We start from the raw sequence: 111,532 nt of genomic DNA, 5'->3' as shown, positions 1-111,532 counted from the left end.
GCGCCTGGAGGCATCACCGGACTCGGGGTCGACGAAGGTGGTCCAGCCGAGCTGGCAGCTGCCGGCTTCGCCCAGGCGCATCGGTCGCACGGCACTGGGCAGCAGCTCGAGCTCCAGGTCGTAGGCCAGCGGCTCGCGCAGCACGAAGTCCACCAGGGTCCTGAGCGGCGCGTGTTCGCCCCCGTCGGGCAGGAAGTCGCGGAAGCGCTCGAGACTCAGGCCCCTCAGGCAGAGCGCGAACTTGCCGCCGATGTCGGCGACGCGTTCACCGGCGATCATGTCCTCGCCCAGCGTCATCGCCGACCTGCCGGAACGGCTGCGCTGGTCCTCGGGAATGTCGACCCAGCGGTGGACCCACTCCTCGAGGTGGACGTCGTCGAGGTCGAAGCAGTGGCCGACGATACTGCACACCACCTCCGGCGAGCGCGACCGCCCCGCCAGCAGGCCGGCGTAGGCGAGCATCTTGCTCCAGTTGATCGGCGTCTCGCCGCGCAGCTCGCTGTCGGCCAGCCCCACCAGGGCGAAGATGGCAGCGGAGAAGCCGTCGCTGGCGCCATCCTGGTAGCGCACATAGTGGCGATACTTGCGCCAGGCACGATGGACCAGGGTCAGCAGGCGATGATTGAAGAAATCGAGGAAGTCGCCGGCGGCGCCCTCGTGGTGCGCGGCGTCGTGGGCCAGGCTCTCGAGGTAGTAGCCGGGCAGCGGCGACTGGGCGCCCTGCAGCCCGAGGAAACTGACTTCCAGCTCGTAGCCACCGTCGGCACCGGGCGCCAGGGCCACCACGTCGCTGCCGGGGAAGCCCAGCGACGCCGACGCCTTGTAACGCACCCGTTCAGGCACGCTACCGCCACCACCACCTTCGAGATCATCGTCGTGGTGGCGATGCAGCAGCTCGACGAGCTGGTAGAAGTCGTAGCGTCGGGCCCCCTCGAGCAGGGCCGCCGGCGCTACATCAGAGGCTGCTGGCCCGACTGCAAGGTCCATGTGTAACGCTCACGGTTGTGTCGATTGATGACGTGCAGTTCGTGGAACGAGTTGATGCTGGCGTAGAGCGAGAAGAACCGTGCCAGCACGCTGCCGAACAGGTAGAGGCTGCCCTCGTCGCCGAAGGCCTCCTGATCGAGGGTCATGACCGAGCGCAGGCCGCGTATCGGCAGGCCACGCTTGAGCCGGTCGATGGATTGCGTCTCGATGGCGGTGATGCCCGCCAGGCGCATCTGGGAGACGCGCTCCGCCTGGCGGTCGACCAGCGCCCGGAAGTCGTAGGCGCGCAGCACCGAGCACAGCGCGTCCCGCTCGAGCAGCGACAGGTAGTTGAGCGACAGGTTGGAGATCAGCGTCCACAGCAGGCTGCCGTCGAGGGTCGGCCGCAGGGCCGGTGTCGGCCGGGTGATGTTGCGAAAGTCGGCATGCACGGGGCTGCTCTCGGTGGACACGCAGACATCGCCCACGGTCAGCCGCTCGGGCAGCTCGCGGTTGCTGCAGGTCAGCCGCAGCGAGATGGTCTCGCGCATGCCGAGGCACGCCCGTTCGTCGCCGCGCACGAAGGCGATGTCGTGATCGAAGCCGTCGCCGCGCAGGCTGTCGCGCACCCGCACCCGGTAGTAGAGCGCCTGGCGGTCGCGATCGCGCTCGATCTGATGCTGGAAGCTCTCGAACGGCACATAGGTGCGCGGCTCGCCGCGCACCTTGCCGGACTCGCTCTCCAGCCAGCCGTTGACCGCATCGACACTGAACACCTCGTAGTGCGACGGGGCGCGACTGCTGGGGCGAATGCGGTACTCGCTGCGCTCGCCGCTCAGGTCGATGGGATCGGCGTCGTGGGAGAACAGGTTGATGGCCGGCGTGCAGTAGAGCGCCAGGTGCTCGTCGCGCACCCGGGCATCGGCCGGCAGGGTGCGCGAGAAGACGAAGCGCAGCGTCAACCGTCGCGCCTGACGCGCGGGCAGGTGGCGTCCCAACGAGGCCAGGTCGATGAAGTGGAAGGCCTCGGGGAAACAGAGGTACTCCTGCAGGATGCGGTAGCCCTGGTAGGCGTTGCGCGGATAGGGCAGCAGGGCGTGCTCGCGCTCGAAGCCCACCGGCTGCAGCAGGCTGCCCGGCAGCGGCACGCGCTCGCCGTCGACCTCGAGTTCGAGGCGCGACAGGTAATGACTCATCCACAGGTAGAGGCTGCGGGCCGTGTAGCCGTTGCCGCCCAGGTGCAGGCGCAGGTCGTCGATGCCCAGCTCATCGAGCGGCTGGTCGCTGTGCACGTCGAGATTCAGCTCGACCACCGAGGCCTCGCGGGAGTGGCGCGCCTCGACGCCGGCGTGCTCGAGGGGGTAGAGCGCCACCTCGTGGCAGGTACGGAAGCGGCAGGCCGTGCCGTCCACCGGCCGGCACCCCAGCGAGGTGCCCTCCGCGACACGCTGGCAGGCGCTCAGGGCATGCCATTTCGGCGTGAACTGCACCACCGTCATGCTCGGTACCGGGCGCAGGTAGTTGGGCCACAGCATGCCGATCAGCGAGTGGGTCAGCTCGGGGAACTCGTCCTCGACCTTCTCGCGCATGCGACCGGTCAGGAAGGCGAAGCCCTCCAGCAGGCGCTCGACATCCGGATCGGTGCTGCGCTCGGAGAGGAAGCGGCTGAGGCCGGGATTGGCGTCGGCGAACTCCCGCCCCTGCCGCTTCAGAAAGTCGAGCTCGTCCCGGTAGTAGCGATTGAGCATGCGCGCCTCGTTCCCTGGGTGCTTAGGTGCTCAGTTCAGGCACTGGTAGCGTTTGTCGTTGAGCAACAGATCGATGGTGGTCTGAGCGTTGTCCCGGCCAAGCTCCAGGGTCGCGTGAACCTGGAAGCGCAGTTGCAGGGGGTCGCCGCCATGGGGCAACGACTCGACCTCCACCCGTTGTACGCGAGGCTCGAAACGTTCGATGCACTGGCGGATGGCGCGCTGGATGTTGAGTTCCAGATCGAGCACGCCGATGGTGGCGTCGTTGAAGTCCAGCAGCCCCAGCTCCGGCGCGCACTCGCTGTGCCCCGGGTGGCTGTTGAGCAGGTCGACGAGATGACGCTTGATGGACGCGACGGCGTCGGCAAGGCTCGCTTCGCCCCCTGGCTCGGCCGGCTGTCCGGCCAGGCGCTCGAACAACCGGTTGCCGAGCACGCCACCACGGTGAAGGGTCATGGCAGCGGCACTCCCTTACTCCTTGTCGAGGCGTCCCACCAGCGACAGCTCGAAATTGGCGCCCATGTACTTGAAGTGCGGGCGCACCGCCATGGAGACCTGATACCAGCCCGGGTCACCCTCGACGTCCGAGACCTGGATCGAGGCTGCCCGCAACGGACGACGGCTGCGCACCTCGGCCGGCGGGTTCTCCTGGTCGGCGACGTACTGGCGAATCCAGGCGTTGAGCTCGCGCTCGAGGTCCTGGCGCTCCTTCCAGGAGCCGATCTGCTCGCGCTGCAGTACCTTGATGTAGTGCGCCAGGCGATTGATGATGAACATGTAGGGTAGCTGGGTGCCGAGCTTGAAGTTGGTCTCGGCGGCCTTGCCCTCGGCGGTGTTGGCGAAGACCTTGGGCTTCTGCACCGAGTTGGCGGAGAAGAAGGCGGCGTTGTCGCTGCCCTTGCGCATGGTCAGCGAGATGAAACCCTCCTCGGCCATCTCGAACTCGCGGCGGTCGGTGACCAGCACCTCGGTGGGGATCTTGGCCTGCAGCTGACCCAGCGCCTCGTAGGTGTGCACCGGCAGGTTCTCGACGGCGCCGCCGCTCTGCGGCCCGATGATGTTGGGGCACCAGCGGTACTTGGCGAAGCTGTCGGTGAGCCGCTCGGCGAGCAGGTAGGCGGTGTTGCCCCACAGGTAGTGCTCGTGGTCCTCGCTCACCGTTTCACGATAATTGAAGCTCTTGACCGGGTTCTCGACCGGGTCGTAGGGCATGCGCAGCAGGAAGCGCGGCGCGGTGAGCCCCAGGTAGCGGGCATCCTCGGACTCGCGCAGGCTGCGCCAGCGGGCGTACTTCGGGCCCTCGAAGATGGCCTTGAAGTCCTTGATGTTGGGCAGCTCCTCGAAGCTGTCGATGCCGAAGAAGCTCGGCGCCACCGAGGAGAGGAAGGGGGCATGGGCCATGGCCCCCACCGCCGAGGTGTACTGCAGCAGCTTGATGTCCGGGGTCGACGGCGAGAAGTCGTAGTGACCGATGATGCCGGCCACCGGCTCACCGCCGAACTGGCCGTACTCCGCCGCATAGACGTGCTGGTAGAGCCCGCTCTGGCTGATCTCGGGGGCGAACTCGAAGTCCTCGAGCAGTTCACCCTTGGTGGCATGCAGCAGGTCGAGCTTGATGTTCTCGCGGAAGTCGGTGCGATCGACCAGCAGCTTGAGGCCGCGCCAGGCCGACTCGAGCTGCTGGAAGCCCTGCTCGTGGAGGATCTCGTCCACCTGGCTGCCGATCTTGCGGTCCAGCTCGACGATCATGCGGTCGACCACCGACTTGTTGACCTGGGGCGCCTCGCTGTCGCTTTGCAGCAGCTCGGCGATGAACGCCGCCACGCCCTGCCTGGCGATGTCGTAGCCCTCATCGGCCGGCGCCATGCGGGTCTGCGCCATCACCTGATCGAGAAGGGAGTCTTCGGCCCGGGCCTCGGCGGCCTGGCCCTGCGTTTGTGCCGTATCGCTCATGAAATTGCCTCGCGTCCTTATGCCTGGCTTGCGTCGCCTGCCATCACCCGCTCGATGCGGTATCAGGCATCACCCTTGTCGTTCGTATCGAGCAACTCGAGCTCCGAGAGCAGCTGCTGACGCGCCTCATCGCTCTCCAGCAGTTTCTGCAGCCGATCGCGGAAGGCCGGCACGTTGCCCAGCGGCCCCTTGAGGGCGACCAGGGCCTCGCGAAGCTCGACCAGCTTGCGCAATTCCGGCACCTGTCGCGCCACGCTGTCGGGGGCGAAGTCGTCCAGTGACTTGAAGGCGAGGTTCACCGCCAGGTCGGTGGGCTCGTCGCCCTCGGCGAGGCGATTGGGCACCGACGCCTGCAGGCCGAGCCCCGCCTCGCGCATCACCGACTGGAAGTTGTTCTTGTCCACCGAGACCTTGTCGCGCTCCTCGATCGGGGTCTCTTCGGCCCCTCCCTTGAAGTCCCCCACCACCAGCAGCTTGAGCGGCAGCTCGGTTTCCGCCTGCTGATCGCCGGTGGCCGGCACATACTTGATGTTGATGCGCTCTTTCGGCGCAACGGTCCCTTCCTTTGCCATGGTGGAGCTCCCTGACGTACCCGCTTTTCATTCGAACGATGCCTCGCTGGACGGGCTCCGATTGCCGGACAGCCACGAACGGGAGAGGCGCAACCGCCTTGTTTCTGCCCGAGACGGACGAACCGGCGGATGCGCATCACGGCACACGCCGATGACCGGCCCATGCCCAAGGCATCGTCAAGATTGCTGTTAATGAGGCGTGAGGGTAATCACACAGGGAGTGGATGCCAAACGGGGGCAACGGCAGGTCGCGGTGCTTCCTGCCACCCCTTGCGACCATCGCTCTTGTCGGGAATGGTCTACAAAATGCTGCAAAAGATCACCTACGGTCTTCAATTGTTCCGTTCTGGAACACGGGGAAAACCGCTTGATTACAGGCTTTGTAGGAAATCGTCTACAAGAATATAAGAAATTACCGCCACTCAAACTCAGCCATGACGCCGCCGGGTTCCGCCCGAGGAACCAGCGGCGGCCACTCGACACGACTTGCCGGGCAGGTCGGCGGAGACAACCACACGGGCAGCAGGACGGCCGAAGGCGGACCGGCAGACGACTGACAGGGGTGAGGAAGTGGGGCCGGGGCGGATCATCGCCCACCCCGCGCCGGAGCAGGGGCGGCGTCAGGGCAGGCGAGCACGGATCGACGCCTCGATGCCGTCGGCATCCAGCCCGCACTCGGTGAGCAGCTCGGCGGGCTTGCCGTGCTCGACGAAGGCGTCGGGCAGTCCCAGGTTGAGGACCTCCACCTGCACGCCCTCGGCGACCAGCAGCTCGTTGACCGCGCTCCCGGCGCCACCGGCCACCACGTTCTCCTCCAGGGTCACCAGCAGGTCGTGCTCGTCGGCCGCGGCGAGCACGGCGTCACGGTCCAGCGGCTTGATGGAGCGCATGTTGAGGTGAGTGGCATCCAGGGTTTCGGCGACGGCCGCCGCCGGGCCATTGAGGCTGCCGAAGGCCAGCAGGGCGACCCGGCTGCCCCGGCGGCGCAGCTCGGCCTTGCCGATCGCCAGCGGCTCCAGATGCCCGGGGATCTCCGCCCCGGGGCCGGTGCCACGGGGGTAGCGCACCGCGGCGGGGCCGGGATGGTGGTAGGCGGCGCTGAGCATGGCGCGGCACTCGGCCTCGTCGGCCGGCGCCAGCACCACCATCCCCGGCACGCAGCGCAGGTAGGAGAGGTCGAGACTGCCATGGTGGGTGGGGCCGTCCTCCCCCACCAGGCCGGCGCGATCGATGGCGAAGGTGACATCGAGTTCCTGCACCGCCACGTCGTGGATCAGCTGGTCATAGCCACGCTGCAGGAAAGTCGAGTAGATCGCCACCACCGGCTTCATGCCCTCGCAGGCCAGGCCGGCGGCCAGCGTCACCGCATGCTGCTCGGCGATCGCCACGTCGTAGTAGCGCCCCGGATGCTCCTGGGAGAAGCGGATCAGGTCGGACCCCTCGCGCATCGCCGGGGTGATGCCGATCAGCCGCTCGTCGGCGGCCGCCATGTCGCACAGCCAGTCGCCGAACACGTTGCAGTACTTGAGTTTCTTCTTGACCGGCGCGGCCGGCTTGAGCGGCGGCGGGGTGCCGCCGTGCTTCTCGAGCTCGTTCTTTTCCAGCTTGGTGATGGCGTGGTAGCCGATCGGATCGGCCTCGGCGGGCAGGAAGCCCTTGCCCTTGCGGGTCTTCACATGCAGGAACTGCGGGCCCTCCAGGTCACGCATGTTGCGCAGGGTCTGCACCAGCAGCGGCAGGTCGTGACCGTCGATGGGGCCGATGTAGTTGAAGCCCATCTCCTCGAAGAGCGTCGCCGGGCTGACCATGCCCTTCATGTGCTCTTCCGTGCGCCGCGCCAGCTCGAGCGCCCCGGGCAGGTGCGAGAGCACCTTCTTGCCGCCCTCGCGCATGGTGGTGTAGGGCTTGCTGGCCAGGATCCGCGCCAGGTAGCTGGCGATGCCGCCGACGTTCTCGGAGATCGACATCTCGTTGTCGTTGAGCACCACCAGCAGGTTGGCATCGACGTGACCGGCATGGGCCAGGGCCTCGAAGGCCATGCCGGCGGTCAGCGCGCCGTCGCCGATCACCGCGCAGACCCGGCGCTGCTCGCCGCGGGTGCGGGCGGCCAGGGCCATGCCCAGCGCCGCCGAGATCGAGGTGCTGGAGTGCCCCACGCCGAAGGTGTCGTACTCGGACTCGGCCCGCCTCGGGAAGGCCGCCAGGCCGCCATACTGGCGAATCCGCTGCATGGCCTCCCGGCGCCCGGTGAGGATCTTGTGCGGGTAGGCCTGGTGCCCCACGTCCCATACCAGGCGGTCGTGGGGCGTCTCCAGCGCCTGGTGCAGGGCCACGGTGAGCTCCACCACGCCGAGACCCGCACCGAAGTGCCCGCCACTCACCCCCACGCTGTAGAGCAGGTAGGCGCGCAGCTCGTCGGCCACCTGCAGCAGCTGTGTCATGGACATGGCGCGCAGGGAGGCCGGCGTTTCCAGGGTGTCGAGCAGCGGCGTGGCCGGACGCTCGACGGGAATGTCATCGAACAGCTTCATGGGGGTCATCTGTCGTCGTCAGTGGTCACGCTCGATCATGTAGCGCGCGAGGTCAACCAGGGGGGCACCTGCCCCGCCCAGCGGGGCCAGGGCGGCGACCGCGTCCTCGACCAGCTCATGGGCCCGCGATCTCGCCCCATCGAGCCCCAGCAAGGCGGGATAGGTAGGCTTGTCGCGGGCGGCGTCGGCACCGGAGGCCTTGCCCAGGGTCGCGGTGTCGCCGGTCACGTCGAGCACGTCGTCGTGGATCTGGAAGGCCAGGCCGATGGCGTCGGCATAGGCCTCCAGGGCCGCGAGTCGCGGATCCTCCTCGTCGACGGCGACCAGTCCGCCCAGGCGCACCGCGGCACGGATCAGCGCGCCTGTCTTGTGGCCATGCATGGTGGCCAGGGCCTCGACGTCCGGGTGGCCACCGACGGCGGCGAGATCCAGCGCCTGGCCGGCGGCCATGCCATCGCGACCGGCGGCCACGGCCAGGGTCAACATCAGCGCCGGCAACCGCGGGTGAGCGGCCCGGGCCAGCACCTCGAACGCCAGGGTCTGCAGGGCATCGCCGGCCAGGATCGCCGTGGCTTCGTCGAAGGCCTTGTGCACCGTGGGCTGGCCGCGGCGCAGGTCGTCGTCGTCCATGGCCGGCAGATCGTCGTGGACCAGCGAGTAGGCATGGATCAGCTCCAGGGCCATGGCCGGGGCGTCGAGGTCCTCGTCACGCCCCCCCAGGGCGCGCCCGGCGGCGTAGACCAGCACCGGCCGCAGGCGCTTGCCGCCCACCAGCACGCCGTGCCGCATCGCCGCCTCGAGCCGGGGTACCGGCCCCGAGCGCGCCACGAAAAGCGCCTCGAGGCGAGCGTCGACCCGGGCCCGGTCGGTGGCCAGACGGGCCACCAGGGCATCAGCGCTCACCGTCGTCCTCCGTGGGCGGGGGGGCAAAGGGTTCGAGCTCGACGTCCCCTTCGGGCCCCTCGATCAGGGTGCGCACCTTGAGTTCCGCCTCGTCCAGGCGGCGCTGGGCATCGCGGGCCAGGCCCACGCCCTGTTCGAAGGCCGCCAGCGACCCTTCCAGCGACAGCTCGCCGGACTCCAGCCGTTCCACCAGCTGCTCGAGCCGCTCGACGGTGGCGGCGAAGTCCATCGAGGCCGCCTCGCCTTCCGCCAGGTCGGGCGACCGCTCGTCACGCTCTGCCATGGGACCCCTTGCCAGTCACGAATCCAGAAAGGCGACAGTATACACGCTCTCCCCGGGGGGGCGTCTGCCCCGGGACCGGGTCGGGCAACATGCAGGCGGCTCATTGGAGCAGCGCAGCATTTTCATCTTCGCTCATGCCCGCTGTGCTACCATGGGCGCCCTGTTTCGAGCCTGCCCTAGCCCGCAGCCGTTCCTGACCGGCTGGCCACCAGGCTCTCCAACGTCACGACACCGCATGCGGCTCGCACCGAAGAAGGGGTTGATTCGACCATGGCCAAAACGTCCCTGGACAAGAGCAAGATCAAGATCCTGCTGCTCGAGGGCGTCCACCAGAGCGCGGTGGACAATTTCCTGAACGCCGGTTACACCAACATCGAGCACCTGCCGACCTCACTCGACGAGGAGACGCTGATCGAGAAGATCCGCGACGTCCACTTCCTCGGCATCCGCTCGCGCACCCAGCTCACCGAGCGCGTCTTCGCCGCCGCCGAGAAGCTGGTCGCCGTGGGCTGCTTCTGCATCGGCACCAATCAGGTCGACCTGACCGCCGCGCTGGTGCGCGGCATCCCGGTGTTCAACGCCCCCTACTCCAACACCCGCTCGGTGGCCGAGCTGGTGCTCGCCGAGGCGATCATGCTGCTGCGCGGCATTCCCGAGAAGAGCGCCCGCGCCCACCGTGGCGGCTGGCTGAAGTCGGCGAAGAATTCCCACGAGGCACGCGGCAAGACCCTGGGGATCATCGGCTACGGCAGCATCGGCTCGCAGCTCTCGGTGCTGGCCGAGTCGCTGGGCCTCGACGTCATCTACTACGACGTGGTGGCCAAGCTGGGCATGGGCAACGCCCGTCAGGTGGCGAGCCTCGAGGAGCTGCTGGCCCGGGCCGACGTGGTCAGCCTGCACGTGCCGGAGCTGCCCTCCACCAAGTGGATGATCGGCCAGGAACAGATCGCCCTGATGAAGCAGGGCGGCATCCTGATCAACGCCTCCCGCGGCAGTGTGGTGGTGATCGAGGCGCTGGCCGAGGCGCTCTCCGCCGGCAAGCTCAACGGCGCCGCCATCGACGTCTTCCCGGTGGAGCCCAAGGGCAACAACGAGGAGTTCGTCAGCCCGCTGCGTGGCCTGGACAACGTCATCCTCACCCCGCACGTCGGCGGCTCGACCCTGGAGGCCCAGGAGAACATCGGCATCGAGGTCTCCGAGAAGCTGATCACCTACTCCGACAACGGCACCACCGTCACCTCGGTCAACTTCCCGGAGGTCGCCCTGCCGGCCCACCCGGGCAACCATCGCCTGCTGCACATCCACGACAACGTGCCGGGCGTGCTCTCCGAGATCAACCGGGTGCTCTCCGAGAACGACATCAACATCTCCGGCCAGTACCTGCAGACCAATGAAAAGGTCGGCTACGTGGTCATCGACGTGGACAAGGCCTACGGGCAGCAGGCGCTCGACGCCCTGCGCCATGTGGAGCACACCCTGCGGGTGCGGGTGCTCTACTCCGAGACCAGCTACGCCGAGTAGGGTCTCCCCGTCCAGGCAGTGACAGCGAGCCGCCGCGTCGCATCGACGCGGCGGCTTTTCTTGTGCTAAAGGTTAGTGTTCAAACGATTGACTGCCCCAGGGGCACGCCACAGGGATTTCCGCCATGCCGACCGGACCGGCCTATCTGATCGTGGTGCTGGTGTGGGCCTCCACCCCGCTGGCCATCAAGTGGAGCGCCGAAGCCGGCGCCCCGGTGGGCAGCGTGATGCTGCGCATGCTGATCGCCTTGCTCATCGGCCTGGCGGTCCTGCTCGCCCTGGGTCGTCGGCTGCGCCGCGACCGCCGGGCGCTGGCCAGCTACGCCGCCGCGGTGCCCGGTGTGTTCGGCGCCATGGCGCTGAGCTATCACGCCTCCATGAGCCTGCCCTCGGGCATGATGTCGGTGATGTTCGGCATGGCGCCGCTGATCTCGGGGCTGATCCTCCAGGCGCTGCCCGGGGCCACCAAGCTGCGCCGCTGGCACTGGCTCGGCTGCGGCCTCGGCGTGCTGGGCCTGGCGGTGGTGTTCGCCGACAGCCTGGCGCTGGGACGCGACCAGCTCGCCGCCCTCGCCATGATGCTGGCCGCGGTGACCCTGTTCAGCGGCAGCGGTATCGCCGTGCAGCGGGTGGCCGCCGGGCTCGGTCCGCTGGAGCAGACCCTGGGCGCCCTGGCCTTCAGCCTGCCGTGCTTTCTCGCCCTGTGGCTGACCAGCGGTGAATCCTTGACCATCCCGCTCAGCCCCCGCGGGCTCTGGTCGGTGCTCTATCTGGCGCTGTTCGGGTCGCTGCTGGGCTTTCTCTGCTACTTCCTGATCCTCTCGCGGCTGCCCGCCGCCACCGTGGCGCTGGTGACCCTGATCACCCCGGTGCTGGCCCTGACGCTCGGCATGACCCTGAACCGGGAGCAGCCCTCGGCCACGATGCTCGCCGGTGCCGCGCTGATCCTGGTGGCCCTCGGCGCCTACCTGTTCGGCGACCGCCTGGCCAGGCTCAAGGCCGAGGCGGCCGCCCTGCGTAGCCCGGAATAGCCGGCGGGACCAACTTTGGTCGCAGGCGTGTCGACAACGGCCTGTCGAACGCTAGGCTGCAGGCTGTCCCGTCCCTCACTGGAGATCCCCCCATGCCGGATGACGCCCCGGTACTGCGCCATGACACCGACGGCGTGACCACCCTGACCCTGAACCGACCGCGCCACTTCAACGCCCTGTCCGAGGAGGTGATCGCCGCGCTCGGCGCCGAATTCGACCGGCTGGCCGGCGACGAGGACGTGCGCTGCGTGGTGCTCGCCGCCGAGGGCAAGGCCTTCTGCGCCGGCCACGACCTCAAGCAGATGCGCGCCACCCCCGACAAGGCCTATTACCAGGCGCTGTTCGCCCGCTGCGGCGAGCTGATGCAGGCCATCGTCGCCCTGCCGGTACCGGTGATCGCTCGGGTGCAGGGCCTGGCCACCGCCGCCGGTTGCCAGCTGGTGGCCAGTTGCGACCTGGCGGTCGCGGCACGCTCCGCCCGCTTCGCGGTCTCCGGCATCAATGTCGGGCTGTTCTGCTCCACCCCGGCGGTGGCACTGAGCCGCAACGTGGGCCGCAAGCGAGCCATGGAGATGCTCTTCACCGGCGAGTTCATCGGCGCCGACCAGGCCCGGGACTGGGGACTGGTCAACCGGGTCGCCGAGGACGACCACCTCGACGCGGTACTCGGCGAGCTCACCACCAGCCTCTGCGCCAAGAGCCGCGTGGCGCTGCGTACCGGCAAGGCGATGTTCCACCGACAGCTGAGCATGCCGCTGGAGGAGGCCTACGCCTATGCCGGGGAGACGATGGCCTGCAACATGATGGCCGAGGATGCCAGCGAGGGCATCGACGCCTTCATCGACAAACGCGCTCCTCGCTGGCGGCATCGATAGCACGTGGCGGTGAACAACGAGCGCTGCAGGCACCGAATGGAAGCCATTTCCGCAACCGAGACAGTCCTGCCTCGACGGGGTATGCTGTGGCTTTTGTCGCGGGACGAGAGGGAGAGCATCAGGTGAGCGAAGGCAAGCGCAGAACGGCGGGGCGACCCGCCGGATCGGGCAAGAGTACCAGCGGCCACAGCCAGTCACTGGTCCGGGGGCTCAACATGCTCGAGCGCCTGGCGGCCAGCCCCGGCGGCCTGGCGCTCTCGGAGATCGCCGAGCAGGCCGACCTGGCGCCCTCGACCACCCATCGCCTGCTCCAGGCACTGCAGAGCCAGGGCTTCGTGACCCAGGACAACGAGCTCGGGCTCTGGAAGATCGACGTCAAGACCTTCCGCATCGGCAACAGCTTCCTCGAGGCCCGCGACTTCGTGGCCACCAGCCGCCCCTTCCTGCGACGCCTCACCGCCCAGACCGGCGAGACCGCCAACCTCGGCATCCGCGACGGGAGCACCGCGGTGTTCCTCGCCCAGAGCGAATCACCACAGATGATGCGCATGATCACCCGCCTCGGCTCCCGGGCGCCGCTGCACGCCTCCGGGGTGGGCAAGGCGCTGATGGCCTGGCTGCCCGACGACGAGTTCGAGCGCGTCCTCGACGAACGCGGCCTGGCCCGGGTCACCGAGAACACCCGGCACACCCCCGAGTCGCTGCGCGAGGAACTCGCCCGGATCCGCCGCCATGGCTATGCCTGCGATCGCGAGGAGCACGCCATCGGCCTGCACTGCGTGGCGGCCTGCCTGCACGACGAGCACGGCATCCCGCTGGCGGCCATCTCGGTCTCGGGGCCGGTGGCCCGCATTCCCGAGTCGCGGCTGGTGGAGCTCGGCGAGCTGGTGCGCGAGACCGCCGCCGAGATCACCGCCCGACTCGGCGGCCGACTCCCGGAGACCGAACCGGTCGGCTGAGTGTAGCCCCCCTCGTGAAACGCGGTGCGCCCGGCCGAGAGCCCGAAGCGGTGTGTGATCGGGCCACCCTGAATCGGACTTCAGGGCCGGCGGCATCCATCAGGCGTCGAAATACAAGGTAAACTCGTAAGGGTGGGGGCGAAGGCGCACGGCGGAAACCTCGTTTTCCATCTTGTAGTCGATCCAGGTCTCGACCACGTCCTCGGTAAAGACATCGCCCTTGAGGAGGAACTCGTGGTCGTTTCGCAGCGCTTCCAGGGCTTCTTCCAGGGAGGACGGCGTCGAGGGAACTTCCGCCAACTCCTCCCGGCTCATCGAGTAGATATCCTTGTCGAGGGGATCGCCGACCTCCAGCCGGCTCTGAATCCCGTCCAGCCCCGCCATCAGCATTGCCGAGAATGCCAGGTAGCCATTGCATGAAGGATCTGGAAACCGCACCTCGATCCGTTTCGACTCGGGATTGGTTTGGTACATGGGGATGCGTACCGCTGCCGAACGGTTGCGACTGGAATAGGCCAGGTTGATCGGCGCCTCGAATCCCGGCACCAAACGCCGGTAGCTGTTGGTGGTGGGATTGGTGAACGCGGCCAGGGCCGGGGCATGCTTGAGAATGCCGGCGATGTAGTGCACGGCCAGAGGGCTGAGACCTGCATAGCCGTCGCCGGCGAACAGCGGCTTACCGTCTTTCCAGAGGCTCTGGTGTACGTGCATGCCGGTCCCGTTATCCTGGAATACCGGTTTTGGCATGAAAGTGACGGTCTTGCCGTGGCGGCGGGCCACGTTCTTTATCACATACTTGTACCACATCAGGCCGTCCCCCATTTCCTGGATGGCCAGATAACGCATGTCGATTTCACCCTGTCCCGCCGTTGCCACCTCGTGGTGATGAGCCTCGACACGATAGCCAAGCTTTTCCAGGGTCAATACCATTTCGGAGCGGATGTCCTGCAGCGAATCCGTGGGTGGCACAGGGAAATATCCTTCCTTGTACCGCGGCTTGTACCCCAGGTTTGGCCACTCTTCCCGCCCGGTATTCCACTGGCCTTCTATCGAATCTATGAAGTAGTAACCACATTGTTGGTTCTGTGCATACCGGACATCGTCGAGGATGAAGAACTCGGCTTCCGGGCCAAAATAGGCGACATCCCCAATGCCCGTGTTGTTCAGGTAGTCCGCCGCTTTGCGCGCGATATTTCGGGGGTCACGACTATATGCCTCGCGGGTGACGGGATCCACGATATCGCAAATCAGGGAGAGCGTGGCAACTTCGGTGAAGGGATCAAGTACTGCGGTATTCGGGTCCGGGACCACCAGCATGTCGGAGGCGTGGATCGCCTGCCATCCGCGGATTGATGAGCCGTCAAAGCCGATCCCGGCATCAAAAGCGTTTTCATCCAATTCACTGACAGGAATGGAGAAATGCTGCCACATCCCCAGGATATCGGAGAACTTCAGATCCACGATTTCGCAATGCTGGTCCTTCGAGAACTCGAGGGCTTGTTTCGGATTCATGCCAAGCCTCCCGCACCGGCCGATACGGTCACTTATTGATAAAGGTGCTGTGCCTTTTCCGGTGTATCGTTGGTTGGGAAACGTCCTCTACACCCCACAGGGGCTCGAAGGCCCTTGCTGAGGAGATGGTTGTTTAGGCTAATGTATAAGCGTAGTCCGGGAGTGACAACTTTGCCAGAGAGAAGGGCACGAGTGCCCGCCCAAAGGCACAAGTGCCGATGATTGATAGCCCGTTGCTGATATTGCAATAGCCGGGGGCCTCCGGGCGGTAGCGTCGTCAGGCGCTACGTTGCGTTTTAAAGGTTGCAACGGAGGTAAAGCACGCCCTCGTCCCTGACGATATGTAGCCCTTGCCTTCCAGCCGCAAACCTGCCGGCGTCTTTCGCACCCGGCTCGCTCTTGTAGGCGATAAAGTCGTCGTAGCTGACCACTTCGGCACCGATAAAGCCCCTTTCGAGACCGGTGTGGATTATCCCTGCCGTCCTACTACAACAAGTTGGCGAAGATCAGCGCGGTCGGCATCACCGCGAACAGCATCGCTGTGGTGCGCACCGCAACGCTAGCCGATGCGCTCGAGCTGGCGCTCCAGCTTGCGCATGGCGTGAAGCAGGTCACGGTATTCGCCGGCGGTCAGGGTCGCCACCAGTTCGGCCTCCCAGGCCTGGGCCTCGGGAATCAGCTCGCCGAGCAGTGCCTGGCCTGCCTCGGTGAGACGCAGGTCGTGCAGCCGCTGGTCGCGGCTCGAGGGACTGCGGCTGATCAGGCCGCGATCCACCAACGCCTGCACCGCCCGCGAGACCCGCGCCTTGTCCATGCGCGTCGCCTCGCAGATCTGCTTGGCATTGAGCAGGTCGCGGTGACTGAGCCAGGCCAGCACCCGCCACTGGGCCACGTTGAGCGCGTAGCGCTCCTCGTACATTCTCGCCAGTTCGTCGCTGATGCGATCGGCCAGGCTGTTGAGCCGATAGGGAAGGAACTGGTTGAGGTCCAGCTCGGGCTTGGTGGGCAGTCCTGCCCGGTTGACGCCCTGCCGCGCGTCTTCCGGAGCCGGCGGCACTTGCTTGCGGTCCATCCAGCGATCTCCCTGTCGATCACGATACGCCGGCCCTGTTGCCCGGCGAGGTCAGTAGAGCAGTTGCGGCAGGAACAGCACGATACCCGGGAACACCAGCACCAGCAACGCGCGCGCCGTGCCCGCCACCCAGAACGGTGTCACCCCGCGGAAGATCGTCCCCGTCGACACGTCCGGCAGCACCGCCCGCAGCACGAAGACGTTCATCCCCACCGGTGGCGTGATCAGGCTGATCTCGATCACGATTACCACCAGGATCCCGAACCACACCAGGTCGTAGCCCAGCCCCGCCACCACCGGGAAGAACACCGGCACCGTCAGCAGCAGCATCGACATGCTCTCGAACACGCAGCCCAGCAGCACGTAGATCGCCAGGATCACCAGGATCACCACGAACGGCGCCACATCGAGCCCGTTGACGACGGCCAGCAGGTCATTCGGCAGCCCGGCGCGGTTGATGAAGTTGGCGAAGATCAGCGCCGTGAGCACCACGGCGAACAGCATCGCGGTGGTGCGCACCGTGTCCATCAGCACGTTCATGAGCACCCGCGGGGTCAGCGCGCGACGCAACAGGGCGATCACGAAGGCCCCCATGGCGCCGATCCCGGCGGCCTCGGTGGGCGTGAACACCCCCAGGTAGATGCCGCCGATCACCAGCACGAACAGCGCCAGGGTGCTACCCACGCTCTTCAGCGCGGCGATCCGCTCAGGCCAGGCCACCCGCTCGCCGGCCGGGCCGGCCGCGGGGTCGCGCCACAGCACCCACTTCACCGCCGCGAGATACATGATGATGCCCAGCATCCCGGGAATGAAGCCCGCGGCGAACAGCTCGCGGATGCTGGTCTCGGTGAGGATCCCGTAGATCACCAGCATCACGCTGGGCGGGATCAGGATGCCCAGGGTGCCGCCAGCGGCGATCGATGCCGCGGCCAGCGAGTCCTTGTAGCCGTACTTGCGCATCTGCGGCATGGCGACCCTGCCCATGGTCGCCGCCGTGGCCAGGCTCGAACCGCAGATCGCGCTGAAGCCGCCGCAGGCGACGATGGTGGCCATGGCCTGACCGCCCTTGCGGTGGCCGAGGAAGCCGTTGGAGGCCCGGAACAGCGCATCCGACAGCCCGGCATGGGAGACGAAGTTGCCCATCAGGATGAACAGCGGGATCACCGACAGCCCGTAGTCCATGCCGGTGTCCACCACCCGCCGCGCGGCCATCGCCTCGGCGGCGCTCCAGTTGCCGGTCAGGTAGTAGAAGCCGACGAAGCCGACGATGCCCATGGCGAACGCCAGCGGCACTCGCAGGAAGGCCAGCAGCAGCAGGGCGGCGAAGCCGTAGAATGACTCGATCATTGATCGCCTCCCGGGCTCAGCGACCCACCGCGTTCGACCACCTTGAGGCCCTCCAGGAAGTAGAGCACGGCACGCCCCAGGGTAAGCAGCGCGGAGACCGCCAGCATGATCGCCATCAGATAGATCAGGTAACCGGTCTGGATGCGCAGGAATTCGGTGACGTCACCCCACTCGAAGGCCCGCTCGCCCAGCGCCCAGACGCGCCCGGCCATCACCCACAGCGCGCCGGTGACGATCAGGTTGACGATCACCTGGCGCAGCCAGATCCAGCGCGCCGGGAAGATCGCGTCGAGCAGGTCGACACTGATGTGCTCCTCGCGCCAGCACACCACCGGCAGCGACAGGAAGATCACCGCCGCCAGCATCAGCTGGGTCAGCTCCACGGCACCGAGGATCGGCGAATTGAAGAAGTAGCGGCCGCTCACGTCGGCGGTGGTCAGCAGCATCATGGCGAAGAGGGTGGCGCCCGCCACCCCCTCCAGCCCCAGCTGCATGACTCGGCCAACGCGCGACCAGGGGGTCGACATGCTAGTCATGGTCGGCTCCTGACGGGGGTTATTCCTGCACCACGCGCGATTCGATGCCGTCGCCGTCTGCCGCCACGGACAGCTGCTCACGGAAGAAGCTCAGCGCCTCCTTGGCATCCAGGTCGCCACGGCTGACCTTGTCGGCCCACTGGTCGATCAGCTCGTCGCTGATGTTCCCGAGCATGGCGATATCCTCCTCGGAGGCCTGGGTAAAGGTGTTGCCCAGTTCCTCGGCAAAGGCGACACCGCGCCCGTCGGAGACATCCATCATGTAGCCGAACAGCCGTGAGAGGGACTCTCCCGAGACCGCCTCGATGGCCTCGCGATCCTCGGCGGAGACCCGGTCCCAGACCATCGGGTTCATGACGATGGCGAAGCTGCCGCGGTAGAAGCCGCCGTCGACCTGCAGGGTATTGGGCAGCACCTCGGCCACGCGGAAGCTGCGCAGCCCTTCGAGGGTCAGCATGGCGCCGTCGATGACCCCCTGGGAAGCCGCCTCGTAGACGCCGGTGGGCGGCAGCGCCACGCCGGTCACCTCGAGGGCATTGGCCAGTTCGGTCATCACCCCACCGCCCACGCGAAGGCGCTTGCCGGGGAGTTCATCGAGGCTCTCGACGTGCTCGGCGGTGAAGATCTGGCCGGGGCCATGCACGCCCACGGCCATGACCTCCAACCCCCTGTGCTCGTTGGCCTGGGCCAGGTGCTCCTGGTGAGTGCGCCAGTAGGCGGCGGAAGCGGCCTCGGACGAGAAGTCCTCGAAGGTGGGAAACTCCGGCAACTGCGTCAGTTCGAAGCGCCCTGCCATGTGGCCGTGGAAGATCCAGCTGGCATCGGCGACGCCGTCGGCGACCAGTGCCATCTGGGCCGCGGGAGGCCCCAGGTCCTCGGTGACCTGGAGCGTCACGCGGCCCTCGGTGGCCTCCTCGATCCAGCTCTTCCAGGTTGGCCAGACGATGGTATTGATACCGTGGTTCGGCCCGCCCCAACTGCTGACGTTGATGGTGGTCTGGGCCAGGGCCTGCGAACTCAGGGTCGCCGCGGTCAGGGTGCCCAGCATCAATCCGGTTATCTTGTTCATTGTGCTCCTCCGTCGTCACGGGATGGCGGCCAGGGCGCCGCCCCTTCTTGTAATGAGATCGTCGCGATGTCGCCGATGATGGCGGTTGCCAGCCGGGCGACTCGGCCTGCGGCGGTCGGAGGCCGCGGAGCCGGCGTCATTTGCGGATACCTTGCCTGCCAATTAGTCTCTTTTGCAACTACAAAGACGTTATGACAGCTTAAACTTAAGTCTAATCACGGCTTAGATTCCAGCTATCACAGTAACTTATCGAGATCCAGGCGCCGTGATATCACCAGCAGGCGCGGTGATGGCTGGACAACCAGTTTCAACAGCAACTATTATCTTGCCACTGACCGATCCCATGGCAGAGACAATGACGACGGGGCCAAACCCGACGACCCGACGACACCGGAGGAACCATGAGCAAGAAATTCGCCTCGCACGCCGACACCGAAGAGAAGCAGATCAGCTTCACCAAGCTGGCCGAAGGCCTCTATGCCTATACCGCCGAGGGCGACCCCAACACCGGCATCGTCATCGGCGACGACAGCGTGATGGTCATCGACACCCAGGCCACCCCGATCATGGCCCAGGACGTCATCCGCCGGATCCGCGAGGTCACCGACCTGCCGATCAAGCACGTGGTGATGACCCACTACCACGCCGTGCGCGTGCTGGGGGCCTCCGCCTACGACGCCGAGAACATCTACGCCAGCCAGCACACCTTCGAGCTGATCGAGGAGCGCGGCCAGCAGGACTACGAGTCCGAGGTCGGCCGCTTCCCGCGCCTGTTCAAGGGGGTCGACTCCGTGCCCGGCCTGACCTGGCCGAACATCGTCTTCCAGCAGGAACTGACCGTGTTCATGGGCAAGCGCGAGGTGCGCATCATCCACCTGGGCCGCGGCCACACCAAGGGCGACACCATCGTCTGGCTGCCCGAGGAGCAGGTGATGTTCTCCGGCGACCTGGTCGAGTACGGCGCCACCCCCTACACCGGGGATGCCTACCACGAGGACTGGCCCGCCACCCTGGACCGCCTGCAGGCGATGGCCCCGCAGAAGCTGGTGCCGGGCCGCGGCGACGCCCTGCAGACCCCGGAACAGTGCCAGGAGGCCATCCAGGGCACCCGCGACTTCCTCGCCGACATGTACGAGAGCGTCAAGGCCGGCAAGGCCGCCGGCAAGCCCCTTTCCGAGTGCTATGCCGAGACCTACGCCAGGCTCAAGCCGAAGTACGGTCACTGGGTGATCTTCGATCACTGCCTGCCGTTCGACATCACCCGCTGCTATGACGAGGCCGGTGGCGAGCACCCCGACCCGCGCATCTGGACCGCCGAGCGTGACAACGAGATGTGGCACTCGCTGCAGGACGTCGTCGAGAACCAGTAAGCCGCTATTTCCATGCCATGCCTGGCGAGCGGCGCCGAGGCAGGTTCGTGGAAGCCTGCCCCGGAACCGCCGCGGTCGGAGGAACCATGCCAACCACCTACAAGAATCCCGTCTACCCGTATCGACGCCCGCCCGAGCTGGACCGCGCGGACGTTCGCCACTGCCCGGTGGTGATCGTCGGCGCCGGCCCCACCGGCCTCGCCGCCGCCATCGACCTGGCGCAGCAGGGCATCGATAGCGTCGTGCTGGACGACAACAACACCGTGAGCGTCGGCTCGCGGGCGATCTGTTTCGCCAAGCGCACCCTGGAGATCCTCGACCGCCTCGGGTGCGCCCAGCCCATGCTCGACAAGGGCGTGACCTGGCAGCACGGCCGCGTCTTCTTCCAGGAACGCGAGATCTACGACTTCGACCTGCTGCCCGAGGATGGCCATCGCGTGCCGGCCTTCATCAATCTGCAGCAGTACTACTTCGAGGAGTACCTGGTCGACCGCGCCGGCGAGCTTGCCGAACGGATCGACCTGCGCTGGAAGCACAAGGTCACCTCGGTGGACAGCCAGCCGGACCGCACCCTGGTCGCGGTGGCCACCGAGGACGGCGACTACCGCCTCAACTGCGACTACCTGCTGGTGGCCGACGGCGCCAACAGCAAGATCCGCGACATGCTGCACCTCGAGAGCAAGGGCCAGGTCTTTCAGGACCATTTCCTGATCGCCGACGTCATCATGAAGGCCGACTTCCCCACCGAGCGCTGGTTCTGGTTCGACCCGCCCTTCCACCCCAACCAGTCGGTGCTGCTGCACAAGCAGCCGGACAACGTCTGGCGCATCGACTTCCAGTTGGGCTGGGACGCCGACCCCGAGGAGGAGAAGAAGGAGGAGAACATCCGCCCCCGAGTGCAGGCGATGCTCGGCGAAGAGGTGGAATTCGAGCTGGAGTGGGCCAGCGTCTACACCTTCCGCTGCCGCATGATGGACGATTTCATCCATAACCGGGTGGTGTTCATGGGCGACGCCGCCCATCAGGTCTCGCCCTTCGGCGCCCGCGGTGCCAACGGCGCCATCCAGAGCACCGACAACCTGGCGTGGAAGCTGGCCCGGGTGCTCAAGGGACAGGCCCCTGAGGCACTGCTCGCGACCTACAACACCGAGCGTCAGCAGGGGGCGAAAGAGAACATCCTCAACTCGACCCGGGCGACCGACTTCATCACCCCGAAGAGTCGTATCAGCCGGCTGTTCCGCGACACCACCCTGGAGCTCGCCGAGCACTATCCCTTCGCCCGCCGCCTGGTCAACAGTGGCCGGCTGTCGCTGCCCTGCCGCTACGACGGTTCCCCCCTCAACGGCCCAGGCGCCGAGGGCTTCCCCCGCGAGCTACGCCCCGGCAGCCCGGCCAAGGATGCACCGATCCGTCTGGCCGGGGAGGACGCCTGGTTGCTCAACCGGCTCGGCGACCGCTTCGTACTGCTCCTCGACGGCCGGGTCGGTACCGCCGAGGCCGAGGCGCTGAGCGCCGACCTCGAGGGGCTGCTGGATCGCCAGGCCGACCTGGACCTGCTGCTCGTCGGCCCCACCCCCCATGCCCTGACCCAGCTGCCGCGCAGCGTGGTGATCGAGGACGCCGAGGGACTGGTCGGCGAGCGCTACGGGCTGCGTGCCGGTGCCGGCTACCTGATCCGCCCCGACCAGCATGTCACCGCCCGCTGGGCCGAGGTCACCGCCGAGGCCGTCGGCGACGCCGTGGACCATGCCCTGGGCGCCCATCTCGATACCCTTCGCGAATCTCGTCGCGACACTAATTCCAACACCCCGGGAGGCCACCATGCCACGGCTTGAACTGTCCCCCAACTTCACCGACCCGGACGCCTTCTACGCCGCGCTGACCGAGCTGCATCGCGAATGCAGCGAGGCACGGAGCGAGCGCATCAACGCCCGCCTGATCCTGCTGCTGGCCAACCATGTCGGCGACCAGCAGGTGCTCGAGGAGGCCCTGGCCATCGCCGGTCAGGTGGCCGACACGGCCAGCGAACAATAGCGAGGAACTCCAGATGACCAGCGATCTTCAGTACCAGAGCGGTTTCCGTAACCACTTCGCCACCGAGGCCCTGCCCGGCGCCCTGCCCGAGGGCCAGAACTCGCCCCAGCGCTGCGCCTACGGTCTCTATGCCGAGCAGTACACCGGCTCGGCCTTCACCGCGCCGCGCCATCAGAACCTGCGCAGCTGGTTCTATCGCATCCGCCCCTCGGTGCTCCAGTCCGCCTATCGACCGCTGCCGGAGCGCAACGTCGCCACCTCGCCGCTGGCCCGACCGGCCGCCGATCCCAACCAGATGCGCTGGGATCCGCTGCCGATTCCCGATGGGCCCACCGACTTCGTCGACGGCCTGCTCACCATCGCGGTCAACGGCGATGCCGGCGCCCAGACCGGCTGCGGCGTCCACGTCTACGCCTGCAACCACGACATGACCGAGCGCTTCTTCTACGATGCCGACGGTGAGCTGCTGATCGTGCCGCAGCTCGGTACCCTGCGCCTGCGCACCGAACTCGGCGAGCTCGAGGTGGCGGGCGGCGAGATCGCGGTGATTCCCCGCGGCATCAAGTTCCAGGTGCGCCTGGCCGAGGGCACGGACGCCGCCCGCGGCTATGTCTGCGAGAACTACGGCAGCCCCCTGGAACTGCCGGGCCTGGGCCCGATCGGCGCCAACGGCCTGGCCAACCCCCGCGACTTCCTGAGCCCGGTGGCCGCCTACGAGGACGTTCAGGGGGACGTCGAGCTGGTGGCCAAGTTCTCCGGCCGCTTCTGGGCGACCCGGCTCGACCACTCGCCCCTCGACGTGGTGGCCTGGCACGGCAACGTGGCGCCCTACAAGTACGACCTGGCCCGCTTCAATACCATCAACACGGTGAGCTTCGACCACCCCGATCCGTCGATCTTCACCGTGCTGACCTCGGCCTCCGACACCCCGGGCATGGCCAACCTCGACTTCGTGATCTTCCCGCCACGCTGGATGGTGGCCGAGGGCACCTTCCGCCCGCCCTACTTCCATCGCAACCTGATGAGCGAGTTCATGGGCCTGATCCACGGCGAGTACGACGCCAAGGCCGAGGGCTTCCTGCCCGGCGGCGCCAGCCTGCACAACTGCATGTCGCCCCACGGCCCGGATGCCGAGACCTTCGAGAAGGCCAGCCATGCCGAGCTGGCACCGCAATATCAAGCGGATACCCTGGCCTTCATGTTCGAGAGCCGCTACGTCTACCACCCCACCGAGGCCGCGCTCGAGGCCGACTTCCGCCAGCGCGACTACGTGGATGTCTGGTCGACCCTGCGTTCGCACTTCGACCCGAACCAAGCCTGATCCGGACTACCCTCAACACATGCCGAGCGAGGTTCAACGGGCCTCGCCCCTGACGACAAGGATCGAGACAAGATGAAACTCGCCACCCTCAAGCTGGACACGAAAGAGCATGGCCGCGACGGCGAACTGATCGTGGTCTCCCGCGACCTGACCCGCGCCGTCTCCGCCACCGACATCGCCGCCACCCTGCAGCAGGCCATCGAGGCCTGGGATGCGGTCAGTCCCAAACTCGAGGCGCGCTACGCCCAGCTCAACGAGGGCCAGGTCGAGGGCGCCTTCGCCCTCGACCAGGGCGCCCTGCACTCGCCGCTGCCGCGCAGCTACCACTGGGCCGATGGCTCCGCCTACCTCAACCACGTCAAGCTGGTACGCCAGGCGCGCAACGCCGAGATGCCCGAGACCTTCTGGACCGACCCGCTGATGTACCAGGGCGGCGGCGACCGCTTCCTGGCGCCGACCGAGGACATCGAGGCGGTCAGCGAGGAGCACGGCATCGACTTCGAGGGCGAGATCGCGGTGATCACCGACGACGTGCCCATGGCGGTGACCCCCGAGCAGGCCGCCGGCCACATCAAGCTGGTGATGCTGGTCAACGACGTCAGCCTGCGCGGGCTGATCCCCGGCGAGCTGGCCAAGGGCTTCGGCTTCTTCCAGGCCAAGCCCGCCTCGAGCTTCTCGCCGGTCTGCGTGACCCCCGACGAGCTGGGCGACGCCTGGCGGGACGGCCGCGTCCACCTGCCGCTCACGGTGCACTTGAACGGAGAGAAGTTCGGCGAGCCCGAGGCCGGCCCGGACATGATCTTCGGCTTCCCCGAGCTGGTGGCCCACGCCGCCCGGACCCGCTACCTGGGCGCCGGTGCCGTGGTCGGTTCCGGCACCGTCTCCAACCCCGACGCCGACGGCGGCCCCGGCAAGCCGATCAGTGACGGCGGCGTGGGCTACAGCTGCCTGGCCGAGGTGCGCATGGTCGAGCAGATCCTGCATGGCCAGGCGAAGACCCCGTTCATGCGCTTCGGCGACCGGGTACGCATCGAGATGTTCGACCCCGCGGGGAACAGCATCTTCGGTGCCATCGATCAGCAGGTGGTGAAATATCAGCCACACTGAGCACTACACCCTGGGGGGCGCTGATTTGTGTCGCGAGCGATGAGAGGCTGGTCGCCGCCGGAGCACAGCAACCGGAGTTGACAGTTTGCTCAATGAGGATTGCGACGGTCCGACGCTTCGGCACCGCCGGCGGCCAGGATGGCTAGGTTCGTTCCCGACGAACCAACGCACTTCCCACATCCATGTGGGTCGTCGAGCGCAGCAGCAAGTCAGTGCTCCCCTGGCAAAGGAAGCAGGCATATGACAATGCTCTACGGCTATTTCCGTTCGTCGGCCGCCTACCGGGTGCGCATCGCCCTGAACCTCAAGGACCTGGCCTACGACCAGGTCCCGGTCAATCTGGTGAAGGGCGAGCAGCGCAGCGAGACCTTCCGCGCCCATAACCCCCAGGGGCTGGTGCCGGCGCTGGTCACCGACGACGGCACCACCCTGACCCAGTCGCTGGCGATCTGCGAATACCTGGAGGAACTCCACCCCAGTCCCGCGCTGCTGCCGCTCGAGCCGGCAGAGCGGGCCCGGGTGCGCGCCCTGGCCCAGTTGGTGGCCTGCGAGATCCATCCGCTCAACAACCTGCGCATCCTCAAGTACCTGGTCCATGAACTGAAGGTGGACGATGAAGCCAAGCAGGCCTGGTATCGCCACTGGGTGACCACCGGCTTCGACCCCCTGGAGGCGATGCTCTCCCGGGAGGCGGGCAGCGGCGACTTCTGCCACGGCGACGCCCCGACGCTCGCCGACGTCTGCCTGGTACCCCAGGTGTTCAACGCCGAGCGCTTCGAGTGCGACCTCTCCACCTACCCGCGGATCCGGCGCATCGCCGCCAACTGCCGGGCCCTTCCCGCCTTCCAGCAGGCGGCACCCAACGAGCAGCCGGACGCGAGCTGAGTTACAATAAGCGAGCTAACGATGTGGGCGCGGCATTCCGACGGATGCCGCACCCGCTTCTCGTTCCCTCACTGCAGGGCGCGCCGAGGCCTCGGCGCGCCCAAGGAGACCCGGGTGCTGAGATTGACCTCCCCCGCCGTCGTGGCGGTACTCGCGGCGCTGACCGCGCTGGGCCCGCTGGCCACCGACATGTACCTGCCCGCCATGCCGGCCATGGCCGAGGCGCTGGGCACCGGCCCCGACCAGGTACAGCTGACCCTGAGCCTCTACATGGCCGGCTTCGCCCTGGCCCAGCTGTTCTGCGGTCCGCTCTCCGACCGCTTCGGCCGCAGGCCGGTGATGATCGCCGGCTTCGCGCTCTTCCTGGTAGCCAGCCTGCTGTGCGCCTTCGCCCCCAGCGTCGAGTGGCTGCTGGCGGGGCGCTTCCTGCAGGCCCTGGGCGGTGCCGCCGGCCCGGTGCTGGGACGCGCCGCGGTGCGCGACATCTACGGCCCCCTGGAGGCCGGTCGGGTGCTCTCCTACATGGCCAGCACCATGGCCCTGGCCCCCGCCCTGGCCCCGGTGGTGGGCGCCGGCCTGCTGCTGTTCTTCGGCTGGGAGTCGATCTTCGTGCTGCTGGCACTCTATGCCGTGGTGATGCTGGCGGTGCTGGCGTGGCTGATGCCGGAGCCGCTGCCCGTGGAGCGCCGCCAGTCCATCGCGCCGCGCGCGATACTTACCAACTACCGCATGCTGCTCGGCCAGCGCGCCTTCGTCGGCTATACCCTGACCAACGCCGCCGCCTTCGCCGGGATGTTCGCCTTCCTCTCCGGCTCCTCCTTCGTGCTGATCGAGTTCATGGGCGTGGCGCCGACCCTCTACGGCATGCTCTTCGCGCTGATCGTCGGCGGCTTCTTCGCCGGCACCCTGCTCAGCGGGCGCTACAGCCGCCGCCTGGGCCACGACCGCCTGATCCATCTGGGCACCCGGATGTGTGCCCTGGGCGGCGGCACCATGGCCGTCTTGGCGCTGCTCGGCGTCTTCTCGCCCTGGGCGGTGATCGCCCCCCATATGCTGTTCATGGTCGGCTTCGGCATCGTCATGCCCCAGAGCATGGCCGGGGCCCTGGCCCCCAACCCGCAGTGTGCCGGGGCCGCCTCCTCGCTGTTCGGCTTCCTGCAGATGACCATCGCCGCGGTGGTCGGTGGCCTGGTCGGCCAGTTCCACGACGGCACCTCGCACACCATGGCCATCGCCATCGGTCTCGGCGGTGGGTTGGCGCTGGTGGCCTATCGGGGGCTGGTGAAGTCGGCTCCCCGGACCATGGCCGCCGCCGACTAGCCTCGACGTCGGTATGAGACCGGCCTTGGGGCCGGGGTGTCACGATGGCACGGGGCGTCTTCGCCGTCGCCCGCTCCCTCCCGTAACGAAAAAGTGCCAACGGCGAAGCCATCGGCACGAAGAGCAAGCGTCAAGGAAGCCTCGGGGCACGAGGCCTGGGCGAGCGGTGCCCGCACCCCGGTAGGCGGCTAGAACTGGAACTGCACGCTGGCCTGGATGCGGTGGGCGTCGTCGGATTCGCCGTTGACTCGCTCGATGTCCGAGTGCTGGTACTCGATGCCGGTGGCGAGGCGGTCGTTGATGTCCCAGATCAGGTTGGCATAGGAGTACTGCACCCGGTCCAGCCCGGCCTGGAAGCCGGCGATCTCCTCGGGCAGGTCCTGGCTGAAGCGCGAGGCCCCGATGGCGCTCGACCAGTCGGCGCTCCAGCGGTGTTCCAGGGAGATCCCGTAGGCCTGGGCGTCGACGCTCTTGAGCGAGCCATCGGCGTCGACATAGGCGTCCGGGGTGCGTCCGCCGGCCACGGGATCCGGCACATAGCTGAGGTAGCTGCCCAGGCCGCTGCCGACGGTGGCGTTGGCCTTGAAGGTGGTGGCACTGCCCAGCGGCAGGGCCAGCTGGGCGGCGACGCCGTAGCCGATGGTGCGCTCGTCGACGCCGCTGGTGGCCTCGTTGGTGGAAAACTCGCTGACCAGGGCGGAGATACCGAAGGTCTGGCTGAACTGGTAGCGGGCGGTCAGGGTCGGCAGCCGATTCTCGGTATCGACCCCGGCGCTGCCGATGGGCGACAGGGCAAAGGAGGGCTCCTCCAGGGAGACCGCGAAGGTGTTGGGGCCGCTGCGGTGGGTATAGCGGACCTGGGAGGGGCGGCCGGTGGCATAGCCAATGGGGCCGCCCAGCTTGAGGCTCCGCGGCGTGCCGAGGAAGTGCATGAAGTTGGTCCAGCTCTGGCCCGCCAGGAAACCACCGAATTCCCCGTAGGCGTGACGCAGGTTGAACTTGCCATCCGGCAGGAAGTGACCCTCCAGGTAGGTGCTCACCGTGCCGTGATCGGTCCGCGTCTGGGTGCGGAAGTTGAGCCGCGACTCCTTGGCGGTGAAGTTGGTGCGCCCATCGGTCCGGTTGGCAGGATTGAGCAGCGCCAGCGGGTCGGTGCTGTCCCCCTGGTCGAAATCGAAGTCGTAGAAGGCATCCAGCTTGATATAGCCACCGAAGGCCACGTCGGTGTTGGTACCGGGAATATTGAAGGTGCTGCGATGATTCCAGGGCGCTCCGACACGGCTCGGCTCCCCGGTCACCACCGGCTCTCCGGCGGGCACCACATCGTAGGCCTGTGACGTTGCGGCAACACTCACCCCCGCCGGCAGCATGATGGCCAGCGTAATAACCTTGTTGTACTTCATTTGAGACGTTCCTCTTGAACTCGAATGTCAGGACTGTTGTTGTCGGTTCCACTGCGTTGTTGTCGTCGTTGCCACCTCCCGTGTGTCGTCTTCAGGCCAAGGCTTCCCCTACCCCCGGCGGACCGGAGGTCGGATCGTCAGGTCAGGCATCGATCAGTAGAGCGTCTTCTGCGGCGGGCCGGAGAACTTCAGTTCGCCGACGCTGGGCATGTCGACCTCCACCAGGGTCGGGCCGGGATGGCCCACCGCCTCGGCCAGCACCGTGGCGAAGTCGTCGCCGTGGCTGACCCTCCAGCACCCGAGGCCCATGGCCTCGGCCAGTCGCTGGAAGTCGGGGGTGTGCAACTCGTTGTAGTACTGGCGTCCCTCGAAGTACTTCTCCTGGATGCCGCGCATCACCCCGTAGCCGCCGTCGTTCATCACCACCAGGGTCATGTCGAGGTTCTCCTGGGCCATCGTCGCCAATTCGCCGAGACCCAGCGCCAGGCCGCCGTCGCCCACCAGGGTGACCACCTTGCGCTCGGGCCGGGCCACGGCGCAGCCGATGCCGTGGGCCAGGCCCAGACCGATGGCGCCGGCCAGGGAGTGGATGTTGGTCAGCGGCCGCTCGATGGGCAGCAGGCGGCTGCCCCAGGTGCTGCCGGAGACCGTGATGTCGCGTACGAAGATGCCGTCCTCGGGCAGGGCGGCGCGTACCGCATCGCTGAGCTTGGCGTACTCGCCGACCTGACTGCGCAACGCCTGCTCGGCCTGCTGCACCGCCTCGGCCACGGCGGCGTCATAGGCAGCCTCCGGCCGGCGACCTTCCAGGCGCTCGGCCAGGCGCGTCAGCACATCGCCGCAGTCGCCGCACAGGAAGGCGTCGGCCCGGTAGTTGCGATGGGCGGCGGCGGGATCGATATCGATCTGCACCAGCGGCCGCGGCAGCGCGAGGGAGTAAGTCCTGGTCTCGTTGCTGCGTAGCCGCGAGCCGGCCACCAGCATCAGGTCGCTCTCGGCGAGCAGCGCCTCCACCGAGGCGGCGTTATGGAAGGCGCGCAGGCTGCGCGGGTGGCTGTCCGGCAACACGCCCCGGGCATGGGTGCTGGAAACCACCGGGATACCGGCATCCGCCAGGCGCCCGACCGCCTCGCCGGCCTCCAGGGTGCCGCCGCCGATCCACAGCAGCGGCCGCTTGGCCGCCTTCAGGCGCGCGGCCAGGGCGTCGATCTCAGCGTCGCTCACCGGCGCCGGGGCGGCCGGCACCACCGGGGCCGTCTCCAGCCACTCGACCTGGCTCGCCTGGATATCGATGGGAATCTCCAGGCTCACCGGCCCACGCGGCAGGGTCATGGCCTCGCGGATGGCGCGATGCAGCAGGGGCACCGCCTGCTCAGGGGTGCAGACCCGATAGGCGGCCTTGGAGCTGGCCTTGAGGAAGGTCAGCTGGTCCTTGGTCTCGTGGATGAAGCCGGCGTCGCGGTCCAGGTAGGCCTTCTCCACCTGGCCGGTGATATGCAGCAGCGGGGTGCCGGCATTGAGCGCCTCGAGCAGGCCGCCGATGGCGTTGCCGGCGCCGGCGCCGGTGCTGGTCAGGGCCACGCCCAGGCTGCCCACCCGGGTATGGGCGTCGGCCATGGTCACCGAACCGGCCTCGCCGCGGGCCGGCACGAAGCGGATCCGGTCGCGGCGGCCGATGGCGTCGGCGATCGGCAGGTTGTGGATGGAGATGACGCCGTAGACGGCGGAGACCGCATAGGCTTCTAGGGTACGGGCGATCGCTTCGCCTACGGTGATGGTACTCATGGTGAATTCCTGTCGTTGTGTGATCGGCGTGCAAATCGGCTCAGTTCGACCAGCCCATGGGCTCGCTGCCCAGCCCCAGGTAGAGGCTCTTCTGCTGCATGTAGGCCTGGATGCCCTGGCGCCCCTTCTCGCGCCCCAGGCCGCTCTCCTTGAAGCCGCCGAAGGGGGTGGAAATGGCGAACTTCTTGTAGGTGTTGATCCACACCGTGCCGGCCTCGAGCCGGGCGGCCAGGCGCAGGGCGCGGCGGTAGTCAGCGCTCCAGATGCCCGCGGCCAGGCCGAAGACATTGTCGTTGGCCAGCCCCACCAGCTCGTCCTCGTCGTCGTAGGGCAGCGCCACCAGCACCGGACCGAAGATCTCCTCCTGGCAGACCCCGCTGTGGTGGGCCAGCCCCTCGATGATGGTGGGCAGGTAGTAGCTGCCATCGGCCAGCTCGGGGGCATCCGGTGCTTTTCCGCCGCACAATACCCGGCCGCCCTCGGCGCGGGCCTGGTCGACGTAGGCGGCCACGGCGTCGCGATGGGCCTGGCTGATCAGCGGCCCCAGGTGCACGCCGGGGGTCTCGGGATGGCCGACGCGCAGGCCCTGGGTGATCTCGAGCAGCCGCCCCATCACCTCGTCGTAGCGCCCGCGCGGGACGAAGAGCCGCGAGCCGGCGATGCAGGCCTGGCCGGCGGAGCTGAAGATGCCGTAGGCGATGCCCTGGGCGGCCTCCTCCAGGTCGGCGTCCTCGCAGACGATGGTGGGCGACTTGCCGCCCAGCTCCAGGGAGGTGCCGATCAGCTTGTCGGCGGCGATATGCGCCAGGTGGCGGCCGGTACTGGTGCCGCCGGTGAAGGAGATCTTGCGCACCCTGGGGTGGCACACGATGGCCTCGCCGACCACCCGGCCGCGGCCCGGCAGCACGCTGAGCAGCCCCTTGGGCAGCCCCGCCTCCTCGAACAGCTCGGCCAGCTTCAGGGCCAGCAGCGGCGTAGCCTCGGCGGGCTTGACCACCACCGCGTTGCCGGCGGCCAGCGCCGGGGCGATCTTCTGCATCTCGCTGGCGATGGGCGAGTTCCAGGGGGTGATGGCGGCGATCACCCCCAGCGGCTCGTAGGTGCTCAGGGTCATCAGGTCGCTGCTGCGCTGGGTGGGCAGCTCGCCCTCCAGGGTCTCGCAGGCGGCGGCGAAGTAGCGGGCGGTGCCGGCGGCACTGGCGACCAGGGCCCGGGTCTCGGCCAGCGGCTTGCCGTTGTCGCGGGTCTGCAGGGCGGCGAGCTCCTCGACACGCGACTCGATCAGCTGGCCGACCCGGTAGAGGATGGTGGCCCGCTGGTGGGGCACCAGGCCGCGCCACTCGGGGCGGCGCCAGGCGGCGTCGGCGGCCTCGATGGCCTCCTCGACATCCGCGAGGCTGGCGGCGTTGAGCCGCGCGGTCACGGAGCCGTCGGCAGGAAAGGTGGAAGCCAGGGGGTCGCCGCGGCCCTGTCGCCATTCGCCGGCGATGAAGATCGGTTGCGTCATGATCGTTCTCCCGTCGCTCACACCGTCACCGGGTCGAGCGCCTGGCGACAGGCGCGGACCACCGACAGGGCGGCGAGCATCGAGGTCTTGGGGTTGTGCTCCAGGGGGCGGCCGTTGAGCTCGATACGGAACTCGCCGAAGCGCCCCTGGGCGTGGATCCGATGGGTGTTGCGCGTGGCCGCCGGGTCGGCGGTGAGGCGCACGGTGGTGGCCTGCATGCCGATGCCGGCCAGGGCGACGGTGGCCGCCACATTGGCGTTGGCCGGGAAGAGGCGTGCGGCCTCGCCGGCGGTGCCCTCGTAGAAGACCGTCGCCTCGCTGAGGGCGTCCAGGTCCACCAGGGTCTCGGCATGGCTGCCCTTCCAGCTGCGCGGCGCCTTGCAGGCCTCGTAGGTGACGCTGTCCAGCCCACCCTCCCGGGCGGCGGCCAGGCCGTCCATGCCGGCCACGGCGCCGGAGAGCACCAGCATGCGTCCGCCGCCGCCTTCGGCGGCCTGGCGCAGGCGGCCGTAGAGCCCCTCGTCGGCCAGGGCGCCGGTGGCGACGATGGCCAGGGGCAGGCCGCGGGCGAGCACCGCCTCGCCGTGCTCGGCGAGCCCCGGCTGGCCGGCGCACTCGACGACCAGGTCGGGGCGACCCTCGCACTGGGCGACCGAGGTCAGTACCTCGACCCCCGCGCCCAGCCGCTCGCGGGTGGCGGCCACCTGGGCCGCGGGCACCACCACCCAGGAAAGTGTCAGGCCCGTCGGCAGCAGCCGGTGCACTTCGCGGGCCATGGCCCCGTAGCCGATGATCATCAAGCGTTTGGTTGTCATGAAAGGGCTTTCCTCGGGGCTCAGAGGTGGTGGTTGAAGCCGCCGGAGACGTCCAGGGCGGCACCGGTGGTGAAGGAGGCCAACGGCGAGGCCAGGAACACCAGGGCGCGGGCCGGCTCCTCGGGACGCCCCAGGCGCTTCATGGGGATGCCGCGCCTGGTGGCGATGCCGGCGAGCCACTGCTCCCAGCTCAGCGACGGATCGTCGCGGGCCTCGAAGCGCCGCCGCCACTGGCCCGACTCCACCATGCCGAGCAGGATCGAGTTGACGCGGATGCCCTCATCGACCAGCTCGTGGGCGAGTGAATGTGTCAGGTTGAGCAGCGCCGCCCGGGCCGCCGAGGTGGCGATCATGTGCGGCTCCGGCTGCAGGGCCAGCAGGGAGTTGACGCAGGTCAGCGAGCCGATCTCGGAGGCGGCCAGCTGGCCCCGGAAGGCGTTCAGCGGGTTGATCACCCCGAACAGCTTGAGGTTGGCCTCGGCGAGCCAGGCCTCCTTGGGGGTGTCGTCGTAGTGGGCCACGTAGCCCTGGCCGGCATTGGCGATCAGCATGTCGGCGCCACCGAAGCGCCCTTCCACCGCCGCGGCGAAGGCCGCACAGGAGGCCTCGTCCAGCACATCGCAGGCCATCGCCAGCAGTTCGGCGTCGGGGAACGCTTCCAGCAGCGCCGCCCGGGCCGCTTCGAGGCGCTCGGCGTTGCGACCGCAGAAGGCCACCCGGGCCCCCTCGGCCAGCAGCAAGCGCACGGTCTCGAGGCCGATCCCCGAGGAGCCGCCGGTGACCACGGCGACGCGTTGTTCGATCAGAAAACTCATGGGGAGCTCCTAGGGTTTCTCTGCAGAGTCGGCCGCGCCGAGCAGCGGACGGGCGAAGTCGTCGATGGCCCGGGCGAAAGCCGCGGGAGCGTCGATGTAGCTGGCGTGACCGGCCCGCGGGATGTCGCGGTAGGGCAGCGCCAGGCGGCGGGCCAGGGCCCGGACGTCCTCGGGCGGGGTGATGCGGTCCTCGTCGCCGCAGATCACCAGGGCGGGCACCGCAGGCGCCACCGGCAGGTAGCGCCCCAGGCTGTCGTTGGCCAGCATCCAGCCGGCCCGGGCGAAGCCTTCGACATGCAGCTTGTGCATCTCCGCCTCGACCCGGGCGATGTCCGCGGGATCGCCGCCCGCGCGCAGCAGCCGCGGCGCCCGGGCCCTGGCGTAGGCGGCATGGCCCTGGGCCTCGAGCTGGGTCCAGCGGCTGCGATAGACCTCGTCGCGCCTGGTGGGCTCGGCATCGCCGTAGCCCTGAGCCGGGTCCGCCAGCACCACCCCGGCCAACCGGCCCGGATAGGCCACCAGGTAGGCGCCGGCCATCATGGCGCCCAGGGAGTGCCCCACCAGCACGCAGCGCTCGACGCCCAGCGCCGCCAGCCAGGCCTCCAGGCGCTCGGCATAGTCGGCGGCCGTGGGCGCCTCATTCGCCAGGGGATGGCTGTCGCCGTAGCCCGGGGCATCCCAGGCCAGCAGGCGGTAGCCGGGCAGCCACTCGGCGAGCTTTGCCCAGGAGCCGGCGCTGGAGCTGATGCCGTGCAGCAGCACCAGGGTCGGGGCCGGCTCGGGCCGCGCCTGCTCGCGGTAGCACTGGGCTCCGCTGTCGAGAGTGAGGCGTTTGGCGTCCACGGTGGTCCTCCTCGCTTCGCTCAGTTGCGCTTGACCTTGGACAGGGGGTGGTCGTCCGGATAGGTGGGGATCTGCGGCCTGTGGGTCCCCAGCATCACGCACATCAACGCCTCTTCCTCACCGTGGTTGAACAGGCCCCGGTAGATGCGCGGTGGAATGGAGATGACGTCGCGCTCCTCGAGCACGGTCTCCATGGTGTCGTCGCCATCCTTGAGGAACAGGGTGATGGTGCCCTTGAGCACGAAGAACACCTCTTCCACGTCGTCATGCACGTGCAGCGGCCCTTCACACTTGGACGGCAGCACCATGGTGGAGAAGGTGAAGTGCTCGGCGGGAATGGTATTGGCATCGTCCTTGACCCCGGTGGCACCGGTGCCGATATAACGCATCTGGGCGCGGCGATACTTGGGGTCATAATCGGCCTGGAACTTCAGCGCGTTCCAGTCGTACTTGCGCCCCTTGAAGCGGGCAATACGCGTCTGCATCCACGACTCGAAAGTGGCGTCTGCAGGTTTTTTCCAGGTTTCCAGCATCTCTGACATCGTCGTTTCCTCTTCTTGGGTCACTTCTCATTCGGTGCCAAGTGGTGTCAAAGCACCTGATTTACGTGAATCGAGACAAAGCGATCCCCTGGACGCCAACGTCGGGCATCTCGGCCTGGTCCTTTCCATCGGTATCGATTCCGTCTCTGGCGGTCTCGTTATATAGGGAAGTGGTCGCGTTTATCTCGGGTGATTCAACTTCCTTTTATTATCTGCCTTACTTCACCGGGAGTTCGTTATCGGCGCGGGGATCAGGCTTCGGCCTTCTTCTGGCGGCGGGTCTCGGCGTCGATCCCCCCCTCCACCGCCCACTCGGTAAAGGACTCCAGGGAGTGCTGCATCTCACGGGGCACCCAGGCCTCGGTGAGGTAGTCCTCGTTGGTGTAGTACTCGAAGGCACCGCCCAGCGGGCTGTTGACGTACCAGAAGTAGGCCGAGGAGATCGGATGGCGTCCCGGGCCGAGGAAGGTGCTCCATTGCTTGCGGTTCATGGCCAGGCCGCCGCCGATCACCTCGTGGATATCACGCACGGTGAAGGCCACGTGGTTGAGGCCGGCACCACGGTGGGGCAGCTTGAGCAGGAAGAGGTTGTGATGGCCCCCGCGGGCCTGCATGCGCAGGAAGACGGCACGGTCGGTATAGCGATCGGACACCGCGAAGCCCAGCCTGTCGCGGTAGAAGGCCTCGGTGGCCTCCAGGTCGTCGACGAAGAATACCGCGTGGCCGATGCCGACCGGGGTGGCGCGCTCGTAGACGGGGCTCGGCGCATCGACACGGCGCATGTCGCCGTACTGATTGATCGGCGTCACCTCGAGCTCCACCCCGCGCAGTCGGCTGACGCGGACGGCCACCGTCATGCCGTTGGGGTCACGGCATTCGATGGCCTCGCCCCGGTCGACGTAGCCCGGCTGGTTGCCCAGGCGCACCTTGAGGGCATCCAGCGCGGCCTGGTCGGCCACCCCCCAGGTCATGCGCCGCAGGGTCGGGCCGGATTCGAAGGCCGGTGGCAAGGCGGGGTCATCCAGCGGCGCCAGGCTCAGGCGCGCACCATTGAGGGTTTCAAAGGTCGTCTCGTCCACCGGGGAGAGCCCGAAGTCGGTCACGAATCGCTTGCCGACCTCGAGGTCCTCCACGCCGAACTCCAACGCTTCGATGCCAACGATGCTCATGCTCATACACTCCTGCGTCGCTCGACGCGCTTGTCATTGATCAACCCCGCGCCTTGGCGCCGGGCGTCTGATGCCCATCCAGGGGCGGACTCAAGCGTCCCCCTGCCTCTCTCGCCTCGCGGCACCGCCGTGATAGCCCAGCAGGCCCGAAATGGTGGCCGCGGCTTCTTCTACCTGGCCGCGCAGCCGCTCGCGCTCCTCGGCGGGGATCTCGTGCATCGGCACCATGATGCTGACCACCGCCTCGATCTCCCCGTCGTTGTTGTAGAGCGGGTAGACGATCGAGGAGATGCCGAACTGGAAGAACGACTCGCCGATCACATAGCCGCGCCGGCGATCCTCCTGCACCAGCTCCCACAGTGCCTCGCGACTGGCCGGCGCGCCCGGCTGGCCGTCGGGCAGTTCGTCGTCGGGGTAGAGCGCCTCGAACTCCTCGCGGCTCAACCCGGTGAGCAGCATCCGGCCCAGGGAGGTGCGGTGTACCGGCAGGCGGGTACCCACGCTGACCCGGCGAATGGTGGCGTTGGCGGCACTGACCCGTGCCACATAGATCACGTCCTGGCCGTCGCGGATGGCGATGTGGCTCGAGCAGCCGGTGGCATCGCGCAGCGACTCGATCACCGGCTGCCCCACCTGCACCACGTCCAGGGAGGCGACGTACTCGAAGCCCAGCCGCAGCACGTTGACCCCCAGGGAGTAGAGGCCGGTGGTCGGGTGACGACGCAGGAAGCCCATGTACTCCAGGGTCTGGATGGCCCGATAGGCGGTGGCCTTGGGGATGTCCACCCGCTTGGCGATCTCGGCGAAGCTCATCTCGCGATGGTTGCGGCTCAGCTCCATCAGGATCGTCAGACCCCGCTCGAGGCCGGGGATCAGATACTTGCGCGCGTCTTTGTCACTCATGAGGCGTTCTCTCCATGGATGGCCATTCCTGGCGACCAGCATACCCGTGCCCTTCGCCCGCGGCATGTTCTTGCTCGTCGCCGCGGGTGGTGCCGCATGCCCCTCGGGGCCTATCCCGAATCTGCCTGGTCATGGCGGAGAGGCGATCTCGTCGTTTGCTGTGCCACTCTGGCTGTGCCACCCTCGGCCGTATCAAATATGAAAACTGATTTATTATTTGATACACCCAAGATAGGCCTTGGCTCCCCCCTTGTCAAGGGCAGATTCCTTCTCGAGCGCGCGACTTAACCCTATGTTATATATGGAAAAAACAAGGCACTCCGCCGAACCGGATCGCCGCTCGGGCGACTCGCCCGCTCAGGCCCTGGCCGTGGCCACCAGGCTCTTGTCGCGCAGCGCCACCAGCCGCTGATTGAGACGATGCTGAAGCTCGAGGCGCACCTCGCGCCAGGCCGGGTCGTCCCAGCGGTTATCGAGCTCATGGGGATCGTCGGCGAGGTCATAGAGTTCGCCCCAGGCGAGGCCCTCGAACAGACTCAGCCGCCAGCGCTCGGTGACCAGGCTGATGACGCTGCAACGGGCATCGCTGTCGCGGAATACCCGGATGCCCGGGTCCTCCACCAGCACGTCCGCCGCCGGCGCATCGCCGAACAGGTCCTGCCCCTGCATGCCTACCGGCACACGGAGCCCGGCCCGCTGCAGCAGGGTCGGCGCCAGGTCGATGGCGCTGCCCAGCCGCCGGCTCACCCGGCCGCCCGCTGCGGGATCGCCCGGGTCGTGCCAGATCAGCGGCACCCGCAGCACGCTCTGGAAGTGCAGCCCCATCTTGAGCACGCTGCCGTGATCGCCCATGTAGTCGCCGTGATCCGAGGTGAAGGCCACCACGGTGTCGTCCGCCAGGCCTTGCGCCTTCAGGCAGGCCAGCACCTCGCCCACGGCGTCGTCCACCATGGCGATGCTGCCGTAGTTCAGGGCGATGATCTCCCGGGCGTGGCGCTCGCCGACCGCGAAGGGCCAGTGGCTCTCGGGGTCCTCGGCCCCCCAGCGGTAGGCCTCCAAGGCTTCCGGGGGAATGCCCGCGATCGCCTCTACCGGATGGTGGAAGGAGGCCGGCAGCACCACGTCGTCGGGGTCGTAGAGCGACCAGTAGCGCCCCGGCGGGGTGAAGGGGTGGTGCGGGTCGGGGAAGGAGACCACCAGCACGAAGGGGGTGTCGGCGTCCTGGTCGGCCAGGAAGTCGCAGGCCTGTTGCTTGACGTAGCCGGTGGGATAGAGCGCCTCGGGCACCGCGGTACGCCAGCACTGGGGCGCCGTGATCCCCGCCTGGGGCAGGGCGTTGGCCGGGCCGCGCAGCGACTCGGGGTCAGGATGGCGCTCGCGCAGCCAGGCGGTGTAGTGGCCATCCACCAGGTCGCCGTGGCCGATGCACAGCCGGGCGTGCTCGAAACCGTAGTAGGGCGTCGGCAGCGCCAGGCCGGGCTGCGCCGCCCAGCGCCGGCGCACCTCCCAGCCGTAGTCGGGGCCGTCGCGCTGGCTGCGCCGGGAGAGCGCCACCGCCTCGGGCGGCGCCTCGCCCTCCCCGCCGAGAGCACGCGGCGGCGCGGCGATATCGGTGACGTTCTGGAAGTGCGCCTTGCCGATGTAACCGCTGCGGTAGCCGCTCTCGCGCAGCACCTCGGCGAAGGTGAGGCTGTCGAGCCCCAGGGGAATGCCGTTCTGGCGCACCCCGTTGACCGAGGGCATCTGGCCGGTGACCAGGGCCGCGCGGTTGGGCTGGCAGATCGGCGTGGCCACATGGAAGCGCTCGAAGCGCACCCCGCGTTCGGCCAGGCCATCGATATGGGGCGTCCTGAGCGTGGGGTTGCCGTAGCAGCCGAGGTGGTCGGCGCGCTGCTGGTCGGTGATGAAGAGCACGAAGCTGGGACGTCGCATGACCTGGGTCTCCTCCCGTCGGCGATCAGCCGAACATCAGGCCGACGGGGACGGTGACGATCTGCGGGAAGGCAAAGATGATGGCGATGGCCAGGAAATCGCAGATCAGGAAGGGGATGGCGGCCTTGTAGATGCTGGCCATGCTGGTGCCCTGGGGGGCGACCGCCTTCATCACGAACAGCGCCGCACCCAGCGGTGGCGAGGTGGAGCCGGTCTCGATGGCGAGCAGGAACAGCACCGCGAACCAGATGGTGTCGAAGCCCAATTGATCCACCACCGGCACGAAGATCGGCAGGGTGATCAGCATGATCGGCAGCGGCCCCATGAACATGCCCAGCAGCACCACGGTGAACACCATGGCCAGCACGATCATGTGGTCGTTGACCGGGAGTGCGAGCACCGCGTCCATCATGCCGAAGGTGGTGCCGGTGAAGGCCAGCAGTTGGCTGAAGGCCACCGCGCCGGCGACGATCAGCAGCACCATCACCGAGATGTTGGCGCTCTCGAACATCGACAACTTGAAGTTATCCACCGTCAGGCGGCGCTTGATCAGCGCCAGCAGGATGGTCGCCACCGCCCCGGAGGCCGCCGCCTCGGTGGGGGTCGCCAGGCCGAGGAAGATCACCCCTACCACGGCGAAGACGATGAAGCCGATCGGCAGGATATTGCGGATCCCCGCCTCGACCTTCACCTTGAACGGCGTGGGCGCCACCTCGAAGGAGGGCGCCAGGTCCGGCTGCAGGGTGCAGCGGCCCCAGATATAGAGGGCATAGAGCACCGCCATCAGCAGGCCGGGCAGGATGATGGCGATCAGCAGCCGGCCGATGGGGAGCTCGGCCACCACCCCGAGCACCACCGCCAGGGCGCTGGGCGGGATCATGATCGCCAGCCCCGCCGAGCCGATGATGGGACCGAGCGACATCGGCTTCTTGTAACCGCGGCGCTCCATCTCGGGGGTCAGGCTGGAACCCAGCAAGGCGATGGCGCCCATGCTGTTGCCGGTCAGGGTCGAGAACAGCACGCCGCCCCCCACCGCCATGAAGGCCAGCCGTCCACGCAGCTTGCCGAACCACTTGTCCAGGGTGTCCATCAGGTCATTGGCGATCCCGGAGCGAAACATCACCTCGCCCATGATCATGAACATCGCGATGGGCACCAGGGTGAAGCTGGTCAGGGCATCGGTGGTATTGATCACCAGCTGCTCGATGCCGGAGGTGCCACCGAGGAAGACATAGGCACCGACCAGGTTGACCGCCAGGAACGAAAAGGCCACCGGCAGCCCCAGCAGCATCAACACCAGCAGGGCGCCGAGAATGAGCGATAGCGTTAGCCACCAATCCATAACATACCTCCACAGGGAGCCTGAGTTGAGTGGACCGACACCGGGTCAGCGCTTCAGACAGGCCCCGGCCTGCGCCACGAACTGGATGGCGAGCAGGAACATGCCCAGGGGAAATACCGCCGTCAGCAGATAGCTGCGTGGTGCCAGCACGGTGGTCTCGCGGATGCCGAACTGGTACTGGTCCAGGGTCACCACCAGGCCATACCAGGCCGCATAGAGACAGACCGCCGCACCGAACAGCGCCATCACCAGGGCCAGCGGCGTCTGCAGGCGTGGCGGCAGGTGCTCGATGGCGATATCGATGGCCACATGGCGGTTCTTCTCCAGCAGGTAGGGCGCGCCGAGGAAGGTCATGTAGAGCAGCGCATAGCCGCTGACCTCGACGACCCAGATCAGCGACTTGCCGAAGAACAGCCGGGAGAGGATCTCGCAGAAGACGGCGGCGGTGGCGGCCACCAGCGTGGCTGCGCTGATTCCCGCCAGCAGCAGGTTCAAACGGCTCACGCCCCGCATGACGATTGTCAGCAGCGACCTGCCGCGGGAGAGTGACAGTTGCATATCGAGCCACCTGAAAAGTAGGGAGAGTGACCGAGCACCAGGCCCTGGATGGGGCTGGTGCACGAGGGGCAATCAGTCGACCAGCATGGCCCGCAGTTCGGCGGTCAGCTCAGGGTCGTCCAGTTGATCGGCCATGTTCTCCCAGGCGGCATCGATGGCCGTCTGCAGATAGCGATCGGCATCCTCGCCATTGAGCGCGATCTCCTCGAAGCCGGCGGCTTCCACCTCGGCATTGCCGGCGGCGATCACCTCGCCCCAGCTCTGGTCGAGCTGCGGCCCCAGGGTGTAACGGACGTACTCCTGCAGCTCCTCGCGCAGTTCCGGCGACAGGCGGTCCATGGCGCGCTGGCTGATCAGGATGCTGAAGCCGGCGCGGTAGAAGGGCGGGGTGAGGTAGTAGTTGACCACGTCCTCATACTGCTCGGCCCAGCCCAGGTTGCCCTGCATGAAGCCGTCGATGGCGCCGCGCTCCATGGCGGTGTATATCTCGCCGATGGGCAGCACCAGGCCGTTGGCCCCCAAGGCCTCGATGAACGGGAGGCCGGTGGGAAAGACGCGGATCCGCTTGCCCTGCAGGTCGTCGAGACTGTCGATGCGGTCCTTGAAGAAGAGGTAGAACTTGACGTCGGTCGCCGGGATCTCGCCCAGGTAATTGAGGCCCCGCTCGGCATGGATCTCGGTGATGCGATCGTAGTAGCCGGTCTCGAGGATCTCCTCGTAGGTCTTGAACGACAGGTTGGAGGTGGTCGACGAGGGCACCAGACCAGAGTAGTAACTGGGGCTGATCAGTGCCATGTCGATGGCGTTGTTGCGCACCGCATCGGCCAGGCGGAACGGCGGCATCACCTCGGGCCCGCCACGCCAGTTCAAGGACAATTCCCCCTCGAACTCCTCGTTGACGGCCGCGATGAATTTCTCGAAGCCGGCGGAGACCGCGGCGCTCTTGGGGGTAAAGCTCACCGTATTGAGGCTCACCTCCTCGGCGACGGCGGTGAACGACAGGCCGGCCAGCGACAGCCCTATGGCGAGTTTCGTCAGGATGGTGGGATTCATGGCATCTTCGCTCTTGTGGTTATGCGGTTGTGGTGTGATGAAGCAAGAGGGCCTGTCAGTCCAGGGGAGTGCCCCAGGCATCGTAGCCGTAGACCCAGTCGGCATTGCCTTCGCCCTTCAGCCAGTCATTGGCACGGGAGCCGCGCTGCACCTTGGCGGTACGCTCCTTGCGGGCCTTCTCGAAACGGACCAGCGCTGCCGGTACGTCCTCGCGGCCGGTCTCGGCCAGGCAGCGTGACAGCACCACCGCATCCTCGATGGCCATGCAGGCCCCCTGGGCCATGAAGGGCACCATGGGGTGGGCCGCGTCGCCGAGGATGGTGACATGCCCCTTGGACCACCGTGGCATGGGTTCGCGCACATAGAGGGCCGACTTGGTGACGCTCTCGCAGGCCGCCAGCAGGGCGCGCACGTCGGCATGGAAATCGCGGTAGACCTCGCGCAGTTCGTCGACGTCGCCGGGCAGGGTCCAGGACTCCTCTCGCCAGCCCTCCTGGGGGGTGGTGGCGAAGACGAACACCTCCTCGCCGCGGGTCAGCGGGAAGACCACCACCTGGCTGTCGTCGGTGGCGCCCCACCACTTGGTGAAGGCATCCAGGTTCTCCACCTCCGGCACCGCGGCGCGTGGCACCACCGCCCGATACGAGACCAGGCCGGTGAATTCGGGGTGATCGTCACCGAACAGCGAACGGCGCACCGCGGAGTGGATGCCGTCGCCACCGACCACCACGTCGACGGTCTCACTGGAGCCGTCCTCGAAGCGGATGGTCGGGTGGTCACCCACGTCGATGTCCACCACCCTGCTGCCCAGGCGGATCGCCTCGTCGGGCAACCGTGCCTCCAGGGCCTTGAGCAGATCGCCGCGATGGATGGTCAACTGGGGCGCACCGTACTTCTCCTCGGCGGCATCACTCATGGGCAGCTTCGAGGTGATCTCGCCGGTGTCCCAGGTACGGCTGAGGCGATGGGTCGGGCGTGCCGCGGTTTCGCGCAGCACCGCGCCGACACCGAGGCGGTCCAGGGCACGAACCGCATTGGGGGTCAGGTTCACGTCCGCCCCGATGCGCAGGAACTGCCGGGCCTGCTCGAAGACGATCGCCTCATGGCCGGCCTCACGAAGGGCGATGGCCGCGCACAGCCCGCCCACGCCACCACCACAGATACCAACTCTTAGCTTTGTCATATCCCACCTGTCCTACGGTCTACCGGGAAGAGTGTCGAGAGCACATCGGGTCCTGATACGGCTTCGAAACCGGATGATGTTTTAACATATGAAACAGAGTTTATTATTTGATAGTCCGACTGTAGGACGGCGCTCGATGTTTGTCAAACGCGTCACGCGGTAGACCGGCAGAAAAGACTCACGCCGGTGAAACGGCCGGCTTGAAGCAGCCGTGACAGGCAAGCCATATGCCGAGGGTGCGGCCCCCCTGGCTTGGCCCGCCGGTCGTCGAACGGTAGCCGTGTCATGGCGATGGCGCGGGGGGGCGATTCAGGGGTGGCGAATCAGCTTGGCTGCCAAGCGAAGGATCAGCGGACGGCCCACCGTGATCAGAACGAAGGCGATCGGCCAGGAGACGAGGAACGCCTGCCCCCAGCGCGCCAGGAAGCCCTCTCCCGGGCCGGTATTCACCAGGATGATGACCAGCGTCATCAGGCCGGCCATGTAGGTGGTCATCAGCACCGACACGACCAGCGGCGCATAGCGGGGCGGGAAGAGCATCGTCGTCTCCGAAACAGCGTGGCGACGCCCCCCGGGCGTCGCCCTTCACGCTAGCGCAGCGACATCAGGTTGACGTCGGGATCGGCCAGCTGTCCGGCGTCGAGCACCCGGGCAGCGGCGATCCAGCGCTTGCCCAGCTTGATGGCGCGGGGCTGGTCGAAGGCCACCATCTGCACCAGGCGGCTGGCGTCGTCCAGGTAACAGAACACCGGCCCCTGGGGTTCCTGACGCACCACGCAGCGCATCCCGGGATGCGGCACGCCGAGGATCTGGATGTTCACCCCGTGCTGATCGGACCACAGCCAGGCCGGCTCGTCGTAGTGGGCGTCCTGGCCCAGCATCGCCTCGGCCACCACCCGCGCCTGGTTCTGGGCATAGGCCCAGGACTGCAGGCAGAGCCCCAGTTGGGGGTGCTGGGCCACGTCGCCGGCGGCGAAGATGTGCGGGTCGGAGGTGCGCCCGCCACTGTCCACCACGATGCCCTGCTCGATGGCCAGCCCCACCGCCCGGGCCAGCTCCAGGTTGAACTCGACCCCGGTGCCCACCACCACCAGGTCGAAGGGTTCGGCGGCCACGCCGTCGGCCGAGATCACCACCCGACCGTCTTCCTGCTCGTCGAGCGCGATCCGCTCGCGGCTTAGGTGCAGGGCCACATCCCGGGCCCGGTGCAGCTCGGCCAGGGCTCCCGAGACCTCGGCGCCGACGCTGCGCTCGCAGAGTCGCGACTGGCGCTCGAAGACCTCCACCTCGAGGCCCAGCTTGCGGGCACTGGAGGCCACCTCCAGGCCGATCCAGCCGCCGCCGATCACCCCCAGCCGACGGCTCTCGCCGAGGCTCGCCTTGAGCCGCTGGGCGTCCTCCCAGGAGCGCAGGGTCATGACCGCGGGGATCTCGCCCCAGGCGGCCACCGGCAGCCGCGGCCGGCTGCCGGTGGCGATCAGCAGGCGGTCGTAGGGCAACCGCTCGCCATCGTCCAGCACCACCTCCCGGGCCTGGCGGTCGATGGCGGTGGCCCGCTTGGGCCGTTGCCAGTCGAGCGCCAGGGCGGCGAGGCTGGCCTCGGGGAAGAGCCGCGGCAGCGGCTCGCCCTCGGTGACCACCCCCTTGGAGAGCGGCGGTCGCTCGTAGAAGTCGTGGGGCTCGTCGGCCACCACGGTGAGACGGCCGGTATAGCCTTCGCTGCGCAATGCCTTGCAGGCATAACCGCCGGCCTGGCCGCCGCCGATCACCACGATCCGGGAAATCTCCTCATGCGACATGGTCATTCCCCCTAGTTGAAGACGAAACCGCCGTTGATGGGGATCAGCTGGCCGGTGACGAAGTTCGACCAGTCCGAGAGCAGGTAAAGCACGGTACCGTCGATGTCCTCGGGATGCTGCTCCTCCTTGAGGGCGCGCCCCGCCGCATAGTGGGCGTAGCGCTCCTCGGGCACGTACTCGGTGGCCTCGCAGTGGGTCAGCCCCGGGGCGATGGCATTGATGCAGATGCCCCGCTCGCCGAGTTCCCGGGCCATGGCGCGGGTCATGGCGATCACCGCGCCCTTGCTGGCCACATAGGCCATCAGCCGGGGGGCGCCCCACAGGGCGGTGTCGGAGGCCACGTTGACCACCTTGCCACGCTCGGCGCGGGCGAGCAGCGGCAGGGCGGCACGGGTCATCTGCCAGACTCCGCGCACATTGACCGCCATCACCCGGTCCCAGAGCGCGGGGTCGTACTCCTCGAGGGGCTTGCCGCCGACATTGGTGGCGATGGCGGCATTGTTGACCAGGCCATCCAGGGGGCCGCCCGCGGCGACCCGGGCCAGGCCCGCCTCGATGGAGGCGGCATCGGCCTGGTCGATGACCAGCGCCTCCACCTCGGCACCGCGCTCGCGCAGCGCCGCGGCGGCCTGCTCCAGCTCGGCCTCGAGGATGTCACTGATCACCAGCCGCGCCCCCTCGGCGGCGGCGGCCTCGGCGATGCTGCGCCCCAGGCCACGGGCCGCGCCGGTGATCATCAGCCGCTTGCCGGCCAGCCCGATGCCGGCCATCTCAGGCCGCCTCCTGGCGCTTGGCGAGCTGCGCCTTGGCCATCTTCAGCATCACCCGGCGCAGCCGCGACAGGCCCACGTCGTGCTGGTAGAGGTTCTCGTGGTGACGGGCATCCGGGGCCAGGTTCTCGAGAATGATCCGGTCCTGCTCCAGCACGTCCCAGTGCAGCCCCTCGAGCTTGGTGCGGTAGAAGAAGCGCCACACCTGGCGCTGCCAGCCCTCCACCCTGCGCACCCGCCAGAAGAACACCCGGCAGTGGTCCTTGTCCTCGGGCACCGCCATGCCGACGATCCAGAAGGGGCCGCCGGGACCGAAGCGCTGCTGATAGGGGATCGACAGGCGCAGCCAGAGGGCGCCGCTCGCGCCGTACTCGACCCAGTCGAAGTTGACCCCGGTCTGGCCGGTCTTCTTGAAGATGAAACCGGTCTCGGTGGGCTCCAGCACCATCTCGGCCTGGCGGTCGCCCTCGGCCATGGAGTGGGAGTCCGCATGCAGGTAGGTGCCGTGCATGGGGTCCATGACGTTGTCCACCGCATACTGGTAGTTGCACTTCCAGGTGGCGGTGCACAGGAAGTGGCCGTAGCTGGCCTCGTCGGTGAGCTGCTCGGGCAGCTCCAGGGCCGGCGGCTCCTCGTCGGCGGTGGTGCCGAAGAAGACGAAGATGGCGCCGCGGGCCTCCTGCACCGGGTAGTGGCGCACGCAGGCGGTGCCCACCAGCGGGCTGTTGCCGATCGCCGGCACATCGCACACCGTGCCCTGGCCGTCGACCTCGACGCCGTGGTACCAGCAGGCCAGGCGGTTGCCCAGGTTCCAGCCCTTGGAGAGGCGCGCGCCACGGTGAGGGCAGCGGTCCTCGATGGCGTGTACCACGCCGTCATGGTCGCGCCACAGGGCCAGGTTCTCGCCCAGCCGGGTGATGCCCAGGGGGTTGCTGCCCACCTCCCAGCTGGCCACCACCGGGTACCAGAGGGAGCGCAGGCCGGTGTCCAGGTAGTCCTGAACGGTGCCGTCCTCGAAAGCTGCTGTCGTCATCTCTCTCGACCTCGTCGTTGTTCGTTGCATGACCCGGGCCTTACTGGCCCAGCACCGCCATCTCTTGCAGGAAGGAGGCTTCGCTCCAGGGCTGGCCCTGGCGATCCTGGCTGTGGCGGGCGTTGAGCCCGGCCACCACCTCGTCGAGCGCGGTGGCACCCTCCGCGAAGACCGCCTCCAGGGCCGCCACCAGGTCGAGCTCGAAGGGCTCCGGTGCCCGCTGACGGTTCTGCCAGACCCGGTTGTCGAAGCCGCCGGGGCGCTCGATATGGCCCTGACCCGGCTCGGAGGAGGGGATGATGCGAGCCCAGGTCTTGAGCTCGGGATTGTGATCAATGGGGAAATCGGATGCGGACATGGTGCTCAGGCCTCCTCGGTGACGTTCAGCTGGATAGCGTTGTCGATGATGCGCACCGGGTAGACGTGCAGGTCGCGGTCGGCGGGTTCGCGCAGGCACTTGCCGGTCCTGATGTCGAACGTCGCCTCGTGGAGCGGGCACTCCACCTGGCCGTCCTCGACGAACCCCTGGGAGAGCAACGCGTAGGCGTGGGGGCAGACGTCCTCGAGGGCGTAGTACTCGCCGTCCAGCACATAGACGCCGATCTCCTTGTCGCCCAGCTTGGCGGAGTAGGGGAAGTCTTCCTGTACCTGGTCGGTCTTGCAGACGGTGGTCCAACTCATAGGGGCGGTCCTCATCACGGGGTATGGGGGTCATCCATGAATCGAATCATATTTGAAACATGATTTATTATTTGATCCTATGGCGAGTATAGCCAAGCCGTCTCGCCTGTCAATACTATATAGTATTGATCGCGACGGTGCTCGGAGGTTCCGGCCGAGGTACGCCACCGGCAGGGCAAGGCAGGGTCAGGGAGGCATGGCGATGATCGGAGGGGATCAGCGCGGCTCGGTGATCAGGGTGAGCCGGTAGTCGCTGGGCGGGATGTACATGATCTGCCAGGCCAGCACCCCGGCCTCGGCATCCAGATAGCGGGTCTCCAGGCGAATGCCCGGTGGCGGGGCCTCGGCGAGGTCTGGCACGATGGCCCGGACCGCGGCCCTGGGCAGGCGTCCCAGGCTGATCCGGTTCTCCGCCGTGCTGACCTCATGGCCCTGGGCCTGCAGCAGCGGCAGCACGCTCTCGTGCTCCAGGGCCTCGGCGGGCAGGTCGAGCAGTTCGCTGGCCACGTCGGCGCGCAGGTAGATCTCGGTGTAGCAGTCGAAGGCGCCATCGATACGATCCTGGCGCACCAGGTGCACATGGCCCGCCGTGCACTCGCCGAGCACCTCGATCCAGGCCCCTCGGCGCTGCAACATTTCGCGCTTGATCAGGCGGATGAAGACCATCCGGACACGGGTGCCATCCGGACGCAGGAAGCCAAAGGCGGGGGTGGCGATCTCGCGACGATGGTTGCCGTCGGCGACGAAGGTGCCGAGCCGCCTCCGGCGATACAACTCACCGCTCTCGACCAGGTCGCGCAGCGCCTTCTGCACGGTGCCCAGGCTCAGCGGCAGGGCCGCGGCCAGCTCCTGCTCGGTGGGCAGGCGGGTGCCCTCGGCCAATTCACCCTCGACGATCAGCTCGATCAGGGCATCGCGCAGACACAGGTACTTGGGGGTACGGGGCGAGTCTTCGAGGTGTCGGGCGACACGCTCGGCAAGCAGGGTCAACACGGCGACGCCTTGGCCTGGACATGGGAGTGCCAGTCTAACCGCAATCGTGCATTAGCGCCCATGCATGCCGGCACGGGCCTACCCGGACTCGTCGCTCACGGCGGGGGGCGACCGGCGCTCGAAGGCCTCGGCATTGGGGCAGAAACCGCGGCACTCCTCCCGCGACGCCCCGTGACGCAGGGCCAGCCAGCAGGTTCCCACCCTCGCACAGGTATTGCAGGTGGTGCGCAGGGCGTGGATGGCCGGGTCCTTGGCGAGGGCCGCCGGGGGGAGCCCGAAGCGCTCCATCATCGGCGGCATCAGGGTATCGGTAGGCCGAAAGCCCGGGATCTCGCCGGCGGCCAGGCTGCGCGCCAGCGCCTGCTCCAGGGAGCGGCTCATCGGCCGTGACAGGTCATGGATCAGCACACTCAGCGCTCTCGGGGCACAGCACTTGAGCTCGAGCAGGGCACGCTGGCCCTCGAGGTAGTCGCTGATGCGCTCCTTGCCGGCGGACGGGGACGTGGGGTCGATGGGGTGCACGGGGGAGGTCATCAGCGCTCTCCTCTGCCGATTCATTCCTCAGTATCGCCCTCCCGTTCCACCTCCGCCTTGACCGATATCATGCCGGACGCAGGCGAAGCGAACACTCGCCCGGGCGGGTGCCCGCGAGGCCCCGGCCAGCGGCGCGACGTGCCGGGCGTCAGCTGGTGGCGGTCTCGGTGCCGCGCCGCGCCTCCTCGATGGCGGCCATCACGTGAGCGACATCGGGCACCCGATGCGCCAGGGCCAGCGCCAGCTGGGCGAGGAACAGGCGCTCCTGCGCCTCGGGCAGGGCATCCAGGGTGGTGGCCAGATGCTCGTAGACCCTCTCCAGGTCGGCGAAGGGCAGTGTCGGTGTGGTCATGATCATTCTCCTCCCAGGGCGGTCACCAGGGCCGCCTCGAGGGCGGCGGGGTCGAGGGTCGTCCAGCGCGCCGCCACATGGCGGTCCGGGCGCACCAGATAGGCCGTACCGTTCGTGGCCCCATAGGCGGCGAAGTGATCGCCGTCGGGGTCCGGCAGGATGGGGCCCGGGCCCTCCTCAGCCGCCTGGCGGCTGATGGTCACGACCGTGAACTCGGGATCGCGGGCCCGCAGGTCCATCAGGCGCTCGTCCAGGTCGTCCGGCAGGCGGCCGTCCGCGCTGAACAGCAACAGGGTGAAGCCCGTGCCCAGGTGGTCGAGCAGGAAGTCGTCTTCGCCCAGCCGGCGGTTGATCAGCGGTGCACCGGGCACGGGGCCGGCAGCGAAGGTGTCGCTGTCGGCCAGGGTCAGGGGGCTCTCGGCATAGGTATAGGGGGTGACCTGGCGCGGGTCGGCGAAGGAGCTGGCGTAGTCGTGGTGCACGGCCAGCGACAGGGCGGCGTCGCGCATCAGCCGGTAACCGCGACTCGGCGGCGTCATGAAGCGGGTGCTCCTGCCAGCATTGGCGAACACGTCCAGGGTGGCGCCACGGCGCTCCGGTGTGTAGCTGTCGAGCAGCCGGTCCGGGGCCTGCCCGTGGAGCACCCGGGCCAGCTTCCAGCCGGCGTTGACCGCATCGGCCAGGCCGTTGTTGAGCCCGCGAACGCCGAAGATCGGCACCAGGTGGGCGCTGTCACCGATGAACAGCACCCGGCCATGGCGATAGTCGTCGAGCGCCAGGGTGTGGGCCTTGTAGAGGCTCCACCACTCCAGCTCCCAGTCGCCCTCTTCGCCGAGCATCGCGATGATGGTGGCGACCCGCTCGCGGATGTTGGCCTCCTCCACCGCCTGCTCGGGATCCTCGTCGGGGCCGAGCTGGTAGTCGATGCGCCAGATGTCGTCGGGTTGCTTGTGCACCAGAAGGGTGGAGTCGGGCAGCGCCGAGGAGTGGAAGAAGGCGCGGCGCTCGGTGGGGAAGTCCGATTGCATTCGCACGTCGGCGATCACGTAGCGTCCCTCGTAGGCCTCGCCGTGCAGTGACAGGCCGAAGGCCTTGCGCACCACGCTGCGCGCCCCGTCGGCGGCCAGCAGGTAGTCGGCCTCGAGCCGGTAGTCGCCCTCCGGCGTGGTCACCTCCAGGGTCACGCCCCGGTCGTCCTGGCTGACACCGGTCACCGCGCTCTGCCAGCGCAGCTCGACGAGGTCGCTCTCCTCGGCCTTGTCGATCAGGAACTGCTCGATGTACTGCTGCTGCAGGTTGACCATCGGGTAGAAGCGCTCCTGGTCGGAATGCGGCATCTCGAAGCGATAGATCTTGCGGTCGCGGAAATAGGTGCGGCCCCGGGTCCAGCCCAGCCCCTTCTCCGTGAAGCGTTCGTCGACGCCGAGCTGCTGGAGGATCTCGAGGCTGTGGCGGGAGATGCAGATCGCCCGGGAGCCGTCGTTGACGGTGGCCTTGTCGTCGAGCACCACCGATTCGATGCCGTGGCGGGCCAGCTCCAGGGCGGCGGTCACGCCCACCGGGCCGGCGCCGACGATGGCCACGCGGTGGCGTAGGGTCTGGCCGTTGAGCTCCGGGGGGCGAACGAACGGGAAGTGTGGATAATCGAAATAGAGCGAGTCGGTCTCGGCGCGTCCGGCGGGTCGCATGGGGCGGGCTCCTGTTATGGTTGTCGGATCAGCTATCACTCAGCATATCCCGCCGCGAGCCCCATGCCTGTCCCGTAAAAGCCGGGACAAGTGACGGCAGCACTGCCCAGGAGAGACCGCATGACCGCCCCTCGCCCCCCGTCGGACTGGCCCTCCCTGATGTCCTCCGTGGCCGCCTGCATCGAGGCCTTGGGCGATCCGGCCTTCGAGACCCACCTGCTGGCGCTGCTGCGTGACACGGCGCGCATCGAGCAGTGCATGATCTTCGCCTACGACGACGAGGACGGGGTAGACTGCCTGCTGGCCGCCAACGAGCGCCAGCCGCGCATGGCCGGACGCCTGGCGCGGCTCTATACCGATGGCCTGTTCCGCCAGGATCCCAACTACCGGGGGCTGCGCCAGGCCAGCGACGATGCCCCCCGAGTGGGGCTCGCCCCGATGCAGGCCGAGGAGATGCCACCGGCCTACCGCGGCCACCTGTTCGCCTTCCCCGACCTGGTGGACAAGGTTGCCCTGACCGTCCGCGAGGCCGAGGTCGCCTATACCCTCAATCTCTATCGCGGCCGCGATACCGGCGCCTTCTCGACGGCCGACCTGGCCGGCCTGGACGCCATGGCACCGCTGCTCGCCAGCCTGATACGCCGCCACTACGCGACCGCCCGCCCCGCCTCCCAGCAGCCCAGCGCCGAGGAGGCCGCCGTGCTCGCCCCGCTCTCGGAGCGCGAGCGCCAGCTCTGCCTCTTCCTGCTGCGCGGCCACACCCTCAAGACCGCCGCCGCCGAGCTCGATATCGCCGTGTCGACGGCGGAAACCTACCGCAAGCGCGCCTACGCCAAGCTGGGGGTACCGTCCAAGGCGCGGCTGGTGGCGCTGTGTCGGCGCCAGTGACGGGCCATCGTGTTCCGAGTGGCCCGCCCTGCCGCGGGTTGAGAATCTGTTTTTCTGATCCAAAGACAATAATAACTATATTTTAACTAATCATTGGGCGCGCCTAAGGTGTGGGAATAACAACATCACCGAAGGAGACACCGCCCATGACAGTCGAAAGCATCGATACGCTGGTGGTTGGCGCCGGCCAGGCCGGCGTGGCCATGAGCGAACACCTGAGTAATCAGGGCGTGCCCCACCTGGTGCTGGAGCGCCACCGTATCGCCGAGGCCTGGCGCACCCGTCGCTGGGACTCCCTGGTGGCCAATGGTCCGGCCTGGCACGACCGCTTCCCGGGGCTGGAATTCGACGACCTGGATCCGGATGCCTTCGCCTCGAAGGAGCGGGTGGCGGCCTATTTCGAAGCCTATGCCCGCAAGATCAATGCCCCCATCCGCACCGGGGTGGAAGTGATGTCGGTGGAGCGCAACACCGGCCGGCCGGGCTTCACCGTCGAGACCTCCGGTGGGGTCATCGAGGCCAATCGGGTGGTGGCCGCCACCGGTCCCTTCCAGACACCGGTGATTCCGCCCATCGCCCCCGACGACGAGGCCTTCACGCAGATTCACTCCGCCGAGTATCGCAATCCCGAGCAGTTGCCGGAAGGGGCTGTGCTGGTGGTGGGCGCCGGTTCCTCCGGGGTGCAGATCGCCGAGGAGCTGCAGCGCGCCGGCAAGCGGGTCTACCTCTCGGTGGGGCCCCACGATCGTCCGCCCCGGGCCTACCGGGGGCGCGACTTCTGCTGGTGGCTGGGGGTGCTCGGCGAGTGGGACGCCGAGATGATGAGGCCCGGTACCGAGCACGTCACCATTGCCGTCAGCGGTGCCGATGGTGGCAAGACCATCGACTTTCGCGAACTGGCCCATGGTGGCATGACCCTGGTTGGCCGGACCCGGGCCTTCGCCGACGGCAAGGTCACCTTCGAATCCGACCTGGCCGACAACCTGGCCGCCGGTGACGAGAACTACCTGTCGAAACTGGATGCCGCCGACGACTATATCCTGCGTAACGGCATCAATTTGCCGGAAGAGCCGGGGGCCCGCGCCATCCCTCCGGACCCCCAGTGCGTCAGCGATCCGATCCTCGAGCTCGACCTGGCCGAGGCCGGCATTACCGCTATCGTCTGGGCCACCGGCTTCTCGGTGGACTATCGCTGGTTGAAGGTCGACGCCTTCGACGACAACGGCAGGCCCCGGCATCAGCGTGGGGTGTCCAGCGAGCCCGGCGTCTACTTCGTCGGCCTGCCGTGGCTGTCCCGGCGTGGTTCCAGCTTTATCTGGGGGGTATGGCACGACGCCAGGCATATCGCCGATCACATCGCCACCCAGCGCAAGTACCTGGCCTACCACGCCGAGGCCCAGCGCCGGGTCGAGGATGATGCCTCGCCGCGCCGAGCAGTGACCGTCGAGTAAGCCAGCGGGGAGGCGCTCCGCCTCCCTCCTTTATTGCCTCAGCAGGACCAAGGAGCCGTCGATGCCGACGCATACCCGAATTCGCATGTTCAATACCAAGGCCACCTATCCCAACCAGAGCCTGGACAACGACCTCTGCCAAGCGGTGCGGGCCGGCAATACCGTCTATGTGCGTGGCCAGGTGGGCACCGACTTCGAGGGGCGCCTGGTCGGCCTGGGCGACCCCGCCGCCCAGGCCAACCAGGCGATGAAGAACGTCAAGCAGCTACTCGAGGAAGCCGGCAGCGACCTCAGTCATATCGTCAAGACCACCACCTATATCACCGACCCGCGCTTCCGCGAGCCGGTCTACCGGGTGGTGGGTCAGTGGCTCGAGGGCGTCTTCCCCATCTCCACCGGCCTGGTGGTGGCGGGGCTGGCCCAGCCGGAGTGGCTGATGGAGATCGATGTGATCGCCGTGATTCCCGACTCAGAGGAGGGAGCCGCATGACCTTTTCCATCGCCGGCTTGTGCCGCGAGACCGGCCAATTCGGCACCGCCATCAGCTCCTCGAGCATCTGCGTGGCCAGCCGCTGCCCCTTTATCGCCCCCGGCGTGGGGGTGGTATTGACCCAGAACGTCACCAACCCGGTGCTGGGCCAGCGCGGCACCGAGCTGCTGGCCCAGGGCCTGGATGCCGAGTCGGTGCTGGCGCGGCTGGTGGCGGAGGAGCGCTTCCCCGAATGGCGCCAGCTTCAAGTGCTCGACGCCAAGGGGCGCAGCGCCGTGCACAGCGGCACCGAGACCCTGGGGGTCCATGCCACTCGCCGTGGCCGCGACTGCGTGGCCGGTGGCAACATGCTCGCCGACACCGCGGTGATCGACGCCCTGGTGGAGACCTTCGAGCGCCACGAGGGGGAGCTCGCCGAGCGGCTGCTGGCGGCGCTGGAGGCGGGGCTGGCCGCCGGGGGTGAAATGGGCCCGGTGTATTCGGCGGGGCTCAAGGTGACCGACCGGGCCAGTTGGCCGGTGGTGGACCTGCGGGTGGACTGGCATATCGCTCCCATTCAAGAGCTGCGCATGGTGTGGCAGGCCTACCGCCCCCAGCGCGACGCCTATGTCTGCCGCGCCATCGATCCCAACCAGGCACCGGGCTATGGGGTGCCGGGAGACGACCGATGAGCGACGCCTCGACGGCGTGTGTCGCGTTGCTCAAGCGACTGATCGCCTTCGATACCACCAGCGAGCGCAGCAACCTGCCGCTGATCCTCTTCGTGCGGGACAGGCTCGCCGAGCAGGGCATCGAGGCGACCCTGATCCCTTCGGCCTGCGGCGAGAAGGCCAACCTCTACGCCACCATCGGGCCCCGCGACCGCCCCGGGGTGATGCTGTCCGGCCACACCGACACCGTGCCGGTGACCGGCCAGGCCTGGAGCAGCGACCCCTACTGCCTGACCGCCAGGGGGCAGCGCCTCCATGGTCGCGGCACCGCGGACATGAAGGGCTTCCTGGCGGCGGTGCTGGCGGCGGTACCGGCCATGGCTCGCGCCGAGCTGACCGCGCCGATCCATCTGGCCTTTTCCCACGACGAGGAAGTGGGCTGCGTGGGAGTGCGCAGCCTGCTGGCGGCCATGCAGCGCTTCCGGGTGCGCCCTGCCGCCTGTGTGGTGGGCGAGCCCACCTCGATGCGACTGGCCACCGCCCACAAGGGCAAGCTGGCCGGCCGCATCGAGGTGAAGGGCAAGGCCTGCCACTCCGGCATGGCCCCGGAGGGCATCAATGCCATCCAGCAGGCGGCGCCGCTGATCCAGTGGTTCGCCGACACCGCCGCCGCCAAGGCCGAGGTCGGGCCCTTCGATACCCGCTTCGCCATCCCCTGGACCACCCTGCAGTTGGGCACCATCGAGGGGGGCTCGGCGCTCAATATCGTGCCGGCCCAGTGCCGTTTCGACTTCGAAGTGCGTAACGTGCCGGACGAGGACCCGGATCGCCTGCTGGCGCCGCTCGAGGCCGAGGTGGCACGCCTGGATGCCGAGCTCAGGGCGCGCCATCCCGAGGCGGGCGTCACCTTGACGTGGCTCGGCGACTACCCGGGCCTGGCCATGGCGGAGCAGGGCGAGCTGGTGGAGGTAATCCTGGCGCTGCTGGCCGGCCCGGGCCGCGAGCGCATCGGCTTCGGTACCGAGGCGGGGCTCTTCCAGCAGGAATTGGGTATTCCCACGCTGGTCTGCGGCCCCGGCAGCATGGCCCAGGGGCATCAGCCCGACGAGTACGTGACCCGGGAGCAGCTGGGCCGCTGCGAGGCCTTCCTGGCGCGGCTGACCGAGGCCTTGGCCGACCCCGAGGCGGTGGCGCGCCTGGATCGCGCCTGCGTCTCCTTGGGCTCCGACTAGCCGAGCCGGAACAGTTGGCGATGCTAACGTCACTGGGCCAGCCTTGGTATGCTCGGCAGAGGCGGCGCCGCCGCTTCGAGCCCCGAGTCCGGATATCCGTCGATGCGTCACTTTACCCTCAAGCAGCTGCGCTACTTCGTCGTCGCCGGCGACCTCTCCAGCGTCACCCAGGCGGCCAGGCAGCTGCATGTCTCCCAGCCCTCCATCTCGGCGGCCATCCAGCAGATCGAGGAGACCACCGGCCTGCAGCTCTTCGTGCGCCACCATGCCCAGGGGCTCTCCCTGACGCCGGCCGGCAAGCAACTGCTGGTGCGCGCCAAGCAGCTGCTACGTGACGCCGAGGGGCTGGAGCGCTTCGCCGTTTCCCTGGGCGAGGAGATCGGCGGCGAGCTGCGCCTGGTGGCCTTTCCCACCTTCGCTCCGGTGTTCCTGCCCCAACTGCTGCGCCGCTACGCCGATCGCTACCCGGCGGTGAGCCTGCAGTGCGACGAGATGAACCAGGCGGATATCGTCGCCGGGCTGGGCAAGGGGGACTACGAGCTGGCCTTCACCTACGACCTCCAGGTCCCCGAGAGCATCGACTTCACGCCCCTCTACCGCTTTCCCCCCTATGCGGTGGTCAGCGTCGCTCACCCCCTGGCCAGTCGCGACAGCGTGCGCCTCGCCGAGCTGGTGAAGTATCCCATGGTGATGCTCGACTGGCCGCTGAGCCGCGAGTACTTCCTGTCGATCTTCTCCCTTCTGGGCCTCTCGCCCACCGTGGCTCACCGCGCCAAGTCCATGGACATGATTCGCGGTCTGGTGGCCAACGGCTTCGGCTTCTCGCTGTTCAATACGCCCTTGACCACCCTCGACGCCTTCGATGGCGGGCGGCTCAAGGCGCTGACCCTCGACGACGAGGCGCCGCCGCTCTCCATGGGCATCGCCTGTCTGCGCGGGCTGCGCCTGAGCCCCGCCGCCGAGGCCATGCACCGGCTGGTCTGCAACGTCGAAACGCTGACGCCGACCCTGGAGCTGCTGGCGCCCTATCTCGTCCAGGCACCCGAGCCGTTGATCGGACTCCAGGACGCGGATTGACGCCACCGGCGCGCCCTGTTGGCCTTGCCGCCCTGCGAGCTGGGCCAGCGGGGCCCGGCGTCGCTGCCCACGATTTCCCCTTTATCAATGAACCGCGCAGCCGGCGGGTTGAGTTCCTTTTTGCATAAGAAAAACTGAGCCAAGGCTTAGCATAATAATATTTTAGCTAATCAACCCCCAGGACTATCGTGAACTCACCAAGCGTGATTCATGCCTCTCGAGGCCCATAACTACAACCCCCGACGACTGGAGTGCTTCCCATGGCGGCACACGATCTTTCCTACTGGCGTGACCTGCGCACTCGGCTGAGCCTGCCCGGTGGCGCCTTCATCGATGGGCAGCGTGTCGAGGGCGCCGATGGCGGTACCCTGACTACCTGGAACCCGGCTACCGGCGAGGCGCTGGGCGAGGTGGCGGCCTGCACCGCCGCGGACGTGGATCGGGCCGTGGCCGCGGCGCGCGCGAGCTTCGCGGCGGGCACCTGGTCCCGGGCCGCACCGGCCCATCGCAAGGCGGTGCTGCAGCGCCTGGCGGCCTTGATGATGGAGCATCGGGACGAGCTGGCGCTGCTCGAGACCCTGGACACCGGCAAGCCGATCAGCGATGCCCACGGCATCGATATCCCCGGTGCCGCCGGCTGCTTCGCCTGGTACGCCGAGGCCACCGACAAGCTCTATGGCGAGGTGGCGCCCACCGATGGCGACAACCTGGCCACCATCACCCGGGAACCCGTCGGCGTGGTGGCGGCGGTGATCCCCTGGAACTTCCCCCTCGATATCACCGCCTGGAAGCTGGCCCCGGCACTCGCCGCCGGCAACAGCGTGATCCTCAAACCGGCGGAGCAGTCGCCGCTCACCGCCCTGCGCCTGGCGGAGCTGGCCAAGGAGGCGGGGCTGCCCGACGGCGTCTTCAATGTGCTGCCCGGCCATGGCCACGTCACCGGTCAGGCGCTCGGGCTGCACCCGGACGTGGACTGCCTCGCCTTCACCGGCTCCACCGCGACCGGCAAGCGCTTCCTTGAGTACGCCGCTGCCTCCAACATGAAGCAGGTATGGCTGGAGTGTGGCGGCAAGAGCCCCAACCTGATCTTCGCCGACTGCGACCTGGATGCCGCCGCCGCCGCCGCGGTGCAGGGCATCTACTTCAACCAGGGCGAGGTGTGCTCCGCCAACTCGCGGATCCTGGTGCAGCGCGACATCAAGGAGGCCTTCGTGGCCCGCTTCGTCGAGGAGGCCGCCAGGCTCAAGGTGGGTGATCCCCTGGATCCCGAGACCCGGGTCGGATCGCTGATCGACAACGATCATGCCAAGCGGGTGCGCGGCTTTATCCAACTGGGCGTGGAAGAGGGCGCCAGGTTGGCCCTGGGCGAGGCCCCGGCGGCGGATGCCGAGGGCGCCTTCGTCATTCCGACCCTCTTCGAGGGCGTCACGCCCCGGATGACCATCGCCCGGGAGGAGATCTTCGGCCCGGTGGCGGTGCTGATCGAGTTCGCCGACGAGGACGAGGCGGTGACCATCGCCAACGACTCCATCTACGGCCTGGCCGCCTCGGTATGGACCCGTGACCTGTCCCGGGCGCACCGGGTGTCGCGCCGCCTGCAGGCCGGCACCGTCTCGGTCAACACCGTCGATGCCATCGACTTCACCACCCCCTTCGGCGGCTACAAGCAGTCCGGCTTTGGCCGCGACCTGTCGCTGCACGCCCTGGACAAGTTCACGCAACTCAAGACCACCTGGATTCGCCTCTGAGCGAAGTTCCCCGCTCGTCGCCCGACCCCGGCGGCGAGTGTCGACGACAGCACAACAACAACGAAGGTGACGACAATGCAACAGACACAGCCCCCGGTTGCCGGCGCCCCTGCCGTGGCAACCACCAGCGACACCCCCCGTGGTGTCCTGGGCTTCAAATCACTGCTGGCAGTGGCGGTCGGCCTGGTCGTCTCCCAGGGCGTGATGGTGATCATGCTCCAGGGGGTCGGCATCGCCGGCGCCGCCTTCATCGTGCCACTGACCATCGCCTGGGTGCTGGCACTCTGCTACGCCGCGTCCTTCTCGGAACTGGCGCTGATGGTGCCCCGGGCGGGCAGCCTGAGTGCCTATACCGAGGTCGCGCTGGGCCACTTCCCGGCCATCCTCTCGGTCTTCTCCGGCTATGTGGTGGTGGCCATGTTCGCGCTCTCCGCGGAGCTCTTGCTGGTCGACTACCTGCTGGGGGTGCTCTATCCCGGCCTGGGCGGCAGCCTCTGGATCGCCTTCGGCATCCTCGGCGTGTTCACCGCGCTCAACCTGCTCGGCATCGATGTCTTCGCCAAGCTGCAGAACCTGCTGGCCTTCGTGATGGTGGTGGCCCTGACCCTGCTCGGCGTCAGCGCCCTGAGCGGCGGCTTCGCGCCTCACGAGATCGCCGCTGGGCAGCTCTTCGGCGAGTTCAACCTGGGCGACGGTGCCCTGACCCTGATCGCCCTGGCCATCTGGGGCTATGTGGGGGTGGAGTTCGTCTGCCCGCTGGTGGGGGAGTGCCGCAACCCGGCGCGCAACATTCCCCGCGCCATGTTCGTCGGCCTGACCATGATCTTCGGCGTCTTCCTGCTCTATTGCCTGGGTGCGCTCTTCTACATTCCCCGCGAGACCCTGATGAACGCCGAGCTGCCCCACCTGGAGTATGCCACCGCGGCCTTCGGCGGCTCCGGCACCTTCCTGCTGGCGGTGGCGGCGGTCACCGCCACCTGCAGCACCCTCAACACCTCGCTGGCCTCGGTGCCGCGCATGCTCCAGGGCATGGCCGAGCAGGGGCAGGTGTTCCCGCTCCTCGGTCGCCTGACGCCGACCAGCCGGGTGCCCTGGGTGGCGGTGCTGTTCATCGCCGGCGTCACCGGCCTGCCGCTGCTGATCTGGGGCAATGAGCCGGGCACCGTGGGGCTGCTGCTGGTGGCCGCCGCCATCGCCTGGTTGCTCGCCTACATCATCGCCCACGTCAACGTGATCGCCCTGCGTCGCCGTTATCCAGACGCCGAGCGTCCCTATCGCACCCCCTTCTACCCGCTGCCCCAGCTGATCGGCATCGTCGGCATGGTCTACGCCATCGTCTACGCCTCGCCGGCCCCGGAGCTGACCACCTGGATCTTCACCAGCGCCGGCGTGGTGCTGGGCATCGTCAGCCTGGTGGCCGTGGTGTGGATCAAGGGCGTGATGAAGAAGCCGCTGTTTCGCCCCGAGCCCCTGGAGGCGCTGGGGGTCGAGGCATCCACCCAGAACGACTGATACCCGGTGTCGGGTGCCTGGCCCGACGCCTGCTAACAACAGCAAGCCCCCGACTCGAACAGGAGTGCCGTCATGAACAGCCTCAACCAAACCGTCACCACGACCGCCAGCGACGAGAAGCAGCGGATCTGGGAAGCCGATCGCGATCACTTCATGCACCCCTGGACCGACTTCTCCACCTTCAAGGAGACCGGTTCCATGGTCTTCACCGCCGCCGACGGGGTCTCCATCCAGGACGCCGACGGCAGGCGCTACCTGGACGGCATCGGTGGCCTGTGGTGCGTCAATATCGGCTATGGCCGCAAGGAGATCGCCGCGGCGGTGGCGGAGCAGATCTGCGCCATTCCCTACTTCTCCACCTTCGGCCACCACACCACGCCGCCGGCGGCCAGACTCGCCGCCAAGCTGGCCGAGCTGGCCCCGGGCGATCTCAACCACGTCTTCTACGGCTGCGGGGGCTCGGTGGCCAACGACACCGCGGTGCGCCTGATCCACTTCTACTTCAACCAGCTCGGCAAGCCCACCAAGAAGCAGATCATCTCGCGCATCGACGGCTACCACGGCAGCACCTACATGGCCATGTCGATCACCGGGGTCAAGGTCGACCACATCGGCTTCGACATCGACGAAAAACTGGTGCATCACATCTCCTGCCCCAACCCCTATCGTCGTCCGGAAGGCCAGAGCCTGGACGCCTTCTGTGACGCGAAGGTGCGGGAGCTCGAGGACAAGATCCTGGAGATCGGCCCGGACAACGTGGCCGCCTTCTTCGCCGAGCCGATCATGGGCGCCGGCGGGGTGATCGTGCCGCCCGAGGGCTACCATAAGGCGACCCTCGCGGTGTGCCGCAAGTACGACGTGCTCTATGTCTCCGACGAGGTGGTCACCGCCTTCGGTCGCCTGGGTCACATGTTCGCCTCCGAGGACGAGTTCGAGATCGTCCCGGATATCATCACCTGCGCCAAGGGGCTCACCTCCGGCTACCTGCCGCTGGGGGCCACTATCTTCTCCGACCGTATCTATGCGGTGATCAGCAAGCCCCAGGCCGAGGGCGCCATCTTCACCCACGGCTTCACCTACTCCGGCCACCCGGTGAGCTGCGCCGCGGCGCTGAAGAACATCGAGATCCTCGAGCGCGAGGACATCTGCGATCACGTCAAGGATGTCGGCGCCTACTTCGAGAGCCGCATCCGCGAGCTCGGCGAGCTCGACCTGGTAGGCGATGTGCGGGGGCGCAAGTTCATGATCTGCCTGGAGAACGTGGCGAATAAAGAGACCAAGGAGCTGATCGATCCGGCGGCCAAGGTGGGTAACCGCATCGCCGACGCCTGCCAGAAGCGTGGCCTGATCGTGCGCCCGCTCGCGCATATGAACATCCTCTCGCCGCCCCTGATCCTCACCCGCGAGGACGCCGACTTCGTCGCCGAGACCCTGAAGGAGAGCATCCTCGAGGTCACCGCAGGCCTGCGCGCCGAGGGCTACCTGTCCCGTTGAGGGCATCCGCCTGCCCCGGAACGGGCCGGCGCATGCAGCGCCATTGACGGCGTTCCAAACGTAGCGACTCTCGTCGAGCCCTGAAGCCGCCAGGACATGGGCCGGTGCCCTCTTCACCGGCTTCGGGGCCGGCGTGTCTCGAATTCCGGAGCATTTGATTTCGACAAGAGTAGATCGGGAGGGAGTTATGGAATCGTGGACTTTCGTGGGGTTCTTCGTGGCCTCCACCGTGACGCTGGCCATCGCCGTACTGGCCCTAATGCTGGACTCGTGCCAGTCAGAGAACCAGAAGGGAGGTAAGCCCAATGCTTAACTGGACGCTACTTCTCCTCTCGGCCGCCGCCATGTTCCTGCTGTCATGGTGGTCGATGCGTGCCGCGGGGGATAAGGACGAGTCGGGCTTTCTCGTTGCCAACAACTCGCTGGGGCCCTTCGTCGCCGCCGCCACCATCATCGCGACGGGGTACAGCGGCTTCGTCTTCATGGGGGCACCGGGCGTCGCCTATCAATATGGCTCCTTCGAGCTCTACTCCAATGTCTTCTATACCCCGGCCTTCCTGGTCGCCACGGTTTTCTTTGCCGGCTTCCTGAGGAGAAAGGCGCACAAGATGGGTAGCCGGACCATCTCGGAGTATATCGCCAACAGTCACTCGGACGGGATGGCGGGGCGCTGGCTGCGGGCCATTTCCGCCATCATCATCGTGCTGCTGCTGAGCGTCTTCCTGGTTTCACAGATTCGGGCGATCGGTCTGCTGATGTCGGGCTGGCTGGGTATCTCATCGAATACGGCGGCGCTGTTCGTGACCCTGCTGGTGATCGGCTACACCATCTTCGGCGGCCTGCGCGCCGTGGCCTGGACCGACACGGTGATGATCCTGGGGATGGTGGGGGCCTCCTGCGCGATCGCCTATGTGATCTTCGTCCAGGTCGGGGCCGGGGAACTGATCGCGGGCCTGAACAGCATCGATCCCGAACTCGCCAACCCCTCCACGGGGGCCCCCTACGGCGACAGCACCCTGGCCTCCTTCCTGGTGCTGCCCTATGCCTTCATGTGGGCCGCGGTGCTGCCCTACATGTCGGTGCGCTTCCTGGCCATCAAGCAGGACGTCAGCATGGCCAGGGTGGGGATCTGGGTCGCCATCTTCGGGCTGCTTCTCAACTTCACCCCCCTGGCCGGGCTCTACGCGCGGGCCTACTTCCCGAACCTCGAGGCTCCGGATCTGGCCATGCCGACCTTTATCCAGAGCGCCTTCGGCCCGACCATGGCCAGCGTGATCACGTTATTCATCCTCTTTGCCATGAAGTCCACGGCCAACTCCCTGATGCATACCATCTCCACGGCGATCTCCTATGACGTGCGCCATGCACTGGGAGTGAAGTCAGGCTTTTTCAGCCGCATGAGCTTCAATCGGCTGATGGTGGTGGTCGTGGGAGTCATGGCGTTCGTCACCATGGCCTACCTGCCTCCGGTGATGGTGCTGTGGCTGGGGGTCCTCGGCAACGGCACCCTGATGGCGTCGCTGTTCGGGGTATCCCTTTGCTCCACCTTCTGGCAAGGCAACAGCATCGGGGCTCTCGCCTCTATCGCCTCGGGGTTCACGACGAGTGCCTATATATTGATGGCGACGGACATGGGATGGGTTCAGGGACCGCTGCTGGGCTGTCTGGTCTCGGCCGTCACCTATTTCGCGGTTAGTTCATTGACAAGGAAGTCCACCGAACGGCGGGTGAAAGAGTCACTGGCGAACTGAAGTCGAGGCCACCCGGCTAGACCAGACAACCCAGCCGGTGCTGGGGGGCGAGCCGGCCCATGGTGTCGCTGCCGGCGTGGGAGACGAAGGCCATGGGCACCTCGCCATGGCCCTCCGCCAGCCAGGCAGAGGCCATGCCGTCGGCCTACCGCAAGCACGCCTACGCCAAGCTCGGTGTGCCGTCCAAGGCGCGGCTGGTGGCGCTGTGTCGGCGCCACGCCTGAAGCAGGGCATGATGTCGCTATCGCTGGCGTGCCCTCAAAACGAAAAATTGGCGGCGAAAACCTGCGCTATAAACGGGATGGTCGCACCCGAGAATCCGTGACAATCGAGGTGAGCCAATGGCCATCCTCGGGGGGCGACCATGCCCAAGTCCCTGTCAGTGGTGCTGACCGCCACCCTGCTGCTGATCGCGACGAGCACGCAGGCCGGCCTGCACAGCCATGCACCCTGGGTCGCGAGCGTTACTACGGCGACCGAGAGATCGGTCTCGCTATGGTCCGAGTTGGCTGCCATCGAATTCCCTGCGGTGGCACCTGAAGAGGTCTGGGTACGCATCGACCTGAAGCGACGCGAACTGGCGCTGTTCCAGGGCGAGCAACGCATCCTGACGATCCCTTACCTGGCGTTTGGTACGGCCGGAGCCAACCGTATCCGCCTGCAAGGCAGCAGCCAGACGCCGATCGGTGACTTTCGCATCGACAGGATCAATCGCCAGAGTCGCTTCAGGCTGTTCTTCGGGATCGATTACCCGACCCCGGAAATCGCTCACGAGGCCTGGCAGAGCGGCATTCTCAGCGATGAGGACTACCACGATTACCGCAGCTACCGGCGCCGAAACGGCCACCCTCCGGCCCATACCCCGCTGGGCGGCCACATCGGCATCCACGGCCTCGGCAATCGCCCCGCCAATCTCCACCAGATTCGCGACTGGACCGAGGGTTGCATTGCCGTCACCAACACGGAAATCCAGATGCTGGAGCGCTGGTTGGATGTCGGCATGCTGGTGGTGATCCGCTGATCGGCCCGGCTTCAGTCGGAGGCCAGCGCCTCCTCCGGGATCTCCAGCCCGATCTCGCGGTAGTAGCGCTCGGCGCCCGGGTGCAGCGGCGTGTTGATGTCGACGAAGACGTCGTCGAGGGTGATGTTTCTCAGCACGGGGATCTGGGCCGAGCGTGCGTCTAGCCCCTCCCAGAAGGCCTTGGTCATGCGGTAGACGGCTTCTTCGGGTACGTCCTTGTTGGCCACCAGCCCCACCGTCACGCCGACGGTACGGATATCGCCCTCGGTCACCTGGTTGTCGCCATAGGCACCGGCCGGAATGGTCCCCAGGCGAAAACCGGGGCGCTCCAGCACCGGCCCCATGGCCGGATCATCGAGTTTATCGTCGGGAATGCCGAGCAGCCGGATCCGGTTGGTCAGGGCAATCTGCGAAATGGCCGGGCTTGGCGGCAGGGTCGGGTTGAAATAGACGTCGATGTGTCCGTCCTGGAAGCTCTGGGCCGCCGCGTCCCAGCCCAGGGCCACGACATCGTAATCCTCGTTGTGCTGCAACCCCGTCATGCCTTCGATATACAGCCGGGTGGTCTGATAGGCAGCGCCTCCCGGCGGACCGAGGAAGACCTTCTTGTCCTGGATGTCATCGAAGCTCTCGATGCCGGAATCGGCGAATGTCACCACGTGGTAGAAGCCCATGGGGAAGTTGAAGACGGTGCGCAGGTTCTCCGACAGCGCTCCCACTCCCTGGGCATCGCTGTAGGGGCCGGTCTCGGTGGCCATCATGTGGAACAGGTTCGGCGAGGACATGAAGAAGTGGGAGCGCCCCTGGGCCGTTTCCACGGCGTGGCGGGTGGCGGCACCGGTGGCGTTCACCTGGATGTCGTAGTCGTCGAGCCGATCGTTGACGATGGTGGCGAAGGTGTTCATGACGATATAGGGCGAGGTCCCCGGCCCCAGCGTCGACATGCGCAGGTTCTCGGCGGCGGTGGCTGCCCCACCTGTCAGCAGCGTCGTACACAGGAAGCCGGTGGTCATGATGCGCTTGAGATGCAGGGTGGCGTAGCTTGTGGTCATTGTTGTTCTCCGGGTCGGGTCGGGAGAGGCTCTCCGGCAGCGGTGAGCCGCAGGGAGTTCAAAGGGAAAGCGAGGTCATCTTCTTCGAGATATCGTGCCGGGCGAGGTGATGGAGGCTCTCCGCCGCGACGGCCGCGGCCAGCACGCCGAGCTGCAGGTAGAGCCCCGGCAGCACCAGCAGGATGGCACCGGCCATGCCGGCCGTCGCCCACAACGGCCCCCGCCCGGCAAACAGCGCCAGCATCCAGATGGCGGCAGCGAGCCGCAGCAGCACCCAGACGAACTCGCCGAGCGAGAAGTCCGTGATCAGCAGCAGGGACGGGCTGTAGACGAAGGCGAAGGGCACCAGGAAGCCCATCAGCGCCAGGCGCACGGCGGTAACGCTGATGCCCATGGGATTGGCATCGGCAATGGACGCCGCCGCATAGCCCGCCAGCGCCACCGGCGGGGTGATCGCCGACATCACGGCGAAGTAGACCACGAACATGTGCGCCGCGACGGTCGGCACGCCGAGCGCCTCCACCGCCGGCCCCATCACCAGGATGATGATCAGGTAGGCCGGCACGGTGGGCATTCCCATGCCCAGCATCAGGCACGCCATGGCCATCACGATCAGCGACATCAACAGCGAGCCATCCGACAGCGCCTGGGCCGCCGAGGCGAAACGCAGCCCCAGCCCGGTGAGGTTCATCACCCCGACGATCACGCCCACCGCCGCCACCGCCACCAGGATCTTGGCGCTGGCACCGGCGGCTCCGGTCACGGCCTCGCGCAGCGCCGTCAGCGAACGCGCCCGGCGGTTGAGCAACAGGCCCAGCCCCAGGGCGGTGGCGGTAGCCCAGAACCCGGCCATGGCCGGTGAGCTGCCCCCGATGAGCAGGCCGATGATCAGGCCCAGCGGCACGACGAACACGGAGAGCATCCACCAGTCGCGACCGACCATGCGCGGCAGCAGGGCGGGATCGGGACGCGCGATGCCCTGGCGCTTGGCTTCCACGGAGATGCAGACGAACAGGCTGCCGTAGTAGAGCAGCGCCGGGATCAGCGCCGCCAGGCAGATATAGAGGTAAGGAATCCCGGTGAGGTCGGCCATGATGAAGGCCACGGCCCCCATGATCGGTGGCATGATCTGCCCCCCGCTCGACGCCGCGGCCTCGACGGCGCCGGCGAAGCGGCCCGAAAACCCGGTACGCTTGATCATCGGGATGGTGACGACGCCGGTCCCCACCACGTTGGCCACCGCACTGCCGGACACCGAGCCGAACAGCGCGCTGGCCAGTACCGCCGCATGGGCCGTACCACCACGCAGCCAGCCGAGGCCGCGCATCGCCAGCTTGAGCAGCACCTCGCCGGCGCCCAGCGCCTCGAGCAGGGTGCCGAAGATGATGAAGACGATGATGGTGCCCACCACCACCGCCAGGGGACGACCGAATACCCCATCGAAGCTGTACCATAGGGTCAGTATCAGGTTCTCCAGGTTGACCCCGGAGTGGCCGAGCATGCCGCCGAAGTACTGGCCGAACAGCGCATAGGCGATCGCCACCAGGCAGACCATTACCAGCGGCAGCCCCACCGCCCGCCGCGCCATCTCCAGCACCACCACCAGGGCGCCGATGCCCAGTACCACGTCGATGGGCACCAGAAAATAGAGACCGAACTCCAGGGCGTTGGCGATCATGGCATAGCGCACCAGGGCCGCCACGAACATCGTGGTGAGCACCAGGTCGCCGAGCAGCCTCACGGGGCGAGTCGTGACGCCGGGTCGCGTCAGCAGCAGCAGGATGCCCAGCCCGAGCCCGCCCACGCGCGCCAGGGTCTCGTTGTAGATGCCGAAGCGAGCGGTGTAGAGGGCGCCGGCCACCAGGGCCACGGCGAAAAGCAGGAACAGTGCCTGCCTCAGCCAGCGGGTGGTGCGGAACAGCCAGTGCGGGTGGGGCGTGGTCGTCATCGGGGCGCTCCTTCATCCCGGCTCGTCGCCAGGATTGATTGTTGTCGCTGCAACTGTATGGCCCGATCGCCCCCCCGCCCATAGGCGACTTTTACAGGGTGAAAGGAAAGCCCCGAAAGAGCGGTCGCTGTCGACCAAAGTTCTATAAGCCCGGGCAGCCGCCCCGTTCAATAGAGCTGGTGTTCCTGAAAGGCCTGCGCCAGCTGCTCGGCCGCCGCCTGGAGGCGCTGGGCGAAACGCTCCTCCACCGGCTCCCCCTGGTGTGCCGATTTCACCCAGACCAGGCTCAGGCAGGCCTGCACATCGCCCATCACGATGATCGGCACGGCAATGGCCGAGAACTCCTCTGCGCTGGGCGAAGGCAGGGGGAACAGGGTGGGATCGCGCTGGGCATAACCTCGCCGCTGGACCAGGCGCCGCAAGCCATCGATATACCCCTCGTCCGCGGCCAGCCGGGCCTCTTCCCCACCCTGCTGCTTGAGCGTCTCGAGAATCGTCTTGAGTCGACGCTCATCACAGAACCCCAGGTAGGCGCGGCCCATCGCCGACTTCAGCATGCTCGGGCGGTAACCGATGACCTCGCGGTTGAGGACGATCGCCGTGCGCCGGCGCGACGTCTCGATGATGGCCATTCCCTTGCCGTCGTAGATGGCGATGTCCGAGGGCCAGACGAGTTCGTCCTGGAGCTGCTCGAGGACCGGAGCGGCGATCTGGGCAATGGCATCGTGCACGCTGACATGCTCGCCGAGATCATGCAGCCGGTAGGTCAGGCGATAGCGCTTGTCGCCCATCCCCCGGTAGACCCAGCCCTCGTGCTCGAGGGTGGCCAGGATGCGCAGGATGGTGGCCCGATCGATACCGGTGGCGTGGTGGAGCTCGCCCAGACTCACCGGGCCGCTGGCCCGGTCGATGGCATTGACGACGGCCAGGCCCCTGGCAAGGGCGCGAATCTGCTTGGACATTGCCCACCTCGTGTTTTTACGCAGTGAAAGCGTCGATTGCCACCGCCGTACTGTCAATGGAAAGTCAGCGCATGACCTTCCTGCCAGGAGGGCCGTGGCTGCTGCATGCCTTGCAGCAGCCGGCCCTCCTGGCGTCACTTCCCGAAGCGCAGGCGGTTCACCCCATGTCCACCCGGAAACCCAACATCCTGTTCATCATGGCCGACCAGCTACGGGCCGACTATCTCGGTTGCAACGGCCACCCCTCCATCCGCACGCCCAACATCGATGCCCTGGCAGCACGCGGCGTCAACTTCACCCGGGCCTACTGCCAGGCCCCGGTATGCGGGCCATCGCGGATGTCCTTCTACACCGGCCGCTACGCGATCAGCCACGGCGCCAGCTACAATAACGTGCCGCTGCGGGTCGATGAGCGCACCATCGGCGACTACCTGCGTCCCGAGGGCTATCGGGTCGCCCTGGTCGGCAAGACCCACATGCGGCGCGACGACGAAGGCATGGCCCGCCTGGGCATCGATCCCGACTCGTCGCGCGGCGTGCTGGTGAGCGAGTGTGGCTTCGAGCCCTTCGAGCGCGACGACGGCCTGCACCCCGACCAGAGCGCCGACCCCGACCTGCCCTACAACCGCTACCTGCGCAGCAAGGGCTATGCGGGGCCGAACCCCTGGCATGCTCACGCCAACTCGGCGCAGGGCGAGAATGGGGAAGTGCTGAGCGGCTGGCACATGCGCCACTGCCACCTCCCCGCCAGGGTCAGGGAGGAGGATTCGGAGACCGCCTACGCCACCAATCGCGCCATGGACTTCATCGAGGAGGCCGGCGACACCCCTTGGTGCCTGCACCTGAGCTATATCAAGCCGCACTGGCCCTATATGGCGCCGGCCCCCTATCACGCCATGTACGGACGACAGGACATCCTCCCGGCGGTGCGTTCCGAACAGGAGCGCGAGCAGCCGCACCCGGTACTCGAGGCCTTCATGAAGCATCCCGAGTCACTGGAGTTCTCCCGCGTCGAGGTGCGTGAGCGGGTGATTCCGGCCTACATGGGGCTGATCACCCAGCTCGATGACCATGTCGGGCGGCTGATGGCCTTCCTCGAGGAACGTGGCCAGCTGGACAATACCCTGATCGTCTTCACCTCGGACCACGGTGACTACCTGGGCGACCACTGGCTGGGGGAGAAGGAGCTGTTCCACGAGCCCAGCGCCCGGATCCCGATGATCGTGGTGGACCCGTCGCACCAGGCCGACGCCACCCGCAGCACGACTTGCGAGAGGCTCGTGGAGGCCATCGACCTGGTGCCCACCTTCGTCGATGTCGCCGGAGGGAACAGCAGCGACTGTGACCATGTGCTCGAAGGTCGCACGCTCCAGCCCCTGCTCCACGGCGCCACCCCGACCGACTGGCGGACCCACGCCTTCAGCGAGGCCGACTATGCCTGGCGGCCGGCAAGGAAGGAGCTGGGATTGGCTCCAGACGAAGCCAGGGCCTTTATGGTCACCGACGGGCGCTGGAAATACATCCACTACGAGCAGCATCGCCCGCAGCTCTTCGACCTGCGCGAGGACCCGCACGAGCTCGAGGACCTGGCCGCCCGCGCGGCGTATCAGGAGATCAGCCGGGCGATGGAGGAGGCCTTGACGAACTGGAGCCTGGAACGCAGGACCCGCGTGACCGTCAGCAACCAACGCGTCGCCGCGGCGACGGGCTCCGCCCACCAGCGAGGCTACCTGTTCGGCGTCTGGTAATGGCCACCGGCCCGGCAGCGGGAAAGCGAGCGGCCCCCGATATCCAGGATATCGGGGGCCGCTGCCTGGCAGGAGCGACGGTCGCGAGGTCAGGCCACGGCCGCCCGGCGGTCGAACGCCTCGGCATTGGGGCAGAAGCCTCGGCACTCCTCGACGCCGGCATCGCGGCGCATGGCGCGCCAGCAGTGGCCGGCCACCGGGCAGGCGTTGCAGGTCCGGCGCATCGCCCGAACGTCGCTGTCCTCGGCAATGCGCGAGGCCTCGAGGCCGAAGCGCTGCATCATCACCGGCATCAGGGTCTCGGCGGGCACGAAGGCCAGGTAGGCCCCCTGGTTCATCTGCCTGGCCACTTCACGCTCGAAAATGGCATCCAGCGGCGCCCCGAGGTCGTTGATCAGCTCCTCGAAGGTCAGGGACGCCTCGTTTTGCATGTCCCTTACCAGCTGGGGAGTGGACACCCGGTAGCAGTGCTCGCCGAGGCGCTCCCACCAGGACGTGCGACGTTTGGTGATGTCGGTATGGGCCATGAGTCGGTCTCCCTTGATGGCGATTCGAAGAGAGTATCGCCCGCGCGGGGATGGCCTGCCTTGACCCGGATCAAAATAGTTTCATTTGAAACTCAATCGTCCGCAGGGCGGGTAGCTCGTGAAGCGAGCGCCCCGGGGGGTTACACTAGCGCCCAGTCCCCGTTCCCCGCTGCCAGCCGAGGCCCTCGATGAGTTCCCACCTGCTCTCCGTCGATTCCCTGTCCCGCGACCATGTCGATCACCTGCTGCGGGTCGCCGCGCGCATGGAGCCCATCGCCCAGCGCCGACAGGTCACCCGGGTACTGGAGGGCGCCGTGCTAGGCAACCTCTTCTTCGAGGCCAGCACCCGCACCCGGGTCAGCTTCCACGCGGCCTTCTGCCGGCTGGGCGGCAGCGTCTGCGACACCACCGGCTTCACCTTCTCCTCCATGGCCAAGGGCGAGTCGCTCTACGACACCAGCCGGGTGATGAGCGGCTACTGCGACGCCATCGTGATGCGCCACCCGGAGCAGGGGTCGGTGGCGGAGTTCGCCGCGGCGACCCATGTGCCGGTGATCAACGGCGGCGACGGCCCCGGCGAACACCCCAGCCAGGCGCTGCTCGACCTCTACACCATCGACAAGGAGTTCACCCGGCTCGGCAAGCCGCTGGCCGGCGCCCATGTGCTGCTCACCGGCGACCTCCGGTACGGCCGCACCGTGCACTCGCTGATCAAGCTGCTCTCGCTCCATGACCCGATGCGCATCACCCTGGTGGCACCGCCGGGGCTGGAGATGCCGAGCCACCTGATCGACCTTGTCGTCTCCCGCGGCCACCGGGTGGAGCAGCGCGAGAGCCTGGCCGGCGACTTCTCCGACCTCGACGTGGTCTACACCACGCGCATCCAGAAGGAGCGCTTCACCGCCGAGATGAGCGAGGGCTTCAGCCTGTCGCGGGACTTCACCGTCGACCGCGCCTTCCTCGATGCCCGCTGCTCGGACACCACCATCGTCATGCACCCGTTGCCGCGGGACAGCCGGCCGGATGCCAACGACCTCGACGTGGATCTCAACGGCGACCCGCGCCTGGCGATCTTCCGCCAGACCGACAACGGCATTCCGGTGCGCATGGCGATCTTCGCCACCCTGCTGCAAGTGGAGGAGTTGATCGAGAAGGACCTGCGCCCGGTGCGCTGGTTCGTGCCCGGCCGAGTGGGCGTTGACGACGCCCCCTTCTGATCATGCGGCGGGCCGCCGTCCATCGGCTATGCTGATGTGCGCCGGGGAATATGCGAAGCTGAGCGGGCGGCCCGCGACGAGGCCGCCGACCCCGCGGACAACAAGAGGTGTTGCCGACCCCGGCAACCGACAATGAAGGGAGGCACTACCCCCATGACCCTGCATCGCGCCTATGTTCTGCTGGCGGCTTTCTATAGCCTGCTGATCCTGATCGGGGTGATCGCCGTGCTCGCCGGTGGCGGCACCCTGCTGGCACTGCCACTGCTCGTTCTGGGCGCCATGGGCGTGACCGGGCTATGGGGCTATATCCTGAACAAGGGGTTCATGAGCCCGCGCATGTGGCGCCCCTTCGCCTGCCTGCTGGGCGTTGCCGCGGTGCTGCAGCTGTTCCTGGTCTTTGCCGCCTCACCGTCCGGTGTCGAGATCACCTGGCTGCTGACCAGTGCCATCTTCTCGCTGCTGCTGGTGATCATCCTCTACCGCTATGGCAATCGCGACCAGGCGCTCTGGGCCACGCCGGAGGAACTCGAAGGCGGCATGGTGCTGGGCAAGCTGCTGGAAGCGCAGCGTGAGATGACGGTGGAGAAGCAGGACGAGGATCGTCAGGCGACCGTCAGGGTACAGAAGGCCGGCAACGAGTACCGTGCCAGCGTGGTACGGCAGCGGGAAGCGGAAGTGGAGAGGTTCGAGGAGCGCTTCACCTGCCCGGCGACCCTGGCGTTCTTCATCGAGAAGTTCACCTGCATCTCGGTGCGCGACTTCGCCGACAAGTACGCCGGCGGCGACACCAGCCCGGCATGACCGATCGGCCGCCGCCGGCCTCAGCCTGGCGGCAGGCCCTCCCGGCGGGCGAACCAGCTCTCGAGGATCAGCACCGCACTGATGCCGTCGACCCCCTCGTCGCGATAGTTGCCGCGGTGCCCCGCCGCCCGGGCGATGGCCTTGGCCTCGCGGGTCGAGCCGCGCTCGTCGACCATCTCGCAGGGGATGCCGTAGCGGCCGAACAGGCGCTTGCCGAACTTGCGCGCGCGGACGCACATCTCCGCCTCGCTGCCGTCCACTTCCAGCGGTAGCCCCACCACGAACAGCTCGGGCCGCCACTCCTCCACCAGCCGCGAGACCACCGCCCAGTCGGGAATGCCGTCACGGGCCGGCAGCGGCTCGAGCGGCCGGGCGCTGGCGAGCAGTTCGTTGCCCACCGCCACGCCGATGCGCCGGGTGCCGAAATCGAAGGCCAGGATCAGCCGTTGGCCCGTCATCTTACCTACCCCTTGGCCGTCACGAGTGGCCGGCCTCGCGGGTCATCAGGTTGAGGTCGATGCCGAGGATGCCGGCGGCGGCGGAGAGGCGCTGCTCCGGGGGCTCCTCGAAGAGGATGTCGGCCCGCCCCTCCACGGTGAGCCAGGCGTTGTCCATCAGCTCGGCCTCGAGCTGGCCGGACTCCCAGCCGGCACAGCCGAGGCAGACGAGGAACTGCTCGGGCCCCTCGCCCGCCGCCAGCGCCTGGAGCATGTCCATGGAAGTGGTCAGGGCGATGTCCTCGGCCACCTGGATACTGGAATCCCAGACGTCGCTGTTACCGCGGTGCAGGATGAAACCACGATCCTTGTGCACCGGACCACCATAGTAGACCGGAGCATCGCGATGCGGGCTCGCCTCGCCACCCAGCTCCAGCTGCTCGAACAGGGCGTCAAGCGTCAGCTCCAGCGGCCGGTTGACGATCACCCCCATGGTGCCGTTGTCGTCATGGTCGCAGAGGTAACTGAGGCTGCCAGCGAAATTGGGGTCTTCCAGGTGCGGCATCGCCATCAGGAAGTGGTTTTTCAAGCTTTGCATGAGACTCCCCGGCGGTCCTAACGCACGCCGTAATGATTGCCTTGGCCGAACCGCCAGACGCGGGTGATGGACAGGCTGTCGAGCTCCCCCATGCCCCGGTCGAAGGGCCGGTAGGGTGCCGCGCCGTGCACGGTGTCCAGTGCCGCCCGGTCGAGTTCGGCGTGTCCCGAGGATTGTACCACCTCTGCCTGATGTAGCTGACCATCGCGGCCGATCACCACGCGGATGCGCAGTTGGCCGTGCAGATGGCGCGGCGCCGGGTGCACCCGGTTGCCGTAGTCCTCGACGCGGCGGGTCCAGTCGTCGATGTAGCGAGCCTCGGCGGCGCGCCGGGCGGCCTGCTGGCTGGCATCGCCCTCGGGGCCCTGCGTCTCCGGCGTGAGTCCCTGCTCGCGGATACTGCGGGTCGCCTGGGCCAGCAGGTCACGGCCGGAGGCCGAGGGGGCCGCCGCGGAGGGCGCCGCCGGCGACTCCGCCGCCTGGGGCGCGCTGGCCCGGGGCTCGGGGGGAATGTCGGCCTCGCTCGGCGCCTCGGCCGTCGGCGGCGCGGCCTCGTCGGGCACCGCCTCGGGCTCGTCTTGTTCCAGTGCGGCGGCCGGCTCGGGCTCCGCGGGCGTGGCCGGATCCACCGCGCTTTCCGCCTCCTGCAGCACGGGCAAGTCGTCCATGGGCGCGGCGCGGGACTCGGCGGGCGCCTCCTCCCGCTGCTCGCCACGGGCCAGCTGGTCGGCCTCGGCGATCGCCTCGGCCTCGACGGGGGTATCCGAGGAGCGGGTCACCAGCACCACGTCGAGGCTGGTGCGCTCGGCCGGGGTCGGTGCGAACTGCCAGCTCGCCACGATGCCGATCACCGCCAGGTGCAGCAGCAGCGCCAGCGACCAGGCCAGCCAGCGGCGGTGCGGCCGGGTGACCGGTGCGTACTGGATGGGGTCGCTGACATGGACCGACATGGCTCAGCCCAGGCGGCGCTCGATGGCGTCCAGCAGCAGGCCGGCGATGTCGGTACCGCGCTGGTCGTCGATCTCGCGCACGCAGGTGGGGCTCGTCACGTTGATCTCGGTGATGTAGTCACCGATCACGTCGAGGCCGACGAACATCAGCCCCTTCTCGCGGATCATCGGCTGCACCTGCTCGATCAGCCAGTGGTCGCGCGCGGTCAGCTCGCGGCTGACGCCGGTGCCGCCGGCGGCCAGGTTGCCGCGGGTCTCGCCGGCCATGGGCAACCGGGCGAGGCCATAGGGCACCGGCTCGCCGTCGACCAGCAGGATACGGGTGTCACCCTCGCTGATCTCGGGAATGTAGCGCTGGGCCATGATCTGGCGCCGGCCGCGCTCGGTGAGGGTCTCGATGATGGCGCCGAGGTTTCGCCCCTCCGGCTGCACGTGGAAGATGCCGCTGCCGCCCATGCCGTCCAGGGGCTTGAGGATCACGTCCCGGTGCTCGGCATGGAAGGCCCGCAGCACCGGCTCGCTGCAGGAGACCAGGGTCGGGGTGCAGCACTGCGGGAACTGCTGGGCGAAGAGTTTCTCGTTGCACTCGAGCAGGGCCCGGGTCGGGTTGACCACCAGCACGCCCTCGCGCTCGGCGAAGCCCAGCAGGTGCACGGCATTGAGGAAGTGGGCGTCCACCGGCGGATCCTTGCGCATCAGGATCACGTCGAGCTCGGCCAGCGGCCTAGGCTCGGGCACCCCGAGATCGAACCAGTGGGCAGGGTCGCGATGCACCTCGAGATCGCGCATCCGGCCGAAGGCGCGACCGTCGCGCAGGAAGAGGTCCTCCTGCTCCAGGTAGTGCAGCGACCAGCCGCGGTCCCGGGCCGCCCACAGCATGGCCATGGTGGTGTCCTTCTTGTAGGCGATGTCGGCGATGGTATCCATCACCACACCGACCCTCAGCATGCGTTCGCTCATCGGTTCGGGTGTCCACAGGCAAGAAGAATGGGAATGCCGGCAGTATGCCGCAGGCCCCGCGACAACACCAAGGCACCCATGCCGGGGGTGGTCCCCCGGAAGCGGCCGGGACCTACCGGCTCGCGTCGCCGTCGTTACCCGGTGCCAGGCGGATGCCCGCGTCCTCGATGACGACCAGCCGCCGCTTGTAGAGCCGCCCGATCGCCTGCTTGAAGGCGTTCTTGCTCACCCCCAGCCGCGCCTTGATCTCGGCCGCCGGACTCTTGTCGGAGAGCGGCAGGTAGCCGCCGCTCGCGCGCAGCGCCTCGAGCACCTGCTCCCCCACCACGTCGAGACGCGCCGCCCCCGGCGGCAGCAGCGAGAGATCCAGCCGGCCGTCGTCGCGCAGGCGCTTGATATAGCCGGCGACACGCTGGCCGCGGCGCAGCGGCCGGGTCACGTCGTCGCGGTAGAGCAGGCCCCAGAAGCGGTGGTTGACCACCGTCTTGAAGCCGAGGTCGGTCTGGTCGGCGATCACCAGCGTCACCTCGTCGCCCGGCGCCAGCCCCGTCGCTTCGTCCTGGACGAAGCGGTCGAGCTTCTGCGAGGCCACCGGCCGCCCCCGCTGATCCTCGTAGACCATCACCAGCACCCGCTTGCCGGGCGTGGGTCGAAAGCGCTGCTCGCCGTAGGGCAGCAGCAGGTCCTTGGGCTGCCCCCAGTCGAGGAAGGCGCCGGTGTCGTTGACCGTGACCACCTCGAGGTAGGCGACCTCGCCGACCGCCACTGTTGGTGTACGGTAACGACGCTCGGGACGCGGCATGGCGCGGGACGGGGCGGCTCGGCGGTCTCGAGAGTCAGGCATGGCGCGATTTCCGGCAGAAGTGTGCGGCCATTATGACAAAAATGGCGGCCACGCGGGCCGCCGAAGGGTACTGTTGGCTTGTCATCAGCCGGATGCCGACGCCTCACGGCTCGCGCTGGCCATCCACCAGCCGGGTCACCCCCAGCGGGTTGCCGTCCCGCAGCGCCGAGGGCAAGAGCCCGGCCGGCAGGGCCTGGTAGCACACCGGACGCAGGAAGCGCTGGATGGCCGCCGAGCCCACCGAGGTGGTGCGGGCGTCCGAGGTCGCCGGATAGGGGCCGCCGTGGACCATGGCGTGGCATACCTCGACGCCGGTGGGCCAGCCGTTGGCCAGTATCCGGCCGGCCTTGCGCTCGAGCACCGGCAGCAGCATCCGGGCGGCGTCGAGATCGCCGTCGTCCAGCTGCAGGGTGGCGGTGAGCTGGCCCTCCAGGGCCTCGGCCGCGGCGCGCATCTCGGCGACATCGGCGCACTCGATGACCAGCGAGGCGGCACCGAACACCTCGGCCTGCAGCGCCTCGCTTTGCAGGAAGTCGGCGCCGCGGGCGGCGAACAGTGTGGTCTGGCACTGGTGGGGCCCCTCGCCGGCCGGGCCGCGGGCGATCTCGCGGGCCTCGCCGGCGAGCTGACCCACGCCGTCCTGATAGGCGGCGTGGATACCCGGGGTGAGCATGGTCTGGGCGGCGCTGGCCTGGACCGCCTCGCCGGCGGCGGCGAGGAAGGCGTCCAGCGCCGGGCCCTTGACGCCGATCACCAGGCCGGGGTTGGTGCAGAACTGCCCGGCGCCCATGGTCAGCGAGGCGACGAAGCCCTCGGCGATTTCCTTGCCGCGCGCCTCGAGCGCCTCGGGCAGCAGGAACACCGGGTTGATGGAGCTCATCTCGGCGTAAACCGGGATCGGCTGGGGGCGCGCCTGGGCGGTGGCCATCAGCGCCGTGCCGCCGCGCCGCGAGCCGGTGAAGCCCACCGCCTGGATGCGCGAGTCGGCGACCAGCGCCTGGCCGATCTCGTTGCCCGAGCCGAACAGCAGCGAGAAGACGCCCTCCGGTAGCCCGCACTCGGCCACGGCGCGCTGAATGGCGCGGCCGACCAGTTCGGAGGTGCCGGGGTGGGCGGAGTGGGCCTTGACCACCACCGGGCAGCCGGCGGCCAGCGCCGAGGCGCTATCGCCGCCGGCCACGCTGAAGGCCAGCGGGAAGTTGCTGGCGCCGAACACCGCCACCGGGCCGAGCGGGATGTGACGCTGGCGCAGGTCGGCGCGGGGCATGGGCTGGCGCTCCGGCAGGGCCGGGTCGATGCGCACGTCGAGCCACTCGCCGGCGCGTACCACCGCGGCGAACAGGCGCAGCTGGCCGCAGGTGCGGCCGCGCTCGCCCTCCAGGCGTGGGCGTGGCAGGCCGGTCTCGGCCATGGCGCGCTCGATCAGGGGCTCGCCGAGCGCCTCGATCTCGGCGGCGATGGCCTCGAGGAAGGCGGCGCGCGCCTCCAGCGAGCTCTCGCGGTAGGCGTCGCAGGCCGCCTCGGCGAGCTGGCAGGCCTGGGCGACCTCGGCGGCGCTGCCGCCGGCGTAGATGGGCTCGAGCCGCTCGCCGGTGGCGGGATCGATGGCCTGGATTGGTGCACCATGGGCGGCCACCGTCTGTTGGCCAATAAGTTGCTGTCCGGTAGGTTGCATGGATGTTCCTTTGCTTCTCATGGTGGGTCAGTGAGTGTCGGTTTCGAGGGCCAATCGATACCAGTGCACGGCGTTGTCGTGCAGGATGGCTTGCCGATAGTCTGGGGTGGTGCTTGAAATGACAGCCTCGACCAGCGCCAGCCAGTCGCGGTAGCTGACCCTGAGGCTGGAGACGGGGAAGTTGCTGGCGAACAGGCAACGTTCTGGGCCGAACAGCTCCAGGGTTTCGCAGAGCAGATCGAAATTGGCGTTGGGGTCCCAGTCATGCCAGGGCGTGCCCAGCTCCGAGAGCTTGACCGCCACGTCGGGATTGGCTGCCAGGGCGCGCATGCCGGAGCGCCAGGTGGCGAGCCCTTGAAGTGACCGATCCCACGGCAGACCGGTGTGGTTGAGGATGACTCGCAACCCGGGGAAGGCCTCGAGCGCGTCGGCGGCTTCCTGCAGGTGCCAGGCGGGGACGCGCAGGTCCCAGGAGAGCCCGCGTTCGGCGAGCATGGCCAAGCCTTCACACCAGTGACGGTCCTGCAGGGTGCCGCTGTCACCACGAACGTGAGCAGCCTTGTCCGGGGTGGCGGCGGTCAGCGGCTTGGCACGCACGCCCCGAAACAGTGGCGAGGCCATCTGGGCATCCAACTGCGCGGTACACTCCGGGCGACCAAAGGCGGCCCAGCCGATATGTGCTGTGGGTAGCCCGTGTCGCTCATGGGTTGCGGCAATCCACAAGGTTTCACGTACGGCTTGGCTACGTTTGGCCTCGGCTTCACAGTGCACGCTGCCCGCCAGCCGGTAGCCTTCGGGAATCAGGGCCTTCAGGTCAGCGATCAGGAATGGCTGGCGGATCGCCTGGTAGTCGCCAAGAAAGAGCCCTGCGACGGGACGTTCTTCCAACCAGGGGTAGGCCACGCTGCCATCCAGCGCCCAGAGGTGATGATGGGCATCGATCAGTGGCTGTTCGGCATTCATCGCTAGAGCAACTCCTTGCGCGCGTCGGGGAGTGGGCAGGTGTGTCGTCAGTCGCGCAGCAGCAGGCAGGACACGTCGGGTTCCGCACGGGTGGCAAAGCGGCGAACGACCTTGCCGGACTCCAGGTTAAGCACGCCGATGTGATCGCCCTTCAACGACACGAAGGCATGTTCGCCATCGGGGTGGAAGCTCATTGCGATCGGGATGCTGTCGAGCTCGATGTGTCCCAGCGACTGAAGCTGCTGGTCGAACAGCGACAGCGAGCTCTCGCCATAGTTGGTGGTGATCAGGCGCTGCCGGGGATCGCCATAGATGCGGTTCGGGTCGCGACCGGTGGTGGCGCTGTGCCGCACGCTCATCGACTCGGTATCGATGGCGACGATACTGTCGTCGTCGCGATTGCTGATGAACAGGGTACGCTCGTCGGCGGACAGGCAGTTGCCCTCCGGCTTGCGGCCCGGAATCATCGCAACTGGTGTGAAGGTGGCGTCATGCGGCTTGAACTTGGTGATGGTATTGCTGAGCAGGTTGACGCCGTAGGCCCAGTCGCCGCGCCGGGTGAGGGCGAACAGGTGGGTCTTGTAGCCACCGGAGGACACGGCCAGATCGGGAGTCGTGGTATTGAGTGGATCATTGAACAGCAGCAGGGTGTTGTGCCCCTCGCTCATGGCATAGAGACGGTCCTGGTCGTCGATGCCGAGGCCGTGGATGCGGTAGTAGGGCCAGGTGCTCAGGGTATTGACGTGTTCGAAGGTCTCGAGATCGATGACGAACACCGAGCATCCGCCCTGATCGCCGATGCAATCGGCACCCAGGATGCCGTAGTGGCCGACGAAGGCATACCGGCCCTGTGAGTCGACCACGAATTCATGCGGGTAGTCGGGCAGGCGGATATGCTTGAGTTCCTCGCCGCTCTGGGCATCGTAAAGGCTCAGGGTGTGAGCGCACTTCTGGTTCAAAAGCAGGACTTCGTGGGCCATCGTGTGTGATCTCCGGGGATGGGATGGCGCCCGGTTGGCGGGCGCCTGCTGTCAGAAGATGCCGTCGTGATGCTGCGGCGTCAGTCCTGCCGTGTGACACCCTGAATGGCATCGATCCATTCGCTGCCGTTCTCGGCGATATAGCTGTCCCAGGTCGGGCGAATCACTTCCTGGAAGGCGGCGGTATCCACCTCTTCCTCGACCTGCATGCCGTTTTCACGAAGCGTGGCAATGATCTGCTGCTCATTCTCTAGATTCAGCTCGCGCTGGTAGGCACCGGCTTCACGCGCTGACTCGACCAGCGCCTGCTGATACTCGGGCGAGAGGCTGTCGAACTTGCCCTCGTTCATCACCATGATCAGCGAGGTGTAGGCCTGGTTGGTCAGCGACAGATAGTCCTGTACCTCGTGGAAGCCTGCCGACCAGACGATGCCGATGGGGTGGTCCTGGGCATCCACGGTACCGGTCTCGAGCGCCGTGTAGAGTTCGCCGATGGGCATCGGGACCGGATTGGCACCGAGCAGCGAAAATGCCTCGATCAGCGACTTGTTGGAGTTGGTGCGCATCACCAGCCCCTTGACGTCGTCGGGAGTCTTGATGGGACGCTTGGAGTTGGTCATGGCGCGGAAACCGACTTCCCAGAACGCCAGGCCCTTGAGGCCATCGTCTTCCAGCAGGTCGAGCGCCCGCTGGCCGACCTCGCCGTCGAGTACGCGATAGGCCTGTTCGCGGTCGGCGAAGATATAAGGCAGGTCGAAGGCACCGAGCGCCGGCTCGAGCCCGGCGAAGTTGGGGTTGCCGGACATCTCGATGTCGATGGTGCCGCTGCGCACGCCGGAGATCATCTGCTGGTCGCCGCCGAGCACGCCGTTGCCGAAGACCTTGATGGTGACCTCGCCGTTGGTGCGCTCAGCGACCAGTTCGGCAAATTTTTCCGCTGCCACTTGCTGGGTGTCGCTATCCGGGGCGGCGTGTGCCAGCTTGAGCACGGTGGCGGCCTGGGCCTGTGACAGTGAGCCGGCGACGAGCAGGGCAATCGTGGATGCTTTTATCAGGCGTTTCATGGTCTCTCTCTTGTTGGTTGTGCTGCGGTGTATCGGCGTGAGCTGAACGTCCAGCTCACGCACGGGGGTCGAAGGTAGCCGTGTGTCATTGCCTAACCGGCCAGCCAGTAGAGCGGGGCCGTGATGATCTGCGGGAACGCCACGAACAGCAGCAGGATCACCACATAGGCCAGGGCGAAGGGCATGACGCCCGACACGGCCTTCTCGAACTTAAGGTTGCCGACGCTGGTGATGACGTTGAGCACATTGCCCACGGGGGGCGTGATCAGGCCGATGGAGCAGTTGAGGACGAACATGATGCCGAAGTAGACCGGATCGATACCGGCCAGCTTGACGATGGGCATCAGGATCGGGGTCAGCACCAGGATCGTTGGCGTCAGGTCCATCACCATGCCGACCACCAACACCACGCCCATGATCGCCAGCATCAGCAGGCGCGGGTCATCGGCCAGCGGTTCCAGCAGGTCGGCGACCATCAACGGCAGCTGGGCGATGCTGATCAGCCAGGAGGCGACCATGGCGGCGGCGACCAGGAACATGACGATGGCGGTGCTGCGTGCGGCCTGGGTCAGCACATCGTAGAGCTGGGACAGGTTCAGCTCGCGATAGACGACCGTCGCGACGACGATCGCGTAGACGGCCGCGACCACCCCGGCTTCGGTGGGCGTGAACATGCCGGTCTTGATGCCACCGATGATGATGACCGGCAGCAGGATCGCCCAGCAGCTCTCCCTGAGTGCCTTGAGGCGTTCGCTTAAGCTGGCCTTCTCAGTTACGACGAGATCTTCCTTGCGGGTCATGATCGACCACAGCACCACCAGCGTCGCCCCCATGATCAGGCCCGGCACGATGCCGGCCAGGAACAGCTTGCCGATCGAGATGCCACCGGCCACGCCGATGATGATCAGGGGAATCGAGGGCGGAATGATCGGCGCGATGATGCCGCCGGCCGCCATCAGGCCTGACGAACGCCCCAGCGGATAGCCGGCCTGGCGCATCATCGGCAGCAGCATGCTGGCCAGGGCGGCGGTATCGGCAACGGCCGAACCGGACAGGCTGGCCATGATGATGGCGGCGAAGATGGCCACGAAGCCCAGGCCTCCCTTGCGGTGCCCGACCAGTGTCATGGCCAGCGAGACGATACGCTTCGACAGCCCGCCGCGTGACATCACCTCGCCGGCGACGAGGAAGAAGGGAATCGCCAGCAGGGTGTAGCTGTCGGCCCCGTTGACCAGGTTCTGCGCCAGGATCTGCGAATTGAACATATCCAGGTGCAGCATCAGCACCACGGCGCTGACCAGCAGGGCGAAGGCGATGGGTACGCTCAGGCCAATCGAGGCGAGCAGCGAGCCGAGGAACAGGCCGATGGTCATGACGCTTCTCCTTCACGGGGCGGTGCCGTGGATTGCGCTGCGGCGGGCATCAGCAGCCGATAGGTCAGGATCACCGACATCAGCACCCCGGCCATCAGGCCGGCCAGGTAGAAGACACCGACGGGAATCCCGCTGATCGGGGAAAGGTTGCTCCAGTTCAGCAGGGTCTGCTCGTAGCTGCCCTTGAGCAGCATCAAGGTGCAGCCCAGCATGACCAGGGTGACCAGGCGCCCGAGCACCGCCTGTGCCGGACGCGGCAGGCGCTCGGCCAGTGTCGTCACGCTCAGGTGCTCATGGCGCAGCAGGGCGGTCACGGCACCCAGGAAGGTCACCCACACGAACAGGAAGCGTGACAGCTCGACGCTGATGGAAATGCCACTGTTGAAGCCGTAGCGCAGCACCACATTGGTGAAGACCAGCACGATCATGCCGACCAGCGCCAGCACCATCGTGAGGTTGAGCGTCTTCTCCACCCACTGCGTGAGCAGAGCGATAGGGGCGTAGAGGGCCCCCGGCGTAGTTGGCGTCGCCTGGGTATGGCGCTCAGCATTCTGAGACATGATGCGGGTACCTTTTCGGAAAGCCTGGCGCCTACAGGGAATGCACCCGCATGGGGGCAGCGTTGCTTTTGGGCGCGACGCGCACCGGGTTGCACAGGGCGCGCCCCAGCGCCGGCAGTTCGATCTCGAAACGGTCGCCGTCGCGCACTTCGATGCCATCGGCAAAGCTCAGGGTGGCGGTGCCGAAGTAGTGCACGTGCAGATCGCCGGGGAGACGGAACTGCGCATACTTGAAGTGGTGGTGTTCCAGGTTGGCGAGGCTATGGGCCATGTTGGCCTCACCGGTGAGGAAGGGCTTGCGCCACAGCACCTCGCCTTCACGCACGATGCGGCTTTCGCCTTCCAGATGCGCCGGCAGTTCGCCGATCAACAGTTCCGGACCGAAGCTGCACGGGCGCAGCTTGGAATGGGCCAGCCACAGGTAATTGGCGCGTTCGGTGACGTGGTCGGAGAACTCGTTGCCGACGGCGTAACCGAGACGATAGGGGATGCCGTCGGGACCATTGAGGTAGACACCGACCAGCTCCGGCTCCTCGCCGGCGTCTTCGGCGAAAGACGGCACGTCGAATGGCTGTTCCGGAGCGACGACGATGCTGCCATCGCCCTTGTAGAACCATTCTGGCTGCGCACCGACTCGGCCGGTTTCCGGTTTGCCGCCCTCGATGCCAAGCTTGAACATGCGCATGGAGTCGGTGAGTTCGCTCTCGTCGGTGTGGGCATGCATGGCCGCGCGGGTATCGGCGCTGCCCAGGTGGGTCAGGCCGGTGCCGGTGACCAGGCAGTGTCCCGGGTCGGGATGGGTAACCGGGGGCAGCAACAGGCGCTTGTCGAGCGCCTGCTTGTAATCCAGCAGCTCATGGCAGCGGCGAGATGCGATGAACTCGGCGAGGGACACTCCTTCGTCGATGGCCGCCCGGGCCAGAGCATAGGTACCGCCGGGGTAGTCGATCAGGCGCAATTGGTCGCGGCTTTCGACCACCGCGGCGCGTACGCCGCGGGGCGTCATGACTTGTACGATTCGCATCACGGGGCTCCTCACTCGATGATGGTGAACTGGTCGAAGTAACGCTCGTTGAGCGACAGCCCCAGCCCCGGGGTGTCGTCGTCCAGGTCGAGGAAGCCGTTGACCGGTTCCGGATCGCCCTCGAACAGGTAGTAGAAGAGTTCGTTGCCGATCTCGACGTCATGCACCGGGAAGAACTCGGACATCGGCGAGGCCAGGGTCGACATGGTCAGGTGGTAGTTGTGCATCTGTCCGGCGTGGGGGATCACCGGCACGCTGAAGGATTCGGCGATGGCGTTGATCTTGCGCGCCGCAGTGATGCCGCCGACCCGATTGGTGTCGTACTGGATCACCGACACGGCCCGCTTCTCGAGCAGCTGGCGGAAACCGTAGTGAGTGAACTCGTGTTCGCCGCCGGAGATGGGGATGCTGGTCAGCTGATTGAGCTCCGCGTAGCCGTCGATGTCGTCGGCGATCACCGGCTCCTCCAGCCAGCGCGGCTGGAAGCGCTCCAGCTTCGGCAGCATGCGCTTGGCGTACTCCAGGTTCCAGCCCATGTAGCACTCGAGCATCAGGTCGATGTCCTCGCCGATCACCTCGCGCACCGCGGCGACGCTGTCGAGGTTGGCGCGCATGCCCTCGGGGCCGTCCTTGGGGCCATAGCCGAAGCGCATCTTCATCGCCTTGAAGCCCTGGTCGAGGTAGGACTGGGCCTCTTCCTGCATCGACTTGAGGTCGGTGCGATAGAGCTTGGAGGCGTAGCAGGGAATCTTCTCCTTGGTGCGACCGCCGAGCAGCTTGAACACCGGTTGATTGACCGCCTTGCCCATCAAATCCCAGATCGCGATATCGACCCCCGAAATCGCCGCCATGCCGATGCCCTTGCGGCCCCAGGCGTGCGTGGAGCGGTACATGCGCTGCCACAGGTACTCGTAGTCGAAGGGATCCTGGCCGATCACCAACGGCGCCAGGTACTGGTCGATGATCGCCTTGGCGATGCGCGGTGCCAGCGCCACGTTACCCAGGCCCACCAGGCCGGTGTCGGTCTCGATCTCGACCGTGGTCCAACCATGGAAGCGGAAGGTGCCCATGGAGTCGCCCTTGTCCCACAGCTCGTCCATGGCGTTGGAGCAGAAGTGCGGGGTCGGCGTGACGGTATGGCCCTTCCATTCGAAGACGCGGGCACGGACCTTGGTGATCTTCATCTTTGGCTTTCCTTGTGTCTGTTAGTGTTCAAGCGTTGAGGGTTTCGAGACGCTGGCGACGCAGGCTCCCGCCCATGCGGCAAGCGATGGCAAAAGCGTTTCGGGTCGGGCCGACATCGGCCTTGCCCTGGCCGGCGATATCGAAGGCGGTGCCGTGGGCCGGAGTGGTGATGGGGATCGGCAGGCCGCCCTGGACGGTCACGCCCTGCTTGAAGCCCAGCAGCTTGATCGCGATCTGCCCCTGGTCGTGGTACATGGTGACGATGGCGTCGTACTCGCCGTCACGGGCCTTGATGAAGATGGTGTCGGCGGGAAAGGGACCGGCGACGGGATAGCCCTGGGCCTGGCACGCCTTGACGGCGGGCGCGATGACGTCGATCTCCTCGCGCCCGCAGGTGCCACCCTCGCCACCGTGGGGGTTGAAGGCCGCCACCGCGACGCGCGGTGCCTCGATGCCGGCCAGGATCAGCGAGTCGTGGATCAGCTTGCTGGCCGCGACGATGCGTTCCTGGGTCACGTACTGCGCGGCGTCCTTGAGCGGGATGTGCGACGAGATGCGCGAGGTCCACAGCGTGCCCAGCGTGTTGAACTCGCAGAAGTAGCCATCGACGCCCAGGTGTTCGGCGAAGAAGTGCAGCTCGTCCTCGTGCTGGAGCCCGCCCTTCTTCATCGAGAACTTGTTGAGCGGCGCGAAGCAGATGGCATCCACGTCGCCGGCCTGGGCAGCCTCCAGGCAGCGAGTCAGCACCGTCAAGGTCGAGGCGCCGCCGGCGGCGGTTTCCTCGGCATAGGGAACCTCACCTTCGGCCACGGTCTCGACGGGCAGAAATACCGGGCCGTCGTGCTCGCGGGCGGCGGCGAAGCTATCGACCTCGGGAAGCTGATGAGTGATGCCGGCGACGCGCTGGCCTGCTTCCCATAGCCAGCGATCCCCCACCAGCACGGTAGGCACCGCGGTGAACAGCGCCGTTTCGGCAAACAGCTTGGCGATCAGTTCGGGGCCGATGCCGGCGGGATCGCCCAGGGTGACGGCAATGACGGGGCGTGAATCGCTCATGGTTATCTCCGGCTCAGTAGAAGAGATTGACGAGGGTCATGGGAATGGCGGGGACATAGGTCACCAGCATCAGCACGATGAACAGCACCAGGATCATCGGCAGGTTGACCTTGGTGACTTCCCACATGTCGGTCTTGGCGATGGAACAGGAGGTAGCCAGCACCGAAGCTACGGGGGGTGTCTGCTGGCCGATGGCCAGGTTGAGGGTCAGGATCAAGCCGAAATGGATCGGGTCGATACCGATCTGCTGTACCAGGGGCATGACGATGGGCACCACCAGAATGATGGCGGCAGCGCCATGCAGGAACATGCCGAGCAACAGCAACAGGATGTTGAGCAGGGCCAGGACCAGAACCGGGTCCTGGGTGATGGCGGTGATTTCGCGGGCCAACTGCTGGGGCAGTTGCATCTCGGTGAGGAACAGTCCGAGCACGGCGGAGGTGGCCACCAGCAGCATCACCACGGCGGTCTGCACCACGCCATCGATCACCGAGCGGTAGAGGATCTTGAGGTTCAATTCGCGGTAGATGAGACCGCCGATCAGCAGGGCGGCGAGCACGGCGATGCCCGCGCCTTCGGTGGCGGTGACGAAGCCGCCGAAGATCCCGCCGAGAATGATCACCGGCAGCAGCAGGGCCCAGAACGCGTCCTTGAAGGTCTTGCCGAGCCGGCTCAGATTGAAGGCGTCTTCGCGTGGCAGGTCATATTTCACTGCATAGTAGTAGCAGGCACCGGCCAGGCCGATGGCGCCAAGGAGGCCGGGTACGATACCGGCCACGAACAGCTTGACGATGGACGTATCGGCGATGGCGCCGTACAGGATCATCGACAGCGATGGCGGAATGATGATCGCCAACGAGGCCGAGGAGGAGGTGATGGCGGCGGAAAAGTTGGGGTCGTACTTGCGCCGTTTCATCTCCGGGATCAGTACCGAGCCGGTGGCCGCCACGTCGGCGACCGCCGAGCCGGAGATCTCGGCGAAGAACAGCGAGACCCCGACGTTGACCATCGCCAGGCCACCGCGCACGAAACCGACCATGGCCGTGACCAGGTTGATCAGGCGCATGGAGATGCCCGACGTGTTCATCAGGGCGCCGGCGAAGATGAACAGGGGAATGGCGATCAAGGGAAACTTGGTCGCGCCGTTGAACAGCGTCAGCGGCACGTTGACCAGGGCCTCGGCACCCAGGTTGAGGTAGACGCCCACGACCCCGACCACGCCGATGGCCACCGCGATCGGTACGTTGATCAACACCAGGGCGAAGAGCGCGGCAATGATGATCAGGAGTGTCATGCGCGGTGCTCCTCGAGGTCTTCCTCGGCCTGGCGGATGGCGGCTTCGATCTCTTCTGCTTCGCTGTTCACGCCGCTGCGCATCTTGCGCCAGGCCATGGGCAGGCTGAGCAGCTCACACAGAATGAACAGCGCAGCGCTGATCGGGATCACCGACTGGGTGACATCGAGCCCGATCCAGGGCAGTGAAACCAGGCTGTCCCAGGCGAGCACTTCGAGCACTCGATAGCCGTATAACGCGACGACGGCGAAGAAGCCGATCACGATGACTTCCGAGGCGACGAACAAGGTGGTGCGAACGGCTGCCGGTGCGTGGCTGACCAGGCCGGGGAAGCCCATATGGGCACGCTTGAGGGCGGCGAGGTTGGCACCGTAGAAGCTCAGCCAGGCCAGGCCGATCGAGGCGACCTCGTCGTACCAGGCAATCGAGCTGCCCAGCATGCGAAAGGCCACGGCGCCGACGACGATGGCGGTCAAGGCCAGCAGCAGGATGACGGTGAAGACCTCGAGCAGCCGCTCCAGCAGATAACGAGAGCTGTCGATCAGCGTCATGACACCTGCCTCCCGTGATGGTGAGTGAGAGGGCGCCTGGACGGCGCCCGAACGTGACGACATGGGGCATTACTCCTCGGCCAGCGCCATGGCGCGGTCGACCAGTTCCTGACCGCCTGGGACCTTCTCGGAGAACGACTGGTAGACGGGGTTGCTGGCCTCGACGAAGGCACTGCGATCGACCTGGTTGATCTCCATGCCGGCTTCGCGCATGGCGCCGAGCAAGGAGTCGTCAAGCTCCGTGCCCTTGGCCAGTGCCCACTCCTGGGTCTCGACGGCGACCTCGTTGATGGCGGTACGCACGTCTTCGGGAAGCTGTTCCCAGCCGCCCTTGCCGGCGGTCAGCCAGATCGGTGAATAGACGTGGTTGGAGAGCGAGAGGTAATCCTGGACCTCCTGGAACTTGGCGCCATCGATATTGCTGAGCGGGTTCTCCTGGCCGTCGACGACGCCGGTCTGCAAACCGACAAAGACTTCAGAGAAGGCCATGGGTGTGGGATTCGCGCCCCAGGTACTGAACATCAGGGTGCGCCATTCGCTCTGCGGCGTGCGAATCTTCAGCCCGGAGAGATCCTGGGGCGTATTGATCGGCCGCGTGCTGTTGGTGATATGGCGGAAGCCGTTTTCCCAGGTGGAGACCAGGTGCAAGCCCTTGGCGTCGGCGCTTTCGGCCAGGTCGGTCATCACGATGTCCTGGTCGATACGCTTGAGGTGCTCGCGGTCCTTGACCAGAAAGGGCAGGTCGAACAGCGCGAAGTCGGGCGATACCGAGGACATGATCGAGGAAATCGCCGCCAGGTCGACGGTGCCCAGGCGCAGCTTCTGGATCAATTGGCGCTCGTCGCCCAGTTGGCCGCTGTCGTAGTATTCGACCTGATGCGCATCGCCGAGACGCTCCTGCAGGCGTCGAGTGAATTCCTGAGCGGTCTGGCCCTGCAGGCTTTGCGGCGTGCCACCGATGGCGAAGACGATCTTGTCGGCCTGGGCTTGCGTCGCGGCGAGGCTCAGGGATAGCGCGGACAAGCCGAGGAGCTTCTTGATCATGGCGTGGTAATCCTTGTTGTTCTCATGTGGATGTGACGTTTTGGTTAACTGGTCTGCTGGTTGGTTAACCATACCAGTTGTATTCAACTTAGATACCATGGCAGCGAATCGTCAAGCCAATAACACGGTTTTTAGACGTTTGTCGTATCTTGCTGTCGGCGGAGGGGTAGCAATATTCGGCCCTGCTGGTCTATTATTTAGACCAGCAGGAAGGAGAAGGGCGTTATGGACAATCCAGCGTTCGCCTTTGAAAAGGCGCTCAAGAACAAGACCAAGAAGGACATTCTGGCCGATAAGCTGACCGACATGATCCAGACAGGGCTGTTGCGCGACGGTGACGTCTTGCCCAGTGAACGCGAGCTCGCCCAACTCTTCGAGGTAAGCCGCGAGACCGTGCGTGGGGCCCTCTCGCAGCTCACCGCCTACGGCCTGATCAGCGTATCCCATGGCAGCAAGACGCGTATCCGTGCCAGCGACGAAGTGCTGGTACGCTTTCGTTCCGCTCAGCCGGAAGGCAGTGACGACGAAGTGAACCGCTTCGACGTGGACAGCGTGTTCGAGAGCCGCATCGTGGTCGAGGCGGCGATTGCCCGTCGTGCCGCCATCAACATCGATGACGAAGGCATCGCCAAGCTGGAACGGCTGCTGGACGCCCAGAGCCAACTGTTCGACTCGCCGGTGCACTTCCAGCTCTCCGACCAGAACTTCCACAAGCTGATCTCGGAGTATGCCGGCAACGAGATCCTGCTGCGCTATGCCGAGGAGCTCTACGCCTATGGCCTGAACATCCGCCGCCAGGTCATGGTGGAGGAGGGCGCCATCGAGCGCAGCTACCATGAGCATCGACATATCATCGAAGCATTGAAACGCGGCGACCCCGATGCCGCCGAGCGCGCCATGCTCGCCCACCTCGACAGCGTCTACCGTACCACCAAGGCCAAGGTCCGCGCCGAGCAATGACCACAACGCCGCGGAGCGATTTTTTTAGCGGGCTACTCATTAGCCGAATGTAAGATGGCATGCCGAGCGGCTAGTATCGAACTTCGATTCGTCATCCGGCAGGCCCATGCGATCCGACGCCACCTCCCAAGGCTCCGCCAACGACCTCGTCCCGCTGCACCGCCAGCCCGGCTTCCTGAGCTTCCTCCTCTCGCGGCTGGCGGCGGTCTTCGCCATGCAGATCCAGGCCGTGGTGGTGGCCTGGCAGGTCTATGCCATCACCCGCGATCCCATGTCGCTGGCCTATGTGGGCCTGGCGCAGTTCCTGCCCATGGTGCTGTTGCTGCTGCCCGCCGGCGACCTGGTCGATCGCTTTCCGCGCAAGCGCATCCTGCAGCTCAGCTGGGCCGTCCAGGGCCTGTGCAGCGCCCTGCTGCTGGTGCTCTCCGTCGCCGCCGGCGGCGACGTGACGCTCTACTATGCCGTGCTGGCGCTGTTCGGCTGCGCCCGGGCCTTCACCGGACCGACCCTGCAGAGCCTGCTGCCGAATATCGTGCCCCGCGCCCAGCTCGCCCAGGCCATCGCGCTCAACAGCTCGATCATGAAGATCGCGGTGATCGGCGGCCCGCTGCTCGGGGGCATCCTCTACGCGGCGGGCGGCAGCCTGGCTTACGCGGTGTGTCTGGGCGGCTTCGTGGCGGCCCTGGCGCTGCTGGTACCGGTGCCGATCCGCCATGCGCAGCGGATCGGGCCCCTGGAGGCCACCGCCTGGCGACGCTTCACCGCGGGCATCGGCTATATCCGCCACCAGCCGATCATCCTCGGCGCCATCTCCCTGGACCTGTTCGCGGTGCTGCTGGGCGGCGTGGTGGCGCTGCTGCCGATCTACGCCCAGGAGGTGCTGCACGTGGGCCCCGAGGGCCTGGGCGCGCTGCGCAGCGCCATCGCCGTCGGCGCCCTGCTGATGGGACTCTACCTGGGGGTGCGTGGCATCCGGCGCCACGCCGGGGCGGTGATGTTCGCCGCGGTGGCGGTGTTCGGCGTCGCCAACCTGGTGTTCGCGCTCTCGACCCTGTTCTGGCTGTCGCTGGCCGCCATGCTGGTCGCCGGCGCCGCCGACATGATCAGCGTCTACGTGCGCATGACCCTGATCCAGCTGGCCACCCCGGACGAGATGCGCGGCCGGGTCAATGCCGTCAACATGCTGTTCATCGGCTCCTCCAACGAGCTCGGCGAGTTCCGCGCCGGCAGCATGGCCGCCTGGGTCGGCGTGGTGCCGGCGGCGGTGATCGGCGGGCTCGGCACCCTGGCGGTGGTCGGCGTGTGGATGCGCGCCTTCGCCCCGCTGCGCCGGGTCGACCGCTTCGACGAGGCCGCGGCGGAGCCTCCCCCTGGCGCCAGACCGCAGCGTGGCCAGGCCAGGGGCTGAGGCGTTGTCGGGCTACTCCCGCATCTCGGCATGCTCGACCAGCAGGCTCGCGGCGATCTCGCCGACTCGCTTCACCGCCGCCTCGACGGCACCCGTCAACGCTGCGGCATAGTTGAGGCGCAGGCAGTGGCGGTATTTTCCCGAGGCCGAGAACAGCGACCCGGGGGCGATATGCAGACGCTCCTCGGCCAGCAGTGCATTGAGTCGCACACAGTCGACCTCGCCCGGCAGTTCCAGCCACAACAGGAAGCCGCCCTGGGGGTAGCTCACTCCGGTGCCCTGAGGGAAGTCACGCGCCACCCAGCCCAGCATGATGTCGCGCTGGCGCTGGTACTGGCGGACCATCTCGCGAAGATGGCGCTCATAGTGGCCATGGGCGATGAACTCCGCCACCGCCAGTTGTGGCAGCGTCGCCGAGGCCCCGGTGGAAACGTACTTCATGTGCAGCACCTGGTCCCGATAGCGCCCCGGGGCGATCCAGCCGACTCGCAGCCCCGGCACCAGGGTCTTGGAGAAGGAGCTGCACAGCAGCACCCGGCCGTCGTCGTCGAAGCTCTTGATGGTGCGCGGGCGCGGCGTGGTGAAGGCCAGGTCGCCGTAGATGTCGTCCTCGACGATCGCCACGTCGAAGCGCTGGGCCAGGGCGACCAGCGCGCGCTTGCGGGTCTCGGGCATGGTATAGCCAAGCGGGTTGTTGCAGGTCGGGGTGACCTGGATGGCCCGCACCGGCCACTGTTCCAGGGCCAGTTCCAGGGCCGCCAGGCTGATACCGGTCTGCGGGTCGGTGGGAATCTCCAGTGCCTTGAGCCCCTGGGCCTTGAGGATCTGCATGGTGCCGTAGAAGCTCGGCGAATCCACCGCCACCACGTCGCCGGGACCGGCCAGGGTGCGCAGACTGAGCGACAGCGCCTCCTGGCAACCGGTAGTGATCAGCAGGTCGTCGGGGTGCGGCAGGCAGCCCGAGGCCGTCGCCAGGCGGGCGATCTGGCGGCGCAGTTCGAGGCTGCCGGCCAGGCTGTCATAGTTGAGGTCCTGCGCGCCGGACCGCCGGTGCAGCGTGGAGAGCCGGCGCAGCAGCGGCCCGAGCGTCGCGGCGTCGAGGTCGGGGATGCCGCGTCCCAGCCTCAGCAGTCGATCCTGGTCTGGCGACTCCCCCACCAGTTCCAGCACCTGGTCCCACTGCGAGACGTCCAGCGGTCGCTGGGCGGGGCGCGAGACGCTGGGCAACACGCTGGGCGTGACCCGCGGCGCGACGAAGTAGCCCGAGCGCGGCCGCGCCTCGACGGCCCCGGCCTCCTCCAGGCGCCGGTAGGCCTCCTGGGCGGTGGAAACGCTGACCTGGAACTCCTGGCACAGCTGGCGGATCGACGGCAGCCGATCGCCGACGCGATACAGCCCCTGCTCGATGCGCTCGCCGACGGCCCGGGCCACGGCTTCATAACGCTTCATGACAGATCCACAGAAAATCTACGACAAGCAGTACAGATAGCACAGATTCCCCGATACAGCCGCTGAAAAAACCCATCTGTATCTTAAAAATTCACGGATAGTGAGTCTGTATCGATATCGATGCCCGCCGTAGCCTGTCCGGGTGACCCGACAGGAGGACCCGGCCATGCTCCGCCACTACCTGACCTCACGACTCGCCGCCTGGCGGCGACAGGCACAGCGCCATCGCTCGCGGCGCCGCTTGAAGGATCTGGACCGTCATCTGCTCGACGATATCGGTATCGATCGCCGCACCGCCGAGCGTGAGGCCCGCAAGCCGTTCTGGAGACCCTGACCCCGGCAACGGGAAAAGCCTCTGGCCGGCCCGTCATGCTGGGAACGTGCGATCGCACCGCCCCCGATTACAGATCCCCGAAGCGATGCTGCAGCAGCGAGAGTGCCACCACCGGGGCGGTTTCGGTGCGCAGGATGCGCGGGCCGAGGGAGAGGGAGGAAAAGCCGGCGGCCAGGGCGGCCTCGACCTCGGCGGCGGACAGGCCGCCCTCGGGGCCGATCAGCAGGGCGGCGCGGGCGGGCGCGGGCTCATGCTCGAGCACGCCTGGCGTGCCGGGATGCAGCACCAGCCGCAGGGCCTCATCGCGACCGACGAGCCAGTCGCCCAGCGACACGGGGGAATGCACCGGCGGCAGGGTGGCGCGGCCGCACTGCTCGCAGGCGCTGGCGGCCACCGCCTGCCAGTGGGCGAGCTTCTTCGCCTCGCGCTCGCCCTTGAGGCGCACGTCGCCGTGCTCGGTGTAGAGCGGGGTGATCGCCGCCACGCCCAGCTCCACGGCCTTCTGGATGGCGTAGTCCATGCGATCGCCCTTGGAGACCGCCTGGCCCAGGTGCACCGCCAGCGGCGACTCGCCGCGGCCGTCGGCGATGGCCTCGATGCGCGCCACCACCCGCTTGCGACCGGCCTCCACCAGCACGGCACGGGCCTCCCGGCCACCGCCGTCGAACAGCACCAGCGGCGCGCCCTCGCCCAGGCGCAGCACCCGGGCCACGTGACGGGAGGCGCCTTCGGGCAGAACGACGTCGCCGCCGACGGTGAAGTCGGCGGCGACGTGGATGCGCGGGGCTCTTGCCAGGGGCCTGGTGGCCTCGGTCTTCATCGGCAGCCGCCCCCTGCCCTTACTGGGTCGCCTGTTCGCCCTGCTGGCTGGCCTGCTCGGCCTCGCGCTTCTTCTTCTGGGCGTAGATCGCCTCGAAGTTGACCGGCGCCAGCATCAGCGGCGGGAAGCCGCCACGGTTGACCAGGTTGTCGATGCACTCGCGGGCATAGGGGAAGAGCACGTTGGGGCAGAAGGCGCCCAGGGTGTGGTCGAGCTGCGCCCCCTCGATGCCGCTGATGCGGAACAGGCCGGCCTGCTCGATCTCGGCCAGGAAGGAGGTGGTGCCCTCCTCGCTGTGGGTCACCTGGGCGGTGACCTTGACCACCACCTCGTAGAGGCCGTCGCCGACCTGCTGGCTGGAGGTGTTCAGGTCCAGGCCGACCTTGGGCTTGAACGGCTGCTGGAACACCGTCGGCGAGTTGGGGGCCTCGAAGGAGATGTCCTTGACATAGATGCGCTGCAGGGCGAACTGGAGCTGCGGCTTGTCCTGCTGGCCGGCGGCCGCGCCGGCGTTCTGGTTGTTCTCTTCCGCCATGGGAAAGGTCCTTTGAAACGGTGAACGAAAAGGAAAGTGGCGTGGTTACTTCTTGACCACGGGGAGGCCATCGGCCTGCCACTGGGTCATGCCGCCCTTGAGCTTGACCGCCCGCTCGAAGCCGCCCTTGGCCAGCTTGGCCAGGGCGATGCCGGAGCTCTGGCCGTGCTTGCAGGCCACGATGATCGGCTTGTCCTTGAACTTGTCGAGTTCGTTCAGGCGCCCCTCGAGCTTGCTCTGGGGAATGTTGCGCGCTCCGGCGATATGGCCGGCCTTGAAATCGCCCGCCTCACGGATGTCGAGCACCACGGCATCCTCACGGTTGATCAGTTGGGTGGCCTGGCTGGAGGTCACGCCGCTGGCGGCGCTGTTGCGGACCTCGTAGGCGATCCAGGCGGTCAACACCAGCAGGAAGGCACCCACCAGCAGCGGGTGATTCTGCACGAATTCAAACAGCTGATCGATCATGGGTCCGGGACACTCTTTCTCGGTGCATGAGGGGGTGAAGTCGGCACGGCTCGCCGGCCTGCCGCCGGGCGGCGCCCAGTATACACGAAGCCGGGGAAAACCGCGGCCAGCGGGCGGCAACCATGACGTCCGGCGCTGCCATACGATATGATGCCGCAAGCAGAAACAAGTCGCGACCCCGTTGATCGCCCCGTGCTCGACGAGGCGTCGCCATCGACAAGAGGCCCTCCCCCATGACCGACGCTTCGACCTCCACTCCCCGCCCGGTGGCGCTGATCATTCTCGACGGCTACGGCCACAACCCCGACGCCGAGAGCAATGCCGTGCTGGCCGCCCGCACCCCGGTGATGGATCGCCTGCAACAGGAGCATCCCGCCACCCTGATCCACACCGATGGCCGCTACGTGGGGCTGCCGGACGGCCAGATGGGCAACTCCGAGGTCGGGCACATGAACCTGGGCGCCGGACGCATCGTCTACCAGGACTTCACCCGCATCACCAAGGCGATCGAGGACGGCGAGCTGGACACCATCGCCGCCCTCACCACGCCGATCGATGCCGCCGTGGCCGCGGGCAAGGCGGTACACCTGCTGGGCTTGCTCTCGCCGGGCGGCGTGCACAGCCACGAGGAACACTTCCTCGCCATGGCCGAGCTGGCCGCCCGCCGCGGCGCCCGGCGCATCGTCGTCCATGGCTTCCTCGACGGCCGCGACATGCCGCCCAAGAGCGCCCTGGCCTCCATCGAGCGCGTCAACGAGCGCCTCGCCGAGCTGGTCGGTGCCGACAACGGCTTCGTCGCCTCGATCATCGGCCGCTACTACGCCATGGACCGCGACAACCGTTGGGACCGCGTCGAGAAGGCCTACCGGCTGATCACCGAAGGCACCGGCGAGTTCGAGGCGATGAGCGCCGAGGTCGGCCTGCGCGCCGCCTACGAGCGCGACGAGACCGACGAGTTCGTCACCGCCACCGGCATCCGCCCGAGCGGCGTGCCGGTCGCCATGGAGGACGGTGACGCCGCCATCTTCATGAACTTCCGCGCCGACCGGGCCCGCGAGCTGACCCGGGCCTTCGTCGAGGACGGCTTCAGCGGCTTCGAGCGCCGCGCCCGCCCGCGCCTCGCCGCCGATGGCCTGGTGATGCTGACCCAGTATGCCGCCGACATCCCCGCTCCCGCCGCCTTCCCCCCGGCCGAGCTGACCAACACCCTGGGCGAGGTGATGGAGAAGCGCGGCCTGACCCAGCTGCGCATCGCCGAGACCGAGAAGTACGCCCATGTCACCTTCTTCTTCTCCGGCGGCCGCGAGGCCGAGTACCAGGGCGAGACCCGGGTGCTGGTGCCCTCGCCCCAGGAGGTGAAGACCTACGACGAGAAGCCCGAGATGAGCGCCGTCGAGGTGACCGACCGCCTGGTCGAGGCGATCGACTCCGGCGCCTACGACCTGATCGTCTGCAACTATGCCAACGGCGACATGGTCGGCCACACCGGCAAGTTCGACGCCGCCGTCAAGGCCATCGAGGCCGTCGACGCCTGCGTCGGCCGGGTGGTGGAAGCGATCCAACGCGCCGGCGGCGCCTGTCTGGTCACCGCCGACCACGGCAACGCCGAGCAGATGGTCAACCCCGAGACCGGCGTCGCCCAGACCGCCCATACCACCTTCGACGTGCCCCTGGTCTATGTCGGCCCCCGCCCGGCGCGGCTCCATGACGACGGCCGCCTGTGCGACATCGCCCCGACCCTGCTGACCCTGATGGACCAGCCGATCCCCGAGGAGATGAGCGGCCGGGTGCTGATCGACTTCGGCTGATACCACGCGACGGGAGGCCAGCGGATGGCAAGAGGTGTCGCGACACTCGGCGTACTGCTGCTGGCACTCTGCCTGGCCTCGCCGTTGGCCGCCCAGCCCAGCGAGCAAGCCGCCCGGGAGCGGCTCGACGCCATCGGCGAGGAGATCCAGGGGCTCTCCCGGCGCCTGACCACCACCCGTGAGGCCCGTGACGATGCGGGTCGCGAACTGCGCGAGGTGGAGACGGCGCTGGCCGAGACCCATCGTCGCCTCGACGCCCTGCAGGCCGAGCGCCACCAACTCACCGGCGAGATCGACGCCCTCGAGACCCGGCGCGACGGCCTCGAGGCCGAGCGTGTCGACCAGGTCGAGTCGCTCAACGCCCAGCTCGACGCCCTCTACCGCCTCGGCCTCACCCCCCAGCTCAAGCTGCTGCTCAACCAGGACGACCCGGCCCGGCTCGACCGGCTGCAGCACTACCTCAACCGCCTGGCGAAGGCCCGCAACGAACGCCTCGACCAGCTCGCCCGGCTCGACCGCGCACTGGCCGACAACCGCCGGGCGCTCGAGGCCCGCGGCACGCGACTCGATGCCCTGGCCGGCGAACTGGCAAGCCGTAGCGCCGAGCTGGCCGAACGCATGGCGGAACGCGCCGACCTGGTCGCCGAGCTCGACGGCCGCTACGCCAGCGAGCAGGCGCGGCTGGAGGACCTCAACCAGGATCGCGCCCACGCCGAGCGGGTGCTGCGCGAGGTCCAGGAGGAGCTCGCCCGGCTGCAGCGCCCCCCGCCCTCCACCGCCATCGAGCAGACCCAGGGCGAGCTGCCCTGGCCGGTGCAGGGGCGGGTCGCCTCGCGCTTCCGCCGCGGTGACGGCGTGCACCACAACGGCATGCTGATCCAGGCCGCCGCGGGCACCCCGGTGCGGGCCGTCCACGCCGGACGGGTGGTGTTCGCCGACTGGATGCGCGGCTTCGGCAACCTGCTGATCGTCGACCATGGCGACCAGGTGATGACCCTGCACGCCCACCTGCAACACTTCGCCGCCGAGGTGGGTCAGGCGGTCTCCCGGGGCGACACCCTGGGAGCGGTGGGCGCGAGCGGCGGGCACGACACCCCGGCCCTCTATTTCGAGGTCCGCCGCGGCGGCGAACCGATCGACCCGCAGTCGTGGATCGCCTCGCGATGAGCCCTGCCCCTTTCCCACAGCGTCGCCCACGGGCTATGCTGGCCTGCCCGTCATGGAACCGCGGAGATCGCATGTATCCACGTCTCGCCGGCCTTGCCACCTCGCCACGGCGGCTGATGGCGATGCTTCTGCCCGTCGCCCTGCTGGCCCTGCCCCTGCCGGCTGCCGCCACTCCTTCGGCCAACGACCTGCCGGTGGAGGACATCCAGACCTTCGCCGAGGTATTCGAGCGCATCAAGCGTGCCTATGTCGAGGAGGTCGACGACAGCACCCTGCTGCGCAACGCCATGCGCGGGATGCTCAGCGAACTCGACCCCCACTCGGCCTACCTAGACCGCGAGGAGTTCCAGAGCCTGCGCGAGTCCACCGAGGGCGAGTTCGGCGGCGTGGGCATCGAGGTCGGCACCCAGGACGGCCAGCTGACGGTGATCACCCCCATCGACGACACCCCCGCCTCCCGTGCCGGGCTGCAGTCCCGGGACGTCATCCTGCGCATCGACGACACCCCCACCGAGCGCCTCTCGCTCCAGGAGGCGGTCAACCTGATGCGCGGGGATCCGGGGACAGAGATCAGCCTGACCATCATGCGCCAGGGCGAAGACGCCCCGCGCACCTTCACCATGACCCGGGAAGTGATCCGTACCGAGAGCGTGCGCAGTGAACTGCTCGAGCCCGGCTACGGCTACCTGCGGGTCAGCCAGTTCCAGACCCGCACCGGCGACCAGGTACGCAACGCCATCATCGACATGGAGCGGGAGGGCGCCCTGAACGGCCTGGTGCTCGACCTGCGCAACAACCCCGGCGGCGTGCTGCAGGCCGCGGTGGCGGTGGCCGACGTCTTTCTCGACAGCGGCCTGATCGTCTACACCGAGGGACGCCTGTCTGACACCGAGATGCGCTTCTCGGCGAGCACCGAGACCGCCGCGCCGGACGTGCCCCTGGTGGTGCTGATCAATGGCGGCAGCGCCTCGGCGGCGGAGATCGTCGCCGGCGCGCTGCAGGACCAGCGCCGCGGCGTGGTGATGGGCACCGAGAGCTTCGGCAAGGGCTCGGTGCAGCAGATCATGCCGCTGGGCAACGGCGAGGGGCTCAAGCTGACCACCGCCCTCTACTTCACGCCGGGCGGTCGCTCGATCCAGGCCCAGGGCATCGAGCCCGACGTCCAGGTGGTACGCGGCCGGCTGGAAGTCGCCGAGGGCAGCGAGCTGATGGTGCGCGAGGCCGACCTGGAGGGTCACCTGCGCTCCCGCGACGAGCCGCGTACCCGCGGCGAGCTGGGCGAGCGCCTGCGCGAGGACTACCAGCTCGGCGAGGCGCTCAACCTGCTCAAGGCGCTGAATGTCCTGAGCCAGCGCGACCGGTAGCGCCGCACCGCGGGCGGGGTTACCGGCAGGAAGCCGGCAACCTGCCCCGGTGGCCGGTGGCCTGCTGCATCAGCAGGCGCTTGAGCGGGCCCGACCGGTCGACACCGGACATCCCCAGGTTGCGCGCCAGGGTCAGCGCCGGGTGGCGGGCCCCGAACAGCAACCGGAAGCCGTCCATCAGCGCCAGCATCGTGGTATTGTCACCGCGCCGGCGCCGGGCATAGCGGGCCAGCAGCCGCTCGTCTCCCGGTGCCTCCCCGCGGGCACGCCCCCTCACCAGTTCCTCGGCCAGCACCGCCACGTCCATCAGCCCGAGGTTGACCCCCTGACCCGCCAGCGGATGGATGCTGTGGGCGGCGTCACCGACCAGCGCCAGCCCCGGCAGCACGTAGCGCGCGGCATGACGCTGGGTCAACGGCACCGCCAGGGCCCGGTCGATCACCGTCACCTCACCGAGGCGATGCTCGATGGCCCCGGCCATCTCGCGGGCCAGCGCCTCGGGCGGCAGGGCCACCAGGCGCTCGGCCTCGCCGGGCGAGGTCGACCAGACGATGGAGCAGTGGTGGCCGTCGCCGTCGACGATCAGTGGCAGGAAGGCCAGCGGCCCGGTGGGCAGGAACACCTGGCGGGCCACCTCGCCATGGGCGCGCGCCGTCCGCACCGTGGTCACCACCGCCACATGGCCGGTGTCGCGGGTGCTGACCCCGATGCCCGCCATCTCGCGCAGCGGTGAACGAGCGCCGTCGGCGGCCACCACCAGGGAGCCGGTCAGCCGGCGGCCATCCGCCAGCACCACCTCGCTGCCGCCCCCCCGCGCCTCGAGCCCGACCACCCGGGCACCGTAGTGGCGCCGCACCCCGGGCAAGCCGGCGAGGCGAGACTCCAGGGCGGCGAGGATCACGTCGTTCTCGACGATATGGCCCAGCACCGGCACCCCGGCCTGGTCGGCGGAGAAGTTGACCTCGCCGCTGCCCTCGGCGTCCCATACCTGCATGAAGCGGTAGGGGCTGACCCGTCGGTGCCGCATCCAGGCCCAGGCGCCGAGTCCCTCGAGCAACCGCTGCGAGACCGGGGTCAGGGCACTGACCCGCTTGTCCGGCCGGCCCAGGCCGATGTGCTCGGCGTCCAGCGGGGCCTCGCGGGCATCGAGCAGGGCCACCGCCACCCCGGCGTTGCCGAGCAGGCAGGCCAGGGACGCCCCCACCATGCCGCCGCCGACGATCACCACCTCGGCGGCGTCCCTCTCCCCACCGCGCTCCCGACCGTTCGGCGGCGGCGCCTGGTGATGCGTTTCCTGCATGTGGTTCTCCTATCGTTCCAGCCCCATGGCGCGCCGGGCCAGGGTGCGGCGCAACGGCCCCACCAGGTTCAACCCCACCAGTCCGGCGGCCCGAGCGTGGGAGAGCAGCGGGCTGTCGATCCCGAACAGGCGGATCAGGCCATCGCTGAAGCGGATCACGTTGTGGCGGTCGGCACCTCGCCGGGATTCGAAGTCGGCCAGCACGGCCATGCCGCCGACCGGCTCGCCGCGGGCCAGGCCATGCTCCAGGGCGGCGACCAGGTCCATCACCCCGCGCAGGGCCAGATTGAACCCCTGGCCGGCCACCGGGTGCAGCGAATGAGCGGCATTGCCCAGCACGGCGAGCCCGGGACGCACGGCCTCCCGGGCGGTGATCAGCGACAGCGGGTAGGCGTGGCGGCTGCCGACCCGGCGAAAGCGCCCGGCCCGCTCACCGAAGGCCCGCTGCAGCTCGGTGAGGAAGGCGCCATCGGAGAGTGCCAGCCGCCGTGTCTCGTGCCCCATGGCGTGGGTCCAGATCAGCTCCATGGCCTGGCCACGCAGCGGCAACAGGGCGATGGGCCCCTCGCCGGTGAAGCGCTCCCAGGCCACGCCATCGTGGGGCTCACTCACCTCCACGCTGGCGATCAGGGCCACCTGGTCGTAGGGCTGCTCGCGACTTTCGATGCCAAGCCGCTCCTTGAGGCCGGAGCGACCGCCGTCGGCCAGCACCGTCAATCCCGCCTGGAGCCGGCTGCCGTCGGAGAGGCGCAACCGATAGCCCCCCGCCGCAGGGCGTATCGTCTCGACCCGGGCGGGACAGTGCCAGGCCAGCGGCAGCAGCGCCAGCCGACGATGGAGCACGCGACCCATCCAGGCGTTGGGGATCACGTGGCCCAGCGCCTCGACGCCCAGCTCATCGCTGCGCAGCCGGGTCGCCCCGAGTCGGCCCTGCTCGCTGACGTGGATCCGGCGAATCGCTGCGGCCTGCTCGGCCATGGCCGGCCACAGGCCCATGCCCGCGAAGTGTGTCGCCGAGCCCTGGGCGATGGCACTGGCCCGGGCATCGAAGCTGGGTTGCCAGGGCGCCTCCGCCCGGTCGAGCAGGGGGGCGGCCTCGATCACCGCCACCGACAGCCCCCGCCGCTCGATCAGCGGCCCCAGGGCACAGCCCAGGCTCGCCCCCACCAGGCCGCCGCCGACGATGGCGATGTCCACCCGCTGCTCCGCGGCACCCGTCATCGAAGCCTCCTGATCATTTCATAATGTACTTTACATAAAGGCATTTCGCGGAGTTCCCGATTGGTCATTTCCTGGCCATCAGGGCCTCTATCTCGGCCACCCGCTTGGGCACCCCGGCGGTAAGCACCTCGTGGCCGGTGGCGGTGACCACCACGTCGTCCTCGATGCGGATGCCGATCCCGCGGAAGGGCTCGGGGATGTCGTCGTCGGCGGGCACGTAGAGCCCCGGCTCGATGGTCAGCACCATGCCCGGCTCCAGAGGGCGGGGCTGGTCATCCCGGCGGTAGCGGCCCACGTCGTGGACGTCGAGCCCCAGCCAGTGGGAGGTGGAGTGCAGGTAGAAGCGACGATAGCTCTCGTCGTCGATGCGGGCCCGGACCTCACCCTCGAGCAACCCCAGGCCGATCAGCCCCTCGGTGAGGCCATGCACCACCAGCTCGTGGATCTCGGCCAGGGTGGCACCCGGCCGCACGGCCGCCACGGCCCGCTCCTGCACCTCCAGCACCAGCTCGTAGAGCGCGCGCTGTGCCTCGCCGAAGCGCCCATTGACCGGGAAGGTGCGGGTGATGTCGCCGGCATAGAGGTCGAACTCGGCACCGGCGTCGATCAGCACCAGGTCGCCATCGTGCAGCGCCTCGCGATTCTCGATGTAGTGCAGCACACAGGCGTTGATGCCGCCACCGACGATACTGGCGTAGGCCGGGCCGCTGCCGCCCTGCCAGCGGAACTCGTGCTCCAGCTCTGCCTGCAGGTGGTATTCGGCAAGCCCCGGCCGGGCCGCCTGCATGGCGCGCACGTGGGCCCGGGCCGAGATGTCCGCGGCGTGACGGATCAGGGCCAGCTCGGTGTCGCTCTTGACCAGGCGTCGCTCGTGGAGCAGCGGGGCGATATCGGCGAAGGCCTCGGGCGGGCGAGCCCCGCGGCGCATGCGGGCCGCCAGGCGACCGCGCAGCTCGTCGGCCAGGGCGAGGGCCTCGGCGTCGGCCAGAGGCAAGTAGAGCGTACGGCGGCCATCGAGCAGCGCCTCGAGACGCGCGTCGCGCTCGGCATTCTCGAAGGCCTGGTCGACCCCATGCTCGCGGACGGCCCCCTCGGCGCCGAGGCGGATGCCGGTCCAGGCCTCCAGGGTCGGGTCGCGGTCCTGGCAGAACAGCACGCTCGCGCCTTCCTCACGGCCAGGCAGCAGGACCAGCAGGGCATCGGGCTCGGGAAAACCGGTCAGGTAGTGGAAGTCGCTGTCCTGGCGGAAAGGGAATTCGCTGTCGCGCGACCGGCTGACCAGGGCCGCGCCGGGCAGCAGCACGGCGCTGTCGGCCGGCAGCGCCTCCATCAGCGACTGCCGGCGGGCACGGTACTCGTCGTTGCCGATCGGGGCGGGGCGGGGCAGGATCTCGGGAAGCATCGCGGCTCCTCGGTGGTGGTGAGTGGGTGGCGGCGTCAGTGACGGGTCTCGTCATCGGTCCGCTCGACCTGCGGCTTGCCCGGATGCTGTTCGGTGTAGAGCAGCATGGCGGCCATGCGGGCATGCTCGGTCAGGGCGAAGAGGTCGTTCTCGTTCTCGGGGCTGTCGTCGATATCGGTCTCGATGCCGGCGATGCCTTCCAGGTCGTCCAGGGCCTCGCGCAGGGGCAGCGACCAGCCTTGCCGGGGCGCCTCGCCGGCATCCTGAACCACCTCGAGGAAGCCCAGCGTCCACTCCTTGAGGCCCTGGGCACGCTCGGCCAGGGAGAACAGCTCGTCCGGCAGCAGCGGCTCGAAGCCGAGCTCCGCCGCCGAGAGGGCGTCCAGGGCCTGGCGCCGCCAGGCCAGGAAGCGCTCGGCGGCTTGCGCGTCGCGAGGCTGCTCGACGCCGAGGGAGAGGCTGACCTGCTCGAGCCAGGCCTCGGCGGAGAGATCCTGGAGGGCCAGGGCGGCGCATAGCCTGCCGTCGAGGAAGGCCGGTGACTGCATGCTGCCATGCAGCAGGAAGAGGTCGGCGATGGTGGAGAAATCCAGGCGTTCGTTGATCAGTGACATAGCGAAAGTCCGTGATGGGGCCGTGCACGCAGAGGGCAACGATGTCCCCGGGCGCGTTGACCGCCCGAGAACGGCTCTCTTATAGTGAGGATCGAATCGATTCCATCCCTGGATGTTAACGCATCGGGCCACCGGGAGGCGCGGCCATCGCCCCCGCCCGACTGGACCGAACCGGAGCCCGTCATGACCGATGCCTCGCGGCCGACCACCGAAATCACCCTGCTGGGGCGTAGTTATGTCATCGCCTGCCCGCCGGACGAGCAGGACAAGCTCGAGCGGGCCGCCCGCTATCTGGATCGGGCCATGCACGGCATCCATGCCCGCGGCAAGGTGCTGGGTGCCGAGAAGATCGCCATCATGGCGGCGCTGAACATCACCAACGAGCTGCTGGAGACGCTCGAGGCCCAGCGCGAAGGCGAACAGAGTCTGAGCCAGTTGAGCGCCCGCCTCGAGCAGGCCCTCACCGACACGCCTCGCCGATAGGCAATCAGCGCTTTGGCCCCATCGCTCGCTCTGTTAGGATGAAGAGGTTCCCTGGGGTGTTTGCCAGTCGTTATCGTCCCTCGAGCCTATGCGCAGTACCCAGGGGGCCATATGCTAGCCGGACCCGTGTGCATGTCCGTGCGTCGGAAAGCCTGACGGTTCGGCTGCGGCCACCCACCTTGAACCACTGGGTTCAAGGGCCAGAACGACAGCGGCACTCTGGGGAACCTCATCCGACATGACCACCATGCAGGATATCGCCGCACCCTTGGCCTTCGACGGCCCCCGCCATGAGCTGCGCCGCGAGTTGCGGCGACGCCGGCGTGCCCTGACGCCGCGCCAGCGTCGCGACGCCTCCCGGCGGCTGTGTCGCCGGCTCCGACGACTTCCCGAAGTCCAGCGTGCCCGGCGCGTGGCCCTCTACCTGCCCAACGATGGCGAGATCGACCCCACGGGGCTGCTCCCCTGGTTCCAGCAGCGTCATGCCCGCGTGCATCTGCCGGTGCTCAAGCCGCTCTCCCACAACGCATTGTGGTTCGTCCACTACCATGCCGGCACCCCGATGACCGCGAATCGCTTCGGCATACCCGAGCCGAACACCCGCCATGGCGCCCACCGTGCCCGGCGGTGTGCGGCCTGGGCGCTGGACCTGATCCTGCTGCCACTGGTCGGTTTCGACGGCGATGGCCAGCGCATGGGCATGGGTGGCGGCTTCTACGACCGCACCCTGGCCTTCACCCGGCGCCCGGGGCCGCGCCCCCGGCTGATCGGCCTGGCCCACGATTGCCAGCGGGTCGAGCGATTGCCGGTCGCCCCCTGGGACGTGCCGCTGGACGCCATCGTCAGTGACGCGCGGATCATCCGCCCCTGAGACGCGAACGGGCCGATGCATCGCATCGGCCCGTATGTCTTGCGGGTCTGGTCATGGCGCTGTCGGCCGGCATCGAACTAGCTTCCCACCAGCGCCTGGGCATAGCCGGTTGCCACGACGCCGATGCCGAAGACCAGCAGCAGTGCCATGACCAGATCGGGCTTGCGCTTCATTGCCTACTCCGTTGGAGACTCGACCGCAAGAGGGCCGGAAGGTAGTGGTAAGGACCTTGTCGAAGTGTCGCCTCGCGCAGCCAATTAGGCCTCGGCAACGCTGTGACTATAGGGCTACCACCTGCATGATGACAACCGTCATCATGCAGGAGTTACATTTTTAAACACTCGGTAGCTCTCGGCTGCACCGTGAGTCAGTGCTCACACCGGTGTGACGTGCGGCTCAGGCCATGAACAGCCGATAGGCGGAGTTGTCCGACTCCTTCCAGTAGCGATACCCGATCTCGTCGAAGTACTCCTCGACATGGGAGCGATCGCCATTGGGCACCTGCATGCCCACCAGGACTCGTCCATAGGCCGCACCGTGGTTGCGGTAATGGAACAGCGAGATGTTCCAGTCCTGGGGCAGATGGGTCAGGAAGTTCATCAGCGCCCCCGGCCGTTCGGGGAACTCGAAGCGGTAGACCTCCTCGTCGAAACTCTCCTTCGGCCGGCCACCACCCAGGTGGCGGATATGCAGCTTGGCCAGCTCGTTGTCGGTGAGGTCCTCCACCGGATAGCCGGCCTCGCCCAGCTTCTCGATCAGCGCCTGGCGGTCCTGGCCTCCGGGCTTGACCTGCACGCCGACGAAGATATGGGCGTTCTCCGGGTCCGCATAGCGGTAATTGAACTCGGTGACCATGCGCTTGCCGATGGCCTTGCAGAATTTCTTGAAGCTGCCGGGCCGCTCGGGGATGGTCACCGCCAGGATCGCCTCGCGCTGCTCGCCGAGTTCGGTGCGTTCGGCGATGTGCTGCAGCCGATCGAAGTTGGTATTGGCCCCGGAGTTGATGCACAGCAGGGTCTGGCCCTCGGCCCCGGTCTGCTGGATGTACTTCTTGAGCCCGGCCAGCGACAGGGCGCCGGAGGTCTCGGATACCGCCCGGGTGTCCTCGAAGATGTCCTTGACCGCCGCGCACATCTCGTCGGTATTGACGGTGATGACGTCGTCGATCAGGTCGCGGATGATGGAGAAGGGCACCTTGCCGATCTGGGCCACGGCCACGCCCTCGGCGAAGACCCCGACCTGCTCCAGCACCACCCGCTTGCCGGCCGTCATGGCCGCCTTGAGGCAGGCGCTGTCCTCCGACTCGACGCCGATCACCTTGATGTCGGGGCGCAGGTACTTGATGTAGGCGGCCATGCCGGCGATCAGCCCACCGCCACCCACCGGCACGAAGACCGCGTCCAGGCGGCCGCTGTGCTGGTGCAGGATCTCCATGGCCACGGTGCCCTGGCCGGCGATCACGTCGATGTCGTCGAAGGGCGGGATGTAGGTGTAACCGTGCTCCTCGATCAGCTCCTGGGCATGCTCGGCGGCCGCCGCGAAGGCATCGCCCCTGAGCACCACCTTGGCGCCCCGCGCGCGCACCGCCTGCACCTTGATGTCCGGGGTGATGCGCGGCATCACGATCACCGCCTTGACGCCCATCAGCTTGGCGGCCATGGCCAGGCCCTGGGCATGGTTGCCGGCGGAAGCGGCGATCACGCCCTTGGCCTTCTGCTCCTCGCTGAGCTGGGCCATCTTGTTGTAGGCGCCACGAATCTTGAAGGAGAAGACCGGCTGCAGGTCCTCGCGCTTGATCAGGATCTGGTTGTTGAAGCGACGGGAGAGGAAAGGGGCCGGGGAGATCGGCGTTTCCCGGGCGGCTTCATAGACCCGGGCCTGGAGAATCTTCTTGACGGTAGCTTCGAGCATCCTGAAATCCCAGAGGAGTGACGCGGGGAGCCGCGGCGCCCTTTGCTGCGCCGCAGAGAACCCCTATTGGTAGCATCCCGATCGTGGATCGTCCAGCGCAGGGCCATCGGCAGTGGGCGCCGACTGGCCTATAATGGCGCGCACCTTTACCTGCCTTTCCATCCCACCCCCCAGCCACGGGAGAGAAGCCCCATGACCCAGGACGAATTGAAGGATGCCGTGGCCGCGGCCGCCATCGACGAGATCGCCCCCTCGCTCGAGAACGATACGGTGCTCGGCATCGGCACCGGCTCCACCGCCAATCTCTTCATCGACCGTCTGGCCGCTCTGCGCTACGACTTCAAGGGGGCGGTGGCCAGCTCCGAGGCCAGTGCCGAGCGCCTGCGCGGCCATGGCATCGAGGTGTTCGAACTCAACAGCGTAGGCACCGTTCCCTTCTATATCGATGGCGCCGACGAAGTGAACGCTCACTTGCACATGATCAAGGGCGGTGGAGCGGCCCTGACCCGCGAGAAGATCGTCGCCGCCTGCGCCGAGAAGTTCATCTGCATCGCCGACGCCTCCAAGAAGGTCGAGCGGCTGGGCGAGTTTCCGCTGCCGGTGGAGGTGATCCCCATGGCGCGCTCCTACGTGGCCCGGGAACTGGTCAAGCTGGGCGCCGATCCGGTCTACCGCCAGGGCGTGGTCACCGACAACGGCAACCAGATCATCGACTGCTTCGAGTTCATGATCGACGACCCGGTGGCCATGGAGGCGCGCCTCGACGCCATCGTCGGCGTGGTCACCAACGGCCTGTTCGCCGCTCGCGGCGCCGACGTGCTGCTGCTGGGTACCGAGAGCGGCGTGGAGCGGCTCACCCCGGCCTGAGGTCGGCACCAAGGAGAGTGAGCGCTCACTCACCCGACAGCAGTCTCGCCAGGCCCTCCAGGGTGGTCGCCAGGGCGCCACGGTTGGCGGCCACCACCCGGCGTCCGGCGTCGGCCAGGCGTCGGCATTCGGCCCGGTCGGCGAACAGAAGGGCCAGGGCAGCGGCCAGCGCCTCGCCGTCGGCCACCTCCACCAGGGCATCGGCCTCGCGCAGCACCTCGGCGACGTCCTCGAAGTTGGCGAGCTCGGGGCCGGTGAGCACCGGCACCCCCATGGCGACCGGCTCGAGCAGGTTGTGGCCGCCGATCGGCACCAGGCTACCGCCGACGAAGGCCAGGTCGCCGGCGCCGTAGAGGGCGAGCAGCTCGCCCATGGTGTCGCCCAGATAGACCACCGTGCGCTCGTCGGGCCACTCGTCGCGGGAGCGTCGCACCATGGCCATGCCCTGCTCCCGGCAGAGCACGGCCACGGTATCGAAGCGCCGGGGATGGCGGGGCACCAGGATCAGCAGGGCGTCCGGCACCGTCTCGAGCAGCCGGGCATGGGCGGCCAGCAGTTGCTCGTCCTCGCCGGGGTGGGTGGAGCCGGCCACCCAGACGGGGCGCTCGCCCAGCCGCGTGCGCAAGCGCTCACTCACCTCGAGCGCCCCGACATCCGGCGAGATGTCGAACTTCAGCGACCCCGCCACCTCGGCATGGGCCGGTTCCATGCCCAGGGCCTGGAAGCGTGCGGCGTCGGCGTCGGACTTGGCGGCCAGCCAGTCGACCCGGTTCAGGGCGTCCCGCATCAGCGGACGCAGGCGTCGGTAACCCTGGAAGGCCCGCGGCGACAGCCGGCCATTGACCACCGCCACGGGGACGCCTCGCCGCCGGCAGGCGTGGAGCAGGTTGGGCCACAGCTCGGTCTCGAAGAACAGCGCCAGTTCCGGGCGGAGACGGGCGATGAAGCGCTTCGCCGCGCCGGGGAAGTCCAGCGGCACGAAGGCATGGCGAAGGCGCGGCGGTTCGCCGGGTTCCGCCAGCACCTCGCGCAACGCTTGCACGCGCTCGGCGCCGGTGGCGGTCATGGTGGTCACGGTGAGTCGGTGCCCCGGGTAGTGCGCCAGCAGCGCCTCGATCAGCGGCCGGGCGGCCTGGACCTCGCCCACCGAGGCACAGTGCAGCCAGATCGTTCGCTCACCGGCCGGCGCGGGAGGAAGCAGGCCCAGCCGTTCCCGCCGGGGGCGGCCGGGCAGCCGTTCGCGCCAGACCCGCCGCCAGATCAGCGGCGCGAGCGCGTAGAGGGCCACCGAGTAGAGCCGGCGCGCCCAGGAGGCTCCCTGCCGGGCGGCCATCAGGTCTCGCGGTCGAGGATGGTGGAGATCATCGCCGTGGTGGAGACGCCATCCTCGAAGCCCAGCACCCTTACCTCGCCACCCGCCTCACGCACGGCCTCGCCGCCGGCGATCTGCTCCGGGCGATAGTCGCCGCCCTTGACCAGCACGTCCGGCAGCACCGCCTCGATCAGCCGCTGCGGGGTGTCCTCGGCGAAGGCGACCACCCAGTCCACGGCCCCCAGGCCGGCCAGCACCTGCAGGCGCCGCGGCAGCGGGTTGATGGGCCGCTTGGGGCCCTTGAGCCGGGCGATGGAGGCGTCGTCGTTGACCGCCACGATCAGCCGGTCACCGAGCTTGTGGGCCTGCTCCAGGTAGGCCACGTGGCCGGCGTGCAGGATGTCGAAGCAGCCGTTGGTCATCACCACCCGCTCGCCGCGGGCCTGGGCGGCACGCACCGCCTCGATCAGCGGGGCCTCCTCGATGACCCCGAACTCGGCCAGCTTGTCGCCGTGCAGGGCGGTGTAGAGTTCGGCGATGGAGAGCGTGGCGGTGCCCGGCTTGGCGACGACCAGCCCGGCGGCCAGGTTGGCCAGGGTCATCGCCTCTGGGAAGCCGTGGCCGGCAGCCAGCGCCAGCCCCAGTACGCCGATCACGGTGTCGCCGGCGCCGGTGACGTCATAGACCTCGCGGGCCCGGGTCGGCAGGTGCAGCGGCTCGTGATCGCCGCGGATCAGGGTCATGCCCTTCTCGCTGCGGGTGATCAGCAGCGCCTCGAGCTCGAGCTCGGCACACAGTGCCGCGCCCTTGGCAGCGAGTTCGGCATCGTCTCGGCAGTGCCCCACCACGGCCTCGAACTCGGTCAGGTTGGGGGTGATCACGCTCGCCCCGCGGTAGCGGCGGAAGTCGTTGCCCTTGGGGTCGACCAGCACCCGCTTGCCGGCGCCACGCACCAGGCGGATCAGCGCCTCGACCCGGTTGAGGGTGCCCTTGCCGTAATCGGAGAGGATCACCAGGTCGCAGTCGGGCAGGGCCGCCTCGACCCGCGCCAGCAGCCCCGTGGTATCGACCTCGCCGAGCCCCTGCTCGAAGTCCAGGCGGATCAGCTGCTGGTTGCGGCTCATCACCCGCAGCTTGGTGATGGTGGGAACGCCGGGGCTGCGCTCGAAGTGAGTACTCACTCCGGAGCTCTCCAGCCGGCTGCTCAATCGGTCGGCGTTGTCGTCATCGCCGACCATGCCGGCCAGGGCGGCCTGGGCCCCCAGGGAGGCGATATTGAGCGCCACGTTGGCGGCACCGCCGGGCCGGTCCTCGGCCTCCTCCACCCGCACCACCGGTACCGGCGCCTCCGGCGAGATGCGCGAGGTACCGCCGTGCCAGTAGCGGTCGAGCATCACATCGCCCACCACCAGCAGGCGTGAGCGTTCCATGGCAGTCAGATCAAGCTTCATCGGCAGGGGACTCCGTGTCCGGGTGAGCGGTGATGGTGTCGAGCACGGCATCGAGTCGTTCGATCACGTCCTCGGCACGGATCAGCGACATGGCATCCGGGTGGCGCACCCGCTGGCCCCAGGAGACCTCCTCGGGCGACTTGTGCAGGTAGCACCGCACCGCCTGCGGATAGCGGTCGACCACGAACTCGCGCCAGAGGTAAGGAGCGGCGCGGTCGGGATTGGTGGTGGCATAGAGGCCCACCACCGCGGTGCCCAGGGCGTTGGCCATGTGCACCGGCCCCGAATCGGGCGCGACGACGGCACGGGCCCGGGCGATCAGCGCCAGCAGCCCCTTGAGCGAGGTGCCGCCGATGGCGTCGATCACCGCCTCCGGCCGGCTGAGCGCCTGGATGCGCTCGCCCATCTCTCGCTCCTGGGTACTGCCGCCACCGGTGAGCACCGCCTTCAACCCGTCCTTTACCCAGGCATGCTCGATCACCGCCGCATAGCCCTCGGCAGACCAGTTGCGGAAGTTGCGCAGCCGGGGATTGGCGCAGGGGCTCAGCAGCAGGTAGGCGGCATCACCGGTCAGGGCCCGGGCCTCGTCGAAGGCGGCCGCGGGCACCGGCAGGTTCCACTCCAACGGGTGCTCCTCGACCCCCAGCAGGCGGGCGAAGTCCATGAACGACTCCAGCACATGGGCCCGGGGATGGGGTGCAAGCCGACGATGGGTGAACCAGTGCTGGGCGTCCTTGGCACGGGCCTTGTCATAGCCCACCCGGACGTCGGCCTTCAACCCCAGAGAGAGGACACTGGCGCGCAGCGCCTGCTGCATGTGCAGCAGGACGTCGAAGCGGGTGTCCGCGAGCTCGCGCCACAACTGCCGCATGCCGGCCACGCCGGAGGCCTTGTCGTAGACGACGAACTCGACCCCGGAGAGGCCGGCCAGTAGACTGTGCTCGCCCTTGCCGATGATCCAGGTGATACGCGCCTCGGGCCACTGGCGCTGCAGGGCGCGTACCGTCGGCACCAGGTTGCAGACATCGCCCAGGGCGGAGAGTCGC

General features: G+C 67.7%; 105 protein-coding genes and 1 other RNA gene (2 of these 106 only partly in view). 35 read left to right on the top strand and 71 right to left on the bottom strand.

Going from position 1 to position 111,532, the window contains the following annotated elements; translation table 11 throughout:
* The 8 genes from tssG to QLQ85_RS22305 form a co-directional block, all read right to left on the bottom strand.
* Positions 1 to 987 carry the 5' portion of a type VI secretion system baseplate subunit TssG gene (gene tssG, locus QLQ85_RS22340; RefSeq protein ID WP_282722389.1) on the bottom strand. It extends 30 nt beyond the left edge of the window, so only the first 987 of its 1,017 coding nucleotides appear in the window; it begins with the start codon at positions 985 to 987; the stop codon falls past the left edge of the window.
* Entirely contained in the window at positions 951 to 2,714 is a 1,764-nt protein-coding gene (gene tssF, locus QLQ85_RS22335; protein WP_282740999.1) for a type VI secretion system baseplate subunit TssF, read from the bottom strand. The genes tssG and tssF overlap by 37 nt, the downstream gene beginning before the upstream one ends.
* A gap of 30 nt (positions 2,715 to 2,744) precedes the next feature.
* Positions 2,745 to 3,170 carry a type VI secretion system baseplate subunit TssE gene (gene tssE / locus QLQ85_RS22330; RefSeq protein ID WP_282740998.1) on the bottom strand — a complete coding sequence of 142 codons (426 nt, stop codon included), beginning with the start codon at positions 3,168 to 3,170 and terminating at the stop codon, positions 2,745 to 2,747.
* Between the two features lie 15 nt (positions 3,171 to 3,185).
* Positions 3,186 to 4,667: a type VI secretion system contractile sheath large subunit gene (tssC, locus tag QLQ85_RS22325; RefSeq protein ID WP_282740997.1), complete on the bottom strand. Its 1,482-nt coding sequence runs from the start codon at positions 4,665 to 4,667 to the stop codon at positions 3,186 to 3,188.
* Between the two features lie 62 nt (positions 4,668 to 4,729).
* Complete coding sequence (gene tssB / locus QLQ85_RS22320; RefSeq protein ID WP_102627664.1) at positions 4,730 to 5,239, bottom strand: type VI secretion system contractile sheath small subunit; 510 nt, start codon at positions 5,237 to 5,239, stop codon at positions 4,730 to 4,732.
* A gap of 620 nt (positions 5,240 to 5,859) precedes the next feature.
* The gene (dxs, locus tag QLQ85_RS22315; protein WP_282722408.1) at positions 5,860 to 7,770 is read right to left on the bottom strand and encodes a 1-deoxy-D-xylulose-5-phosphate synthase; all 1,911 of its coding nucleotides are present in this window, start codon (positions 7,768 to 7,770) and stop codon (positions 5,860 to 5,862) included.
* Positions 7,771 to 7,788: 18 nt separating this feature from the next.
* A complete protein-coding gene (locus QLQ85_RS22310) occupies positions 7,789 to 8,673 on the bottom strand; it encodes a polyprenyl synthetase family protein (protein WP_282740996.1) in 885 nt (294 codons plus the stop codon).
* Positions 8,663 to 8,956, bottom strand: coding sequence for an exodeoxyribonuclease VII small subunit (locus QLQ85_RS22305; protein WP_282740995.1), 294 nt, complete (start codon positions 8,954 to 8,956; stop codon positions 8,663 to 8,665). Before QLQ85_RS22305 ends, QLQ85_RS22310 begins: the two co-directional genes overlap by 11 nt.
* A 270-nt stretch (positions 8,957 to 9,226) precedes the next feature.
* Between QLQ85_RS22305 and serA the strand changes: the two genes are divergently transcribed.
* The 4 genes from serA to QLQ85_RS22285 all read left to right on the top strand — a co-directional run bounded on the left by serA (position 9,227) and on the right by QLQ85_RS22285 (position 13,341).
* Positions 9,227 to 10,477: a phosphoglycerate dehydrogenase gene (gene serA, locus QLQ85_RS22300; protein WP_282722394.1), complete on the top strand. Its 1,251-nt coding sequence runs from the start codon at positions 9,227 to 9,229 to the stop codon at positions 10,475 to 10,477.
* 124 nt (positions 10,478 to 10,601) lie between these two features.
* Entirely contained in the window at positions 10,602 to 11,507 is a 906-nt protein-coding gene (locus QLQ85_RS22295; protein WP_282740994.1) for a DMT family transporter, read from the top strand.
* Positions 11,508 to 11,599: 92 nt separating this feature from the next.
* Complete coding sequence (locus tag QLQ85_RS22290; RefSeq protein WP_282740993.1) at positions 11,600 to 12,382, top strand: enoyl-CoA hydratase; 783 nt, start codon at positions 11,600 to 11,602, stop codon at positions 12,380 to 12,382.
* A gap of 122 nt (positions 12,383 to 12,504) precedes the next feature.
* The gene (locus tag QLQ85_RS22285) at positions 12,505 to 13,341 is read left to right on the top strand and encodes an IclR family transcriptional regulator (RefSeq protein ID WP_282722396.1); all 837 of its coding nucleotides are present in this window, start codon (positions 12,505 to 12,507) and stop codon (positions 13,339 to 13,341) included.
* Between the two features lie 99 nt (positions 13,342 to 13,440).
* Here QLQ85_RS22285 and glnA read toward each other — a convergent pair whose 3' ends face one another.
* From glnA to QLQ85_RS22260, 6 genes are all read right to left on the bottom strand, one after another.
* A complete protein-coding gene (gene glnA, locus QLQ85_RS22280; RefSeq protein WP_282740992.1) occupies positions 13,441 to 14,853 on the bottom strand; it encodes a type I glutamate--ammonia ligase in 1,413 nt (470 codons plus the stop codon).
* A gap of 296 nt (positions 14,854 to 15,149) precedes the next feature.
* Entirely contained in the window at positions 15,150 to 15,284 is a 135-nt protein-coding gene (locus QLQ85_RS22895) for a hypothetical protein (RefSeq protein ID WP_407650434.1), read from the bottom strand.
* A 128-nt stretch (positions 15,285 to 15,412) separates the two neighbouring features.
* A complete protein-coding gene (locus tag QLQ85_RS22275; protein WP_282740991.1) occupies positions 15,413 to 15,925 on the bottom strand; it encodes a MarR family winged helix-turn-helix transcriptional regulator in 513 nt (170 codons plus the stop codon).
* A gap of 51 nt (positions 15,926 to 15,976) precedes the next feature.
* Complete coding sequence (locus QLQ85_RS22270; RefSeq protein WP_282740990.1) at positions 15,977 to 17,272, bottom strand: TRAP transporter large permease; 1,296 nt, start codon at positions 17,270 to 17,272, stop codon at positions 15,977 to 15,979.
* Positions 17,269 to 17,808, bottom strand: a complete 540-nt coding sequence (locus QLQ85_RS22265) for a TRAP transporter small permease (protein WP_282740989.1) — start codon at positions 17,806 to 17,808, stop codon at positions 17,269 to 17,271. Before QLQ85_RS22265 ends, QLQ85_RS22270 begins: the two co-directional genes overlap by 4 nt.
* A gap of 19 nt (positions 17,809 to 17,827) precedes the next feature.
* Positions 17,828 to 18,877 (bottom strand): TRAP transporter substrate-binding protein, encoded by a 1,050-nt coding sequence (locus tag QLQ85_RS22260; protein ID WP_282740988.1) that lies wholly within the window; start codon positions 18,875 to 18,877, stop codon positions 17,828 to 17,830.
* Between the two features lie 401 nt (positions 18,878 to 19,278).
* Here QLQ85_RS22260 and QLQ85_RS22255 point away from each other — a divergent pair, with 401 nt between their 5' ends.
* The 7 genes from QLQ85_RS22255 (at position 19,279) to QLQ85_RS22225 (ending at position 26,914) form a co-directional block, all read left to right on the top strand.
* The gene (locus QLQ85_RS22255) at positions 19,279 to 20,247 is read left to right on the top strand and encodes an MBL fold metallo-hydrolase (protein WP_282740987.1); all 969 of its coding nucleotides are present in this window, start codon (positions 19,279 to 19,281) and stop codon (positions 20,245 to 20,247) included.
* 86 nt (positions 20,248 to 20,333) lie between these two features.
* Complete coding sequence (locus tag QLQ85_RS22250; protein WP_282740986.1) at positions 20,334 to 22,082, top strand: FAD-dependent oxidoreductase; 1,749 nt, start codon at positions 20,334 to 20,336, stop codon at positions 22,080 to 22,082.
* The gene (locus QLQ85_RS22245) at positions 22,069 to 22,281 is read left to right on the top strand and encodes a DUF2783 domain-containing protein (RefSeq protein WP_282722404.1); all 213 of its coding nucleotides are present in this window, start codon (positions 22,069 to 22,071) and stop codon (positions 22,279 to 22,281) included. Before QLQ85_RS22250 ends, QLQ85_RS22245 begins: the two co-directional genes overlap by 14 nt.
* Positions 22,282 to 22,294: 13 nt before the next feature.
* Positions 22,295 to 23,602 (top strand): homogentisate 1,2-dioxygenase, encoded by a 1,308-nt coding sequence (gene hmgA / locus QLQ85_RS22240; protein WP_282740985.1) that lies wholly within the window; start codon positions 22,295 to 22,297, stop codon positions 23,600 to 23,602.
* Positions 23,603 to 23,674: 72 nt separating this feature from the next.
* A complete protein-coding gene (locus tag QLQ85_RS22235; RefSeq protein ID WP_282740984.1) occupies positions 23,675 to 24,709 on the top strand; it encodes a fumarylacetoacetate hydrolase family protein in 1,035 nt (344 codons plus the stop codon).
* A gap of 240 nt (positions 24,710 to 24,949) precedes the next feature.
* Positions 24,950 to 25,594: a maleylacetoacetate isomerase gene (gene maiA, locus QLQ85_RS22230; RefSeq protein WP_282740983.1), complete on the top strand. Its 645-nt coding sequence runs from the start codon at positions 24,950 to 24,952 to the stop codon at positions 25,592 to 25,594.
* A gap of 114 nt (positions 25,595 to 25,708) precedes the next feature.
* Positions 25,709 to 26,914, top strand: coding sequence for a multidrug effflux MFS transporter (locus tag QLQ85_RS22225; RefSeq protein ID WP_282740982.1), 1,206 nt, complete (start codon positions 25,709 to 25,711; stop codon positions 26,912 to 26,914).
* Positions 26,915 to 27,102: 188 nt separating this feature from the next.
* Here the strand turns inward: QLQ85_RS22225 and QLQ85_RS22220 are convergent, their stop codons facing one another.
* From QLQ85_RS22220 to QLQ85_RS22105, 24 genes are all read right to left on the bottom strand, one after another.
* On the bottom strand, positions 27,103 to 28,317 hold the full coding sequence (locus QLQ85_RS22220) for a DcaP family trimeric outer membrane transporter (protein ID WP_282740981.1): 1,215 nt from the start codon (positions 28,315 to 28,317) through the stop codon (positions 27,103 to 27,105).
* A gap of 153 nt (positions 28,318 to 28,470) precedes the next feature.
* Entirely contained in the window at positions 28,471 to 30,102 is a 1,632-nt protein-coding gene (locus QLQ85_RS22215; protein ID WP_282740980.1) for a thiamine pyrophosphate-binding protein, read from the bottom strand.
* Between the two features lie 40 nt (positions 30,103 to 30,142).
* Positions 30,143 to 31,609, bottom strand: a complete 1,467-nt coding sequence (locus QLQ85_RS22210; protein WP_282740979.1) for an aldehyde dehydrogenase — start codon at positions 31,607 to 31,609, stop codon at positions 30,143 to 30,145.
* 17 nt (positions 31,610 to 31,626) lie between these two features.
* Positions 31,627 to 32,424, bottom strand: coding sequence for an aspartate dehydrogenase (locus QLQ85_RS22205; RefSeq protein WP_282740978.1), 798 nt, complete (start codon positions 32,422 to 32,424; stop codon positions 31,627 to 31,629).
* Between the two features lie 20 nt (positions 32,425 to 32,444).
* Positions 32,445 to 33,239, bottom strand: coding sequence for an SDR family oxidoreductase (locus QLQ85_RS22200; protein ID WP_282740977.1), 795 nt, complete (start codon positions 33,237 to 33,239; stop codon positions 32,445 to 32,447).
* Positions 33,240 to 33,248: 9 nt separating this feature from the next.
* Positions 33,249 to 34,082, bottom strand: coding sequence for an alpha/beta fold hydrolase (locus tag QLQ85_RS22195; RefSeq protein WP_282740976.1), 834 nt, complete (start codon positions 34,080 to 34,082; stop codon positions 33,249 to 33,251).
* A gap of 20 nt (positions 34,083 to 34,102) precedes the next feature.
* Positions 34,103 to 34,567, bottom strand: coding sequence for a cupin domain-containing protein (locus QLQ85_RS22190; RefSeq protein ID WP_326521393.1), 465 nt, complete (start codon positions 34,565 to 34,567; stop codon positions 34,103 to 34,105).
* A gap of 308 nt (positions 34,568 to 34,875) precedes the next feature.
* Positions 34,876 to 35,793: a VOC family protein gene (locus tag QLQ85_RS22185; protein ID WP_282740974.1), complete on the bottom strand. Its 918-nt coding sequence runs from the start codon at positions 35,791 to 35,793 to the stop codon at positions 34,876 to 34,878.
* A gap of 90 nt (positions 35,794 to 35,883) precedes the next feature.
* Positions 35,884 to 36,696 carry an IclR family transcriptional regulator gene (locus QLQ85_RS22180; RefSeq protein ID WP_282740973.1) on the bottom strand — a complete coding sequence of 271 codons (813 nt, stop codon included), beginning with the start codon at positions 36,694 to 36,696 and terminating at the stop codon, positions 35,884 to 35,886.
* 357 nt (positions 36,697 to 37,053) lie between these two features.
* Complete coding sequence (locus tag QLQ85_RS22175) at positions 37,054 to 38,628, bottom strand: sulfatase family protein (protein ID WP_282740972.1); 1,575 nt, start codon at positions 38,626 to 38,628, stop codon at positions 37,054 to 37,056.
* A 25-nt stretch (positions 38,629 to 38,653) separates the two neighbouring features.
* Positions 38,654 to 39,970: a TRAP transporter large permease gene (locus tag QLQ85_RS22170; protein WP_282740971.1), complete on the bottom strand. Its 1,317-nt coding sequence runs from the start codon at positions 39,968 to 39,970 to the stop codon at positions 38,654 to 38,656.
* A gap of 45 nt (positions 39,971 to 40,015) precedes the next feature.
* On the bottom strand, positions 40,016 to 40,528 hold the full coding sequence (locus tag QLQ85_RS22165) for a TRAP transporter small permease (protein WP_282740970.1): 513 nt from the start codon (positions 40,526 to 40,528) through the stop codon (positions 40,016 to 40,018).
* Positions 40,529 to 40,600: 72 nt separating this feature from the next.
* Complete coding sequence (gene dctP, locus QLQ85_RS22160; protein WP_282740969.1) at positions 40,601 to 41,581, bottom strand: TRAP transporter substrate-binding protein DctP; 981 nt, start codon at positions 41,579 to 41,581, stop codon at positions 40,601 to 40,603.
* Positions 41,582 to 41,636: 55 nt separating this feature from the next.
* Complete coding sequence (locus QLQ85_RS22155) at positions 41,637 to 42,764, bottom strand: FAD-dependent monooxygenase (RefSeq protein ID WP_282740968.1); 1,128 nt, start codon at positions 42,762 to 42,764, stop codon at positions 41,637 to 41,639.
* A 309-nt stretch (positions 42,765 to 43,073) separates the two neighbouring features.
* Positions 43,074 to 43,304: a DUF2798 domain-containing protein gene (locus QLQ85_RS22150; protein WP_282740966.1), complete on the bottom strand. Its 231-nt coding sequence runs from the start codon at positions 43,302 to 43,304 to the stop codon at positions 43,074 to 43,076.
* Positions 43,305 to 43,354: 50 nt separating this feature from the next.
* Positions 43,355 to 44,563: an NAD(P)/FAD-dependent oxidoreductase gene (locus QLQ85_RS22145; protein WP_282740965.1), complete on the bottom strand. Its 1,209-nt coding sequence runs from the start codon at positions 44,561 to 44,563 to the stop codon at positions 43,355 to 43,357.
* Between the two features lie 11 nt (positions 44,564 to 44,574).
* Complete coding sequence (locus QLQ85_RS22140) at positions 44,575 to 45,333, bottom strand: SDR family oxidoreductase (protein ID WP_282722423.1); 759 nt, start codon at positions 45,331 to 45,333, stop codon at positions 44,575 to 44,577.
* Position 45,334: 1 nt separating this feature from the next.
* Positions 45,335 to 46,366 carry an aromatic ring-hydroxylating oxygenase subunit alpha gene (locus QLQ85_RS22135; RefSeq protein ID WP_282740964.1) on the bottom strand — a complete coding sequence of 344 codons (1,032 nt, stop codon included), beginning with the start codon at positions 46,364 to 46,366 and terminating at the stop codon, positions 45,335 to 45,337.
* A 40-nt stretch (positions 46,367 to 46,406) separates the two neighbouring features.
* Complete coding sequence (locus tag QLQ85_RS22130; protein ID WP_102627702.1) at positions 46,407 to 46,724, bottom strand: recombinase-like helix-turn-helix domain-containing protein; 318 nt, start codon at positions 46,722 to 46,724, stop codon at positions 46,407 to 46,409.
* Positions 46,725 to 46,729: 5 nt separating this feature from the next.
* Entirely contained in the window at positions 46,730 to 47,047 is a 318-nt protein-coding gene (nirD, locus tag QLQ85_RS22125; protein ID WP_282722426.1) for a nitrite reductase small subunit NirD, read from the bottom strand.
* Between the two features lie 216 nt (positions 47,048 to 47,263).
* A complete protein-coding gene (locus tag QLQ85_RS22120; protein WP_282740963.1) occupies positions 47,264 to 48,040 on the bottom strand; it encodes a GntR family transcriptional regulator in 777 nt (258 codons plus the stop codon).
* Positions 48,041 to 48,118: 78 nt separating this feature from the next.
* On the bottom strand, positions 48,119 to 48,574 hold the full coding sequence (locus QLQ85_RS22115; RefSeq protein ID WP_282740962.1) for a hypothetical protein: 456 nt from the start codon (positions 48,572 to 48,574) through the stop codon (positions 48,119 to 48,121).
* 148 nt (positions 48,575 to 48,722) lie between these two features.
* On the bottom strand, positions 48,723 to 48,926 hold the full coding sequence (locus tag QLQ85_RS22110; protein ID WP_282740961.1) for a hypothetical protein: 204 nt from the start codon (positions 48,924 to 48,926) through the stop codon (positions 48,723 to 48,725).
* A gap of 2 nt (positions 48,927 to 48,928) precedes the next feature.
* Positions 48,929 to 50,614, bottom strand: a complete 1,686-nt coding sequence (locus QLQ85_RS22105) for an FAD-dependent monooxygenase (protein ID WP_282740960.1) — start codon at positions 50,612 to 50,614, stop codon at positions 48,929 to 48,931.
* A gap of 120 nt (positions 50,615 to 50,734) precedes the next feature.
* On the opposite strand from QLQ85_RS22105, the gene QLQ85_RS22100 reads away from it, so the two are divergent.
* The 11 genes from QLQ85_RS22100 to QLQ85_RS22050 all read left to right on the top strand — a co-directional run bounded on the left by QLQ85_RS22100 (position 50,735) and on the right by QLQ85_RS22050 (position 63,928).
* A complete protein-coding gene (locus QLQ85_RS22100) occupies positions 50,735 to 51,502 on the top strand; it encodes a helix-turn-helix transcriptional regulator (protein ID WP_282740959.1) in 768 nt (255 codons plus the stop codon).
* A gap of 146 nt (positions 51,503 to 51,648) precedes the next feature.
* The gene (locus QLQ85_RS22095; protein ID WP_282740958.1) at positions 51,649 to 52,953 is read left to right on the top strand and encodes a flavin-containing monooxygenase; all 1,305 of its coding nucleotides are present in this window, start codon (positions 51,649 to 51,651) and stop codon (positions 52,951 to 52,953) included.
* Between the two features lie 61 nt (positions 52,954 to 53,014).
* The gene (locus QLQ85_RS22090; RefSeq protein WP_282740957.1) at positions 53,015 to 53,443 is read left to right on the top strand and encodes a RidA family protein; all 429 of its coding nucleotides are present in this window, start codon (positions 53,015 to 53,017) and stop codon (positions 53,441 to 53,443) included.
* Entirely contained in the window at positions 53,440 to 54,114 is a 675-nt protein-coding gene (locus QLQ85_RS22085) for a DUF1028 domain-containing protein (RefSeq protein WP_282740956.1), read from the top strand. Before QLQ85_RS22090 ends, QLQ85_RS22085 begins: the two co-directional genes overlap by 4 nt.
* Positions 54,111 to 55,325, top strand: a complete 1,215-nt coding sequence (gene argE, locus QLQ85_RS22080) for an acetylornithine deacetylase (RefSeq protein ID WP_282740955.1) — start codon at positions 54,111 to 54,113, stop codon at positions 55,323 to 55,325. Before QLQ85_RS22085 ends, argE begins: the two co-directional genes overlap by 4 nt.
* Before the next feature lie 102 nt (positions 55,326 to 55,427).
* Positions 55,428 to 56,402, top strand: a complete 975-nt coding sequence (locus QLQ85_RS22075) for a LysR family transcriptional regulator (RefSeq protein ID WP_282740954.1) — start codon at positions 55,428 to 55,430, stop codon at positions 56,400 to 56,402.
* Between the two features lie 260 nt (positions 56,403 to 56,662).
* A complete protein-coding gene (locus QLQ85_RS22070) occupies positions 56,663 to 58,150 on the top strand; it encodes an aldehyde dehydrogenase (protein WP_282740953.1) in 1,488 nt (495 codons plus the stop codon).
* A gap of 75 nt (positions 58,151 to 58,225) precedes the next feature.
* Positions 58,226 to 59,662, top strand: a complete 1,437-nt coding sequence (locus QLQ85_RS22065; protein WP_282740952.1) for an APC family permease — start codon at positions 58,226 to 58,228, stop codon at positions 59,660 to 59,662.
* Positions 59,663 to 59,734: 72 nt separating this feature from the next.
* Positions 59,735 to 61,156 (top strand): aminotransferase, encoded by a 1,422-nt coding sequence (locus tag QLQ85_RS22060; RefSeq protein ID WP_282740951.1) that lies wholly within the window; start codon positions 59,735 to 59,737, stop codon positions 61,154 to 61,156.
* A gap of 305 nt (positions 61,157 to 61,461) precedes the next feature.
* Positions 61,462 to 62,907, top strand: a complete 1,446-nt coding sequence (locus QLQ85_RS22055; RefSeq protein ID WP_282740950.1) for a sodium:solute symporter family protein — start codon at positions 61,462 to 61,464, stop codon at positions 62,905 to 62,907.
* A 364-nt stretch (positions 62,908 to 63,271) separates the two neighbouring features.
* Positions 63,272 to 63,928, top strand: coding sequence for a L,D-transpeptidase (locus QLQ85_RS22050; RefSeq protein ID WP_282740949.1), 657 nt, complete (start codon positions 63,272 to 63,274; stop codon positions 63,926 to 63,928).
* Positions 63,929 to 63,939: 11 nt separating this feature from the next.
* Here the strand turns inward: QLQ85_RS22050 and QLQ85_RS22045 are convergent, their stop codons facing one another.
* From QLQ85_RS22045 to QLQ85_RS22035, 3 genes are all read right to left on the bottom strand, one after another.
* A complete protein-coding gene (locus QLQ85_RS22045) occupies positions 63,940 to 64,980 on the bottom strand; it encodes a TAXI family TRAP transporter solute-binding subunit (RefSeq protein WP_282740948.1) in 1,041 nt (346 codons plus the stop codon).
* Positions 64,981 to 65,038: 58 nt separating this feature from the next.
* On the bottom strand, positions 65,039 to 66,928 hold the full coding sequence (locus QLQ85_RS22040; protein WP_282740947.1) for a TRAP transporter permease: 1,890 nt from the start codon (positions 66,926 to 66,928) through the stop codon (positions 65,039 to 65,041).
* Positions 66,929 to 67,095: 167 nt separating this feature from the next.
* A complete protein-coding gene (locus QLQ85_RS22035; RefSeq protein WP_282740946.1) occupies positions 67,096 to 67,890 on the bottom strand; it encodes a helix-turn-helix domain-containing protein in 795 nt (264 codons plus the stop codon).
* Between the two features lie 71 nt (positions 67,891 to 67,961).
* On the opposite strand from QLQ85_RS22035, the gene QLQ85_RS22030 reads away from it, so the two are divergent.
* Entirely contained in the window at positions 67,962 to 69,638 is a 1,677-nt protein-coding gene (locus QLQ85_RS22030) for an alkaline phosphatase family protein (protein ID WP_282740945.1), read from the top strand.
* An 89-nt stretch (positions 69,639 to 69,727) separates the two neighbouring features.
* Here QLQ85_RS22030 and QLQ85_RS22025 read toward each other — a convergent pair whose 3' ends face one another.
* The gene (locus QLQ85_RS22025) at positions 69,728 to 70,165 is read right to left on the bottom strand and encodes a hypothetical protein (RefSeq protein ID WP_282740944.1); all 438 of its coding nucleotides are present in this window, start codon (positions 70,163 to 70,165) and stop codon (positions 69,728 to 69,730) included.
* Between the two features lie 188 nt (positions 70,166 to 70,353).
* Between QLQ85_RS22025 and pyrB the strand changes: the two genes are divergently transcribed.
* Together pyrB and QLQ85_RS22015 are read left to right on the top strand one after the other, a co-directional pair.
* On the top strand, positions 70,354 to 71,382 hold the full coding sequence (gene pyrB, locus QLQ85_RS22020) for an aspartate carbamoyltransferase (protein ID WP_282740943.1): 1,029 nt from the start codon (positions 70,354 to 70,356) through the stop codon (positions 71,380 to 71,382).
* A 153-nt stretch (positions 71,383 to 71,535) separates the two neighbouring features.
* Positions 71,536 to 72,183 carry a hypothetical protein gene (locus tag QLQ85_RS22015; protein WP_282740942.1) on the top strand — a complete coding sequence of 216 codons (648 nt, stop codon included), beginning with the start codon at positions 71,536 to 71,538 and terminating at the stop codon, positions 72,181 to 72,183.
* A gap of 20 nt (positions 72,184 to 72,203) precedes the next feature.
* Here the strand turns inward: QLQ85_RS22015 and ruvX are convergent, their stop codons facing one another.
* From ruvX to QLQ85_RS21930, 17 genes are all read right to left on the bottom strand, one after another.
* Positions 72,204 to 72,641 carry a Holliday junction resolvase RuvX gene (gene ruvX, locus QLQ85_RS22010; RefSeq protein ID WP_102627713.1) on the bottom strand — a complete coding sequence of 146 codons (438 nt, stop codon included), beginning with the start codon at positions 72,639 to 72,641 and terminating at the stop codon, positions 72,204 to 72,206.
* A 19-nt stretch (positions 72,642 to 72,660) separates the two neighbouring features.
* Positions 72,661 to 73,218, bottom strand: a complete 558-nt coding sequence (locus QLQ85_RS22005; RefSeq protein ID WP_282740941.1) for a YqgE/AlgH family protein — start codon at positions 73,216 to 73,218, stop codon at positions 72,661 to 72,663.
* Positions 73,219 to 73,235: 17 nt separating this feature from the next.
* A complete protein-coding gene (locus tag QLQ85_RS22000; RefSeq protein ID WP_282740940.1) occupies positions 73,236 to 74,168 on the bottom strand; it encodes an energy transducer TonB in 933 nt (310 codons plus the stop codon).
* A gap of 3 nt (positions 74,169 to 74,171) precedes the next feature.
* Complete coding sequence (gene gshB / locus QLQ85_RS21995; RefSeq protein WP_282740939.1) at positions 74,172 to 75,128, bottom strand: glutathione synthase; 957 nt, start codon at positions 75,126 to 75,128, stop codon at positions 74,172 to 74,174.
* Between the two features lie 112 nt (positions 75,129 to 75,240).
* Positions 75,241 to 75,930, bottom strand: coding sequence for a CvfB family protein (locus QLQ85_RS21990; RefSeq protein WP_282741021.1), 690 nt, complete (start codon positions 75,928 to 75,930; stop codon positions 75,241 to 75,243).
* A 145-nt stretch (positions 75,931 to 76,075) separates the two neighbouring features.
* Complete coding sequence (locus tag QLQ85_RS21985) at positions 76,076 to 77,647, bottom strand: aldehyde dehydrogenase (NADP(+)) (RefSeq protein WP_282740938.1); 1,572 nt, start codon at positions 77,645 to 77,647, stop codon at positions 76,076 to 76,078.
* 27 nt (positions 77,648 to 77,674) lie between these two features.
* The gene (locus QLQ85_RS21980) at positions 77,675 to 78,610 is read right to left on the bottom strand and encodes an amidohydrolase family protein (protein ID WP_282740937.1); all 936 of its coding nucleotides are present in this window, start codon (positions 78,608 to 78,610) and stop codon (positions 77,675 to 77,677) included.
* A gap of 47 nt (positions 78,611 to 78,657) precedes the next feature.
* The gene (locus tag QLQ85_RS21975; protein ID WP_282740936.1) at positions 78,658 to 79,590 is read right to left on the bottom strand and encodes a YncE family protein; all 933 of its coding nucleotides are present in this window, start codon (positions 79,588 to 79,590) and stop codon (positions 78,658 to 78,660) included.
* Between the two features lie 80 nt (positions 79,591 to 79,670).
* Positions 79,671 to 80,654: a TRAP transporter substrate-binding protein gene (locus QLQ85_RS21970; protein ID WP_282740935.1), complete on the bottom strand. Its 984-nt coding sequence runs from the start codon at positions 80,652 to 80,654 to the stop codon at positions 79,671 to 79,673.
* Positions 80,655 to 80,746: 92 nt separating this feature from the next.
* A complete protein-coding gene (locus QLQ85_RS21965) occupies positions 80,747 to 82,027 on the bottom strand; it encodes a TRAP transporter large permease subunit (protein WP_282740934.1) in 1,281 nt (426 codons plus the stop codon).
* The gene (locus QLQ85_RS21960) at positions 82,024 to 82,587 is read right to left on the bottom strand and encodes a TRAP transporter small permease (RefSeq protein ID WP_282740933.1); all 564 of its coding nucleotides are present in this window, start codon (positions 82,585 to 82,587) and stop codon (positions 82,024 to 82,026) included. The genes QLQ85_RS21965 and QLQ85_RS21960 overlap by 4 nt, the downstream gene beginning before the upstream one ends.
* A gap of 31 nt (positions 82,588 to 82,618) precedes the next feature.
* The gene (gene araD1, locus QLQ85_RS21955) at positions 82,619 to 83,611 is read right to left on the bottom strand and encodes an AraD1 family protein (protein ID WP_282740932.1); all 993 of its coding nucleotides are present in this window, start codon (positions 83,609 to 83,611) and stop codon (positions 82,619 to 82,621) included.
* A gap of 11 nt (positions 83,612 to 83,622) precedes the next feature.
* The gene (locus tag QLQ85_RS21950) at positions 83,623 to 84,795 is read right to left on the bottom strand and encodes an L-rhamnonate dehydratase (RefSeq protein ID WP_282740931.1); all 1,173 of its coding nucleotides are present in this window, start codon (positions 84,793 to 84,795) and stop codon (positions 83,623 to 83,625) included.
* 28 nt (positions 84,796 to 84,823) lie between these two features.
* Positions 84,824 to 85,852, bottom strand: coding sequence for a 4-hydroxythreonine-4-phosphate dehydrogenase PdxA (locus QLQ85_RS21945; protein WP_282740930.1), 1,029 nt, complete (start codon positions 85,850 to 85,852; stop codon positions 84,824 to 84,826).
* Positions 85,853 to 85,865: 13 nt separating this feature from the next.
* Positions 85,866 to 87,146, bottom strand: a complete 1,281-nt coding sequence (locus QLQ85_RS21940; RefSeq protein ID WP_282740929.1) for a TRAP transporter large permease — start codon at positions 87,144 to 87,146, stop codon at positions 85,866 to 85,868.
* Positions 87,143 to 87,697: a TRAP transporter small permease gene (locus tag QLQ85_RS21935; protein ID WP_282740928.1), complete on the bottom strand. Its 555-nt coding sequence runs from the start codon at positions 87,695 to 87,697 to the stop codon at positions 87,143 to 87,145. The genes QLQ85_RS21940 and QLQ85_RS21935 overlap by 4 nt, the downstream gene beginning before the upstream one ends.
* A 69-nt stretch (positions 87,698 to 87,766) precedes the next feature.
* Positions 87,767 to 88,741, bottom strand: coding sequence for a TRAP transporter substrate-binding protein (locus QLQ85_RS21930; protein WP_282740927.1), 975 nt, complete (start codon positions 88,739 to 88,741; stop codon positions 87,767 to 87,769).
* A 225-nt stretch (positions 88,742 to 88,966) separates the two neighbouring features.
* Here QLQ85_RS21930 and QLQ85_RS21925 point away from each other — a divergent pair, with 225 nt between their 5' ends.
* The gene (locus tag QLQ85_RS21925; protein ID WP_282740926.1) at positions 88,967 to 89,701 is read left to right on the top strand and encodes a FadR/GntR family transcriptional regulator; all 735 of its coding nucleotides are present in this window, start codon (positions 88,967 to 88,969) and stop codon (positions 89,699 to 89,701) included.
* Between the two features lie 106 nt (positions 89,702 to 89,807).
* Positions 89,808 to 91,109, top strand: coding sequence for an MFS transporter (locus QLQ85_RS21920; protein ID WP_282740925.1), 1,302 nt, complete (start codon positions 89,808 to 89,810; stop codon positions 91,107 to 91,109).
* A 12-nt stretch (positions 91,110 to 91,121) separates the two neighbouring features.
* On the opposite strand, the gene QLQ85_RS21915 is transcribed toward QLQ85_RS21920, so the two are convergent.
* A complete protein-coding gene (locus QLQ85_RS21915; RefSeq protein ID WP_282740924.1) occupies positions 91,122 to 92,558 on the bottom strand; it encodes an aminotransferase-like domain-containing protein in 1,437 nt (478 codons plus the stop codon).
* Positions 92,559 to 92,724: 166 nt separating this feature from the next.
* On the opposite strand from QLQ85_RS21915, the gene QLQ85_RS21910 reads away from it, so the two are divergent.
* Entirely contained in the window at positions 92,725 to 92,892 is a 168-nt protein-coding gene (locus QLQ85_RS21910) for a DUF1127 domain-containing protein (RefSeq protein WP_282740923.1), read from the top strand.
* Positions 92,893 to 92,959: 67 nt separating this feature from the next.
* Here QLQ85_RS21910 and QLQ85_RS21905 read toward each other — a convergent pair whose 3' ends face one another.
* The 3 genes from QLQ85_RS21905 to QLQ85_RS21895 are packed head-to-tail and all read right to left on the bottom strand — an operon-like array spanning position 92,960 to position 94,715.
* On the bottom strand, positions 92,960 to 93,712 hold the full coding sequence (locus QLQ85_RS21905; protein WP_282740922.1) for a 16S rRNA (uracil(1498)-N(3))-methyltransferase: 753 nt from the start codon (positions 93,710 to 93,712) through the stop codon (positions 92,960 to 92,962).
* A gap of 19 nt (positions 93,713 to 93,731) precedes the next feature.
* On the bottom strand, positions 93,732 to 94,247 hold the full coding sequence (secB, locus tag QLQ85_RS21900) for a protein-export chaperone SecB (RefSeq protein ID WP_102626495.1): 516 nt from the start codon (positions 94,245 to 94,247) through the stop codon (positions 93,732 to 93,734).
* Between the two features lie 45 nt (positions 94,248 to 94,292).
* Positions 94,293 to 94,715 carry a rhodanese-like domain-containing protein gene (locus QLQ85_RS21895; protein WP_282740921.1) on the bottom strand — a complete coding sequence of 141 codons (423 nt, stop codon included), beginning with the start codon at positions 94,713 to 94,715 and terminating at the stop codon, positions 94,293 to 94,295.
* 233 nt (positions 94,716 to 94,948) lie between these two features.
* On the opposite strand from QLQ85_RS21895, the gene gpmI reads away from it, so the two are divergent.
* The 3 genes from gpmI to QLQ85_RS21880 all read left to right on the top strand — a co-directional run bounded on the left by gpmI (position 94,949) and on the right by QLQ85_RS21880 (position 99,054).
* Positions 94,949 to 96,523 carry a 2,3-bisphosphoglycerate-independent phosphoglycerate mutase gene (gpmI, locus tag QLQ85_RS21890; protein WP_282740920.1) on the top strand — a complete coding sequence of 525 codons (1,575 nt, stop codon included), beginning with the start codon at positions 94,949 to 94,951 and terminating at the stop codon, positions 96,521 to 96,523.
* A 24-nt stretch (positions 96,524 to 96,547) separates the two neighbouring features.
* Positions 96,548 to 97,690: a murein hydrolase activator EnvC family protein gene (locus QLQ85_RS21885; protein ID WP_282740919.1), complete on the top strand. Its 1,143-nt coding sequence runs from the start codon at positions 96,548 to 96,550 to the stop codon at positions 97,688 to 97,690.
* Positions 97,691 to 97,761: 71 nt separating this feature from the next.
* The gene (locus QLQ85_RS21880) at positions 97,762 to 99,054 is read left to right on the top strand and encodes a S41 family peptidase (RefSeq protein WP_282740918.1); all 1,293 of its coding nucleotides are present in this window, start codon (positions 97,762 to 97,764) and stop codon (positions 99,052 to 99,054) included.
* 19 nt (positions 99,055 to 99,073) lie between these two features.
* Here the strand turns inward: QLQ85_RS21880 and QLQ85_RS21875 are convergent, their stop codons facing one another.
* From QLQ85_RS21875 to QLQ85_RS21860, 4 genes are all read right to left on the bottom strand, one after another.
* Complete coding sequence (locus tag QLQ85_RS21875) at positions 99,074 to 100,354, bottom strand: UbiH/UbiF/VisC/COQ6 family ubiquinone biosynthesis hydroxylase (protein ID WP_282740917.1); 1,281 nt, start codon at positions 100,352 to 100,354, stop codon at positions 99,074 to 99,076.
* Positions 100,355 to 100,363: 9 nt separating this feature from the next.
* Complete coding sequence (gene ubiH / locus QLQ85_RS21870; protein WP_282740916.1) at positions 100,364 to 101,575, bottom strand: 2-octaprenyl-6-methoxyphenyl hydroxylase; 1,212 nt, start codon at positions 101,573 to 101,575, stop codon at positions 100,364 to 100,366.
* A gap of 64 nt (positions 101,576 to 101,639) precedes the next feature.
* Positions 101,640 to 102,977, bottom strand: coding sequence for a Xaa-Pro aminopeptidase (gene pepP, locus QLQ85_RS21865; RefSeq protein WP_282740915.1), 1,338 nt, complete (start codon positions 102,975 to 102,977; stop codon positions 101,640 to 101,642).
* A gap of 35 nt (positions 102,978 to 103,012) precedes the next feature.
* A complete protein-coding gene (locus QLQ85_RS21860) occupies positions 103,013 to 103,591 on the bottom strand; it encodes a UPF0149 family protein (protein ID WP_282722486.1) in 579 nt (192 codons plus the stop codon).
* Between the two features lie 183 nt (positions 103,592 to 103,774).
* Between QLQ85_RS21860 and QLQ85_RS21855 the strand changes: the two genes are divergently transcribed.
* From QLQ85_RS21855 to QLQ85_RS21845, 3 genes are all read left to right on the top strand, one after another.
* Positions 103,775 to 104,074 (top strand): cell division protein ZapA, encoded by a 300-nt coding sequence (locus tag QLQ85_RS21855; RefSeq protein WP_102626504.1) that lies wholly within the window; start codon positions 103,775 to 103,777, stop codon positions 104,072 to 104,074.
* 45 nt (positions 104,075 to 104,119) lie between these two features.
* Positions 104,120 to 104,304: non-coding RNA, 6S RNA (gene ssrS / locus QLQ85_RS21850), on the top strand.
* Between the two features lie 8 nt (positions 104,305 to 104,312).
* Positions 104,313 to 104,945: a 5-formyltetrahydrofolate cyclo-ligase gene (locus tag QLQ85_RS21845; protein WP_282740914.1), complete on the top strand. Its 633-nt coding sequence runs from the start codon at positions 104,313 to 104,315 to the stop codon at positions 104,943 to 104,945.
* A gap of 396 nt (positions 104,946 to 105,341) precedes the next feature.
* On the opposite strand, the gene ilvA is transcribed toward QLQ85_RS21845, so the two are convergent.
* Positions 105,342 to 106,856 (bottom strand): threonine ammonia-lyase, biosynthetic, encoded by a 1,515-nt coding sequence (gene ilvA / locus QLQ85_RS21840; RefSeq protein ID WP_282740913.1) that lies wholly within the window; start codon positions 106,854 to 106,856, stop codon positions 105,342 to 105,344.
* Between the two features lie 192 nt (positions 106,857 to 107,048).
* Between ilvA and rpiA the strand changes: the two genes are divergently transcribed.
* Positions 107,049 to 107,723, top strand: a complete 675-nt coding sequence (gene rpiA, locus QLQ85_RS21835) for a ribose-5-phosphate isomerase RpiA (protein WP_282740912.1) — start codon at positions 107,049 to 107,051, stop codon at positions 107,721 to 107,723.
* Between the two features lie 25 nt (positions 107,724 to 107,748).
* Here rpiA and waaA read toward each other — a convergent pair whose 3' ends face one another.
* The 3 genes in view from waaA to QLQ85_RS21820 are tightly spaced (each overlapping or abutting the next) and all read right to left on the bottom strand, a layout consistent with a single transcriptional unit that may run on beyond the window.
* Positions 107,749 to 109,056: a lipid IV(A) 3-deoxy-D-manno-octulosonic acid transferase gene (waaA, locus tag QLQ85_RS21830; protein ID WP_282740911.1), complete on the bottom strand. Its 1,308-nt coding sequence runs from the start codon at positions 109,054 to 109,056 to the stop codon at positions 107,749 to 107,751.
* Positions 109,056 to 110,486: a bifunctional D-glycero-beta-D-manno-heptose-7-phosphate kinase/D-glycero-beta-D-manno-heptose 1-phosphate adenylyltransferase HldE gene (gene hldE / locus QLQ85_RS21825; protein WP_282722491.1), complete on the bottom strand. Its 1,431-nt coding sequence runs from the start codon at positions 110,484 to 110,486 to the stop codon at positions 109,056 to 109,058. Before hldE ends, waaA begins: the two co-directional genes overlap by 1 nt.
* Positions 110,476 to 111,532, bottom strand: partial view of a glycosyltransferase family 9 protein gene (locus tag QLQ85_RS21820; RefSeq protein ID WP_282740910.1) — the 3' portion only. Its footprint extends 44 nt past the window's final position; 1,057 of the gene's 1,101 nt are visible here — the last part of the coding sequence; the start codon falls outside the window, past its right edge; the stop codon is at positions 110,476 to 110,478. The genes hldE and QLQ85_RS21820 overlap by 11 nt, the downstream gene beginning before the upstream one ends.

The organism is Halomonas kalidii (assembly GCF_030010475.1).
Taxonomy (GTDB): domain Bacteria; phylum Pseudomonadota; class Gammaproteobacteria; order Pseudomonadales; family Halomonadaceae; genus Halomonas; species Halomonas heilongjiangensis.
The sequence above is the reverse complement of the archived record's forward strand: the minus strand, read 5'-3'. Positions and strand labels throughout refer to the sequence as shown.

Excerpts from the sequence above, each read along its gene's own strand:
- tssF (WP_282740999.1), bottom strand. The coding sequence starts at position 2,714 with ATGCTCAATCGCTACTACCGGGACGAGCTCGACTTTCTGAAGCGGCAG.
- tssE (WP_282740998.1), bottom strand. The coding sequence starts at position 3,170 with ATGACCCTTCACCGTGGTGGCGTGCTCGGCAACCGGTTGTTCGAGCGC.
- tssC (WP_282740997.1), bottom strand. The coding sequence starts at position 4,667 with ATGAGCGATACGGCACAAACGCAGGGCCAGGCCGCCGAGGCCCGGGCC.
- tssB (WP_102627664.1), bottom strand. The coding sequence starts at position 5,239 with ATGGCAAAGGAAGGGACCGTTGCGCCGAAAGAGCGCATCAACATCAAG.
- dxs (WP_282722408.1), bottom strand. The coding sequence starts at position 7,770 with ATGAAGCTGTTCGATGACATTCCCGTCGAGCGTCCGGCCACGCCGCTG.
- QLQ85_RS22305 (WP_282740995.1), bottom strand. The coding sequence starts at position 8,956 with ATGGCAGAGCGTGACGAGCGGTCGCCCGACCTGGCGGAAGGCGAGGCG.
- serA (WP_282722394.1), top strand. The coding sequence starts at position 9,227 with ATGGCCAAAACGTCCCTGGACAAGAGCAAGATCAAGATCCTGCTGCTC.
- QLQ85_RS22295 (WP_282740994.1), top strand. The coding sequence starts at position 10,602 with ATGCCGACCGGACCGGCCTATCTGATCGTGGTGCTGGTGTGGGCCTCC.
- QLQ85_RS22290 (WP_282740993.1), top strand. The coding sequence starts at position 11,600 with ATGCCGGATGACGCCCCGGTACTGCGCCATGACACCGACGGCGTGACC.
- glnA (WP_282740992.1), bottom strand. The coding sequence starts at position 14,853 with ATGAATCCGAAACAAGCCCTCGAGTTCTCGAAGGACCAGCATTGCGAA.
- QLQ85_RS22275 (WP_282740991.1), bottom strand. The coding sequence starts at position 15,925 with ATGGACCGCAAGCAAGTGCCGCCGGCTCCGGAAGACGCGCGGCAGGGC.
- QLQ85_RS22270 (WP_282740990.1), bottom strand. The coding sequence starts at position 17,272 with ATGATCGAGTCATTCTACGGCTTCGCCGCCCTGCTGCTGCTGGCCTTC.
- QLQ85_RS22265 (WP_282740989.1), bottom strand. The coding sequence starts at position 17,808 with ATGACTAGCATGTCGACCCCCTGGTCGCGCGTTGGCCGAGTCATGCAG.
- QLQ85_RS22260 (WP_282740988.1), bottom strand. The coding sequence starts at position 18,877 with ATGAACAAGATAACCGGATTGATGCTGGGCACCCTGACCGCGGCGACC.
- QLQ85_RS22255 (WP_282740987.1), top strand. The coding sequence starts at position 19,279 with ATGAGCAAGAAATTCGCCTCGCACGCCGACACCGAAGAGAAGCAGATC.
- QLQ85_RS22250 (WP_282740986.1), top strand. The coding sequence starts at position 20,334 with ATGCCAACCACCTACAAGAATCCCGTCTACCCGTATCGACGCCCGCCC.
- QLQ85_RS22245 (WP_282722404.1), top strand. The coding sequence starts at position 22,069 with ATGCCACGGCTTGAACTGTCCCCCAACTTCACCGACCCGGACGCCTTC.
- hmgA (WP_282740985.1), top strand. The coding sequence starts at position 22,295 with ATGACCAGCGATCTTCAGTACCAGAGCGGTTTCCGTAACCACTTCGCC.
- QLQ85_RS22235 (WP_282740984.1), top strand. The coding sequence starts at position 23,675 with ATGAAACTCGCCACCCTCAAGCTGGACACGAAAGAGCATGGCCGCGAC.
- maiA (WP_282740983.1), top strand. The coding sequence starts at position 24,950 with ATGACAATGCTCTACGGCTATTTCCGTTCGTCGGCCGCCTACCGGGTG.
- QLQ85_RS22220 (WP_282740981.1), bottom strand. The coding sequence starts at position 28,317 with ATGAAGTACAACAAGGTTATTACGCTGGCCATCATGCTGCCGGCGGGG.
- QLQ85_RS22215 (WP_282740980.1), bottom strand. The coding sequence starts at position 30,102 with ATGAGTACCATCACCGTAGGCGAAGCGATCGCCCGTACCCTAGAAGCC.
- QLQ85_RS22210 (WP_282740979.1), bottom strand. The coding sequence starts at position 31,609 with ATGACGCAACCGATCTTCATCGCCGGCGAATGGCGACAGGGCCGCGGC.
- QLQ85_RS22205 (WP_282740978.1), bottom strand. The coding sequence starts at position 32,424 with ATGACAACCAAACGCTTGATGATCATCGGCTACGGGGCCATGGCCCGC.
- QLQ85_RS22200 (WP_282740977.1), bottom strand. The coding sequence starts at position 33,239 with ATGAGTTTTCTGATCGAACAACGCGTCGCCGTGGTCACCGGCGGCTCC.
- QLQ85_RS22190 (WP_326521393.1), bottom strand. The coding sequence starts at position 34,567 with ATGCAGACGCGTATTGCCCGCTTCAAGGGGCGCAAGTACGACTGGAAC.
- QLQ85_RS22185 (WP_282740974.1), bottom strand. The coding sequence starts at position 35,793 with ATGAGCATCGTTGGCATCGAAGCGTTGGAGTTCGGCGTGGAGGACCTC.
- QLQ85_RS22180 (WP_282740973.1), bottom strand. The coding sequence starts at position 36,696 with ATGAGTGACAAAGACGCGCGCAAGTATCTGATCCCCGGCCTCGAGCGG.
- QLQ85_RS22175 (WP_282740972.1), bottom strand. The coding sequence starts at position 38,628 with ATGCGACGTCCCAGCTTCGTGCTCTTCATCACCGACCAGCAGCGCGCC.
- QLQ85_RS22170 (WP_282740971.1), bottom strand. The coding sequence starts at position 39,970 with ATGGATTGGTGGCTAACGCTATCGCTCATTCTCGGCGCCCTGCTGGTG.
- QLQ85_RS22165 (WP_282740970.1), bottom strand. The coding sequence starts at position 40,528 with ATGCAACTGTCACTCTCCCGCGGCAGGTCGCTGCTGACAATCGTCATG.
- dctP (WP_282740969.1), bottom strand. The coding sequence starts at position 41,581 with ATGAATCCCACCATCCTGACGAAACTCGCCATAGGGCTGTCGCTGGCC.
- QLQ85_RS22155 (WP_282740968.1), bottom strand. The coding sequence starts at position 42,764 with ATGACAAAGCTAAGAGTTGGTATCTGTGGTGGTGGCGTGGGCGGGCTG.
- QLQ85_RS22150 (WP_282740966.1), bottom strand. The coding sequence starts at position 43,304 with ATGCTCTTCCCGCCCCGCTATGCGCCGCTGGTCGTGTCGGTGCTGATG.
- QLQ85_RS22145 (WP_282740965.1), bottom strand. The coding sequence starts at position 44,563 with ATGTCGCATGAGGAGATTTCCCGGATCGTGGTGATCGGCGGCGGCCAG.
- QLQ85_RS22140 (WP_282722423.1), bottom strand. The coding sequence starts at position 45,333 with ATGGCCGGCATCGGGCTGGCCGGCAAGCGGCTGATGATCACCGGCGCG.
- QLQ85_RS22135 (WP_282740964.1), bottom strand. The coding sequence starts at position 46,366 with ATGACGACAGCAGCTTTCGAGGACGGCACCGTTCAGGACTACCTGGAC.
- QLQ85_RS22130 (WP_102627702.1), bottom strand. The coding sequence starts at position 46,724 with ATGTCCGCATCCGATTTCCCCATTGATCACAATCCCGAGCTCAAGACC.
- nirD (WP_282722426.1), bottom strand. The coding sequence starts at position 47,047 with ATGAGTTGGACCACCGTCTGCAAGACCGACCAGGTACAGGAAGACTTC.
- QLQ85_RS22115 (WP_282740962.1), bottom strand. The coding sequence starts at position 48,574 with ATGACCTCCCCCGTGCACCCCATCGACCCCACGTCCCCGTCCGCCGGC.
- QLQ85_RS22110 (WP_282740961.1), bottom strand. The coding sequence starts at position 48,926 with ATGACCACACCGACACTGCCCTTCGCCGACCTGGAGAGGGTCTACGAG.
- QLQ85_RS22105 (WP_282740960.1), bottom strand. The coding sequence starts at position 50,614 with ATGCGACCCGCCGGACGCGCCGAGACCGACTCGCTCTATTTCGATTAT.
- QLQ85_RS22100 (WP_282740959.1), top strand. The coding sequence starts at position 50,735 with ATGACCGCCCCTCGCCCCCCGTCGGACTGGCCCTCCCTGATGTCCTCC.
- QLQ85_RS22095 (WP_282740958.1), top strand. The coding sequence starts at position 51,649 with ATGACAGTCGAAAGCATCGATACGCTGGTGGTTGGCGCCGGCCAGGCC.
- QLQ85_RS22090 (WP_282740957.1), top strand. The coding sequence starts at position 53,015 with ATGCCGACGCATACCCGAATTCGCATGTTCAATACCAAGGCCACCTAT.
- QLQ85_RS22085 (WP_282740956.1), top strand. The coding sequence starts at position 53,440 with ATGACCTTTTCCATCGCCGGCTTGTGCCGCGAGACCGGCCAATTCGGC.
- argE (WP_282740955.1), top strand. The coding sequence starts at position 54,111 with ATGAGCGACGCCTCGACGGCGTGTGTCGCGTTGCTCAAGCGACTGATC.
- QLQ85_RS22075 (WP_282740954.1), top strand. The coding sequence starts at position 55,428 with ATGCGTCACTTTACCCTCAAGCAGCTGCGCTACTTCGTCGTCGCCGGC.
- QLQ85_RS22070 (WP_282740953.1), top strand. The coding sequence starts at position 56,663 with ATGGCGGCACACGATCTTTCCTACTGGCGTGACCTGCGCACTCGGCTG.
- QLQ85_RS22065 (WP_282740952.1), top strand. The coding sequence starts at position 58,226 with ATGCAACAGACACAGCCCCCGGTTGCCGGCGCCCCTGCCGTGGCAACC.
- QLQ85_RS22060 (WP_282740951.1), top strand. The coding sequence starts at position 59,735 with ATGAACAGCCTCAACCAAACCGTCACCACGACCGCCAGCGACGAGAAG.
- QLQ85_RS22055 (WP_282740950.1), top strand. The coding sequence starts at position 61,462 with ATGCTTAACTGGACGCTACTTCTCCTCTCGGCCGCCGCCATGTTCCTG.
- QLQ85_RS22050 (WP_282740949.1), top strand. The coding sequence starts at position 63,272 with ATGCCCAAGTCCCTGTCAGTGGTGCTGACCGCCACCCTGCTGCTGATC.
- QLQ85_RS22045 (WP_282740948.1), bottom strand. The coding sequence starts at position 64,980 with ATGACCACAAGCTACGCCACCCTGCATCTCAAGCGCATCATGACCACC.
- QLQ85_RS22040 (WP_282740947.1), bottom strand. The coding sequence starts at position 66,928 with ATGACGACCACGCCCCACCCGCACTGGCTGTTCCGCACCACCCGCTGG.
- QLQ85_RS22035 (WP_282740946.1), bottom strand. The coding sequence starts at position 67,890 with ATGTCCAAGCAGATTCGCGCCCTTGCCAGGGGCCTGGCCGTCGTCAAT.
- QLQ85_RS22030 (WP_282740945.1), top strand. The coding sequence starts at position 67,962 with ATGACCTTCCTGCCAGGAGGGCCGTGGCTGCTGCATGCCTTGCAGCAG.
- QLQ85_RS22025 (WP_282740944.1), bottom strand. The coding sequence starts at position 70,165 with ATGGCCCATACCGACATCACCAAACGTCGCACGTCCTGGTGGGAGCGC.
- pyrB (WP_282740943.1), top strand. The coding sequence starts at position 70,354 with ATGAGTTCCCACCTGCTCTCCGTCGATTCCCTGTCCCGCGACCATGTC.
- QLQ85_RS22015 (WP_282740942.1), top strand. The coding sequence starts at position 71,536 with ATGACCCTGCATCGCGCCTATGTTCTGCTGGCGGCTTTCTATAGCCTG.
- ruvX (WP_102627713.1), bottom strand. The coding sequence starts at position 72,641 with ATGACGGGCCAACGGCTGATCCTGGCCTTCGATTTCGGCACCCGGCGC.
- QLQ85_RS22005 (WP_282740941.1), bottom strand. The coding sequence starts at position 73,218 with ATGCAAAGCTTGAAAAACCACTTCCTGATGGCGATGCCGCACCTGGAA.
- QLQ85_RS22000 (WP_282740940.1), bottom strand. The coding sequence starts at position 74,168 with ATGTCGGTCCATGTCAGCGACCCCATCCAGTACGCACCGGTCACCCGG.
- gshB (WP_282740939.1), bottom strand. The coding sequence starts at position 75,128 with ATGAGCGAACGCATGCTGAGGGTCGGTGTGGTGATGGATACCATCGCC.
- QLQ85_RS21990 (WP_282741021.1), bottom strand. The coding sequence starts at position 75,930 with ATGCCGCGTCCCGAGCGTCGTTACCGTACACCAACAGTGGCGGTCGGC.
- QLQ85_RS21985 (WP_282740938.1), bottom strand. The coding sequence starts at position 77,647 with ATGCAACCTACCGGACAGCAACTTATTGGCCAACAGACGGTGGCCGCC.
- QLQ85_RS21980 (WP_282740937.1), bottom strand. The coding sequence starts at position 78,610 with ATGAATGCCGAACAGCCACTGATCGATGCCCATCATCACCTCTGGGCG.
- QLQ85_RS21975 (WP_282740936.1), bottom strand. The coding sequence starts at position 79,590 with ATGGCCCACGAAGTCCTGCTTTTGAACCAGAAGTGCGCTCACACCCTG.
- QLQ85_RS21970 (WP_282740935.1), bottom strand. The coding sequence starts at position 80,654 with ATGAAACGCCTGATAAAAGCATCCACGATTGCCCTGCTCGTCGCCGGC.
- QLQ85_RS21965 (WP_282740934.1), bottom strand. The coding sequence starts at position 82,027 with ATGACCATCGGCCTGTTCCTCGGCTCGCTGCTCGCCTCGATTGGCCTG.
- QLQ85_RS21960 (WP_282740933.1), bottom strand. The coding sequence starts at position 82,587 with ATGTCTCAGAATGCTGAGCGCCATACCCAGGCGACGCCAACTACGCCG.
- araD1 (WP_282740932.1), bottom strand. The coding sequence starts at position 83,611 with ATGCGAATCGTACAAGTCATGACGCCCCGCGGCGTACGCGCCGCGGTG.
- QLQ85_RS21950 (WP_282740931.1), bottom strand. The coding sequence starts at position 84,795 with ATGAAGATCACCAAGGTCCGTGCCCGCGTCTTCGAATGGAAGGGCCAT.
- QLQ85_RS21945 (WP_282740930.1), bottom strand. The coding sequence starts at position 85,852 with ATGAGCGATTCACGCCCCGTCATTGCCGTCACCCTGGGCGATCCCGCC.
- QLQ85_RS21940 (WP_282740929.1), bottom strand. The coding sequence starts at position 87,146 with ATGACACTCCTGATCATCATTGCCGCGCTCTTCGCCCTGGTGTTGATC.
- QLQ85_RS21935 (WP_282740928.1), bottom strand. The coding sequence starts at position 87,697 with ATGACGCTGATCGACAGCTCTCGTTATCTGCTGGAGCGGCTGCTCGAG.
- QLQ85_RS21930 (WP_282740927.1), bottom strand. The coding sequence starts at position 88,741 with ATGATCAAGAAGCTCCTCGGCTTGTCCGCGCTATCCCTGAGCCTCGCC.
- QLQ85_RS21925 (WP_282740926.1), top strand. The coding sequence starts at position 88,967 with ATGGACAATCCAGCGTTCGCCTTTGAAAAGGCGCTCAAGAACAAGACC.
- QLQ85_RS21920 (WP_282740925.1), top strand. The coding sequence starts at position 89,808 with ATGCGATCCGACGCCACCTCCCAAGGCTCCGCCAACGACCTCGTCCCG.
- QLQ85_RS21915 (WP_282740924.1), bottom strand. The coding sequence starts at position 92,558 with ATGAAGCGTTATGAAGCCGTGGCCCGGGCCGTCGGCGAGCGCATCGAG.
- QLQ85_RS21910 (WP_282740923.1), top strand. The coding sequence starts at position 92,725 with ATGCTCCGCCACTACCTGACCTCACGACTCGCCGCCTGGCGGCGACAG.
- QLQ85_RS21905 (WP_282740922.1), bottom strand. The coding sequence starts at position 93,712 with ATGAAGACCGAGGCCACCAGGCCCCTGGCAAGAGCCCCGCGCATCCAC.
- secB (WP_102626495.1), bottom strand. The coding sequence starts at position 94,247 with ATGGCGGAAGAGAACAACCAGAACGCCGGCGCGGCCGCCGGCCAGCAG.
- QLQ85_RS21895 (WP_282740921.1), bottom strand. The coding sequence starts at position 94,715 with ATGATCGATCAGCTGTTTGAATTCGTGCAGAATCACCCGCTGCTGGTG.
- gpmI (WP_282740920.1), top strand. The coding sequence starts at position 94,949 with ATGACCGACGCTTCGACCTCCACTCCCCGCCCGGTGGCGCTGATCATT.
- QLQ85_RS21885 (WP_282740919.1), top strand. The coding sequence starts at position 96,548 with ATGGCAAGAGGTGTCGCGACACTCGGCGTACTGCTGCTGGCACTCTGC.
- QLQ85_RS21880 (WP_282740918.1), top strand. The coding sequence starts at position 97,762 with ATGTATCCACGTCTCGCCGGCCTTGCCACCTCGCCACGGCGGCTGATG.
- QLQ85_RS21875 (WP_282740917.1), bottom strand. The coding sequence starts at position 100,354 with ATGCAGGAAACGCATCACCAGGCGCCGCCGCCGAACGGTCGGGAGCGC.
- ubiH (WP_282740916.1), bottom strand. The coding sequence starts at position 101,575 with ATGACGGGTGCCGCGGAGCAGCGGGTGGACATCGCCATCGTCGGCGGC.
- pepP (WP_282740915.1), bottom strand. The coding sequence starts at position 102,977 with ATGCTTCCCGAGATCCTGCCCCGCCCCGCCCCGATCGGCAACGACGAG.
- QLQ85_RS21860 (WP_282722486.1), bottom strand. The coding sequence starts at position 103,591 with ATGTCACTGATCAACGAACGCCTGGATTTCTCCACCATCGCCGACCTC.
- QLQ85_RS21855 (WP_102626504.1), top strand. The coding sequence starts at position 103,775 with ATGACCGATGCCTCGCGGCCGACCACCGAAATCACCCTGCTGGGGCGT.
- QLQ85_RS21845 (WP_282740914.1), top strand. The coding sequence starts at position 104,313 with ATGACCACCATGCAGGATATCGCCGCACCCTTGGCCTTCGACGGCCCC.
- ilvA (WP_282740913.1), bottom strand. The coding sequence starts at position 106,856 with ATGCTCGAAGCTACCGTCAAGAAGATTCTCCAGGCCCGGGTCTATGAA.
- rpiA (WP_282740912.1), top strand. The coding sequence starts at position 107,049 with ATGACCCAGGACGAATTGAAGGATGCCGTGGCCGCGGCCGCCATCGAC.
- waaA (WP_282740911.1), bottom strand. The coding sequence starts at position 109,056 with ATGGCCGCCCGGCAGGGAGCCTCCTGGGCGCGCCGGCTCTACTCGGTG.
- hldE (WP_282722491.1), bottom strand. The coding sequence starts at position 110,486 with ATGAAGCTTGATCTGACTGCCATGGAACGCTCACGCCTGCTGGTGGTG.